Genomic DNA, 85,271 nt, shown 5'->3' with positions numbered 1-85,271 from the left:
GGGGAACGGGTTTCTGTCTCATCTTTGCGTCCTTTGATAAAGCTATGATGAGCCAAAAACCCTCTCTTCTCAATTAATACAATTTGGTCTCATGGGCGTTGATGTCGGACAATTTTATTAACAAATGTATTGAAATATGTTGATTTGGCTTATGCAGAGAACGCTACCATCTCGAAATGGGGTTGAAGTGACCAGGGGGCTGGAATGTCGTTCGAATACTTAGATCTTGAAAGCGAATTTGAAGTTGTCGATAGGGGCTCTACGACATTTCGATCCGATCATAAAATAGGATTGAAAGCGATCAGCGCCACCCGCTTTCTGATAAGAGAGTATTCTTGGAGTGGAACAGGTGTTGACAGAGAACCGGTTCCAGAAGTGGTCTCCGAAGAAGATAAGTGGGGGCATCCGCTACAGCGAATACATGGGCCACTGATCTGTGAAAAAAGGCGACGAATTATGGTCGTCGACTTAGGCAGGACTTTGCACATCGATGAGAGGGAAAATGTTCATTTTCGACATCGAATGCGAGATTTAAACGGCACTTTCGAACCTTTTTTCGAGTTAGGTCCGTCGAAACGTGTCCTTAACAGCATCAGAATGCGAATAACTTTGCCAAATTGGAACAATCTGAGGGTGTCATACACAAGGACTGTCGGCGAGGATAAAAAAGTCGTTGATTCACGCAATTTACAAGCACATTATAACAATAATGACCGAGTCAGCTTCCAAATTGAAGTGTCTAACGCAGAACAATTAAAAATGGGGCACAAGCTGTCTTGGATCCATAATGAAAACTAGACAGCTTTTTTTCTTTGTATTAGCAACCCGCAACAAAACGAGGAGTGACAAATTATGGGCGATTACACATAACGGAAGCGTCGGCTAATGTCGGCGAGTTTCAAAACGATCAACGCATTTTTCTCCCATCTCATAACCGAGTTGGGAGAAAAGCGGGAAGTCCACTGCGTTGCAGTGGCACACATGGTGCCGAATACGCTTCATTTTGCCTTGGCATTGAATAGATTGGTAACATTGAGCGCGATTTTCGCAAAACCTAAGTCTGTGGGTAGGCCAGAATTCAGCGAGTTAAGCGAAACGTTTTCAATGCCACCATTATCAAGAGACTGGGCTTCCGATAAAGATGCTGTTGTCCAAGAGTTGTACAAGCTGGGCCTTAAAAACAAAGATGTAGTCATTGTTGATATTGGCGGCTATTTTTCGAAGTCAATTGATGAAGTATCAAAAGCGTTCGAGGGAAATATTCTGGGTTTGCTTGAGGGAACTGAGAATGGCGTTATAAAGTACGAGGAGAACGCTCCTTATAATACCCCGATTGTTACCGTCGCCAGAAGTCCTCTCAAGCTTCCAGAGGATCATCTTGTTGCTTCAGGCGTGGTGTTTTCAATTGAAGCAGTTTTACGGGAACAGGCAGAGATTCTTCAGACTCGAACCGCCGCAGTCGTCGGTTACGGTCGCGTGGGGCGTTCAATCGCAGGAATTCTTCGAGGACGGGGAATTAACACTGTCGTCTACGACAACGATCCAGTGAAATTAGCTGAGGCGGCCGCGCGTGGCTTCCAAGCAAATGTATCTCTTCGAGATGCTGTTTCGCATGCATCATTGGTAGTATGCGCTACAGGCAACAAGGCATTGAAACTGAATGGGTTTGGCATGCTGCAGTCGGGTTGCGTGGTTGCCAGTGTGACATCCGCTGACGACGAACTTGATCTACATAGTTTGATCGATGGTTATGACCGCACCCCGATGGGGAATCTTACAAAATACGAAGAGAATAACGGTTCAGGGCGTCACTTCTTTCTAGTCGCTGATGGAAATGCTGCTAATTTTCTTCATGGAGCAGTGATCGGGCCCGCTATCCAATTAATTGAAGGTGAAAAACTTAAAGCTATCAAGGCATTGATAGATCGGAGAGTAGAATCCGGTGGGAAAAAGCTGTTTGAACTCCCCGTAGAAGATCGCAGAGAAGTCGCTAAGATTTGGATTGAGCATTTTTTGTAGCTCTTTACGCTTGAGTATCACTAGGATTGATGTGGACTATTGCGGTCGAAACGCCGACCAGTTTTCAATAACTTGGTGGGGCAATCTTGCAGCCTGCATTTTAGATAAGATTTGCTCTATTAGTCCAAGTACGAATGGTCATTCGAAGGTTTAGGTTTTCATGCATAAGCGAAATTCCGGTAGCTGCGGATGCTCTCATTAGAACCGGTTTAATTTATAAAGCAGCTGGGCATGTTATGCCAATATCAACTCGGAGTGTTTTCCTTACTTATTCAGTGCAGCTGCTATCACCGATAGAAACTGTAAAGCATTTGTGCGCGCTAACAAAAATATAGAGTTAATCGCCGTTAGCTCATCATTACATCTATATTCTAGTCATTGGCTACAGGGAAAAGCCACGCCACGCGGTATCCCGATACTTTATAGGCTACAAAGAAACGATTAACATCTCTTCGCGTTCGCCATTTATCACTTTTAACGCACTTAGTCTTCCAGATACATATGCGCCGCTGTCGAGGTTGATACGGTTGGGGTAGCGCTCAGGTTGGAAGTTGTCAGTTATTGTGTGACCGTGAACCACTGTGTATCCGTGATCGCCCTCAAAATCGAGAAAGCCTTCTCTGATCCAACGAAGATCTTTTTCTTTTTGATCCGCCATCGCGACCCCATGTCGAATGCCTGCGTGAACGAAAAGGTACTGACCTTCGATCACATAGCTGACGGATTCTTTTAGGGCTCTTAAATGGCGTGGATAGAGCTCTTCGAATTCATCCAAGATTAAACTGGAATTCTCATAACCGAGGAATGAGTAAGACCAAAATGTAGTGTCGCCCCCCTGATTTTTCCAATGTTGTAGCACCCGTTCGCTGTTTCCATCGCACGCCAAAACTCTGAGCAGTAACTCTTCATGGTTTCCTTGGATCAAAGAACTGCCGGGGAGAGCTTCAAGTGTGCGGCAGACTAATTCCATGGCGGCACGGCTGTCGGGCCCGCGATCTATTATATCGCCCAGGAAGATGACCCGATACTGCTCTCCGTCAGCGTCTGCCTCAATCGTTGATAGCATTTTCTGCAGAAGTTCGGCGCAACCGTGCACATCGCCGATGGCGTACGTAATCCCGCTCGATTCCATTGGCTTTCCTTGGCTCATCGACGCTGTGCTTTCGGCAGTTTTCGCCATTCCCATGGCACAATGAAATCACCTTGCCAAAGGCCTGAAGAGCTTCGCATAGCAATGTCTTGCACGTGTTCGTAGGCTCCCTTGGAGTAAACTGGCCAATCCAATGCCAGACCGTTCTCCACCAACCATGCGGCGATGTCTTGGCCTTGGCTTGTTTTGCATGACGCAACGGTTCGACCGTACCGATCTCGATCCACTGGGAAGCAAGTGACCGGCTGTGCATTCTGAATGAATGCATCCAGTTTTAGGGCCGTGTTCTGGCCGCAACGATATAACTTGCCTTCCATATTCGTACAGGTCTGCGTGCTTTCAGGGGCATCGATCCCGCTCAGTCGAATGCGCGCGCCATGTATATCGATTGTATCACCATCGATCACTGAGGCTCTTCCAGTGATTTCAGCGGCATGAGCGGCTACAGCGCCTACACTAAGAAGCGCCGTCAATATCATTCGAACCATACGACTGCTACTTTCTAGTGCACAGTCGCTTGGATTTACTGATTGAGCCGTCCTGACAGAGAAACTTGCCATCGGCGGTACAACGCGCAACGCCGCCCTTCTTCCCAGAGCAGGGTGTATTGCGTGCATCCGCGAAATTGGAAAATGACAGAGCCGCAATCAGGATCGCGACGAAAGCTACATAATTTTTCATTCTGCCCCCACGTAAAAATCGCCTCTCTAAATCAGGTCGGCGTTTAGAAACTTAAACATTTCAGAACTGACGCCCTAAAACATTGCCAAGCGGTAGCCTTTAAAGCGATCCAGAAACCGAATAATTGATGCGACATTAAGCGCGCCTGCTTCTGCCGCAATCAGGACAGAAGCAGGCGCGGAGTTTCTTCGGTTTTAAGTTGCCTTGAGTGTGAGAAGCCCATCTCGTTCCTCAAGTATATTGGCTTTTTTGAGACAGCCAATTCTCGCTTGGATCTGTTCCCTCAGTTGACCGCTTGTTGATTTGAACCCAAGCGCTCTGGAAATCGCATTGATTGCTTCATCAGGCGTTGCACCGAAGCTCACCTCGACCAATTGTCGAAGTCCCTGATCAATCTCCATAGGAGGTAGCATATCGAGGCGACGCAAACTGAGCGAGGCAACTTCACTTCGATCACGAAGCTTGATTTCACCATTTGGCCAAAGCAGGAATTGCCCTTCAATGTTGATGTGCTTGTTTCGGGCGGCCGCCAATATTGCCAAGGTTACATGGCTGTTGATGCGCTGGCCCGCTCTTTGCAATCCCCACGCGCTTCTGAGCCGAGTGACGAGTTCGTCTTGATGAAGAGGGCCTTCGACCTCCACAATTTCCTTAATGTGTTCAACCAGAATGCCAAGAGGCGTTTCATGAAGTTCAACATGGATCGCTGGCCTGATTGACGCTTCTTTATAAAGAGGAGTTGCGTTTTCGATCACATCCTTCGGCAGTAGCCCGATTTCAGTCACGTCCTCACGATCAATAGTGATGATCTCCACATTGACTGCTTTGCGCTTCTTCTCTGTGTCACCGTCGAGTTCAAGTGTATTGGCCTTCGCACGTTCTATCGCGGCTATCAGCTTTTCGAGCTCAGCATTTGGGCGTTGAAACCAATCGGTGCTCCATATGCGATGAATATTCCAGCCATGCGCTTCGAGAACAGCTTGTCGCAAACGATCACGGTCGCGAGCTGAACGAGAGTCATGATATGCCGCACCGTCGCATTCAATCCCGAGCAAATACCGCCCAGGAACGGCATCATCGGCGACCGCAAGATCAATAAAGAACCCCGCAATACCCACTTGCGGATGGACCTGATAGCCGCGCTCGGTCAATGCCGCAGCGACCTGTTCTTCAAAGACGCTGTCCATCTCGCGTTCAGTACGCTTCGAAAGCGAAAGCCGTCCGGTTCTTGCAAAATGAAGGAAGAGCTTGAATGCAGCTACGCCTTTGCCTCGTGCGCGCTCCAAATCGATGTCCTCATCGGTTATGGACGCGTAGACTTCACAGCGTTGCTTGGCGCGACTAATCAAAACATTCAAACGTCGTTCACCACCCTCTGCTCCAAGTGGGCCGAACCTCATCCCCATGTAGCCTTGGGCATTGCGGGCGTAGGCCACTGAAATGAAAATGACATCACGTTCGTCACCCTGAACGTTTTCAAGGTTCTTGATGAAGAACGGTTCTGTTGGATGGGAATGAAAGAAGGCTTCGGTTTCAGGGTTAAGCCTACGCAGAATTTCAAGCTGGTCCTGTATTTCCCTACGTTGCTTGATCGAAAAAGCAGCAACACCCAATGACAGGTTAGGGTTCTCAAGAGCATGTTTGATGATAGCTTTAGCCACGGCCTTGGCTTCGGTTTTGTTTGCGCCTTCTTCAAAGGTTCCGCCTGAAACTTGATGGAATCGGAGACCCATTCCAGCTTCGTGCGTATACGGACTGGGAACGATAAACAGCTTGTTTTCGTAAAACTCGCTATTTGAAACTGCAATGAGTGACTGGTGACGGCTACGATAATGCCATCTCAACATTTTCTCGGGCAGACCACGCGCAGAAAACAGACCGAGAATGCTCTCGATATCTGAAACCTGTGCGCCTTCAAGTTCGTCGTCGTCCTCCGAGCCGCTTGAAGTCATCTTCGAGAAGAAGCGCGTTGGCGGCAGCTGTCTTTCGTCGCCTACAACAACCACCTGCCGCGCTCTGGCAACAGCGCCAATGGCGTCAACAGGTTGTATCTGACTGGCTTCGTCCATAACGAGCAAATCGAAGGTGAGTTGTGCAGGTGGCAGAAACTGTGCAATGGACAGCGGGCTCATCATGAAGACGGGCTTCAGCGCTTGAATTGCTGGAGCCGCCCTGGTCATCAACTGACGAATTGGCATGTGACCACGGCGACGAGCCATTTCAGATCTGAGGACACCTACGGGGCCAACACCGCTCTTGCCCGGAATACGTTTATGGTGTGAACGAACGACTTCCAGTCGCGACAGTCCCATCCTGTCCATGTCAAGGCGCGCGAATTCATTTACAAGCCTTCCGTGAACCTCGCCGTCGAAACGAGCTAACTCCGGATCGTGTCTATGTTGATCACGTAGGATGGCTTCGTAAAATGCCATCTCAAAATATGACATTACTCCGTCTGGAGTGACACGACCGTCTTCCAGACGTTCAACAATTAGTTCTGCGCCTGCATCGTTTGCGGCATTGGCGCGATTGCGGTAGGCGGTCCATTTGGAAAGCTGTTCCTGTGAGGTCAACCAAACTTGCAACCGGTCCTGCAATTCGGAGCAGGGAACTTCCTCAACCCTGTTGGCTCTAAAAAGTGTTTCCGGATCGGTCTGTAGGTAATCAAGGATCGCTGAGAATTCGCCGACCCAGGTACCGGCATCATCAAGCGTTGCTCCCGTTTTTCTGGCTAGGTCTCCCCGATCAGCTATTGTCGCAGCTAAAGGACGTATGTCTGCGTTTTGCTGAACCCAATCGACCAGAAGAGAGAGTGCATCCCAGTCGGATCCAATGCCCTCCCATCGTTGACCAAATGCTGAAGCTAAAAGCGTTCCCTGACTGTCTATTTTTGCTTTCAGATCAAGGGCGAGGCCTAACACTTGGAAAATTTTCGAACGTTCACCTGCTGTCGCCAGATCGCGCTTAAGGAGCGTCTTGGCTTCCTGCTCAGCTTGGTCGAGCTCATCCACCAATCTAAGGACTTGCGATAAATGTGCGTCTTCTGCTCCGGTAGCGCCAGGGAAGAGAATCTGCGTCTTATCAGACAGTTCCAGCCACAGAGCATGAGTCAGTCTGCGGGCTTCTTCCAAGATGCCTTGTACTTGTTCTGCGCTAGTGCCAACTGCGGCTTTGTTCGAAAGACGGCTTGCGATCTGCCGCGCCTCAGTGCTGACACCCCGCAGGCTACGCATCCAAAGCACCAGATCTTCAAGTGGCTTCGGGTCTGTCTTCTCACCGCGCCAGTCCGCTCCAAAGGCGGAACGGCCAAGAGCATCTCCGTCTCGTATAGTCGATCTGGCCTGCTTGCCCTTCTGAAGCAAGTCGAGAATACGCAATGTTTCGTCGACGGAAGGCTCACCAACCAATACCGTTTTGAGCAATGATCGGGCAGAACGCCAATCCCCGCTCAGGAATTTGAGCATTCTCTTTCCGTGAACCGCCAAAGCGGTTCTCGCCGCAACGAGATCGACTTCCCAGGCGTGATCGGTAACCTTTCCTGTGAGTTCTGATCGCGCATCTTGTAGTGTGGCTACGGCTTCAGCAAGATCACCTGCCTGATCGAGTCCTCGTTCCCAAATAGCTGCAACAAACGCGTCTGGGCTTGCATCCGGGGCATTCGCCACACGTTGGCCGATTACCACCATCCGCTCAATCGAAGCCAACGAGCCTATGTCGTCTATCCCGAGCAGCGCTTGCAATGATCGCACCGCTGTCAGCAATCGCGGCAGAAGGGTTCTTAATTGTTCAACGGTCGTAAAAGCTGCATCGGAGAAATTTGCAGGTACTCGCGAGAACTGCGAAACGAGTCCTGCAGGTTCAGATCCCCAAACTTCCGATCTTAAGATTTCATTAATTCTTTCAGCAACATTCGCTAACTTCTTGCCATCTTGAACTAAGGAAGCGATGTCATTGATCGAACGCGCCCATACATCATTTGAAAGCGCGTCATTCGAAATGGTATCGGGACAGCTAGCGAGTCGGTCTGCAAGCTTCCTGCAGTTCTGATAATCCTGAAGATCGATGACATCCGCACGCTGAAGCGTCGTCGTCGTTTCTTGCATCCTTTCGAGCAATTCCGCGAATGCTGTGCTTGAGTTCTGGATGCGTACGGCTAGTCGTTCAAGATCGAGAGGTGAGATACCCGTTATGCCGACACCACGCCAAGGATGTTGAGAAGGCAGTCCAATGTCGCGAATGCGTTCGGCGAGCTCCATAAGCAAATTCGACACTTCGTCACGATGACCAGGTGTCCACTCTATCGCGTTATGAAGCTCGATATCTGACGGTGCCATTCCCTCCCTACGAAGCCGAGACAGATGGCCGATGACCGTATATGCTGAAAGTCGATATGGCTCATACAGGCGGTGGAGCCTCTTGGGATGATCGTTCAGCCTGTCGCGAAGGTCGAGCAGGACATCATCTATCGCGCCATCGAAATTTCCGCGTGGTGAGCCTAAGTCCCATGTCTTTTGGAGGTCGTGCAGTACGGCTTTCTTGTTCGCTTTATTGCTGTGCAACTCAAGGCAAGCTTCGCCGACACCAGCGGCGTCAAGCCGACGTTTTACGACCTCCAGAGCCGCCATCTTCTCGGCTACAAACAGTACGGTTTTTCCATCAGCAACTGCCGAAGCAATAATATTGGCAATTGTCTGCGATTTCCCTGTTCCGGGTGGCCCCTGAATTACAAGGTTTTTACCCCGTTTGACCTCATGAATTGCTGCTGACTGCGAGCTATCGGCGTCGACGATATGGGTCATCTCAGACGGCTGGATGACGGTATCAATATTAGCCTCGTCAGAAATCAGGTCGTCATCGCGTTCAAATCCATCAGAGACGAGAGATCTAATAAGAGGCGTATCTGTAAACTTGGCGTGAGCTGGCCAAAGAGCAGGATCAAGATCGCGGTACATCAGGAATTTGGCGAATGAAAAGAAGCCAAGAACGATGTCGTCAGGCTGTACTGACCAATCCGGCTTAACAGCAATACAAGAGGCAACTTTCTGCGCGTAATCTTCAAATGAAAAATCGTCTGTTGCCTCAAACTCGGGCATTTTGATCGCGTGGACACGGTCAAGTAACGCTTCCAAGGACAGATTGGAGGAGAAATCTTCTTGCCGTGCCCGTAGCTTAAACCGTTCACCGGCGGTCCCGCGTTCCAATATGACCGGCACCAATATCAAAGGAGCGTATCGGATATTCTCTTTATTGTTCGGATCAATCCATTTCAACGTTCCGAGGCCAAGAAACAGAATATTGACGCCTTGCTCTTCTTCGAGCGTGCGTGCGTCGAAATAAAGGTCCAGAAGACGCTTCTGCAAAACACTCGGAGTCATCTTTGTCTGTAGCTTGGTATCTCCATGTCGAACAAGCTTGCCTTGCTCATCGCGCTCGTCATCATCCGGCAGTGCGAGCTCTATTAGCTCCTCACCATCTGCATCCTCTCCGGTCTTCTCGCGTCCTTTCGCGCCTGCGAGGAAGGTCATTGCCTTTCCTTCAGTCACGAGAATACGAAATACTTCTGCCGCTTTTTCATCGATGATATCGACAATCTTCGCGCTCTTCGAAAAACGCGGCGCGTTCAACAAGCGATTTCGAGCAGAAAGATCTAAAAGCTCTGTTCGATCTCGTTCGATCTTGTCTTCGACCGACAAACTACCTGAAAAAGCGGAATTTTCGGCCAAATTAGCCGATTCCGAACGCTGCTGATCCATGATTTAACCCACCCAATTATCAGCAATAAATGGAACAATCATGAGCAGGAGTCTAGCTGGATTTCTATTTTCAGCTGAAATGTGAGTAGTGTGCTTACTCATTATTGGTCGGAATCCTGCGACGGTGAATCACAATTTTCCCTCACCTTTCTAAAGCCTTGGATAATGCGAAGCATTCATGCCGCTTCAAATTTGCTATCTAAACCGTAAAAATCTCCAGGACTGTGAAGACCAGAGATTGAAGATAAGTCTTTCCATAGTATTAATACTATATTATCTTGCTCAGTAAGAACATGATGATTTGAAATGAATTCCATACAATCAGAATTAGATTTAGATAGAAAATTAAACGCCAAAGATTGGTGTGTAGTAATTCAAATTGCGCGTGATTTCGTTTCTGAGAAAAATAGTGGCGAAAGCGAGCTTGAATATAGAGCTATTCGGGTAGCACTTGCTTGTTTTGAAAAAGCGATTTGGCAAACGAATACATCAATCTGGGTATTTGAGAACCTTCGAGTAAAACGTTGGTTCAAGATTATAGCCATCACAACTTACATTAGATTCCTTCGATTCGCATTTCTTGATTTCTCAAATGACCTCTCTCGCGGGATGGCTGGAAAGGAAGCGGTGGACAAAAATAATACAAAATTTTTTGAGATAAGAAAAGTGCTGGAGAAAATAACGCAGTCAGTCTAATGACAATTAGCCTTGAGGGCTACTGTTTTAGAGGGGCGACTGCATGTGTTTAGTCGATTTTTCAGATCGAGACGCGGTTCTTGCGCAATGCGATAGTTATAGAGAACAAGCAATTCTATTGGCTGAAAGAATTGTTGGCGATGAGGTTGCCTCACGCGAAATGGAGATGGAAGTAAAAAAATTGCATACCATGGCTTATGAATTGGCCTATGGATATTTTATTCATAGTAGAGAAAATCTTTCGGAAGAATTTTCTTTTATTGAAGGTTTATCTCTAGATTTACCGGTGCCACACTATGTTGATTTTATCACGGAGTTGGACGTTCAAAACTGGGCAAATGATCATATGGCCAAACTCTATCCGAATCAGTTTGGATCACAGACAGATGAAGTAGACGAGTACCCAAGCGGGTTGAAGTTATAATTCCGCCGAACCATCAGTTGATCCTTATTTAATAGTCTGGATTTTTCTCGATTGGGTTTCTTCGATCCGAACGTCAGCCCAAACCGTACGTTGTTGGGCGAGAAGCTAGGATACCGCTAAGCGCCTATCCATTTCACACGCGGAATAGCGGAGCTATATTCTGTAGATGGAAGTTATGTGAAGCAGCGGACCATAACATTGAATGTTGCGCGTGGGGTGGTGAATTTATTCTGAGTTTATGAGAGAATTTGCGTAAGCGTTCGCTGCGGACCACTTGTGTCTTAGCTTGTCGTCTTGAAATTCCACGAAAGCAGGCCATCGAGGTGACTTGGGGGATGTCCTCATGCGATGGCGGTCAGCGTGGCCTTGAGATAGGCAAAGGGTTCGACGCCGTTGATTTTACAGGTTTCGATCAGTGAAGCGATGCGCCCCCAGGCGATGCCGCCTTCGTCGTGGCCTGCAAAGAGCGCGTTCTTGCGATTGAGAGCGATGGGGCGGATTCTCCACCCTGTTGGAGTCAATCTCTACGCGGCCATCTGTCAGGAATGTTTGCAGGCCGTCCCATTGGTTATGGATATAGGCGAGCTTTTCTCCCAGACGGGATTTGGCGGATACCTTGCAACGCTGTGTCTGAAGCCATTCCCCGAAGGCCGCTGCAAGGGGCGCGGTGCGGGTCTGGCGGGCGGAGAGGCGCTGACGCCAATGATGGTGGCAGCATAATCGCGGCGGAAGTCCACTTAGCGAAACGCCCAAAGCTGTTCAAACGAACCGAGTCGCCTCTGTCTCTAATTTTTAGACTAATAGATATCGTTCAATGCAGAGCGGCGTCACTAACTGCTTCACTTCAAGAGTCTGATTATATTCAATTTGCTGAAAGAAAAGGTTTGTAAAAGAATGATTTGCAAAATACATATCATATAAAGCAAGAAGGGCCCAAAGGAGCGGCGTACCTGTCCTGAGGGCCCGCGAAATCCATCGCTGCTCTATGTTTTAGAAATAGGATGCCTATGGCTGAGAGTCAAGATACTTTTTCTTACATTGCCCCTGTGGATCACAGGCTGTCCTTACAAATATCAGCTCCTAGACTAGCACCGTACCTCAATTTGGCCCAGGTCGCGGGCGATTTCGACAGCGCCATAAAATGGTATCTCTGGAATGCTCGCTTGGCTAAGGCTTTTTTATTCCCATTACAAACGGCTGAAGTATCGGTTAGGAATACCATACACTCTGCTTTCTCTCAAAATTTTAACAACGTGAACTGGATATTCAATCCTCCATTTCCACTTACGCCGGAACATACAGCGTCGCTTAGCCAAACGCGTCAACGACTAATGAGACGCAATTCAAACCCAACTGCGGACGATATTGTCGCATCATTATCTTTCGACTTCTGGTCAAATCTATTCCGAATTGAATATGATGCATTGTGGTTAACTCCCAACTTGATCGCAACTGCATTTCCCCACGCTCCCTCAGGTGCGGATAGGGAAAGAATACAGAAAAATGTTCGCCGCATAAATAAGCTGAGGAACCGTATCGCTCACCATGAACCGATACATAATATATCGCCATCAGCTCAGATACAGCTTCAAATTATCGAGGAGCTGGTGGGGTATATTTGTCTAGATACCGCCCGTTGGATGAAAAACCATACCACTGTGCTGCAAGTCACTAGATCGCAACCAACGACAGGTTCACAATTTTCGGGGTTTCCACTGAGCTCCGCAAATATCAGGCCGCCAGTTTTTTTCGCAGGTGATGAACCATTAGTGGACGCAATAAAGCAGATGAGAAAAAATAAACCATCAATTGCTTTGATACCTAACCAAGTTGGTGGCCCGCAATATCTGATGATCTCACTCGACGATATTGCAAATTACATAGTAGATATCGCGGGACAGCAGCAGGAAATAATCGATTTAAGCGAATACAAGGTTTCCGACCTGATAGGTAGTATTGGTAATAAAATTTTGGAAGAAATCACAGTTGACGCTACGACAGGCGATGTCTCGGCAATGTTTTTTCCTAAGGGAAAAGGAAGGCTTAAGCCTGACGCAATTATAGTAAAAGATTTATTTGGAAATATTCAAGGAGTCATTATAAAGCAGACTATTAGATTTTGAATGTATTTCGGTTGTCATAAATATTGATTAAATAAATGATTTTCTGCTGTTCTCTACCAAGAGAAATTGACGGCAGAAAATTATTTCTTTTCATGCTCGCGCGGATAAAAAACCGGAATCCGGTTACCTTGCTTGTTGATATGATTCAAATTGAATTAATCTCTGGCAAATTGAGGGTTGAGTAGGGGTGAAACGGGCTTTCTCTATGGGATCTCTAATTGATTTTAATTTAACCAACAAGAGTAAGCTGGTTTGCTTAAATGGTAGTTTATTTGCTTACTTCTGTGTGGACACCCTCTTTGACTGGACGGGATAATGATGACAGCAAATTTTGCAACTGTTATCGATAGTGCAAGCGGGGATGACATGTAGTGGTGTGCTATGCGTGTGCCCCCATTAGCGATTGAATCAAGGGGGGACGATGACGCAAGACGTGGATATTGCTGAGCAGTTTGAGAAACATCTAAACAGTCCGAAGCAAACTTGGCTTCTCGGGGCTGGTATTAGCTATCCTGCGAATATTCCGCTAATGTATCCGTTAACTGATCGTGTGATGGAGCTCGCAAAAAGCGAACTTTTCGAAGCCGATGCTGACGCCATTCGCGTTCTGGATTTTGTTGTCGACGACTGCGCTGAGACCTCACATATCGAGCATCATCTAACTCACCTTGGAGATCTCATTTCCATAGCTGAGCGGTCGCGCACCGGCGGTATTGAAATAGGCGGACGGCTCGTTTCGAAGGAGAAGCTTGAGGAGGTCCATCAGGGTCTGATTGAGCAAATAGCTTTGACTGTACGGTGGGGATATCAGGCTGCAACTAAAAACGCCGAGGGCGAAATAGTCGTTGAAGCGCGAATAGGTAGCCAGAGCGAATCCATCGTGGACATCTCAGGACATCAGAAATTTGTCCAAGCCGTGTTTGGCACCAGTCGCGCTGGCCTCGATTTCGTTCGAACGCCTGTGGAGTTTTTCACCACTAATTATGACACGTTGCTCGAGGATGCTCTAGCCTTAACTGGAGTAGAATTCCAAGATGGGTTCATTGGCGGTGGTGTCGCGTTTTGGAACATTCAGAATTATGCGAGCCAAGCAGGGACACGCGCCGTTGTTTCGAAACTGCATGGTTCAATCGACTGGTATAGACCAAGTTCCGGCACGAGAAACTTGCTGCGAGTAAGGCACGGAGATATCTATCCGGGCGATGGCGGCTCTGTCATGATTTATCCGCAAGCCACCAAATATCTGAATACGCAGCGCGACCCGTTCGCTGCTATCTTTCAGAGATTTCGGGAGCGGCTATCCAATGGCAGTGATCACGTATTACTTGTTTGTGGATACTCGTTTGGAGACGAACACATCAACGCCGAGATCGAGATTGCCATGTCATCGTCGAGAAATCAGCTGACGGTAATTGCGTTCAATGACGAACCGAACAACGAATTGCCTCAGACGCTAAGGGAGTGGCAATCGAGACCGTGGAGCCAACGACTTTTTGTTGCGAGTCCGAAGGGGATCTACCAAGGTTCAATCGGACCAGTCTTTCCCTTAGAAGAGGGCAACCGGGACTGGTGGACATTCGATGGGGCCGCAACGCTTCTCGCCAGCGGTTTTCCAAAGGACATTCAGGATGCAATGGCATGAGCGCGTTTCTCCTAGATCAGGATTTAGAGATTGGCACGGTCTTCGAGGTTGCTGGTAGCGCCATAAAAATCGCGCTTAAGCGCGACATCACCGAACTTACCAGAAGCCACAGCGGACGAGTTTATGACGTCGGCCAGATCGGTAGCATTGTGAAAATGCACCTCGGGCGTAGACTTTTGTTTGCCACTGTAAGGCTCCTTCGACTCCAAACTGATGAAGAAGCGGTGGCGCTTTCAACAACTCAAGGTAAGTCTTTCGATCAAGATCGCAGGGTTGTGGAGGCTGACATGCTTGGTGAAGCGTGGTTCAATCCCGCCGAAAACGAGCTAACTTTTAAACGCGGGGTTTCGACCTACCCTTTGCCACTTCAAGCAGTGCATCTGATAACTAAAGAAGAGATCGATAAGCTTTTTGCCAGCGCGGAGAAGACGTCAGAGGATGGCGCGGATCGATTAGTACCCATAGGCTCTTATATAGGTGCAACACGCGTGTCTTGCCGTGCTAATATGGACAAACTTTTCGGACACCATTGTGCAATCCTTGGCTCAACAGGGTCAGGCAAATCGAGTGCGGTAGCAGCCGTAATTCATTCCATTCTAGAGCATCGGTGCCGACCCGAGCGGAGCACCCGTCCTTGCATCATTTTGATTGACCCGCACGGTGAGTACGCCTCTGCGTTCGGCAACAAGGCCAAAGTTTTTCGAGCATATGATGCGTTGGGGAATAACCCCGACGATGTGTCCACGCTGAAGCTCCCTTATTGGCTCATGTCCAGCGACGAGTTCCGCTCGCTTGTTATCGGCAAAACGGAATTCGAAGCTACATCCCAAGCAAACACTGTCTATAAAGCACTCGCGCATGCCCGTATGGTCGGGGCGGGTTTAACCCGCAGCGCGGCTGGCGGAATCCCGGCGGATCTCCCGGTGGGACAACATCCTGAGCAGCCTATGCCAATAGCCGGAGTGAACGAAGAACAACTCGCATCGTTCGACCGTGACAAGCCTCGACCCTTCACCCTATCCGAGTTCGAAGTTCACATTAGAGAGCGTCAGGCTAAGCGTAACGGTCCTAACTGGATCGACGTGACGCCGTCGGATTTCCAAAAGGACTATGCGTCGATACTGAACAAGCTACGCGTGCTAAGGTCGGACCCACGGGTTCAGTTCCTTATGGAAGAGCATGGTCCAGAATCACCAAGCCTTCCCGACGTTTTGTCTCAATTCCTGAATGTTGATGGGGCCGACGGCTCTTGTTTGAAAATCATAGACATTTCAGGATTACCTAATGAAGTGGCTGGGCCGCTGACGGGCGCAATCGCGCGTCTGCTGTTTCAATACAAGCTCCATCAGACGCGAGAAGAACGCGAACGAGATCCGGTGCTGTTTGTTTGCGAGGAGGCGCATCGCTACGTACCAAATCGTGGCGACGCTCAGTACGAGGTGGCTCAAACAGCGGTGCGAAGACTTGCGCGCGAGGGACGCAAATACGGCCTTGGTCTTATGCTTGTCTCACAGCGACCATCCGACATTGAGGATACAGTCATATCCCAATGTAACTCGTGGATTGTGTTGCGACTTGCAAATAGCACCGACCAAGAACACGTTTCCCGCATTTTGCCGGACAGCTTAGCGGGCATGGCGAAAATACTCTCTTCGTTGCCTAGGCAGGAGGCGCTTTTCGTGGGTGAGGCAGCGGCAATTCCTTCTCGTATAAGGTTGCGGACCCTTAGCCGAGACCAGTTGCCAAATTCCAACGATATTTCTTTTGCCGAAGGTTGGTCATCAGATGGCACGACAGCGGCGGCGCTGGCTTCGATTGTGGGAAGAATGACCGCTTTCTGAGGATAGTTTTTAGAAACGACGTTCACTGAAGGCCATTGGTGCCCCAGGGAGCCAGTGCGTGAAGTTAGATATCGCAGTCGACTAGCCTAGATTAGCTGCATGTATCAACATAACGAGAGGCAGGCAGTTCGCATCTGCGAAGGGATTGAAGCTACGCGTCCGAAAAAAAGTGCGGGGTCGCTGATCACGTCAATACAGAATTTATCGCTGTCTAAAAGCCGCGTACGGAGCGCTGAAGAGGTACAGCTCTTCTTGCTGCTATTCGGCCTATCTCTCGAACTGGACAAATCAAACGCAACGAAATGCCCATAGCAGGGCGCAGGGGGACAAACCAAGGCGGCGTTTACACAAAGCGCTTAAAAACACTCCCTCACAAATTAGTTTAATTTTGACGTTTACGGAAACGTCAAAGTGCGCTAGTTTTGCCAAGAAGTTGGACTCTCGTCATCGGTTTTTGAGTTGCGGGAGCTTCAGAAGTGGCAAAATGGCTGGTTTTTTGAGTTTTTGGCCCCATTTTTGACATGGAGATTACTCTGTCACGCATTTGAGCACTTCGTATGACAGACGTACCAAACACGCAGTTGGAAGCCTGTTTCGCTTCATGCGGGACTGAGCGGGTTATTGATTTGGAGGATTTCGATGCCGAGCTATCGCGCGCCAGTTGAGGATACAAATTTCGTTCTCAATGACGTTTTGAATTATCAGCGTTATAATAATTTGCCGGGCTTTGCTGACGCATCGCCTGATGTGGTCGAGGCGATCCTGTCCGAAGGCGCGAAGCTTGCCGAAGGCACGCTGTTTCCTGTCAATCATTCAGGCGACAGGCAAGGCTGCGTTCGCGCATCCGATGGCTCGGTGAAAACCCCTGAGGGCTTCAAAGCCGCTTATGACCAGTATCGCGAAGGTGGCTGGCTCGGTTTGGCCGTGCCTGAACAATATGGCGGGCAGGGGCTTCCTTATCTGCTGCATACAGCGGTTGGTGAATATATGTCGTCAGCCAATATGGCACTGACCATGTATCCGGGCCTGACGCAGGGTGCGATTGCCGCGATCCTGACCCACGGTACGGATGCGCAAAAAGACACCTATCTGCCAAAGATGGTGGAAGGCACATGGACTGGCACCATGAACCTGACCGAGCCGCATTGCGGAACGGATCTGGGTCTTCTGCGCACCAGTGCAACGCCGCAGGATGATGGTTCATACAAGATTTCCGGCCAGAAGATTTTCATCTCGGCTGGCGAACATGACATGTCGGAGAACATTATCCATCTGGTGTTGGCGCGTATCGATGGTGCACCGGAAGGTGTGAAAGGCATTTCGCTGTTCATCGTGCCGAAGTTCATTCTGGATGCTGATGGCAATCCGGGTGCGCGCAATGGTGTGTCGTGTGGTTCCATCGAAGAGAAGATGGGCATCCACGGCAATGCTACCTGTGTTATGAACTATGACGATGCGACAGGCTTCCTGATTGGTGAAGCGCATAAGGGCCTGCGCGCCATGTTCACCATGATGAATGAAGCGCGGCTTGGTGTTGCGCTTCAGGGGCTTTCGATTGCCGAAACAGCCTATCAGAACGCCGCGATTTATGCACGTGAGCGCATTCAGGGCCGCGCGCTTTCAGGTGTGAGCGCACCCGATAAGAAGGCTGATCCGATCATCGTGCACCCGGATATTCGTCGCAACCTCATGAATATCCGCGCTTATAACGAAGCCGGGCGTGCACTCATTCTCTGGACGGCGTTGAACTCCGATATTGCCCATCGTTCCGGCGATGAAGCAGAGCGCCAGGCTGCGGATGATCTCGTGGGGCTTTTGACGCCTGTGCTGAAAGGTGTTCTGACCGATAAAGGGTTTGAACACGCTGTCATGGCGCAGCAGGTGTTCGGTGGTCACGGCTATATCGAAGAGCATGGCATGAGCCAATATGTGCGCGATGCGCGCATTGCCATGATTTATGAAGGCGCCAACGGCATTCAGGCGCTCGATCTGGTTGGCCGCAAGCTTGCGCTGAATGGTGGCCGTGCGATCACTGCTTTCTTTAAGGAAGTGGGTGAGTTCTGCGAAGCCAATCGTGAGAATGAAAAGCTCTCATTCTTCACCAAGCATCTGAAGAAGGGCGTCAATGATCTTCAAGCCGCCACAATGTGGCTGATGCAGAACGCGATGGCAAAGCCTGACAATGCCGGTGCGGCATCCAATGATTATATGCACCTGTTTGGTCTGGTGGCACTTGGTTACATGTGGGCGCGCATGGCGAAGGTTGCAGAAGAAAAGCTGGCAGCGGGTGAAGGCAATAAGGCCTATCTTGAAGCCAAACTTATCACGGCACGCTACTATTTCGAGCGGATCATGCCGGAAAGTGTGGCGCATCTTGCACGTATCCAGTCAGGTGCGGATAGCATGATGGCGCTCAACGCAGACACATTTTGAGTGAGAGATCAGGCTGGACTTTCGGGTTCAGCGGGAAGGAGATAAAATGGCTGAGGCTTATATTTACGATCACGTTCGCACACCGCGCGGACGTGGCAAGAAAGACGGCAGTCTGCATGAAGTGCCTGCCGTTCGTCTGGGCGCGAAGGTTCTGGAATCCTTGCGCGACCGCAACGGCATCGATACGGCAAAGGTCGATGACATTATTTTCGGCTGTGTTGATCCTGTTGGCGAAGCGGGTGCCGTTATTCCGCGTTCATCGGCTTTTGAAGCCGGTTATGATTTCAAGGCACCGGGTATTCAGATTTCGCGTTTCTGTGCGTCAGGTCTTGATGCGATCAACCTTGCAGCGGCTAAGATTGCGTTCGGTGCCGACGATCTGGTGATCGCGGGTGGCGTTGAAAGCATGTCCCGTGTTGGCATGGGTATGTCGGGCGGTGCCTGGTACATGGATCCATCCGTCGGTTTCCCGGGCTATTTTATGCCGCAGGGCGTCTCCGCTGATCTAATCGCCACGAAATACGGCTTCTCGCGTGATGACGTCGACGCTTATGCTGTCGAAAGCCAGAAGCGAGCAGCAAAATCGTGGGAAAAGGGTTATTTCAAGCATTCAGTTATTCCCATCAAGGATCAGAATGGCCTTACCATTCTTGATCATGATGAGCATATGCGCCCTGGCACTGATATGCAGGCGCTCGGTCAGCTCAACCCATCCTTCGTGATGCCCGGTGAAATGGGCGGCTTCAATGCCGTTGGCATTCAAGCGCATCCAGAAGTCGAAACCATCAATCACGTGCACCATGCCGGTAACTCGTCTGGCATTGTTGATGGTGCAGCAGGCGTTCTCGTTGGCTCGAAGAAGGCTGGCAAGGCCTTCGATATCAAGCCGCGCGCCCGTATTCGTGCTTTTGCCAATATCGGCTCCGAACCAGCTCTGATGCTGACCGGTCCGGTTGATGTGACGGAAAAGCTCCTCAAACAGGCCAAGATGAAAATCTCGGACATTGATCTGTTCGAGCTGAACGAAGCCTTCGCTGCTGTGGTTCTGCGTTACATGCAGGCCTTCGACATTTCGCACGACAAGATCAACGTCAATGGCGGCGCGATTGCGCTGGGCCATCCGCTTGGCGCAACGGGCGCGATGATCCTCGGCACTGTGCTGGATGAACTCGAACGCCGCGACCTCAACGTGGCACTGGTCACTTTGTGCATCGGTGCAGGCATGGGTACGGCCACGATCATTGAGCGCGTGTAAGGAGAGGAGGCGAATATGGCTTATGTAAATTTCAAAGTTGAAACCGATGCTGATGGCATTGCCCTCGTCACATGGGACATGCCTGAAAAGTCGATGAATGTTTTCACCGTCGAGGTGATGCAGGAACTGAATGCTATCATCGATGCGACGACCGCTGACGAAAAGGTCAAGGGCGTCGTCATCACGTCCGGCAAGGAAACTTTTTCAGGCGGCGCTGATCTGACCATGCTCGAAGGCATGTTCAAGGAATTTCAGAAGCAAAAAGCCAAGGACAGCCAAGCTACCGTTCAGTCGTTGTTCGACAATGTCGGTCGGATGGGCGGATTGTTCCGCAAGCTTGAAACCTCTGGCAAGCCATGGGTCTCAGCCATTAACGGCACATGCATGGGCGGCGCGTTTGAAATGTCGCTTGCCTGCCATGCTCGTGTTGCATCGGATGCACCGGGCGTGAAGATGGGCCTGCCGGAAGTGAAAGTCGGCCTGTTTCCCGGGGCTGGCGGCACGCAGCGTGTTCCGCGCCTTGCCAACCAGCAGGACGCTTTGCAGATGATGACAACTGGCTCAAGCCTGAGCGCGCAGCGCGCCAAGGCGATGGGGCTTGTTACTGAAGTCGCTCCGGCCAAGAAGCTGGTCGAAACCGCCAAGAAGCTGATCAAGGGCGGTCTTAAGCCTGTTCAGCCATGGGATGAAAAGGGATTCAAACTGCCAGGCGGCGCGATCTATTCGGCTGCCGGTGCAAATCTCTGGCCTGCTGCAACCGCCATTCTGCGTCGCGAAACCTCCGGCAATTATCCGGCGGCACTCGCTATTCTGAAATCGGTTTATGAAGGCCTTCTTGTGCCGTTCGACACCGGCCTAAAGATCGAGCAGCGCTACTTCACTGAAATTCTTCAGACGACCGAAGCGGGTATGATGATCCGTTCGCTCTTCGTGTCGTTGCAGGAGTTGAACAAGGGCGCACGCCGTCCAGCCGATGAAAAGCCAACAAAGTTCAAGAAGATCGGCGTCATTGGCGCTGGCTTCATGGGTGCAGGCATTGCCTATGTGACAGCCAAGGCTGGCATTCCGGTGGTGCTGATCGATCGTGATCAGGAATCCGCTGATAAGGGCAAGGCGCATACAGCTGACCTTATCACCAAGGAAATGCAGAAGGGCCGCGCCACGGAAGCAGACAAGGAAAAGCTCCTGTCGCTTATCACGGCAACACCTGACTATGCGCAGCTCGAAGGTGCCGATCTGGTGATCGAAGCCGTGTTCGAGGACCGCGAAGTCAAGCGTGTGGCGACCGAAAAGGCGGAGGAAGTTCTCAAGGCAACGGCGATTTTTGCATCCAATACTTCAACTTTGCCAATCACTGGCCTTGCGAAAGTCTCCAAGCGTCCGAAGAACTTCATTGGCATTCACTTCTTCTCGCCCGTCGATAAGATGATGCTGGTGGAAGTCATCCTCGGCAAGAAGACGTCCGACAAGGCGTTGGCTGTTGCCCTTGATTATGTTCGTGCAATCAAGAAGACGCCGATTGTTGTCAACGATACACGCGGTTTCTACGTCAATCGCTGCGTGCTGCGCTATATGTCGGAAGCCTACAACATGCTCGTTGAAGGTGTTCCTGCTGCGATGATCGAAAATGCCGCCCGTATGGCCGGTATGCCGGTTGGTCCGCTTGCGCTGAATGATGAAACGGCAATTGACCTCTCGCAGAAAATCCTCAAGGCAACATTGGCTGATCTTGGCGAGAAGGCTGTCGATCCGCGTCATGTGGAACTGGTGGATAAGCTCGTCAACGAGTTCGACCGCAAGGGCCGCAAGAACGGCAAGGGCTTTTACGAATATCCAGCCAAGCCTGCCAAGAAGCATCTTTGGCCGGGACTGAAAGACCTTTATCCGCAACAGAACCCCGATAAAATCGACGTGAAGGAGCTGAAAGAGCGCTTCCTTGTGACGATTGCTCTGGAGGCCGCGCGTGTGATGGAAGAAGGCATTGTCACTGATCCGCGTGAAGCCGATGTCGGTTCCATTCTGGCCTTTGGTTTTGCCCCTTATACCGGCGGCACGCTTTCCTATATCGATGGTATGGGCGCGAAGAAATTCGTCAAACTTGCCAAGGAGTTGCAGCGCAAATACGGCCAGCAGTTTAAGGCGCCGAAACTGCTTGTCGATATGGCAGAAAATGGCGAAAGCTTCTATCAGCGCTTCAACCCTTATAAGGGCGAAGCAAAAAAAGCAGCCTGATCTGCTGCCTGACGATCTGTTTAAAAACGCGCGGCATTGTGATGCTGCGCGTTTTCATTTGTAAATAAGAAAATTTTCCCTGTAAAATCGCGCACCTTGTGTAAAATCAGATTTTCAGTTAAATTTGTCACAAGTTAAGATAAATTATTAGGTTTAAAATCCTCTTTGGCGGGTTGTGACAATGTTTTCTCATGAGAGCGTATGGGCTGCGATTGATGCCTTGGCGGAGCGCAATTCATTAAGTGCGTCTGGCCTTGCGCGCCGTGCTGGGCTTGATCCGACCACGTTCAATAAATCCAAGCGTTATGCTGCCGATGGTCGCGCCCGCTGGCCTTCAACTGAGTCGCTCGCTAAAGTCATGGAAGCCACAGGCGCAACATTCGATGAGTTTACTCGGCTTATCCGTGGTGAAATATCGACGCCAAATTACGGGGAATATCTGCAGGAGCCGAGTGCTATCCCGCTGCTTGGCTTGGCAGAAGCGGGCGGAGGCGGTTATTTTGACGATGCCGGATTTCCTGCTGGCCAAGGTTGGGATGTTGTGCAGTTTCCTGCTGCTCCAACCGATAATGTGTATGCGTTGGAAGTTTCCGGCGACTCGATGTTGCCGCTTTACCGGGATGGCGATACGTTGGTCGTAGCGCCCAACGCAGCGGTTCGCCGGGGTGATCGTGTGGTTGTTCGAACCAAAGACGGAGAGGTTATGGCTAAAATCCTGCATCGCCAGACACCGCGAACGATTGAACTTCATTCGTTCAATCCCGAGTTTCCCAATCGTTCCTTTGAGACCAAGGATATTGAGTGGATCGCCCGTATTTTATGGGCGAGTCAGTAATGACGAATATGCAACGTAAGAACCATGGTCGTATTGTTTTTGGTAGTTTTGCCGGTCTGACCGGTGCCATTCTCGTGGCAGCTTTTGTCGCGCCATTTTATGGCGCACTCGATCGCCCGGTCACTGTGGTCGAAAGCGGCGATGGTCAAAGCAAGCCGGATACCGGTTCGGGTAATGGAATTGTCGTTGAGCAGTTTGATTATAATGAACCCGCAAAGGATACAGGCGGCGATAATCCTGCCTCGCAAGAGATGCCTGCTGCTGAAAATGCGCCAAACACTGACGCGCAGCCCCCTGTCAATCAGGATGGCCAAGGCGGGCTTGAGCGTGAACCTGCGCGCCCACCTCTGAGTGATATGGGATTGGCGTCAACGCCAAAACCGCCGGAGCCAGCAGCCCCAGCCGCGCCGGTTGATGCGGGCGAGCCGATGCAGCTTCTGCAGCGTCCCGTAGCAATTGCAGCCGGGCGTCTTGAAAGTCAGGGACGCATTGTCGACTTGCAGGGCATTGATGTCACGCCGGTTGAGCAAAGCTGCCAGTCGGCAGCGGGTGAAAACTGGCCATGCGGTATGCAGGCCCGTACTGCATTCCGCCAGTGGCTTCGTGCGCGGGCGATTATGTGTCGTCTGCCGCAAAATGACAGCGGTGCGGCGATAGCGACCCAATGCAGCGTTGGCAGTGACGATCCTGCCTTATGGCTTGTCGCCAATGGTTGGGCCAAGGCCAGCGCAGATGGTGCTTATGGGGAAGCGGGCAAGAAAGCCGAAGATGCAAAACTCGGCCTCTATGGGGATAAGCCGGAAACTTCTTTGCCGGAGCTGAATAACGCTCCGAGCCTGCCGATGATGATACCGCCGGATACGCCGCAACAACCGGTAACGCCGCCGCTGCTTGATGGTGCGTTTCCACCTGCACCACAGAATTAGAGCATTAAAACAAAAAGCCTCGCCCGAAAATTCGGAACGAGGCTTTTTTACTTTACGAGCATTCACTTATGACAAGGTGCCTGCGAGGGCTTTTTTGATCAGGGCGCGGGTTTCGTCGATGCCGTAAAGGGCAACGAACGAACCAAAGCGCGGGCCGCGTTCCTGACCGATCAGGACCTCGTAAAGCATCTGGAAGAACGAAACCGATACGCCTGGACCCCCTTCAGGGCTCTTTTTGGTGTGATCCTGATAGCGTTCGATTGCACGGGCGACGTCCAGAATGGCGTTCTGAATGCCGGTGCCATCGGTATTGCTTGGCAAGGTCGCAAGTTTCGCATCAAGGCCTTCAAGTGCAGCGCGTTCCACATCATCAGGGGCGCGGAACTGTTTGGTTGGCTTGACGAAATCGTTGAAGTAGCGGATTGCATAGCCAACCAGCGCATCAAGTTCCGGGTTGTTTTCTGGCGTAACACCCGGCACATGGCGCGAGATGAAGCCCCACAGAACGCTCGGGCTTTCCGCATTGGATGCACTCACCAGATTGAGCATCAGCGCGAATGTCACCGGCAGCTCAACCTTTGGTGGATTACCGTAATGGATATGCCAGACCGGATTGTTCAGACGGTCTTTCCATTCCTGACGGTTATAAGCTGACAGATAGGTGAAATATTCGTCCACCGCCTTCGGAATCACGTCAAAGTAGAGTTTCTTCGCGGTCTTCGGCTTCTGGAAGTTGTAGAGTGCAAGGCTTTCGGTTGGTGCATAGGCCAGCCATTCGTCAATCGCGATGCCGTTGCCCTTTGATTTTGAAATCTTCTGGCCGATCTGATCGAGGAAGAGCTCGTAAACAAAATGCTCTGGCGCACGACCGCCAAGAATTTCGCAGATGCGATCGTAAATACCGGCATTGGTCTGATGATCTTTGCCGAACATTTCAAAATCAACACCGAGCGCTGCCCAGCGCATACCGAAATCCGGCTTCCACTGTAGCTTCACGTTGCCGCCGGTAACGGGGAGTGTGGTTTCAACACCGTCTTCATCGTCAAAGGTGATGGTGCCAGCTTTAGCATCCACGCGCTTCATCGGCACGTAGAGCACGCGACCGGACTTTGGCGAAATTGGCAGAAACGGGCTATAGGTCGCCTGACGTTCTTCACCGAGCGTCGGCAGCATCACCTTCATGATGTCGTCATAGCGTTCGACTGCCTTGAGCAGTACGGCGTCGAACTTACCGGACTTATAATAGTCCGTTGCGCTGGCGAATTCATAGTCGAAGCCAAAAGTATCAAGGAAGCGGCAGAGCATGGCGTTATTATGCTCTGCAAAGCTCTTGTATTCGCCGCCAAACGGATTTGGCACGGCAGAAAGCGGCAATTGCAGATATGGCTCAAGGGCTGCTTTGTCCGGTACATTGTCCGGGATCTTACGCATGCCGTCGAGATCGTCCGAGAAACAGATGAGGCGAGTCTTGACCTTATCACCAGTCAGAACGCGAAACGCGTGACGCACCATCGAGGTGCGTGCAACTTCGCCGAACGTGCCGATATGCGGCAGGCCCGATGGCCCATAGCCGGTCTCAAAAATCACGGTTTCAGGAAGCCCCGTCTTTTCGTAGCGCTTGAGGATTTTTCTTGCCTCTTCAAAAGGCCACGATTTCGCTTCCGCAGCCGCCGCGGTCAGTTCCGGGGTCAGCGTAATTTCGGGAAGGCGGTGCGAAGTCATGATTTTTTCCTGATGTCCTGTGAAGGGCTTTGTTTGATGAAGTTTTTCTGCACTCAGATGTGCTATTGCTCTATGGCGCGGCTAAACCCAGACGTCAATCTTTGCAGCGATAATTCCGAGTGAATTTCCTTGCGCAAGTCTCTCAGGCTTCCTAATTTTCGGCCAATGTGACCGAAATTGTGATTCCGGTTCACCTGTTGAGGAGCATTCGATGAATAAGATTTCCGCACACGACGCCCTAGTGTACATCATGGTGACAACGTCTGCCGCAGACACGTCGATGACCGATGCGGAAATGGCATCGATCAGCAATGTGGTTTCGCGCCTGCCGGTTTTTCAGGGTTTTGACTCTGCGCGGCTACCTAAAATTGCCAGCGATTGTTATGAGCTTCTGGCTTTCGAGGACGGGTTGGAGCGCATTCTCGACTTGGCGCATGAGGCATTGCCGGAAAAGCTCTATGATACTGCCTATGCACTGGCCGTTGAAGTGGCGGCGGCTGATCTGCATGTCGAGCAGGAAGAACTCGAGTTTCTTCAGATGCTGCGTGATCGCTGGACACTGGATGAATTGACCGTTGCAGCAATTGAGCGCAGCGCGCGCGTTCGATTCCGCAAGCTCTGAGTTGTTCTGAATGTAAACTGATAACGGGCGGGATTAACCCGCCCGTCGTATATGACGGTCCGGTTTTAGCAGATGACAGGCACGCGTCGCGCTTTCCGCCATTCCAATGCGGTCCGCATCAGATGGGCAGCTTCTGCGAATGTGGCACTCTCTTTCCAGCGCTCCGTATGAATAAGGCTTGATGGAACGATGTCCCTCAATGCTTCAAGCGTATGGCGAGGGATTGTATCAGTGCAGCGCCAAAGACGTCGGAAAACAACGCTAATACGGGTAATCTTACCATTGATTGCTACGACCGGCTCTTCCATTTCGAGATTCCAGTCCTCATAAGCATCTACCGCATCCTGAAAGGCGTGATGCAGATAGATCGGTGCATGACCGTCATGAAGTGGGGGCAGCAAACTGGACATTTCTGTTTCCTCTCTTCCAATGGTGCTTCAGCTAAAGGCATTAACAGAAACTTCGATACAGAACTCCGCAAATGCAGTTCAAAAGAGCAGATTTCGGCTCTTTGGCTGTGTGCCGTATCAGTTTTCCTTCACGAAATACGACAACACATAATTAACCATGATCTATGCAAGGGAGGGTGTTTGGCAAGGAGAAAATTTCTTTTATAAAGCTCGAAAGGGAAAAACAGTTCTGGTTCTATGGTTGAATTTTTTCTGACACTATCCCTCATTATCGTGGGAGGAAGGACTGATCATCGGTGGTGGACAAAGACACATTGTTGGGTGGTCTGGTCTCGGTTGGATTGCATGGTGCAGTCCTTGCGCTGCTATTGTTCACATTTCCAATGTCAACGCATTCCGTCCAGCCTGAGGACGTGAAAGTCGAGCTGGTTCCGCCGCCATCAGACAGCCCATCACCTGCTCAAGAGAAAAATTCTGCCACTAAGGATAAGGCTGCCGCGCCCTATAAAGCGTTTGAAACGGCTTCAGATGATAAGAAAGAAAACACCAAAACCGAGCCGAACAGGGCGTCTGAACAGCAAGGGGTTGATAGGCCTCAACCAGTTGATGGGGTATCGGAAAGGTTTCAGGAGAAGACGTTTGGTGGCGAGCCAGTTCTGAGCACTGAAAAATCATCTTCCAGCCTAGCTGACTTGAAAAAGCAGGACGCGCCTATGATCAAGGCTAAGAAAATCTACTCAAAAGATGCTCTTGCAAATCCGCGTGTGAAACAGGCTTTAGGAAAGCTTTCTCCGACAGATCGTGTCATACAGATTTGTGGCATTGAGGCCTTGGAGCAAATCCGGCATCATCGACCGGACATCGTGCCTGATATGATGGCCCGAACAGGTGGAGCGCTGACAGAGACGAGTTTGAAGATGTCTGGAGGTGCCTTTCGAAGTCGTGCAAAATGGTACAATCTGGATTTCGATTGCACCATTAATCCAAAAGATATGGCGGTCTCGTCGTTCCAGTATGCGATTGGTGGCACGGTTCCTAAAAAAGACTGGTCTCGCAGAGAGTTGCCTGTTGATTAGCTTTCGGGATGCAGATCTTTTCCAAAACAGAAACAGTTTTCGTTATTTATTGCCACTGCGACAGGATTTGCCCTGCAATTTGTTTAGGTCCGGTGTAGACAAATACATAGGGAATTGAATTTCAGAGGCAGTGATATGGCTCGGTTTGTTGCATCGCGCAGAGCATTTCTTATTGGTTCGACTTCGCTTGCGGCATTGCCGCTTTTGCCCCATTGGGCAAGTGCCGAAGATACACCGCAAAATGGCGGACGACTGGTCGTCGCCGCAGATTCCGAGCCGCGTAATCTCAATCCGGCCATTGTTGCCTCCAACGGTGTTTTCTTCGTGGCGAGCAAAGTGATTGAGCCTTTGGCGGAAGCATCGTTTGACGGTCAAAATGGCCTTGAACCACGCCTTGCAACCAGTTGGGAAGGCTCTGCTGATGGTCTGACTGCGACTTTCCATCTGCGAGAGGGCGTCAAATGGCATGATGGTCAGCCGTTTACCGCGGCGGATGTGGCGTTTTCTGCCATGCAGGTCTGGAAACCACTGCAAAATCTCGGCCGCGTCGTGTTCAAGGCGCTTGAGAAGGTTGAGACGCCGGATGAATATACGGCGATCTTCCATTTCAGCGAGCCAACCCCGTTTCAGCTCATTCGCAATGCGTTGCCGGCATTGACTGCCGTTTTGCCCAAACATGTGTTTGATGGTACCGACATTGCCGCCAACCCTGCCAATGAGAAGCTGATTGGCACAGGCCCGTTCAAATATGCCGAGCACAAGACGGGCGAATATTATCGCCTGACGAAGAATGATGACTATTGGGGCGATGGCGAGCCTTATCTTGACGAAATCATCTATCGTGTGCTGCCGGACCGTGCCGCCGCCGCAGGCGCGCTGGAAGCGGAGGAAATTGACCTTGCAGCATTCTCCGCGGTCCCTCTGGCTGATCTCGACCGCATCTCAAAAGTGCCGGGGCTGCGTGTCATTTCCAAGGGCTATGAGGCGCTGACCTATCAGTTGGTCGTCGAAATCAATCATCGCCGCAAGGAACTCTCAGACCTTAAAGTCCGTCAGGCAATCGCGCATGCGATTGATCGCGATTTGGTGGTGAAAACGATTTTCATGGGCTATGCCAAGCCTTCGACCGGGCCGGTTCCCCAATATGACAGCCAGTTTTATACGCGTGATGTGACCGCTTATCCTTTCGATATAGCGAAGGCTAATGCACTTCTGGATGAGGCCGGTTATAAGCGCGGCAAGGATGGAAACCGTTTTGTACTCAAGTTATTGCCCGCACCTTATTTCAATGAAACCAGACAGTTCGGGGATTATCTTAGACAAGCACTTGCAGAGATTGGCATTGATGCGCGTATTGTCAACAATGACTCAGCGGCGCATCAAAAGGCGGTTTATACGGACCACGATTTTGATCTTGCGATTGCGCCGACTGTCTATCGTGGAGACCCCGCCATTTCGACGACCATTCTGGTTGAAAGCGGCATTGCTTCGGGTGTTCCGTTCTCCAATCAGGGTGGTTACGCCAATGCTGAGTTGGATGCGGTGATTGCCAAAGCAGCACATGAGATTGATGAGAAGGAGCGCACGGCACTTTATCACCAGTTTCAGCAATTGGTGGAAGCCGATCTGCCGCTCATCAATGTGGCTGAATGGGGCTTCATTACTGTTGCCAATGATCGCGTGCAGAATGTTGCCAACAATCCGCGCTGGGCTGTCTCCAATTGGGCCGATAGCTGGATTAAACAGTGACGCAGCTTCTGTTGCTTCTCAGAAAACGACTGATCGGCAGCCTGATGGTGCTGCTGATTGTTATTATAGGCTGTTTTCTGATGCTGGAAACAGCACCGGGAGATGCGGTCGATGCCTATGCTGTGAGCTTTGGTGGTGATGCGGTTGCTATTGCGGACATGCGTGCGCGTTGGGGGCTTGATCAGTCTATATGGCATAGGCTCACGGCCTATCTTACAGCGCTTTTACAGGGAAATCTTGGTTGGTCGGTCAGTTTTAACCGTCCTATTCTGGATGTCATTCTTGAACGTTTGCCCAATACGCTTTTGTTGATGGGCGCAGCCACCGCGCTGTCCTTTGTTGTGGGTTCTGCTCTGGGTATAGTGGCCGGTACAAAGCCCGCAAGTTTTCGCGACCGTTTTTTGTCCGTTGCTTCGCTTGTGCTTTATGCCATTCCCGGTTTCTGGCTGGCGCTTGTGCTGGTCATCCTGTTTTCGATCCGGCTGCGCTGGCTGCCTTCAAGCGGCATAGAGACGATTGCTTCCGGCAAGGAAGGTCTTGCGCGTGGACTTGATATAGCGCGTCATCTTGTGCTGCCGGTTGTCTCGCTGGCCCTGATTTATCTGGCTCTTTATCTGCGTGTCACGCGTGCTTCGATGGTTGAGATTTGGCGTATGGATTTCGTCCGCGCACTGAAAGCGCGAGGCATATCTCACCCGCGTATCGTGTTGTGCCATGTCGTGCGCAATGCACTCCTTCCACTGGTCACTATGCTTGGGCTGCAAGCTGCGTCCATGCTGGGCGGCAGTGTGGTGATTGAAAGCGTTTTTGCGGTTCCTGGCCTCGGTCGGCTCGCGCAGGAGGCGGTGGCAAGCCGTGATACGCCTCTGCTGCTGGGCGTCATTTTGACCAGCGCCATTATGGTGATCTTGGTCAATTTCGTCGTTGATCTTCTCTATCTCTGGCTTGATCCGCGCATATCTGCCGGAAAGGTCCGACAATGAATGGGGGCAGGCGTTATTTCAGTTCAGGAGAAGGCATTGCAGGCGCGATTATTCTGCTCGTGCTGATCGCCGCAGCACTCTTTGCGCCATTGCTCTTTCCCGGTGATCCTTTGCGCATTGTTGCAACGCCGATGCTTGCGCCTTTCGACAATGCATCCTTCCCGTTTGGAACGGATCGGCTGGGTCGTGATGTACTGGCCGAGCTATTCCACGCAAGTCGCACATCGCTGATCGTGGGGCTGGCCGCAGCGGCGGTATCCATCCTGATTGGCAGTGTTGTCGGCACATTGGCAGGTTTTGTCGGGGGGCTGGTTGATGAAGTGTTGATGCGCATAACAGAAGCTTTCCAGACCATTCCGGGTTTTTTACTGGCGCTTGCCTTGGTCAGCATTGCCGGGCCTTCGTTGCCTGTGCTGGTTGCAGCGATTGCGCTTTCAAGCTGGACGCAGGTCGCACGCCTGACGCGCGGACAAGTGCTGTCAATCCGCGAGAGCGATTACGTAGCCGCAAGCCGTGTGATCGGTATGCACCCGCTGGAAATCGCATTCCGGCAAATCCTGCCCAATGCTTTGCCGCCGGTGCTGGCGCTTGTGCCGGTCATTGTCGCCTCTGCCATTTTGATTGAAGCAGCACTTTCATTTCTGGGGCTTGGCGATCCCAATCGCGTGACGTGGGGCGGTATGATTGCCGAGGGCCGCACGGTTTTGCGCTCGTCCCCATGGCTGTCTATTCTGCCGGGGATGGCACTGGCGTTCACGGTCGTGGGGGTCTATCTCGCAGGCGAAGGCATCACCAATGCTGCATCGCGGCGGGAGGTACAGACATGAGTGTGCTTGCCCATATAACCAATTTCGGTGTGCGTTATGGTCGGGATCATGCGCTGCACAATATCAGTCTGGATATCAATAAGGGCGAAACGCTTGCCATTATCGGCGAAAGCGGTTCTGGAAAAAGTACGTTTGCTTTGGCGCTGGCCCGTCTGTTGCCTCTTAATGCTTGCACTTCAGGCGCGATCCAATGGCCGGGTGGAACCCCAAAGCAGGGGCGTGATGTGGGCTTCGTGTTTCAGGACCCCGCTTCAAGCTTTGACCCCTTGATGCGTGTTGGGGCCCAATTGATTGAAACGATTCGGGCTCATGAAAGCATAGATCGGAATGCTGCAAAAGATAAAGCAATAAATCTGTTAGAGCGGGTTCATATACCTGTTCCCGAACTCAGTTTTTTACGCTATCCGCATCAGTTTTCCGGTGGGCAAAAGCAGCGCATCGCCATAGCGCTCGCCATGGCTGCAAACCCTTATATTCTGATTGCGGATGAACCGACCAGTGCGCTCGATACCATTGTGCAACGGGAAATCGTGGCACTGCTGCGTGCCTTGGTTAAGGCCAATGGCATGACGCTGATTTTTATCACGCACGATATTGCACTGGCTTCCAATCTGGCGGATCGCATCGCCGTTTTCCGCCATGGTGAACTGGTGGAATGCGGTTCAGCGCGCACAATTGTTACCACGCCGCAGAGCGATTACACGAAAGCGCTGATTGCAGCCGTCCCCGTGCTGGAGCCTCAGCATGGATAGAGCGTTGTTACAGGCGAGCGACGTGACCGCGCGCTATGGCGATAAGCTGGCGCTCGATCATATAAATCTCGCGATTAAGGCCGGTGAAACGCTGGCGCTGGTGGGGCCTTCGGGCAGCGGTAAATCGACATTGGCGCGTGCGCTGTTAAGGCTGCATCCCCTTGAAACGGGTTCGGTTCAGTTTGAAGATGAAGACTGGCTTGCCCTCAAAGGGGGCGAACTCAGAAAGCGCCGCGCGCGATTGCAGATGGTGTTTCAGGACCCGCTCTCTGCTTTTAATCCACGCGCAACGGTCTATGATCTGCTGCGCGAGCCGCTGCGTATTCATGGGATAACACGGGATATTTCAGAGCTTTTGAAAAAGGTTGGGCTTGATCCTGAACTGAGCAAACGCGGCGTGCATGAGATTTCCGGTGGGCAGCGTCAGCGTGTGGCGATTGCACGGGCGCTTGCAACAAGGCCATCGCTCATTGTCCTGGATGAAGCGGTGTCTGCGCTTGATGTGACGGTGCGAGGCGCAATTCTGAAATTGTTGCTGGAGATACAGAAGACCGAGGGCACAGCCTATCTTTTTATCACGCATGATCTGGCCGTTGCGGCACAAATGGCTGATCAGATTGCTGTGATGGAGCAAGGGCGGATTGTTGAGTGCCGTCCGATGCAGGAATTGATTGCGGCACCGCACATGCCTGTTACGAAAGCATTGATAGAAGCGGTGCCGAAAATATTGGTTTAAGCCTTTCCCAGCTCAATAGAACGGTTGCGCGCAGCTTCAACCGCTTCTGTTACAAGGTTCTTGAGGCGGTTTTCACCCATCAAAACATCTAGCGCTGCGGCTGTTGTGCCATTGGGGCTTGTGACCTGCTCGCGCAATTTCGTTGGGCTGTCGCTGCTGGAGGCAGCCAGCGCTCCCGCACCCATCACGGTTTGCATGGCAAGAAGCGCTGCCGTTTCGCGCGGAAGACCGGCGGTCACGCCAGCATCGGTCAAGGCTTCAATGAAGTGGAATACATAAGCAGGGCCAGAGCCGGAAACGGCAGTCACGGCATCCATCTGTGCTTCATCGTCAATGCTTGCAACCTTACCGGATGTTTTGAGCAGGCTTTTTACGAATGCTGCATCATCGTCACTAACATTTGTGTTTTTGAAGGTGACAAGCATGCCTTTACCAATTGCGGCAGGCGTATTTGGCATACAGCGCATGATTTTTGCATCGCTACCCAGATGCTGTTCGAAAAATGAAACTGGAATGCCAGCAGCCACGCTGACAAAAGTGGCATTGGGTGCAAAGCGCTTATAAGCCGGCAGTACATCGCCCATAACCTGTGGCTTGACGGCAACCAGCACCATACGTGGGTTAAGGTTATCAGGGAGCGAGCCGGCGCTTGAGCAGGCATTCACACCGGCAAGCGCTGCCCGCGTCTGAAGGGTTTCTGAAGGCTCAACCACATGCACATTCTCAGCTTGTAGAATCCCGCTGTCGAGCCAGCCTTTGAGCATGGCAAAGCCCATATTGCCGCAACCAACGAGAATGACTGTGTCCTGCATGAGAAAGTTCCGCCCTGATTAAATTGATATGTTTTCGGGTATAGCCTCCACCGACAGCAATTCGCAAGGCTTGTAGCAAAAACGGCGTGTTTGAAATGAACTGTATATTTATAATTTTATCGTGATTTATTGAGCGCTCTTATTTTATAGAAATAAAGCATGTCTCCTAAAAGCGGGGACCGATTTTGGATTAAAGACATGCGTCAAACCAAGAGTTAAAACGTGTTATATGACGAGAATAACACACAACACGCTTTCATTCGGTAAAAGCTGGATTTGAGGGAATAATGGATCCATCGCTTACAACAGGTGTGCCGCCTGCAGAGGCCTTCACGCATGTCCGCATCATTATTGGCATTATCCTTGGCCTGTGTGTGTCGCGTCTTCTGACAGGATTTGCCCGTTTTATTCAGCATCCGGGCAAACAGAAAATCTATCCTGTGCATCTGGCATGGGTGGGCTTTATTCTGCTCTCGGTTATCCATTTCTGGTGGTTCGAGTTCAATTTGCGTGCCGTTCATGTGTGGACGTTCGAGAAATATTTCTTCGTCATTTTTTATGCAGGGCTTTATTTTCTGCTCTGCACGCTGCTTTTTCCTGACGATATGGGGGAATATACCGGCTATCGTGATTATTTCATTTCGCGGCGCAAATGGTTCTTTGGCATTCTGGCGCTGGTATATGTTGCCGATGTTGTTGATACCTTTCTCAAGGGCGTGGAGCATTATCAGCTATACGGGGTTGAATATCCTATTCGTGTCGGTGCGTTGGTTGTCGCAAGTCTTATTGCGATGTTTACGGATAACCGGCGCTATCATGCGATTTTTGTGAGCGTCGCGCTGCTATACGAAATAGCCTTCACGCTCCGGCATTTTGCGACTTTATCCTGAAACTCGGCCAATCTGAGATTGTCATCTTGGCCGATGACGCTTATTGGCATGGTTTCAGGATCAAGGCGATGTATCCCAAGGCATCGCCTGTTTAAAGCGGAGCATTGATATGGCCCAATTGATCGACGGCAAGAAGCTCGCCGAGGACGTGGTGTCCACGGTGAAGCGTGAGACCGAAAAACTCGTGGCTGCAACTGGCGTGGTTCCCGGTATTGCGGTGGTGATTGTCGGTGAAGACCCGGCAAGTCAGGTCTATGTTGCTTCCAAGGGCAAAAAAGCCAAGGAATGCGGCTTTGTTTCCGTGCAGCACGATCTCCCGGAAGACGCTTCTGAGCAGGAGCTTCTGGATCTGATCGACAGCCTCAACAACGATCCTGCCATTCATGGCATTCTGGTACAGTTGCCGCTGCCAAAGCACATTGATTCCGGCCGTGTGATCCAGACAATCGCGCCGGAAAAAGACGTCGACGGCTTCCATTTCATCAATGTGGGTAAGCTTGGCACCGGCGAAGTCGATACGGCTTTCGTGCCGTGTACGCCAGCCGGTGCGATGATCATGATTGAGCGCGTTCATGGACGCGATCTTTCGGGCCTCAATGCGGTTGTGATTGGTCGTTCCAATATCGTTGGCAAGCCGATGTTCAACCTTCTGCTTGCTGCTAATGCGACGGTAACGGTTGCACATAGCCGTACCAAAGACCTGCCAGCGATTGCCCGCACCGCCGATATTCTGGTTGCAGCAGTCGGTCGTCCGCAGATGGTCAAGGGCGACTGGATCAAGCCGGGTGCGACTGTGATCGATGTGGGTATCAATCGCATTCCTGCACCTGAAAGGGGCGAAGGGAAGACGCGTCTGGTTGGCGATGTCGATTTTGTGGATGCGGAAAAGGTGGCAGGTGCCATTACGCCAGTTCCGGGTGGGGTTGGTCCGATGACCATCGCCATGCTGATGGCAAACACTTTAACCGCCGCATGCCGCAGCGTTGGATTTGAGAAGCCAGTATTCTGAAAATAAAAGAAAGGCCGCATGGATGATGCGGCCTTTCGATTTTCAGAACACCGATGCACCTTCATCGGCGCGTCCGGCGATGCTTCGAAAGGCGCGGAAAAGTTCACGGCCCATACCATGATCATTGGCTGAAAGGTCGGGACGCTGTTCGATGCGTTCATGAAGAAGTGCATCACTGATCAGCACGTCCAGAGTTCCGTTCACGGCATCAAGTCGAACAATATCGCCATTGCAAATTTTTCCGATCGCGCCACCATCGAGTGCTTCCGGTGTCACATGGATGGCCGATGGCACCTTCCCGGATGCGCCGGAAAGACGGCCATCGGTGACGAGCGCTACGCGCTGTCCGCGATCCTGCAAAATACCAAGCACAGTCATCAGTTTGTGCAACTCAGGCATGCCATTGGCTTTTGGCCCCTGATAGCGCACAACGGCGATAAAGTCGCCGGTGAGGTCGCCAGCCTTGAATGCGGCTTGCAATTCGGCCTGATCGTTGAAGACTTTTGCCGATGCTTCAATGACATGGCGCTCTGGTTTCACTGCTGAAACCTTGATGATCGCATTACCGATATTGCCGGTCAGGACCTTAATGCCGCCTGAGGGCTGGAAGGGCGCGCCGATCTTGGCCAGAACCTTGTCGTCGCCGCTCTTTTCGGGAACCGGTTCGCGAACAACCGTGCCATTTTGCCCAAGTTTTGGTTCGATTGCGTAAGGTCGCAAACCTTCTCCCCAGACAGTGCGGACATCTTCATGCAGAATGCCGCCGTCGAGTAATTCGCGGATCAAAAAGCCCATGCCGCCAGCTGCATGGAAATGGTTCACATCGGCGAGGCCGTTTGGATAAACGCGCGCCAGTAAAGGCACGACGTCAGAAATCTCCGAAATATCCTGCCATGTCAGTTTGATCCCGGCAGCTGCGGCCATGGCGATCAGGTGGATCGTATGGTTTGTCGAACCGCCGGTCGCGTTCAACCCAATGATACCATTGACGAAAGACCGCTCGTCCAGCATCTCGCCAACGGGCGTATATTCATTGCCGCAAGCAGTAATCGCCAAGGCGCGCTTGGTGGCTTCGCGGGTCAGCGCTTCGCGTAACGGTGTGCCAGGATTGATGAAAGACGAGCCGGGCAGGTGCAGCCCCATGATCTCCATCAGCATCTGATTGGAGTTGGCGGTGCCATAGAAGGTACATGTGCCGGGGCCGTGATAGGATTTTGATTCAGATTCGAGCAATTCCGCGCGGCCAACCTTACCTTCCGCATAAAGCTGGCGGGTCTTGGCTTTTTCGTCATTCGGCAGACCGCTTGTCATAGGCCCTGCCGGAATGAAGACCGCTGGCAGATGACCAAAGGTGAGGGCACCGACGATTAGCCCCGGTACAATCTTGTCGCAGACACCCAGATAGACGGCAGCGTCGAACATGTCATGTGAGAGGCCGACAGCCGTTGCCATGGCAATGACTTCGCGCGAAAACAGTGACAGTTCCATGCCCGCAAAACCCTGCGTGACACCATCACACATGGCAGGTACGCCGCCTGCAACCTGCGCCACGCCACCTGCGTCACGCGCAGCCTTGCGGATCAGATCGGGATAGGTCTCAAACGGCTGATGCGCTGAGAGCATGTCATTATAAGCGGTTATGATGCCGAGATTTGGGACAACATCGGCGGTCAGGGCGGCCTTGTCATTGGGGCCGCAGGCTGCAAAACCGTGGGCGAGATTGGCGCATCCAAGGATCGAGCGATGTGGCTTGCGGGAGGCCGCATCACGAACACGTCCAAGATAGGCTTCTCGAGTGGGCTTTGAGCGCTCAACGATACGCTCTGTGATGGCCTTGATGCGGGTATGCGCAGTCTGCGTTGTCATGGGTATCACCTGTTGGAAAATGCCAGGCTTGCCTGTGGTTGATTATAACACAGTCCCAAACGCAAACTGCTGCGTTCAATGAGACCGTTAGCTTGTCCAATAAAGTTGTATCGGCTTGCGGGCGTGATGGAACACGGCGCGAACCGGCATTTCATTTTCGTCGTCGCTGGCAAGTGCCTTTTCAAGTGTTGCCTGCTTGGCAGCACCCTCAATATGCAGAACCAGCATGTCTGCTTCCACCAGCAATGGCAGGGTCAGTGTCAGGCGCTTTTCACCTGCACCTTCTGCATGAATTGGCAGAACAACAGCCTTGGTCTTTGGATCAATCGCCTGATCAAGACGGTCGGCATTCGGGAAAAATGATGCTGTGTGCCCATCATTGCCCATGCCAAGCACAACGACGTCAAACGGGCGACGCAATGCATCAATACGGCTGGCAGCCGCCAGTGCTGCTGTTTCTGCGGTCGCAGCCGGATTATAAAGGCCGACAAATTTCGCGACACCTGCATGATCACGCAACAGATGATCACGCACCAGCTTTTCGTTGGAACGTTCGTTGGTTGGTGCGACAAAGCGCTCATCGACGAGCGTAATGGTCACAAGCGTCCAGTCAATCATTTTGCGGGACAAGATGTCGAACAGCTTGAGCGGCGTTGTGCCGCCGGAAACAGCAAGTGTCGCTTGCCCCCGCTCAGCAATAGCGGCAGCCAACTTGTTCGCAATTGCTTCAGAAAGCGCCTGCGCAAGTTCTGTTCCACTGGTAAAATCGTGCCGTTCGATGCTCATGCCGTACCTTTCAAGTCCAAACGTCCGGAACGAGCGCAATCTCTGCGGATATTCGCGCTCGCTCTTTATTTTGTGGCACAAAGACTGATCCGGGAATGTCTGTCAACGTCCCCGGACTTTGCTTTGTCAGCTTTCGTGCCAGGTCCGACCATCACGCTCAATAAGAGCGATCGAAGACGACGGTCCCCAGGTGCCTGACGTGTAGCCCTGAACCTGTTGGTTGTTCACCTCCCAACCCTTGAGGATCGGATCAACCCAGCGCCATGCCGCTTCCACTTCATCGCGGCGCATGAAGAGTGTCTGGTTGCCACGTACAACGTCCATGATCAGACGCTCATAGGCATCAGGATTGCGTTCATTGAAGGATTCAGCAAAGCTCATATCAAGTGGAACGTGGCGAAGGCGCATCCCGCCCGGACCTGGATCCTTGATCATCAGCCACTGCTTGACACCTTCATCCGGCTGCAAACGGATAACAAGCTGGTTGGCAACAACTTTGCCGGCATGTTCTCCGAAGATCGAATACGGGATCGGCTTAAAGGTGACGACGATTTCCGAAACACGAGACGCAAGGCGCTTGCCTGTGCGCATGTAAAACGGAACGCCAGCCCAACGCCAGTTGTTGATTTCGGCCTTCAGCGCCACAAAAGTTTCGGTGTTGCTGTCGTCGCTGCCGAGGTCTTCGAGGTAGCCCTTAACAGGACCACCTGCGGATGCGCCAGCGCGATACTGGCCGCGTACCGTCACGTCTTCGACATTGGCCGAGGTAATTGGTTTGAGCGAACGCAGTACCTTGACCTTTTCGTCATGGACGGCATCGGCTTCGAGCGACGAAGGTGGCTCCATGGCGACGAGGCAAAGAAGCTGCAGAATATGGTTCTGCACCATATCGCGCAATGCGCCAGCAGTGTTGTAATAGCCCGCGCGACCTTCAAGGCCGACAGATTCGGCAACCGTAATCTGAACGTGGTCAACGTGCGCAGAATTCCACAATGGCTCATAAAGTGCATTCGCAAAGCGCAGAGCCATCAGGTTCTGGACGGTTTCCTTGCCCAGATAATGGTCGATACGGAAAATCTGGTCTTCGCGGAAAACGCTGCCGATGGTGTCATTAAGCGCATTGGCGGATTCGAGATCTCGGCCAATTGGCTTTTCAACGATGATGCGCGTATCGCGCGTGATCAAGCCATGCGACTTGAGACGGTTGGCGATGTCACCAAACAAAGTTGGGCTGACTGCGAGATAAAACGCGCGGATCTTTTCAGGCTTTTTGCCAATAGCCTCTTTCAGAGCAGCCCAACCATCTTCCGACTTCGCATCGACTGCGACATAGGTCAGCCGAGCCATAAATGCCTCGACTTCCTTGGCGTCAATTTCGGAAGCTTTCACATGCTCGTTGATCGCATCACGGGCAAATTTGCGATATTCCTCATCGGTCATGGCGCTACGCGATGCACCGATGATACGTGTTGGCTCACTGAGCTGACCTGCACGTTGGCGCTGGTACAGAGCAGGAATCAGTTTGCGTTCGGCAAGATCGCCGGAACCGCCGAAAACGATACAATCGAAGGGCTCTACCGGTATTATCTGGCTGGTCATATATTGCTCTCTTCCACTTCTGACGCAAATCACTTCGCTAATAGCAGATTGCGATTTTCGCGCAGCCTTTGTCTACGATCTAATCGATTTAAATTCAACCGTCCAATATAACATTCTCGCGAATGTTGCCAATTACAGGTGTCTTATGACTCTGGTTAACGGCATATGCATATATAGCGTGTTCAAGATAATGCGATAGAAGTGATTTGACGGGCGGATTCTAATAAATATCCGCGAAAGGAGCATGACATGAAAAGGCTGCAGGATAAGGTTGCGATCATCACAGGTGCGGGATCGGGTTTCGGTTCTGCGATAGCGCGCCGATTTGCAGCTGAAGGCGCTAAAGTCGTGCTGGCGGATGTCAATGTGAAGCGCCTTGAAGACGAGTTAGCCGATATTGGCGAGAATGCTTTATCCGTACAGGCTGATGTTTCGCGCAAAGATGACATGGAGCGGCTGGCGCGCGCGGCATTCGACAAGTTTGGTCGTATCGACATCATGGTCAACAATGCCGGTTTCACCCACCGTAACATGCCTTTGACGGATGTGGATGAGCATAATTTCGATCTCATCAATGCCGTTAATATGAAGGCGATCTATTATTCGACGCTGCTCGTTGCCCCGATCATGGAGCATCAGGGGAGCGGCGCGATTATCAACACGGCATCGGCGATGGCCAATCACCCACGCAAAGGGCTTACATGGTTTGCGGCATCCAAAGGCTGGGTTGTGAGCGCAACCAAGGCGATGGCGCTTGAGCTGGCCGAGAAAAATATTCGCGTCAACTGTATCTGCCCCGCTGAAAGCGACGGCGAAGCTTTGGCGCTTTTTCTCACGGAAGATACGCCGCAGGCGCGTAAAGATCTGAAAGAAACCATTCCGCTTGGCCGCTTCTCCAAGCCTGAAGATGTGGCCGAGGCTGCGCTGTTCCTTGCTTCCGATGCATCATCAATGGTGACAGGAACAGCGCTTAGCGTTGATGGTGGTTACTCTATCTAACGCCGTTCCTGAGAGCGCCCCAGTTATAAGCCGCACCGAGGCCCATGAGCACTGACGTGGCAATAAATACGGCGGGCATGCTAAACTGTCCGCCGACAAAGCCACCGGCCACTGGACCCGCAACCTGCCCGACATATTGGGCGGAAACAGAAAGTCCAAGCACGCTGCCTGCTACGCGGTCAGGGACATTGTGCCGGATGACGCTGCTGATGCAGGGTAAAAGGCCGCCCAATGCCAACCCCATCAGGAAGCGGAGACCGATCAGCTGCCAGGCTTCGGTCACAAAGGCTTGGGGAATAAGCAACAGTGCTGCAATGGCCAATGCGCCGGTAATGACGCGAGTATGGCCGATGCGATCTGCGAGGCGGCCAAGGCGTGAGGCGGACAGGATGCTGCCGAGCGCTGCCGCAGCCATGACGACACCGGAAATCAGAGTGACCTTCGCCTGATCATCCATCAGTTGCATCACATAGACGGTGATGATCGGCTCAATCGACATATTGGCAAACATCAGCAACATGCCGGTCGCAAGCATGGCGATGACGGGTTTGCGGTCGGGAACTAAAGCCCATATCGATTGCTTCTTTTGTTCGTTGTTTCGCTTGGGTGGTTTGCGATCTTCGCGGATCAGAAATGTTGTTGCAAGAAAGGTCAGGAAGATCACGCTGCCTGCCAGCCAGAAGGTCGCGCGGATACCGATCAGCGGTGGAAGTGCACCACCGAGCAAAGGGCCAGCCAGATTGCCAGCCATGATGCCAGCAGAAAGTGCACCCAGTGCCCAGCCGGTCTTGTCCTTTGGTGTCTGGGTTGCGACGAGAATCATAGAGCCGGAGGAATAGCCGCCTGCAATGCCGACAAACAGGCGCAGCGCCACCAGCTGCCAGATATCTGTGACCATGCCCATCAGCGACATGGCAATCGCCATGCCAAGGCTTGCGCGGATCAGCATCAGCTTGCGGCCATAAAGGTCACCGAGCTTGCCCCAGAAGGGGGCCACGATAGCGGCTGCGAGAAAGGTCGCGCCATAGGCGATGCCCGACCATTGCACGATTGCAGCTTCGTCGGCCACGCCCAATTGTGCCACATAAAGCGGGAGGAACGGCAGAAGCAGCGACATGGCAATGAGCGTGGTGAATGAACCAATGAGGCAGATGAAAAGATTCTGCTTCCAATAGCGTTCGTGGTTTTCATCACCAATTGCCGCCTTATCGCCTGTTTCGGCATGCCGGGTATTCATGGTTTATTCCGTTGTAATAATGTGCGGTTGTTTTGTATTCCATTTTGGGATACCAATTTGGAATACACACATGCGCCTGACACATTAAGTTGTCAATCAGGCAACCGGAAAAATTGGGATGCAGATGTCACAGATGCGGCACGTCGAAGAACAGCTTCGCGATATGATCCTTGGGCTTGAACTGGGACCAGGCGAGCGGCTGACTGAACGCTGGATCGAGACGCAGTTCAATGCTTCGCGCACGCCGATCCGAGCGGCGCTTTTACGGCTTGAAGCCGAGGGACTTGTCGGACGGGAAGGCCGCGGCTGGACTGTTTCACCGATCAATCTCGCCGAGATTGAACAGATCGGCGTCTATCGCGAGGCACTGGAGATTGCCGCCCTCAAGGTCACTTGCGCGATGGAAGATCGCAGTGGGGTCGATGCGATTGCTGAAATGCTCAACAGTTGTGATGCGACGCGTTCGCGTGAAGAGTGGCATCGCGTGGGGATGGATTTTCACATCGAGCTTGCCCGACTTTCGGGCAATGAATTTCTCAGCCGTGGCGTTCGCGATGCCATGCAGCGGCTTTCGCGCGCACGCTGGCTTGAAGTGCGCGATGCGGATGCGCTGGCGCGCGCCTGGCAACAGCATCATGCCATTCTGGATGCGGTGCGAGAAGGAAACGTGTCTCAAGCCACCACTCTGATGACATCGCATTTGGGTGGAAGCCGGTCGCGTCTGATCGACAATCTGCGCGAAGATCGGCGTGGCCTGAAAGCGCGTGGCTTTGCAGTGGTTAGTGGCTAAAGCATTTCCAACAAAAGTGCGAAGCGGTTTTGCGCGGAATAATGCGTTAAAACAAAAAAATATCACCATTCAGGCAGCTTATGTCCGTCACGGGCAAAATGGGTTGGTCTGCCCTCTTTGATACCCACATCGCGCAGCAAATATTCCGGCGAGTGTTCGTTGATGAGGTAATACTTACGTTTCCGCTTGAACAAGTGCGCAATCCACTTGCGCAAGCTCAATGGCGTAGTTTTTTCAGGGCAAGCAGCGGCAATCGTTGATGAGCTGATCTCAACATCACGCATAGTAGGTCTCATTTTTTAGGGGTATGTGTTAAATTGTGCCTATAGTTATGATCGAAAAATGCTTTGTTTTCCAATTGAATGTCGATTATCCTACATAAGGAGAACTTATGTATTATGACGTCACCCCTGCCACCGCTTTCAGCCATTCGTGTTTTTGAATCCGCTTCCCGCCACGCAAGCTTTACGCGTGCGGCGAAAGAGTTGGGAATGACGCAGGCTGCCGTCAGCTATCAGATCAAATTGCTGGAAGAGCGTGTCGGCGCTCCACTGTTTCTGCGCAAACCGCGACAGGTGGAATTGACCGAACTGGGCAAGCGCTTGGCTCCTGCGATTAACGATGCCTTTGAAACAATGCGGGCGGCCTTTGCTTCGGCACGGGATGACACGCAGGGCGTTTTGACAATCAGCGCTGTGGTGACGTTCGCATCAAACTGGCTGGTACAGCGGTTGGGATCGTTCCAGATGCAACATCCGGCGCTGGCCGTGCGACTGGATACCTCGAACGATATAATCGATTTCTCGACGTCAAATGTCGATATGGCCATTCGCAGCGGGCGAGGTGAGTGGCCCGGTATGATTGCCCACGAACTGATCAAAGCGCAGTTTTCACCGATGCTCAGTCCCAAACTTATGGAGTCGGTCGGAGGGATTAAAGATCCTGTTGATTTGTTGCGCCTTCGTGCCGTCGACCCCACCGATCCATGGTGGAAAATCTGGTACAAAGCTGCCGGAATTGAAAATCCGGCCATAAAGGGCAATTCTTTCAGCCGTTATGGCGCGCAGCATCTCGAAGGGCGAGCAGCCGCTGCCGGGCAGGGCGTTGGTATCCTGACACCTGCGTTTCATGCCGCAGAACTGGCATCAGGGCAACTAATCCAGCCCTTTGATCTTCTTTGTGATGACGGACAGGCCTATTGGCTGGTTTATCCCAAAGCACGCAAGAACATGCCCAAAATCCGTGCTTTTCGCGAATGGATTATGGGCGAGCTTGCCCCGTAACCCTAGCCCATCAGATAGCGGAAAAAACCAGCCGAGCAGATGCCGATGATGACGGTCGGCAGCATAGAAAAGCGTGTTGCCGCTAGAATGGTGATCGCAAGCGCTGCAAGATCAGCCGGTTTGTCGGAAACGAAATCGGGCGCAATGACGGAAATCAGCACGCAGCCGGGAGCGGCTTCCATGACGGCTGTGGCGCGCTTGCTGAGCGTACGATTGCGCAACAGAATATAGCCGCCAATACGCGTGAGATAGGTGACGCTTGCCATTAAAACGATGGCTACAACTGCTATTGGATCAATCATTGTCTTTACCTGCCAGAACATAAGCAGCAATCAGACCGGAAATCGCACCGGCTGCGACATACCACGCACCGGGGATAGTGAGATAGGTTGTTGCTGCAACAACAAGGCTGACCAGCCATGGACGGGCGGCGGCAACGCCTTTCCACATGCCTGCAAGCAGCACGAGGAAGACAGCCGGAAAAGCCATGTCAAAGCCATATGGACGCATATCGCCCATCATCGGGCCGAAAGCTGCGCCAAGGGTCGTAAAGAACACCCATGCAATGTAAAACGGGACCGCAACACCGGCATAGAATTTAAGGCTGAGAGCAGGGTTGATGCCTTTGGCCTTTCGGCGTTTCGCATCGGCAATGCCGATTGCCCAGCTTTCATCGCACATGAGAAACAGCGTCGCAAAAGCCTTGCGCTTGGGCAGATGACGGATAAATGGAGCGAGCGCTGCCCCCATCAGTAGATGACGGCTATTAACGAGAAAAGTAATTGCGGCAATCAGCAAAATATGCGGCGGGGAGGTCCACAGCTGAATAGCTGCAAATTCCGATCCTCCAGCAAAGTTGAGACCCGTCATCAATGGAACTTCGACGAGACTCAACCCTTTTTGTGCAGCAAGCGCACCCAGAACCACCGCATAGGGAATAATGCCAAGCAGAACCGGAAACCCGGCAACTGCACCCCGGCGAAATTCCGAATAACGCGCAGTTCTGCTTTTTTGCGGCGCATAGGCCTGTGAAATATCCATAAAACGTCCGTTGGCCTGCCGTCAGGCTGCCCCTTATGCATTGCATGATTTGTCTGAATTTTGGATAATGTAGCCAATGTCTGACGCAATTTGGTTGCAAAGATTGGTCTTATGCATCAATGTTTGGCACAAAATGCCAATAATATTTTAAAAAATGGAATTGATAGCCAATGAAGCTGGATGATATCGATAGACGGATCCTTCGTGTACTTCAGCGCAATGGTCGTATCGCCAACAATGATCTGGCGCGTGAGGTGGGGCTGTCGGCGTCACCATGTCTGCGTCGCGTCCGGCTTCTTGAAGATGCGGGCGTGATTGATCGCTATGTTGCGGTGCTTAATCCGGCAAAAATTGGCAAAGGGCTGACTTTTTTCGTGCGCATTCGTCTCGATCAGCAAGATGAGGAGACACTGCAAACCTTTGCAAAGGCCATCCTGAAACTACCACAGGTGGTTGAGTGCTATTTCATGTTGGGGGATTTTGATGCAATGATCCGCGTTGTAGCTGCTGACATTGAAGACTATCGCCGTTTTCAGTCGGAGCATTTGAGCCGCATCAAAGGCGTTCAAAGCCTCAAGACAGACGTTCCGAGCCAGACGGTAAAGCAGGTTTCCGAAATCCCGGTTTAAATCAAGAAAAAGGCCCGGAATGACCGGGCCGTTTTTCATTTCGTTATGCTGCGAGGGTCGCGCTGTCGATGACAAAGCGGTATTTCACATCACTTTTCAGCATGCGTTCATATGCATCTTCGATGTTCTGGATTGCAATCATTTCAATATCGGCAACAATGCCTTTTTCAGCGCAAAAGTCGAGCATTTCCTGCGTTTCAGCAATGCCTCCGATCAGCGAACCGGCAATCGAGCGACGTTTGAAGATCAGCGTAGCGACATTTGGCGATGGATGCGCATGTTCCGGCACGCCAACCAGTGTCAGGGTGCCATCACGCTTTAAGAGCTGGGTGAAGGCATCGAGATTGTGGCTGGCTGCAACGGTGTTGAGGATAAAGTCAAAGCTGTTGGCGTGTGCCTTCATCTCTTCATCGTTGCGCGAGACGATTACTTCATCAGCACCGAGCGCCTTGGCGTCTGCGCGCTTGCTTTCGGATGTGGTGAAAGCGACTGTATGAGCGCCAAGCGCATGAGCAAGTTTGATGCCCATATGTCCAAGGCCACCAATGCCGACAATGCCGACTTTCATGCCGGGACCAACGCGCCAGTGACGCAGCGGCGACCATGTGGTGATGCCTGCGCAAAGCAGTGGTGCAACGGCAGCAAGCTGTTCCTTAGGATGGTTGATCTTGAGAACGAACTTGTCTTTAACAACGATCTGCTGCGAGTAGCCGCCAAGTGTGTGGCCCGGTGCGTCAGGCGTAGGCGAATTATAGGTGCCCGTGAAGCCGTGTTCGCAATATTGTTCCAGCCCGTCATCGCAGGCATAGCAATGCTGGCAACTATCGACCATGCAGCCAACGCCGACCGTATCGCCGACCTTGAATTTGCTGACATTTGCGCCGACAGCGGTAACGTGGCCGACAATTTCGTGGCCGGGAACGCAAGGATAGACCGTTCCGGCCCATTCCGAACGAACCTGATGCAGATCGGAATGGCAGACACCGCAATAAGCGATTGCGATCTGCACATCGTCTGCACCCGGCGCGCGGCGTGTGATGTCGATCGGTTCAAGTGGCTTGTCACCGGCATAAGCACCATAGGCTTTTACGACCATGTGGTTGCTCCTTGTTGTGGTTGAGACCGGACGCATGCTCACACATGAGGCCAGTCGGAAATCTGTTCTGTTGCCGTTCGTTCTTTCGATGCCAGCATATCCACAAACCTGAACACAGGTTTATGACAATCGGCTGACTTGGCAGGCATGTTAAGATGGGGTGAAGAAGCGAAAAAGGAAGAGCAATATGCCGCATTGGCCATCACGAATGCGTGCGCCGTGTTGCTCAGCTTAAAGCGCCAATCTGGTTTCACGTGCTTTAGGGATGTGGTTGTGCGAAGCCATGGCGTTCGGAAAGGGCCTTGAGGATTGCATCCTTGTCGGAGATGAAGGCGCGTCCTTCATATTCGCCTGTTTGATGGATTGAGCTGTCACCTTGCGCCAATATCAGCAGTGGTAAAGACTGGTTTTCCTCACCCACAAGTGCGATTACATCTGGTCTCGGACGCGGCCAGGCGATGCGCATGATCTCGATTTTCTCTCCCAATGCGGGAAATGATGCGAGCACGCCTTCCATCAGCGCACAATGTTCGCAGTAAAAAGTCTGGCCCGGATAGGCCGGATCTTCAAAACCGGGCATTAGAAGAAAAAGCGTGTCTTTGCTCAATGGAAACTCCTGCGCTGCTTTGTTCGTGAAATGATAGGATGATTCTCAGAGCAATTGCGCGTTTCTATTGTGTTTTACTTAATCTCGGTTAGCGCTGCGCGCCCTTGAGAGCACCCACAATCTCATAAAATCTACGCCCTTTGCCCTATGCTCTACCTCTATTTGCGGACGTGGTAGATCGGATTGCTGTAACATTTTCAATGGCATGGTGGAGTAATATCAGAGCGGTAATTGGGGTGAAGTAATCGAGGCATTCTAACTCCGTGCAACACGGAATAGTGCTTCATGTTCTTGAACAGACGCATCGTGCTTTGCAAAAACATGCTGTTTTTGGCCCGATGCCATAACTCTTAGAGCGGAGGGACTTATGTCAGCAGATAAAGACCGGCATTCACCGAGCAGTCGCGCGCGACGCCATTTTCTGGGTGCTGCGGCGGGCATGATTGCAAAGGGTTCCGCCCTGGGCGCGCTGGTGGCGACTGTATCGTCTTTTCCAGCTCGAGCTCTTGGTACGAAATGGTGGGAGCACGGCGGCGGTTCAGGTTCTAACTGTCTTTTGAAAGGTACACTCATAGAGACCGCGAAGGGGCCGGTTGCGGTAGAAAATCTCGTGATCGGAGATTTCGTCAGGACAGTTGATGGTTCTTTTATGCCCGTTAAGTGGGTCGGCTGGCAAAGCCACCGCAAAGGCGGAGCGGGTTGGAACGAGAACATCATGCCGATCCGTATTGCACGTCATGCGATTGACGGCAAAGCGCCTCGCCGTGATCTCTATTTGTCTCCAAACCATGCTCTTTTTATTGATGGCGTTTTGATCAGAGCGAAAGATCTCGTCAATGGCCAGTCTATCACGCGCGCTTTAGCACAAAATACCATCGACTATTATAATATTGTGCTCGATAGCCATGCGGTTGTGCTGGCCGAAGGCGCTGCGGTCGAAACCTATTTGATGCGCGGCGAAAGCTACAAAAGCTTTACAAATTTTGCGGAGTATGAGGCTCTTTACAGAGGCGAAGCACGTATCGTTATGCAGTCTTTTGTGCCGATCATTGGCTATGAAGGTGTGCGTGAACACATAAAGGCATTGCTATGTTTGAGCGGAATTCTGCCGATGTGTGATGTGGTGGAAGAGACATATCAACGCCTTGCAGCAAAAGCCGGGGAGGGTGTGGTTTAAATCCGATCCATCAGCGCATACCATGACAAGGCAACAAATAGCAGTGGGGCACGCAACGTGCGGCCGCCGGGGAAGGCGGGAATGCGCAATTCTTCAAAGAGTTTGAGCTTCTCGCGCTTACCGCTGATCGCTTCCGCATAAAGTCTGCCCATGTAATTGGCGAGCATGACTCCATGGCCGGAGTAACCACCTGCTGAAATAACGCCAGGCATCACTTCACGCACAAATGGCTGGCGCGGCATGGTTATACCAACGGATCCACCCCATGCGTGTGTAATGTCGACCTTGTCGAGTGCGGGATAGATTTCAGCAATCTGGCGGCGGATATGTTCGCTGATGTCACGCGGATTGTCGGCGGTATAGGCTTCACGGCCTCCGAACAGAAGACGGCCATCCTTTGATTTACGGAAATAACGAACGACGAAGCGCGAGTCATCAACCGACTCACCACCGGGAATGACCGGGCTGTTGTCGCCCAGAGGGGCAGTTGCGCCAATAAAAGAACGGATTGGCATCACGTGAGTTGCACTTGTCGGCTCCAAATCACCGCCGTGCGCATTGACTGCGAGAAACGCTCTCTTTGCTGAAATCGTGCCGCGTGGCGTTTCAACTTCAACGCGACCGCTTGCTGTGGTTATCTTTGTGGCTTTGGTGTTTTCAAAGAGATGCGCACCGGTGGACTGTGCCGCTTTTGCCAGCCCAATCAGCAATTTCAACGGATGGATATGACCGGTGCCCGCATCATAAATCCCGCCATGATAGCGGTTAGAGCCGAGAAGTGTGGCCATTTCGTCGCGTTCAACAAAACGAATATGAGGGTAATTGAAGCGCGTGGCCATCAGTTCCGCATGGGCCTGATAGTGCTTCAAATAACGCGGCTTGTGCGCGGCTGAAATCTGGCCGGGCATATATTCCATATCGATAGAGTGTTCGCGCGCAAAGCCAAGAAGGTAAGCCTTGGCTTCTTCCGCAACATCGAACAGAGCCTTCGCCCGTTCAAAGCCATATTGCTTTTCGAGGTCTTCCGGCCATGTGCGCTGACCGGTGCCGAACTGACCACCATTGCGTCCCGATGCGCCATCGCCAAAGCGTGCCGCTTCGATCAGCACAACGTCGGCTCCCTGTGTGGCCAGATGATAGGCTGCCGAAAGTCCCGTATAACCACCACCAATAACAACGACATCTGCCTGACGGGCACCATCAAGTTCTTCGTATTGCGGTCGCTCTGGAGCGCTCGCTTCGTACCATGAGAAGCCGGGCGAGATTGGGCTTTGATAGGTCATGTGGAACCGGTCAGACGTTGAGCAGAAGGAACTCACGTTCCCACGGGCTGATGACTTCCATGAAAGTCTCGAACTCTGCGCGCTTGATTGCTGCATAAGTGGTGACGAACGAGTTTCCGAAAAGGTTGCGCAATTCCTGATCATTTTCAAAGAGTTGCACAGCTTCTATCAGACCGCGCGGCAGATCGATTTCCTTGGTGTTAACGCTTGTCGATGCAGGTTGATCAGCTTCGATTTTGTTCACCAAACCAATCAACCCGCACGCGAGCGATGCAGCGAGTGCCAGATAAGGGTTGGCATCAGATGAAGGAATGCGATTTTCGACGCGGCGGCTACCGGACTCGGAACGCGGTACACGGAAGGCCGTCGTGCGGTTGTCGTAACCCCATTTCACGTTAACCGGCGCCGATGCATCAGGCGTAAGGCGGCGATAAGAGTTAACATAGGGCGCGAACATCACGAGCGCGTTTGGTACATGATGTTGCATGCCGCCGATGAAGTGGCGGAAGGCTTCGCTTTCACTGCCATCTTCGTTGGAGAAGATGTTGCGTCCTGTTTTCTTGTCGACGATCGATTGATGGATATGCATCGCCGAACCCGGCTGGCCTTGAATAGGCTTGGCCATGAAGGTTGCATACATATCATGCTTAAGGGCGGCTTCGCGGATTGTGCGCTTGAACAAAAACACCTGATCGGCCAGCTCAACCGGATCGCCATGGCGCAGATTAATTTCAAGCTGTGCTGCACCTTCTTCGTGGATCAGTGTATCGATCTCAAGGCCCTGACCTTCGGAGAAATGATAGATGTCGTCGATCAGTTCATCAAACTCGTTGACGCCTGCAATTGAATAGCCCTGACCGCCACCAATAGCGCGGCCGGAGCGCCCCACCGGTGGCGTGAGCGGATAATCGGGGTCCGGGTTCTTACGTACCAGATAAAACTCGATTTCCGGTGCAACAACCGGCTTGAGGCCGCGCTTGTTATAGGCAGCAACGACAGAGCGCAGCACATTGCGCGGCGTGAATTCAACCGCGCGTCCATCCTGATAGACCAGGTCGCAGATGACCTGCGCTGTTGCATCCGTTTCCCATGGCACCGAGGAGAGTGTCGAGAGATCAGGCAAAAGCCTGAGATCACCATCATCTTCGGGATATTGAAAACCATGACCGTCTTCAGGATAATCCCCTGAAATGGTCGTCATGAACACAGCAGAAGGCAGAGCAAGCGACGTATTGGAAGTGAACTTCTTTGATGGCATCATCTTGCCACGCGCCACACCCGCCTGATCAGGGGTAATGCATTCGATGTCTTCAATGTCGCGCCATGCCAGCCACTCTGTGGCTTGCTTCCAGTTCTTCACGCCGCGAAGCGATTTGACATAAGCAGGCGTACGGCGACGCGGCGCACGCGTAACCTTCTTTTCCGTCGTATCAGCAGACATCCAACACCAAAAAATGATTTCGTATAGCATCATGATAGCTGGAGCATGATGCGTTGACAAATGAAGCTTTGAACAACAACAACATTAAATATGGGGAGTGATAAATGAGGGGGTATGCACAAACGTGTGGATTGCCATGTTTGCGTAATGTTGGCGCCATGTTTGAGAAAAGAATTCGCGAAAACATGTCTTGAGAGGTTTTCTGGATGCAAAGAACGATCAAAGCGGCTTTGGGAATGGCAGGAAGCGCTTTGTGTATGATGCTCGCCCTGCAAGGACAGGCATCGGCCAAAAACGAAAAACTCACCTGCATGATCATCCTTAATGCGAATAATGGCGACATCATCTCTAAAGAAGGCGACGTTTGCGATACGCGCAACAGCCCGGCATCAACCTTCAAAGTGCCATTGGCGTTGATGGGGTTTGAAAGCGGCATTCTCGAGGATGCACACACCCCCTCCTGGCCTTACAAGGAAGGTTATCCTGCGTGGCGTGAATCATGGAGGCAATCTGTCGATCCGACCTATTGGGAGGATCAGTCGGTTGTGTGGTTCTCACAAGAGCTGACGCGGAAGCTAGGAAAAGATAAATTTCAAAAATACACAGATCAACTCAATTACGGTAACCGTGACCTAAGTGGCGATCGGGGCAAGAATAACGGCCTTTTACGTTCTTGGATTTCCTCATCATTGCAAATATCACCCAATGAGCAGGCTGATTTTCTCATGAAGATGGTGAATTACAAGTTGCCGTTTTCTGAGGTTGCGATCACCAAAACCATGGAAATTTTACCAAGTCATCAGCTTTCAAACGGCTGGATGGTCCATGGTAAAACCGGCTCGGCCTTTGAAACAGGCCCTAAAGGCAAGCCAGATCGACGCCGTCAGTTCGGCTGGTATGTCGGATGGGCGGAGAAAGGCGATCAAAAGGTTGTATTCGTGCGTCTCAATAGAAATGTGCTGGCCAGAAAGGGCAGAATGGGTCCGGTGACGCGTGAAGAGCAATGGGCGATATTGGAAAAGACACTTCAATAATGCGAAATCCGCGCCGTCGCTGAGCATATGTAGTTTATTGTGCCCAATTTCGTCTTGTGAACGGCGAAAGAAAAAATCCGAATGAGTTGTGAAGCAGATTGCGTCTTTTGGACTGCATAGCAGCATCGAAGCATTTAGGCTTCACGCCTGCGCGATCCATTCGCGCGAAGCGGTGTGGGAATAGATTTCCCAAAACCGCCTAGCCAAAAAATGTCTGTTGACGCAAAAAAGAACCCGACTGGCAGAGCCAGCCGGGGAGGTCAGTTAAGCTAATCCAACATGAATGGACTGGTATATCAAGTTATAATCCGTTGTTTTTTGCTGATCACGGGTTTCGGGTAACGATAACCGGGATCAAGAGGTCGCCCCAGTTGCCATCTCCCGCATGATGTCGGGCAGAACGAACCAGCTCTACAGAAACACCGGCCTCGACTGCTTTCATAACCGACTGATTGAGACGGTGCAGGTCATTGGCAAGCATACGGATCGCGCTTTGCTGATCGGTGCTCATCGAGGTTGATTGCTCTTCTGCTCTTTCCTTAACGCGTGCAATCGAAGCCATTTTATGTTCCCTTCGTTGTTATTCCGCAGCCGGACGGAACTGCGCTGTTTCGGTGGATTCCTTCATGGCGGTGGTCGAAGACTGGCCGCCGGTGATTGCGAGCGATACGGCATCGAAATAGCCGGTGCCGACTTCGCGTTGGTGTTTGGTCGCGGTGTAGCCGTTGGCTTCGGCTGCAAATTCCGCCTGTTGCAGTTCGGAATAAGCCGCCATCTGACGATCTTTGTAACCACGCGCCAGTTCGAACATGCCGTAGTTGAGCTGATGGAAACCAGCCAGCGTAATGAACTGGAACTTGTATCCCATCGCACCCAGCTCGCGCTGGAACTTGGCAATTGTTGCATCGTCGAGGTTCTTCTTCCAGTTGAACGATGGCGAGCAGTTATAAGCCAGTTTCTTGCCCGGATGAGCCTTATGCACAGCCTCTGCAAAGCGCTTAGCCTGTTCGAGATCGGGCTTGGATGTTTCCATCCAGATCAGATCGCAATAGGGTGCGTAGGCAATGGCACGGGCGATGCATGGTTCAATGCCGCTTTTCACCTGATAGAAGCCTTCCGCCGTGCGGCCAGCATCGTAATCGACGAATGGCTTATCGCGCTCGTCAATATCCGAGGTCAGAAGCTTGGCGGCTTCTGCATCCGTGCGAGCGATGACCAACGTTGCCGTTCCCATGACATCGGCTGCAAGACGTGCCGCATTGAGGTTGCGGATATGGGCCGCAGTCGGGATCAGAACCTTGCCGCCAAGGTGGCCGCACTTCTTTTCAGAGGCCAGCTGGTCTTCATAATGCACGCCAGCAGCACCGGCTTCGATGAAGGCCTTCATGATCTCAAATGCATTCAGCGGTCCGCCGAAGCCTGCTTCCGCATCCGCAACAATTGGTGCAAACCAAGTATCAACCGACAGGCCTTTGCCTTCCGCAGTCTCAATCTGGTCGGCACGCTGCAATGTCTTGTTGATGCGCTTTGCCAGTTCAGGGGCAGCATTGGCCGGATAAAGCGACTGGTCGGGATACATGGCCGATGCCGTGTTTGCATCCGCTGCAACCTGCCAGCCGGACAGATAGATCGCCTTCAAACCAGCACGTACCATCTGCATGGCCTGATTGCCGGAGAGCGCGCCAAGCGCGTTGACGAAATCTTCCTCGTGGATCAGTTTCCACAGACGGTTTGCACCCATCTCGGCCAGCGAATACTTGATCTCCACCGAACCGCGCAGCCTTTTCACATCTTCGGCTGTATGTGCGCGCTCAATGCCGTCAAAGCGGCCTTTGGGTGCCGAAGGGATGAGGCTGTAAAAATCTGTCATTTCGGTGTCTCCTCACACTAGGATTAGGTTCTGGAAGAGCTGATTGTTGTCGCTCTTTCTGTGACCAGATTTACAACCCTATTGCTCGAACAGCTAGAAAAAGCAGTGAAACGGCTGAGAAATTGAGGTAATGCTGTCTGAAAATTGACTGAGGTCATTTGTAAATTTGTAAATCTTGTCAAAATCAAACTTTGCAGCTATTTTGTCATGAATTGTAAATTTCATCATTGCTCACTTGGGAGGCCTCATGAGCGAACGCAAGATCTTTGCTGGTCCACGCATCAGGCGCATCCGCAACGAACGCGGTCTGACGCAGACATCCATGGCCGAGGCGCTTGGTATTTCGCCGTCCTATCTCAATCTGATTGAGCGCAATCAGCGTCCGCTGACGGTGCAGCTCTTGTTGAAGCTTGCCAGTGTTTACAAGCTTGATCTCGACAGCCTTCAGGCTGAAAGCGGAACAACGGTTGCGGGCCTAAAGGAAGTATTTTCCGATCCACTGCTGACGGGAGAATTGCCGGGCGATCAGGAACTGGTGGAGATTGGCGAGGCGGCACCCAATGCCGCCACCGGCATCGTTAAACTCTACCGTGCATACCGCGAGCAACAGCAGCGCCTTTCTGATCTCTCGCAATTGCTTTCGCATGAAGGCAGTGATGCGCAGCTTTCCGCCACGCGTTTGCCGCTGGATGAAGTGCGTGATGTTATGGCGCGGCGGCCCAATCATTACCCGCGGATCGAGGAAGAGGCGGAAAGCTTTTATGGTTTGCTGAAACCTGATGGCGACTTGTCAGGTGCGTTGAAAGAATGGCTGCGGCGCGAGCATGGCATTACGGTGCGCACATTGCCCGTTGCAACCATGCCGAACTGGCGCAGACGTTATGACAGGCATTCGCAGCGGCTTTTCATATCGGAGCGATTGTCGCCTTTTGATCAGTTGCAGGAAATTGCCATGGAAGCAGCGCTGATCCGTATGCAAGTAATGATCGGCGCTGAAACAGAAGGGTTAAAGCTCTCGTCCAGTGAAGCAAAGCGCATCGCGCGTTTTGAACTGGCGCGTTATGCGGCACAGTCTTTGATGATGCCTTACCGGCAGTTTCGTGATGCTGCTGTGCGGGCGCGCTATGATATAGACGTGTTGCGTTCACGCTTTGGCGTGTCGTTTCAACAGGCGGCAAACCGACTGACAACGCTTCAGCGGCGGGATAATTCTGCTTTACCGTTTTTTCTGATGGAAATTGACCACGCAGGCAATCGCTTGCGCATGGCGGGTGCCGAAGGCTTTCCGGTGCGATTTGGCGGTCAGTGTCCGAAGCTTCCGGTCTATGCAGCATTCACACAGGCGGGGCAGGTGCTGGTGGAGCCAGCCGAATTGCCCGATGGTTCCAGTTTTCTGACGGTTGCGCGAACGCTTGAAGGACCGCAAGGTGCATTTAACGAGCGTCCGCGGCGCACGGCAATTCTCATCGGCTGCTCGCTCGATGCTGCTATAGAGACAGTTTACGGTACAAACAGTGCGCCTCGCACAGAAATAGGCCCCGCTTGCAGGCTTTGTGAACGGCAAGGCTGCATCACCCGTGCCGAGCCGCCGTTGACGCGTCCATTAGGGCTTGATGAAATGGTGGCGGGGCTATCTGCTTTCGATTTCCAGTAGAGCCGCGATATTTTGACTCCGACGGTCTGCAAATGGCGTGGTTCTGCGCTCCCGGTGCTCGTGTACCCGAAGTACACTCCGCTCCGGTTCTCGAACCTCACTATTTTCGCCGCGCCATAGTCAAAATCTCGTTGGCTCTCAGGCGTGGCATCGCAATTTTTATGTTTGTGTTGTCATCAGCCGGTTGACGAATGCTGCACAATCTAAAAAGGTAGAAAATGAAACAATTTACCCACCCTTAAGCTGTACCGGAAATTACGGTGCAGAATGGAGCACGCGATGAGGATGAAATCCTTTCTTCTGGCGACAACGATGGTCACGACCCTTGTGAGCGCCACCGTATTTCCCGCAAGCGCGCAGGAGCGGGTTGTCAATATTTATAACTGGTCGGATTATATCGACGATTCGATCCTCAAGGATTTTACCAAGGAAACGGGCATTAAGGTCGTTTACGACGTTTATGATTCCAATGAAATTCTTGAAACCAAGCTTCTTGCCGGTGGTAGCGGCTATGATCTTGTTGTGCCATCGGGTGAATTCCTTGGCCGTCAGATCCCGGCTGGTGTGTTCTTGAAGCTCGACAAGGACAAGCTGCCAAACCTCAAGAATATGTGGGATGAAATTTCGACCCGTGCCGCGACCTACGATCCGGGCAACGAATATTCCATAAACTACATGTGGGGCACGACCGGCATTGGCTATAACAAGGCCAAAATCAAGGAAATCCTTGGTACCGATACGATTGACTCTTGGGATGTGCTCTACAACCCGGAGATTTCGGCGAAGCTGAAAGACTGCGGTATTTATCTGCTGGATACATCAAGCGAAATGCTGCGCCCGGCTTTGAATTACCTTGGTCTTGATCCCAATTCCCCTTCACCGGAAGATATGGAAAAGGCGCAGGAGCTTTATCTCAAGATTCGTCCGAATATCCGCAAGTTCCATTCGTCGGAATATATCAACGCGCTGGCGAATGGCGACATCTGCATGGCTGTTGGTTATTCAGGTGACATCTTCCAGGCACGTGATCGTGCCGAGAAGGCAAATCAGGGCGTAGAGATCGGTTATTCGATCCCGAAGGAAGGCGCGCTGATGTGGTTTGACCAGATGGCAATCCCTGCTGACGCAAAACATGTACCTGAAGCGCTTGAATTCATGAATTATATCATGCGCCCGGAAGTTGCAGCGAAAGCATCCAATTTCGTATTCTATGCGAATGGTAACAAGGCTTCTCAGGCGTTCATCGATAAAGATATTCTCGATGATCCAGAAATCTATCCGAGCGAAGAGGTGTTGAAAAAATTGTTTGTGCCAACACCTTATGACCAGAAAACTCAGCGTTATGTTACGCGGGCCTGGACCAAGATCGTCACAGGTCAGTAACAGTTGGATAATAAGACGGTTTTGAACGTCTGATCGGGTTTGGTCCCGTCAAATTGTTAAGAGCGGCTCACTGTTCATACAGGAGGGCCGCTCTACGTCTTAATATAGTCGTTTAGTGGCAGGCTGTGCCTGTTAATGCAGGCCCTCGATTAAGTCGATAGGGGAACGGAATGGAATCTTTTGGCAGCTTTCGCCGCAAATTTGCACCCTGGAATGATCCGGCGGCGAAGCCTTTCATCTCTTTTGAGAATGTGACCAAGATTTTCGGCGATTTTACCGCGGTTGATGATCTGTCGCTCAATGTTTTCAATCGTGAGTTTTTCTCGCTCTTAGGTGCTTCCGGCTGCGGCAAGACCACATTGATGCGCATGTTGGCGGGTTTTGAGGAGCCGACATCGGGGCGCATTACGCTCGATGGTCAGGATTTGCGCGGCATTCCTCCCTATAAGCGACCGGTCAATATGATGTTTCAGTCCTATGCACTGTTCCCGCATATGACGGTAGAAAACAACATTGCTTTTGGGCTCAAGCAGGACGGCATGGCGAAATCGGAAATCGATGCGCGTGTCGCTGAAATGCTCAAACTTGTGAAGCTGGAAAAGTTTGGCAAGCGCAAGCCGCATCAGCTTTCTGGTGGTCAGCGCCAGCGCGTGGCGTTGGCGCGTGCTGTTGCCAAGCGTCCGAAAGTGCTGCTGCTGGATGAGCCGCTTGGTGCGCTCGACAAGAAGCTGCGCGAAGAAACCCAGTTCGAATTGATGGATTTACAGGTCAAGCTCGGTCTTACCTTTATGGTCGTCACCCATGATCAGGAAGAAGCCATGACCATGTCTGATCGTATCGCTGTCATGGATAAGGGTCGCATTATGCAGGTGGCAACACCGGCAGAAGTTTATGAGGCGCCGCGTTCAAAGTTTGTGGCCGACTTCATTGGGAATGTGAACATCATCGAAGGTGAAGTGGTCAAGGCCGCCAATGGTGAGGCTGAAATCGCCACGGAAAAATTTGGCTTTCATATCCACACTGAAACGCGCGAGCAGCTCAATGCCGGTCAGAAGGTTTGGTATGCGGTGCGTCCTGAAAAGACACGCATTACCCGCGAAAAGCCGGAAGAGACCGCTGTCAACGCGGTTGAGGGTGAGCTTTGGGATATTGCCTATTTTGGCGATATGACGGTTTTCCACGTCCGCCTCGACAATGGTCGCACCATCAAGGCTGCAAGCCTGAATGCTGTGCGCAAGACGGAAAATCCGCTGACCTATGATGAGCGCGTATGGGTTTCGTTTGATACCGATGCCGGTCTGGTGCTGACGGCCTGAGGAGGGGAAGCACATGCAAAAGCTGATCGCTTCCATAACCAGTCGCCTCGTGATCGCAGTCCCTTATCTGTGGCTGCTGATCTTCTTTCTGGTTCCGTTTTTTATTGTCTTCAAGATTTCGCTTTCCGAAGTCACGATGGCAATACCGCCTTATCAGCCAGTTATTGATTTGACGCAGGGCTTTGGTCTTGCATGGGAGCGCGTGAAGCAGCTTTCTATCGATAACTATCTCTGGCTGATGGATGATCCGCTTTATTATATGGCGTATCTTTCCAGCGTGCGGATTGCGGCAATCTCGACATTTCTGACATTGCTTGTCGCTTATCCGATGGCTTATGGCATGGCGCGGGCACCGCAAAGTCTGCGACCGACATTGCTTATGCTGGTCATCCTGCCGTTCTGGACATCGTTCCTGATCCGCGTTTATGCGTGGATTGGCATCCTCAAGCCGGAAGGTCTGCTCAACCAGTTTTTGATGTGGCTGAATATCATCGATACGCCACTCAACATTCTGAACACGGAAACGGCAATCTTCATTGGTATCGTTTATTCTTATCTGCCGTTCATGATTCTGCCGATTTATTCGTCACTCGAAAAAATGGATTATTCGCTGATCGAAGCGGCGCAGGATCTCGGCTGTACTGCATTTTCAGCTTTCTGGAAGATCACCTTTCCACTATCGCTTGCAGGCGTCGTGGCGGGGTGTTTCCTTGTATTCATTCCGGCTGTTGGTGAATTCGTGATCCCCGATCTTCTTGGCGGATCGCAGACGCTGATGATCGGTAAGACAATCTGGAGTGAGTTCTTCTCCAATCGCGACTGGCCGGTATCTTCGGCTGTGGCCGTGGTTCTGTTGCTCCTGCTTATCGTGCCGATCGTGATTTTCCAGCAGGTGCAGGCGCGCCAGCAGGAGAAGGGGAAATAACATGCAAAACAATTGGTCACGTTTTAATATTGTCTCGGTGTCGCTTGGCTTTGCTTTTCTTTATTTGCCGATTGTTCTGCTGGTCATCTATTCGTTCAACGAATCCCGCCTCGTCACTGTCTGGGCGGGCTTCTCGACCAAATGGTATGTGGAGCTGTTTCGCAATCAGGCGCTGATGGATGCGGCATGGGTGACGATCCGCGTCGGGCTTTTGTCTGCGACGATTGCAACCGTGCTTGGAACGCTGGCCGCACTTGCACTCACGCGCTACACGCGGTTTCGCGGGCGAATTCTGTTCTCGGGCATGGTCTACGCGCCGCTGGTCATGCCGGATGTCATCACCGGCCTTTCGCTGTTACTTTTGTTCGTGGCGATGAATTTTGACCGTGGTTTCTGGACGGTTACGCTTGCGCATATCACCTTCTCGATGTGCTTTGTGGCCGTTGTCGTGCAGTCGCGTCTGGTGAGTTTTGATCGGTCGCTCGAAGAAGCGGCAATGGATCTTGGCGCGCCACCCGTGACAACATTCATGAAAATCACATTGCCAGTTATTCTGCCTGCCGTTGTTTCCGGCTGGATGCTGGCTTTCACCCTTTCACTCGATGATCTGGTGATTGCAAGCTTCACCTCTGGTCCGGGTGCAACCACACTGCCGATGAAGATTTACTCTCAGGTGCGGCTTGGTGTGACACCGGAAATCAACGCGGTCTGCACCATCCTGATTGCACTGGTGGCGACGGGCGTGATCATTGCTTCGGTCGTCAACAAGCGTCGCGAAGTGCAGCGTCGCCGTGACGAGCAAGCCGCATTCCGTATGGGATGATGATCATAAGGACAGGGGCTTACTGCCCCGTTCCGCTTCCTGTCGATGATGGGGAGATAAAGGGCCGATCCCAGGAGCCGCCAACAAAGAAATGCAGCGGTGGCTTGGCGGGCGTGGTTTCGGCAAGTTGTCCATCCGTATTCTGCGGCTGCGGCTGGTTATCGGGGAAGATGACTTCGCCGCTTAATGCCAGACTGCGGTCAACAAATGGAACAATACCAGCCAGATTGAGCGTGCCATCATTCGTGGCAAGACGCGCATTCTCCAGCGTTGCCACGCCATCGGAAAGATTTGCCTTGAGGTCGAGGCGATTGAAGGCAAGAGAGACGTTTTCCTGCCGTTCAAGCGCAAAGAAACCTTGGCTCTGCGCTTTTGTCAAAAAATCCTGAACCGAAAAGCCTTGCATTTGCCCGTTGTTAAGCTGAACGGAGACATTGCCCTGCGCGCTGTTCAGAAGCGCTGACCAACGGTTGGCTGGCGCTTTCATAAACAGTGAAACATTGCCCTTGCCATTGACGAATGGCTTGTCAAAGCCGAGCGCTGCAAAAAGCTGCGAGCTGTCAATGTCGGATGCGTTGAACCGCAATTCACCACTGGCGGTCTTCAGGTCGCGAACAATCTGCAGATTGGCCTGAATAATGCCGTTAAAGGCTTTGGCGTCACCAATATCGAACATCGCGCGACCGCCTCTGATCTGTACGGCCGCTGCAACGCTGGTTAATGATACCGGACCTGCGGTGGCGGCTTGCGCCGAAAGACGCAGGTCAAGCTCAGCCCGGTCGATGAAGCTCGTATTGATATTGTCCTGCTCGCTTTGATTCCGTTCGCTCGGAGAGCGAGGCTGATTGACGGGCAGCGGCACGAAGATGGAGAATAACCGTCGCAGATCAAGCTTATCGAAGGCGAGGGTGCCGGTAACCGCAGGCGTGTCCTGCTCAAAGCCAATTTCAATCACACCCTTGGCCGGGCTTTCATCCGTTGTCATTTCGACATTATCGAATTTCAGCCGCTTCGGCGTTGATGTAATGGTTGAATCAAGGGAAAAAGCCCCGATTTCGGTGCTGCCGGCGACGGGTGGCAGGCCGAGCCAGCGAACACTGTTGCTGAGCGAGGGCGTTTTTGCACTCAACGCGCCCTCAAAGAAGCGATCATTGGAAATATTGGCCTTACCCTCAAAGGTAATATTGAGGGGTGTGGATGTGAAGCTTGCGTTCACGTCAGAGGTGCCACCGGCAAGAAGCGACAATGCTTGACCGGCGGTGACATTGAATTGGGTGGCCTCGCCCCGCCATTGCGCACTGCCGCGCAAGGTTGCCGCACTTGATGTTCGCGGCCATTCAAGCGTGGCGTTCAACTTTGTAATCTGCTGCTCTTCCTTCGAAGCCTCCTGCTCGTCGGGATGATTAAATGAGACCGTACCATCACGGATCACAACGCGGCCAAAAGGTTGCGATGCCTGTTGCGCGGCAAGCGCTTTGTCATTGGCGCCGTTTTGCTGCAAAGCGCGTTGCGCGCGGATGGCCGTGCCGAGGCGCCCGCTGGAATTAGCAATCGCATCAAGCAGACCGGAAAAATTATCGACCGGTCCGCCAATATTGAAATGCGGCCTTACAATCTGCGTTTCAGAGAAAGACAAACGCCCCATAAGTGCATCGAGTGGGGAAAGTTCAACTTCAATCCGGTTGGCACTCATGAAGGGCTTGGAACCCTGATCTGAAACCTTACTCAGTGTGACACCATCAAGTGAAGCGCGTAACACCGGAAATACCCGCAAACGCGGTGCTTCACGCAGCTCGACGCTATAGCCGGTCCAGGCACTGATTTCCTGGGCAACGCGAATACGGATTGCATCTGTGGAAACGATAAAAGGAACGATTGCGAGCAACGTTGCTGCTGCTGCCGCACCAAGAATGATGAGCGCAATAATAAGGCGCGTAAATCTGGGCCAGCGCATCAACCATCCTATCAGTGACATATAATCCGTAATCTATCTCAGCATTATAGCAAAGCATAGCCACCTATGCTGATTCCAACATATGGTTAGTTCATCAATGCAAAAACCGGTAATGATTTTTGACAGCTGGAATCATAGATTTAGGGATTTAATCTGCCAGAACGCGTGTTGGCGGAAAGATGATTTCGACAACTGTGCCCTGACCCGGTGTCGAATCGATTGCAAATTGTGCGCGATTGGCCTCAACCATCGCCTTTGTCAGCGGCAGTCCGAGGCCTGTGCCTTCGTTGCGCCAGTCCTTCGCATTTTCTGCCTGCCTACGTTGCATGGCATTGACCTGACGGAAAGGTTTGAGTGCCTGCTGAACTTCCGCTTTTGTCATGCCAACGCCTGTATCGCGCACGCGCATAACGACATCGCCGTTCAATTCGTAATTTGTTGAGACGATGACCTGTCCGCCGGTTGATGTGAAGCGAACTGCGTTGGAAAGCAGGTTGAGCGCGACCTGTTTGATCGAGCGTGCGTCTGCGACAATATCCGGCAGGTTCGACTGGAAGCTCGAGCGGATAATCACGCGCTCACGATTGGCCTGCGGCTGCATCAACGCGATGGCCTCGCCAATCGCGTCATTGAGCGAAACCGCTTCAAACTGCATATCCAGACCACCCGCTTCGATCTTGGATATATCGAGCAGATCATTGACCAGCGCCAGCACATGGTTGCCGGAACGATTGATATCCCGCAGATAATCGCGATAGCGGTCATTGCCGACAGGTCCGAATTTCTCATCCGCCATCAGCTCCGAAAAACCGATGATCGCATTGAGCGGCGTGCGGATTTCGTGGCTGATACGGGCCAGAAACTCGGTCTTCTGGCTGGATGCACGCTCGGCTTCCTTGCGTGCTTTGGTCAGTTCTTCTTCAGTGCGCTTCCATTGTGTGATGTCACGAAGAACGGCGCAGTAACCGCTTGTGTGCGGTAGTTTGCCGATGGTCATATACAGCGGAATAAAGCCGCCTTGCGCTTCCCTGCCGATCACTTCGCGGCCGTCATTGAGCACACTGAGAACACCGTTGTCAGAAAGCCCGTGCAGATAATCCATCGCAGCACGCTGGCTTTCAATGGCAAAAAGCATTGAGAAGAATTTGCCTTCTGTATCTTTATGATCATAACCAAAAAGCGCAGCTGCTGAATGGTTCATCGAACGAATGCGGCCTTCCGGCTCAATGAGCACAACGCCGTCAGTGGCTGTGTCGAGGATGATCTTGAGTTCTTCCACATTGGCTTGAAGCGCTTGCTTCTCAGCGAGATCGGCGCTTGACGTTTCTGCTGGCCCGGTCACCTCTGCAAGAGTTGGAGCTACAGGCATCAGGCTCAGCATGAGCGCACGACCATCACGCCAGCCAATGGCGTTGAGATGAGCCTCTACGGGCTGTTCGCTGCCATCCGCACGTCGCAGAACCATGCCCTGGGAATTTCCGCCATCTTCGTTGTCGCTGTTGAACAAAGCTTCCACACCACCGGCATGATGAATGTCTTGCAGCGTTGCATAGCCTGTCAGGTCAAGAAGTGCCTGATTAACATAATGAATTCCGTCGCCGGAATGAATGATGACCGGGATAGGCAGATTGGCGAGAAGCGTTGTTTCGTCGGAAGCATGCTTCTGTTCGGTCTTGGCGGCATGCTGCGTCTCGTCCGCTGGTTTGGGATTTTCAGACACAAGCGCTACAACCGCTGAATGCTCCGCCGCAGGCTGCTCGCCGTCTTGCCTGGAATTGGCCAGTCCCTGCTTGCGCAAACGATCTGCAATCTCGCGAAATGCGCTGCGTTCCGTAGCAGTCAGCCCGCCCTCTGGGCGCTGTTCCTTGTTTTTGCTGTGCTTTGCCTGATCCGCTTCTACTTTTCCGCGTGCGGCAGCATTGAGCAGCTCAATGATCTTATCTGACTCGCGGCGCCCCGCGTTCGGTGTCAGCTCAAATGGCAACGTTGGCGAGGCAGGGGTCGGATGCACGGCTCCGATTCGATCATCATTGGCAACTTCCTCTGAAAGCGCCAATATATCGTCTTCATCATCCGCGTTCAGCATATCCTGTATCGTCGGCGCGGCGTCCCGTTTCTGCGGAACGCCACCAGCAAGCACCAGACCGATTGCCTCTGGATCCTCTTCCGCATCTTCCGGGCGCACAAGGCCAAACCCACGGAAGCCAATGAATTCGCGGTCGCGCGAATATACGGGCAGGGCTGCAAGCTCTACCGGTACACGCAGCTGCGTTCCTTCAACAGGCCAGAGCAGTTTCTTGCCAGACCACGTGTCTCGCTTTTGCAGCAGTGACGCGATGCTGCCATCCGTATCAAAGCCGAAAACCTTTGCTACCTCCGAAAAGCGTCTGCCAATGACGTCTGCCGCATTCGGCCCAATGATGACGCCAAGCTCCGGCGAAACCTCGGTAAATGAACCTGCTGCATCTGTTTTCCAGATGAACCGGGCAGGCGCGCCTTTTTCATCGAATGCAAAGCTTTTGGGCTCTACTTTCTTTTCCACAGCGGCATCGGCTGTTGGAGCTCTCTGTTTATCGCTTGTTTTGGCAACCGCTTCCCCGACGATGCATACCAGATGCAGGGCAGGATGATCGGAAAGCCGGGCAATCGCACCGGGTACCGAGTGTTTGCCCGCACGAATGCGGCGTTTCACGACACGGTCGCTGGCGTCGCCTGCTTCAATGATAAGGTCTTCAAGGGTTGAGACAGAAATATCCAGCGTAGAAAAACCTGGGCTTGCGGCGATGATTTTTGCGTCTCCCTCAATGAGGGCGACATGGGTTTCTTCATCACTGATGCCAGAAATAATCGTTTCGGGCGAAGCATTGTGGTTTTCGACTGTGAGCAGCGTGGCTTTTACACCATCTGGCATTGTCAGTTGTGAAACCTGAAGACGGGTGAGTTCGGAGCGCATGCCTGAGCGAAGGCGTACTGCAACAATATGCGGTTCGCCGTCTTTAGGGCTGCTGGAGCCTGAGATCTGGCGACGGGTTGCGACGGGTAGTTCGAGCTTGCCGCCTATAATGTCTTCGATATGTTCAAAACCGAATAGCTTGGCGCCGGGGCCATTGATCCACAGAACAGTCGACAGGTCGTGCGTCAGCACGAGCTGCGCATCGCCTTTTATAAAGCCTTCGCGGATTTGATCCAGCGCAGCAATATTGATGAAGGGGTATGATCCTGACATACCGGTCCTTTACCTGTTCTTCCGACCACCCAAAGTGCTCTTTAATTATATGTTAATAAGCTGCTTGCGGGTTCGGGTCTACATTCCCGTTCGATATGGACCTGACTTTCTGTTCCATTAGTTAATAGAGGCGTGGTAATTTTAAGTGTCAGCTCATTTACGAGCTTTGTGCACAAGCATGCATAAAACATGGTAACCAGAATGCATCCAATTTTAACGATTGGGGCGTTTGCGTTAACAAACGGGGATTTCTTCAACAAAGATCATTTTAATGACTTGCAATATGGATCGATTCTCCGTATGTGACCCCCTGTCAGCGGACGCCGTAAGTGAGTTCGTTGAGATTTAGGTACGCGGTCGTAGCTCAGTTGGTTAGAGCGCAGGATTGTGGCTCCTGAGGTCGGTGGTTCGAATCCACCCGTCCGTACCATCTAATTTTCCCTAAGTGACTGATATTGCTGCATAAAATGCCAACGCAAAAATTGGCTATTGTGCTTTGCTCGGTATTTGTGCCACATTTCGCTCCACATTTTGCGCCACGCGCACCCTTAGGGAACGTCTTAAATGTCACGCAAACGCGAAGATAAACGGCCTGACAGGCACCTGCAGCAGCGCAACGGAAATTATTTTTATAAGCGTCGTGTCCCGCGCGAAGTTGCTGCATTCGATACGCGAGGTGAACATATTCGGATATCCCTTAAAACGGATGACCTCGCCACAGCTCGCGCCAAGCGCGACATCTATGAAGCTGCCGACAACGATTACTGGGCGTCGCTTATTCTCGGATTCGACGGCGATAAGGCAAAGCTGCAGTATAGCGCAGCCGTAAAGCGTGCTGAGGCATTTGGGTTCACGTATAAGCCAGCCTCCTTGCTTGCGCGTGAGTCTATCCACGCGCTGGCGGATCGTTTTGAGGCGATCCTGTCATCGCGGACCGATAAAAATTCAGTCACAGCTGTTCTTGGAAGTGTCGATCAGCCAACGGCTACGGTCTCGCAAGCTGAGAAAATCTATCTGGATGAGATCGTACCCCACGAGTTGACCGGCAAAAGTGCCGATCAGCGCAAGCGATGGATCGACAAGAAAAAGCGATCCTTCAAAAATTTCATTGAGGCAATCGGGGACAAGGCGCTCGTTGATATCACTAAGGACGATGCGAACAAATTCTATGGCACGTGGATGGTGCGTATCGCTCCAAAAGAAGGCCGTGGAACGCATTCAGCCTCCAGCGGCAATCGAGACATGGGAAATCTGCGCACGCTCTATTCGTCTTATTTTGCCTATATGGGCGACAAAGAGAGGAAGAACCCGTTTGAGGGGCTGAGTTTCAGCGAGCGCAAAAAGCGCAAGCGCCCACCGTTTCCCGTCTCCTGGATCACCGATAAGATCCTCAAGCCCGGATCGCTGGCCGGTTTGAACGATGAGGCTCGTGGCATTCTTTTGGTTCTGATCGAAACCGGGGCACGTATGGGTGAGATCGCGAATTTGTCAGCAAGTACGATATGCCTCAAGAGCAATATCCCGCACATCAACATCGAGCCGCGTGAAGATCCGGACGATCCGCGTGAGATCAAAACGACTTCGTCAATCAGGTCTGTGCCGTTGATCGGCGTGGCGCTGGAAGCTTTGCAGAAACACCCGAATGGGTTTCCGCGCTACAAGGACAAAGAAACCGTTCTATCAAATACGCTAAACAAGTATTTTCGGGACAATGAGCTGTTCCCGACTGAGAATCACACAATCTATTCGCTACGCCATGCTTTTGAGGATCGGATGAAAAATGCCGGACTGGATCACGAGCTGCGCCGGATATTAATGGGGCATACGATAGACCGCCCTGATTATGGGGAGGGCGGCTCTATGGAGTGGCGTTTGACGGAGATGCAGAAACTGCAGCTCCCGTTTGATCCCGCGATTGTCTGACGCGTTCCCGGATCAGCGACATTTTATCTACTGATTTTCGCCGATCTTCGATCTCCTGTTCCAGTCTTTCGTAGATTGGAAGCAGGTTATCAAATTCGGGGCTGTGATCGACCATTAGGCCACCAAGGAAATTCAGGTAGACCTCAAGCCGTTCAATTGTGACAGGAGGACGCCTAGCCACGTTTCCCTCCTGTGGGCTCGCTTGTTGGAGCGACTGAATTCAGATAGGTGATCTCCCATGTCGGGTGATATCGTTGTCCAGTTTTCAGGCCGTCTAATTTAATCAACAAATATGCGCCGTCCGCACCAATGATTGTTCCAAGCCTCGGCTTGCGTCCGCCTGTGTATTTTACGCGCGCGCCTTCGATCGCCGGCACTCGATAGTGGCTCTGAATATATTCTAAGCTCATGGCGCTACCTCAAGCTGATCGATATTTCGGTTGATGACGTTGAAAGTGTAAGCAACAACCCATGGGTTAGTCTCCCATGCAGCTTGTTCCACTGACGGCATCTGCACGATCTGGCATGGCACTGATTTATAGCCCCACATTGCTGCAGCAAGCGCTCTGTGCTGACCGTCAATAATAGCAAACAAGCCACCTTCTACCGGTGCGCAAAGAACAGGCGAGAAACGTGACCACCTGAAACCATCTGCGATCTGACGAATATTTTTCCAATTATGAGGCGAAAGAGGGCGCTGATAACCATCATCAATGACAAGCTGTTCAATTTTCACCCATTGAAGCATCGGCGCAGGTCCGGCTTCTGCAGGTGGGATTTCTGCTTTGGTAAAAACGACTTTGCGAAGATTACTCATATCAACCCCAAGATCTGTGCACCCAAGATGGCTGCTACGCACACGCTGGCTATGAGCGAGGCAATTGCGATCAGGTGATCATGTTTGCGACTGTGCGATTTGAAGGCAGATGGCAGGTTGAAACCTGTGGTGCCGGGGCGATTATGCATAGCGGCGCACCTCCAGCATAGCAAAGCTGCACGATCCGCTTCATTCAGGTTTCGCCATTTCTGGATATCGTAAGCGCCGAACATGATTCCGCGTGGTGAACCGCGTTGGGTTGTTCCAACTGAAAAGCCGTGCTGTTTAAGCAGTTGTTCTGCGCGGCGGACGGCAGCAAAATCGCCCTGATCCGTCAGTCTGGCCATGAAAATAATGTTTGACATTGGTCTCTCCGCTTCACCCCGGAGAACCGACTGCGCTTTCTACTCGTACCCGATCCAGCGCAGCCGGTTTTGGGCGGGGTGAGTGTTAAAATGCGCATAATGCACAATTGTGTCAATGATAAATGTGCATTACGAGCAATATTAATGTGCCTACTGAGGCATCCGAAAGCGCTCAAAGCGAATCTACGCCTGTGGAAAAGGTGCCGTCCCCATTAATTCTTTTAACATTATTTAAAATATGTTCTTGATGTGTTCTAATTCGTGAGTCATCATTCCATCACGTAAAGGGGGCAGTGGTGAGTATCGAGGATGAGCTGCTGAATGATTGGGAAAAGCTATCGCATGAAGAAAAACGAAGCTTTATTGCTTTCTGGCGGCAATCAATGTTCTTAAAAGAGGCAGCATCGCCTGCTTCTCTTGTTCGGTGGCTTCAGCAATTAGCTGGGTAAATTCATCATCAATGTCAGTAGCATGATTGCCTTCTAACCCTGACGGTCCTTTGCCTTCGCCTGTGAGGAGCCAAGCCTCACTAACGCGATAGGCTCGTGCATATTTGCTCGAAATGCGGCTAATGCCACGATTTCCCTGCTCGTGTTGAGCATAGGAGTTGTAATTCCATCCGAAATATTCGCATGCGCTTTTAGCGGTCTTAAATCCGCGAGCTATACGTGCGCTCTCTAAGCGCTTTGCAAAATCTGGGCGGGTGTCAATCATGGTTTGCATATTGCACACTTTCGATGTGCGTTTCGCCTTGACAAAGAATTGTGCTTAACGCACATTTCCCTTTATGAACGAAGCACCATTAAATATTCCGGCTATAAGAAAAGCACTTAACCTAACTCAGTCTGAGTTGGCAGGTATGGCAGGTGTTAATCTTTCAACCGTTTGGCGGTGGGAAAACGATGGTATTCCTAAGCGCGGACCTGCTCGGGCATTGCTGGATCGTCTTAACGAAGAAGCTTTCAGTTTAACCAAGTTTCCCGCCACCCCCTTGGCGAGTGATGATGCCGGAGCGTCTGTTACGCCCCCCGCTTCAAAAGGCGCTCCGGCAATCAAACCCACTTCGCCCGATTATCCCCCATCGGGTGAGGCGGGGGCGCAGTCTATGGGCATTGGCTGCGCCCCTGAATCCGTTTCCGGGGAGGGCGCGTGATGAGTGGAGGCGCATTATCTTACCTCTTTGTCTTTGCATCTCTGGCAATTGTCGCCTGTTCTATAATGCTGGTTATTTTGTGTTTGGCGATGCATCGTATGCTTCGGTTGCTGGATGTTGTCAGGTCTATGGTCAGCCACAATTTGGCGATTGTGGAGCTTATTGATTCCAGATTATCGGGCCCGGTGCCGGATGGAGCGCGGCCCGATTGTGCGAGGCCGGGCCATTTTATATACAGTAATGTCTCGCCTGAGCAGCCGCTTGGCGGTGTTTGCTGTGCTGCAAGAAAAATCCATTTAACCGTTAAGGTTTCATCCCCTTCAGTAACCGAAGAGGGAGCAATATGAGACAATCTTGCTCCTTTAACGCCAGATATTCGGATATTATGCGCATAAAGGCGCTCGTCCCAACGGTTTGTTATGCTGATTTGCGTGGCAAGCCAGCCGTTATCATCTGGTTTCTCGCATATTTTCCATTCCGCATAAGGCGATTCAGCGCGCGCACGGTTTTTCCGGTCCTTCCATGCCCACGCAAACGCGATGAGGCCAGGTATGGGAAGCAGGAAGGTAACTGGGGATTTCAGCCAAGCGGCTGCTGTTTGCGTTGCGACCACAAACGAAGCCCACCCGGCCTGAGTCCACGAAACAAGCTCTTCTACCATGGTGCTTATTCTCCAGTTTTTTCACAGTTACATGAGGTCATGCACCATGGTGGATGGCAAGCGCGTCGCTCCTTCCGGCTGCGGCGTGCTTGTCGCTTTGTGTCACCTTCTTCTGCATTGATGCCTCCATAATCAGAACGGTTTGAAACTCTCAAATTTTTGACCTTCCCGCCACGGGAAACGACGCCGGGTTTTCCCGGCGCGGGAAAGCTTTTGTCTTGAGGACTGCACGATATGGCTGACAACGAACCTCGCGAATTTACCGAACGCTGGCGTATGCGCGTTTTAGCTGCCCAGACTGATCTTATCGACGCTTATGGTGGTAGCCGCCGCGTGGTTGAAAAGTTCGCTATATCAAAGAGCCAGGTCGGGCGTTGGTATGGCGGTGTCGATCGTGACACTATGCCGATGCCGGTTGTCATGGCACTTGAAGGTTATGTTGGTCGCCCGATCGTAACCGGCATTATGGTTGAGTTTCTGGGATTGGAAATCGGCGGTACGGCTGCGGGTAACTCTGTTGAGGCTTGCCTGTCTGCACTCAATGCCGATCTTGTCGAACTGGCCGGAAACATGATGGTTGAAACCGTCCGGGCCAAGGCTGATGGGGTGATAACGCCATCGGAAGCGCAGCAGCTACGCAAACTCTCCCGGCAGATTGCAAAAATTCACGCTGATATTGATGGGCGGCTTGCCGGGGTGGAGGCGCGCGAGTTTTCAGGCCTGCGCATGGTGTCGGAATGAATACTTCGCAGGTTCTAAAGTACATCACGTGGTCAAATGGCCGGTGGGTGATGCGCTGGCGTCACCCTATCAGCCGATTTGGCAATGATCGGTCACGCCGTATCGTCGAGCACTTCTCTCACAAACCCGAAAAAGTTGATCGTATCGCCCGGCTCGTCATCGAGGCGGGTTCGACTTTGCGCTCAGGAAAGGCAGTTGAGCATGTCTGATTATGATCCATGGAGCGCAAAGCCTGTCGAGAAGCCAAAGGCAAAAGCAAAGGCGAAAGCAAAAGCTGATGAGCCGACCGTTAGCATCAGCATTCCGGGTGGGCCGAGTACGCCCGAAATTCCTTTGAGTGATTTTACAACTGCAGCGGAAGACATCGCCGGTCACATACGTGGTCCGAAGAAATCGAAGGTCGGTAAAGCCGAAGAAGTTTCTTCCAATGTGATTGCTGTCGGACAGCTGCGCGCGTTTATCGAGCGCATTGAGCGCCTTGAGGACGAAAAGAAGACGGTCGCTGACGACATTAAGGAAGTTTACGGCGAACTGAAAGGTTCCGGCTTCGACAGCAAGACCGTCCGAACAATCATTCGCCTGCGCAAAAAAGAAGACCATGAGCGCCATGAAGAGGAAGCAATGCTTCAACTCTACATGGATGCTCTTGGCATGTCGTGAGGCTTTCCGATGAAAAATTTCATCCTGAAACACGACTTCTTTTTCGCAGTTCTTCTCGCTGTGGTCAGTCTTCTGGCAGCGGCTTCCCCCTTTTTCATTGTCGTCTGGCTCGCGGAGGTTCGCTGATATGGACACGTCAACCTTTAAAGTTCCTGTTCGTTTGAATGCCAAAGCCTATGCCAGTCTTTCGGCTATGGCTGAGCGCAAGGGTTACAAGCCAAGTGCATTTGCGCAGATGCTTTTTGATGCAGCATTTGCCGCGCGTGTCGGTCAGGAACGCGGCGCTCCGGCACCGGATCGCGAATTGGATTTACATGTTCGCGTTGCGACCGCTCTTGCTGATGGCGTTGGGGCCGCGACCTTGGAAAGAGCCATTCTTCTGCTGGAAGGACATCGGGCCAAAGCAGCTGCGCCTGCGCGAAAGGCCAGGAAAAGAGAGGGGCAGGCATGAGTTACCCTGCGCACCCGCTTGCCGATATGTTCCCCATGATCCCGGAAGCGGATCGGAAGTTGCTCGCTGATGACATTGCCACGTTCGGGCAGCGTGAGCCGATTATTCTTCTTGAGGGCATGGTGCTGGATGGCCGCAACCGTCAGTGGGCCTGCGGCTTCGCAGAGGTTGAGCCGATTTATGAATATTATTCCGGCGATGATCCGCTCAATTTTGTTTTGTCGAAAAATCTGCATCGTCGCCACTTGACGGAAAGTCAGCGCGCGTTGATCGCGGCGAAAATTGTCGATTGGGAACGGGGTATCAATCAGACGACTGCCGGGCCTGCAAATTTACAGACCCGCCGTGCCGCTGAAAAGCTGTCCATTTCGGAACGTGCCGTTTATTCGGCCAAGCGTATCTATGAAAAGGGCGCGCCGGAGCTACTTGATGCCATCCGCGCAGGCAAGGTGACGATTCACACCGGTGAGGCGATTTCTGAATTGCAACATTCGGAACAGGCCAAAGTTGTTCGTGAAGAGAAGAAAGCGATTGTCGCCAAGGCCAAGGAAATCCGCGCCGACCAGCAAAAGGTAAAGCATGCGGTTCGCATGACAACCATGGGCATGATTGCAGACCGGGGAACGGCCACGGCACCGGCAGAGCTGGGGCGTGTCTATCCGGTCTACTATTTTGACGCGCCGTGGCAGTTCGGCGTTCATTCGGAAATGACAGGCCGCGAAAAGAGCGCGGAAAATCATTATCCGACGATGCCCACAGATGACATTGTTGCTCTTATGTCGCGGCTGATTGGTGGCGCCAATCCAGCGGTGTGTTTTGCGTGGGCGACCAATCCGATGCTGCCGGATGCGCTGCGGGTGCTGGATGCCTGCGGCTTCACTTATGTTCATCATTGGATCTGGGACAAGGAAGTCGCCGGAACCGGATATTGGGGGCGTGACCGGCATGAGCTGTTGCTGATCGGTCGGCGCGGCAATGTTGCGGCACCTTTGCGCGGCACACAGCCGGAAACAGTCCATCGCGAGCGCAAGGGCAAACACTCGGTCAAGCCTGCATTTTTCGCGGAACAAATCGAGCGGCTTTATCCCGGTCTGCCGAAACTTGAATTGTTTTGCCGCAATCCGCGCCCCGGCTGGGATGCCTGGGGATTTGAAGCTGCGGGGAGGGCTGAGGGATGACCGACACTATGCTGCCTATTCTTCGGGCAATGCATGACGCCGGGACCGACGCTGAACGGGCTGCAATCCTTTTGACGTGCCCGATTTCAATCATGTTGAAGTATCGGCAGGTGCTGGAAGCGTCATGCGCGCAACACGGTTTCGACGCTGGCAGTGAATATCTCACCTGCTTTTACGCAGCTATGCATGAAACACGCTATCGCGGTTTGATCAAAGGTGCTGCGCTGAAACATGCGCAAGGCCACTTATTGCTGCTTTGTGATGCGGTGTTGTCATGAGCGCTGATGCAATCAAACTGCGCCGCATAAGATCAAAGATCGCATCGCTCGAGGGCGCGCAATGGTTTCGCTCAGCCGATGAGCGCGGCGAGTTTGTCGAAGCGAAAACCCGCAACGGCGAGCTTAATGAGATTGCGCGGTTTCATCCCGGCACATTGCAAGAAGAAATCGACTTCGTTGTCAGCGCACCCGAAATGGTTTCGTTTCTGCTTCGTCTTGTTGATCGCGCTATCAAGTCTGCGCGCAACAATCAGGAGCCGCAACAGCAACAGACGCGGCGACAACACAAGCGCGAAAAAGACTTCGCGGCGGAAGCAGCCATGAAGTGCGATGACGCTGTTTTTAGGGCGTTTCTCGAAGAGCGGCACGGTCTTGAGCGGCCTTTGACACCGGATCGCGCGGCGCAACGGCTGCGCTCGATCCTCAATATCAAAACCAGAAAAGAATTGAATGAAAGCAGCGCTGCAGCTGAACGCTGGCAGGATTTCCGCGCTGCTTTTGAAGTATGGAAGAGGGTGGGGTGATGAAGGAAGAGGCTACCATTCGCCGTGGTGCGCGAAATGCGCGATATGCGGCGATACCTAATCACGTATTTGAAGAAACGCGTCTTTCTATGGAGGCGCGTTGGCTTCTTGGTTATCTTTTGTCAAAGCCTGATAACTGGACGGTGGTGCTGCGCGACATCATTAACAAAGGCAATTGCGGTCGCGACAAGGCGCGCCGCATGATCGCTGAGTTAGTCGAGCTTGGCTACGCACAGAAAGAACAGGCGCGTGACGGTGGACGCTTTAGTGTCCTGTCACTGGTTATCTATGATGAGCCGTTTGCAAACCAAGTTGCTGAAAGTGTTGCATCTTTACCGCAGACTGAAAATCCGTCAACGGATAAACCGGCGCCGGTAAATCACCCCCTAGTAATAACTGATAATCTAGAAAAAACTGATCATAGATCTGAGAGAGGCGCGAGCGCAAATGATCGGGAAGATCGAAAGAAAATAGAGAAGGCTTATTGGAGGTTGGTTCGGTCTTGGCCAAAGCTTGATGGAACGCCGCAGGCAAAGTGGTTCGATTCTTGGCTGGCTCTGACCCCCGAAGAGCGAATCCAGGCAGTGGAAAAACGCGATGCTTGGGTTGAACTGCTGCGTGCGAACGGTCGTGATCACATCCATGTGCCGGGGACATACTTCGAAAACAAGCTTTGGGAACAGGTTCCAGATGCACCGGCAGAGTCCGCTGATCAACCCGCGCGCCTTGAAGCTAAACCCTTCGGGAAACTGTTTGGTATCGACGTCTATCGTAATTTCCTGACAGTTTCTCCGGGTCCAATCTCAGGACCGACAGCTTTCGAGCGTGCTCAAATCCAGCACGGAGAGCGGACCGAGAATGAAATATTTCGAGAAAAATTGGTGAAACAGGGTTGGGCCTCGGTTGAGGCTATGTTCGAGCGTGCAGCTACTGGTCGCTCTATCGCTGTGTCAGGACGGCTGCAAGCGCTTAGCGACCAAATGGAATCCGTTGGTGTCGGTAGTGATCGTTGGCTTGAGTGGCAGGCATACCACGCTGAGCGCGGATGGCGTTGGTACCCTTCACCTGACTGGCTCAAATGGGTCTATTTTCCGGTCGGTGGCCCAGATGGTCTGAAAGAATTCGAAACAGCTTTGAGGGGATTGGGTGAAAATGATGGCAATTGATCCATGTCAGATCGATACCGCAATAGCATCTTCACCTACAGCTGAACAGTGCAGAGCCATTGATAAGGTGATTGCAGAGCGCCGTCGCATTGAGCGGTTGAGGGCGTCAGCCGCGAATCGTGTGAGCGATGATTCTCCTTGGTTGGTGCTCAATGTGATGACTGGGCGTGAACTTTCCGTTCGTGATGAACTAATCGCGTCAAATATTGAAGTGATTGTCCCCATGAAAATGGGGCCAAAAATTCGCAGGCAAGGGCGTGAAATACCGGCAAAACAGCAGCCCGTGATGGATGGCTATGTGCTTGTTCGTTGCGCCATAGCGAATGAATGTATTGCTGGCTTATTGAGCTTTGATGGTGTGATTTCTGTACTGGGTGGTTACGAAGCGCCGTTTCTTGTGAATGCGGAAAAAATCATTCTTTTCAAGGTGAAAGCCGAAGGTGGTAAATATGATTATGAACATTTTCACCGTAAGTTTGTGGGCGTGAAATGGGTGCTGATTGCTGACGGGCCATTCGCTGGAAGCCGTGCTGAATTGATCTCTGGGGGCGCGAAGGGCAATGGTCTTGTAGTTGTCGAACTTGTTGTTATGGGCAGGCCAGTGGCTATGATTTTGCCTATTGCAATCCTCGAACCGTTGTGAGTTAAATCCGGTTACTGGATGATCCGGTTTAGATAGTGATCCTCGATACACGGTAAAACGTGGGGACAAGTTCCTGAGGTGGCCACGCTCGGACCCCGCCCTGACAGTCTCAATTGTGAGACACCGATTCAGGGCCAGAGCGTGAGCTATGTCTTAAATTCATCAACGAAGTTGAGCGCCTTTGAGGCGCTCTTTCTTTAGATGCTTTCTGCATGCTTGATGATGCGAGCAATCTGTGTCGGATCTTCAATGCCGCTGTCATAGATGTGGTATATGCGCTTTGCGAGTTCTTGCACTTCGGCTTCTGTTTGTGTGGTTCGTCCCAGTAGCGCGCAAGTTTCGTGATATGCTGTTTGCAAGGCTTTAAGCTGGTCGGGGTTATAGGTTCCAATAAATTGGTCGGAACGAAACGGCATACTTATCTTTCGTTTTAGTGGCACCGGCTCACTGATTATAATTCAGGGTTGTGCGAGTGGATATGGATTTCGCGCATCTTTCTCAAACACGCTAATTATGAGCTGTATCGGTACGAAATGCTCCCGCTGTATGGCAGAAGAATGGCGGATTTGTTCGCGATCCCGTGCGTTTTATCGCATTGAGCCTTGATCAAATGTAGTTGGCAATTTTCTCAGCAAAGTTTGGTTAATCAAGGGGGCGGTTGAAAATGCTATGAAACTGGATGTCTCAACCGGTCTTGATGGATCATCGGCTGCATATCTGAACTTTGATACGAAAGGCTTTGATGCGCTGCTGACTTCGCTTGAGCGCGACGTCATGCCAAAAGCTGCTGTCGCGGCACTTAATCACGTTGCAGCCGTTGGACGACTTCAGGTGCAGGAAGAAATGGAGCTTAAGCTTGATCGGGTAACACCTTTTGCGAAAAAGGGTATTATCTACGAAAAGGCAAACAAAGATCGCCTGTCCGCCATGGTGATGATTTCTGGGCGATCATGGGCGGCAAAAAACGCTACGCCGCCTGCAAATTTTCTGACACCGCAATTCTTTGGAGGGCAGCGCAATCTGAAGTCTTTTGAACGCCAATTGCAATCGGCTGGTTATCTCAAGGCTGGCGAATATGCTGTTCCTGCAAGGGAAACGCCGCTCGATCAATACGGCAACGTTAAGGTGGCCCTGATCGTCCGCATCCTTGCTGATCTGAGAGTTACACCAAGAACCGAGGGGTATAACCGCAAGCGCAGTGAGGCTTCGACAAAACGCAACCGGAACTATCGCTTCGCTCGTTTCTTTGTTGCGGATCGCAATTCACACCTCCACCCTGGAATTTGGCAGCGTGACCCTCGTGATAACAGCATCAAGGCGGTGTTTTTGTTTGTTCGCATGCGTCCTTATGCAAAACGTATCGACTTCTTCGGGGTCGTGAAGGAAGTTGCCGAGAAGAAATTCGGCCAGTTCATGGCGGAAGAGATCGGCAAGCGGATGAAGCGCTGATTGATCGGATTTCGGTTTGCCCCTCAAAATGTTTCGGGTCCTTCCTCGCCGGGGCTGACTGCGGGTATTTCGCACGGCTGCATCGGGTCAGTCTGAGCCGGAAAACGAAGCCTAAACTCAAGGCTAAACTCCTAAACTCAAACGCTAAAGTTGGAACATTGAGCGCGGGATCAAGCGCCGCCGCTGCTTTATCCCGAGGTTGACAGATGACAGCAACGCAATCGTTGCCCACGATGACGAAGGGCGAGTTTGCCCGATTGATCAATGTCACGCCGGGCCGTGTCTCTCAATACATTGCATCGGGGCAGATTGGTCCTGATGCGCTTGATGGGACAGGCCGTAGCGCGCGGATTATTGTCGATAAGGCGCGCCGTCACCTGAGTGGCCGTCTGGATGTAGCGCAGCGGGTCGGGCTTAACGGCATTGGCACGCGGGTTGCATCTTCGGAGGAAGCGAAGTCGGAACTTGATCTTTCGAGTGCGCCGACAGTTACGCTGCCGCGTACAGACGCGGTGGCCGACCAGATCGCCCTGGAAAAACTTGAACAAGCCAAAATGCAGACTGCGCGGGCACGCCGCGAGGAAGCACTTGCAGAGGGCCGGTACATTTTCGCAGACGATGCAAAAGCAGAAATCACCCGCGCTGTTGCGATGGCTTACCGGGTGATGGAGGGCGGACTAGCGGACATGGCGACATATCTGGCTGGGAAGTTTGAAGTGCCGCAACGCGATATTCTGCATCACCTGCAGAAGTCCTTTCGTGATGTCCGTGCTCGCGCCGCTCAAGGCTTTCGTGAAGCTGCCGAGAATGAGCCAGACCATACATCTGATGATGTCGCTGAAAAAGCCGATGAGGATGAAGAATGACACTTCTCTGCAATCCGCGCCGCTTGACGTTTCAGGTGCTGATGCAGGAAACCGAGCCGCCACCGCCTGTCGATTATCTAAAATGGGCGAAAGCAAACATCGTCTTTTCGGATCGTATCACGCAGTTTCCGGGGCCTTATAACGAAGCGCTGTTTCCGTTCTTCTCGGAAATTCTTAGAGCGCTCTCGCCTGAAGATGCTTGTCGTATGGTGACAATTTCAAAGTCGGCGCAGGTTGGCGGTACTGTTCTGGCGAACATCTTCACGCTTGGCACCATGGACATGGACCCGTGCGATTTCTTGTATGTGCATCCGACTGAGGAAAACGCCTCACGTTGGTCCAAGCAAAAGTTAATGCCATTGTTGCGGGAAACCACGGCACTGGCGGCGCTCTTCCCCGAAAAAAGCAGGGATGGCAGCAACTCGATCCATTACAAGGAACGCGCAGACGGTCGCGGGGCTATTCAGGCAGCGGGGGCAAATTCGCCTTCAGGCCTTTCGATGATTTCGCCGCGCAAACAGGTTCAGGACGATCTATCGAAATGGCAGAATAATGAGGCGGGCGACCCGGAAAGTCAGGCAGAAAGCCGTTCAAAGGCATTCATTGCGGCGAAGATTCTTAAAATCTCCACGCCGCTGATTGCTCCCGGCTGTCGGATTTCGACCAATTTTGAGCAGGGTACGCAGGAGCGCTATCATGTGCCTTGTCCGCATTGTTCTCATCTGCATGCTCTCGAATGGGAGAACATGCGCGATCATATCGATGCCGAGCACCCTGAGAAGGCCGGTTTCTTCTGTCCCAAGTGCGGCGGCGAAATCCGCGAGCATCACCGGTCTTGGATGGTTGATCCTGCGAATGGTGCAAAGTGGGTGGCCAAATACCCGGAACGGGCGCGCTATCATCGTTCGTTTCATATCTGGGTGGCTTACTCGCCGCTGGAAAGCTGGGAGGCGTTAGCACGAGCGCATCTCAATGTGCAGCGTGGCGGTCCAGATGATAAGGGCAAGAAATCGGGTGCCGAACAGGTGTTCTTCAATGACTGGCTGGGCCAGCCATTTGAAACCGATGGTGAGGCGATTGGCTGGGAATTGCTACGAGATCGTGCAGAGCTTGGCCAAGTCATTCGCGGTGTTATCCCGCCACGTGCATTGATCCTGACCATCGGCATCGATGTTCAGGGCGATCGCGTTGAGTGGCAGCTTCTGGGGCATGGCAAGAACCGCTATCGTGTTGTGATTGATCGCGGCATCTTCGATGACACTGCTGGCAGATCCCTGCCGGGATATGTCGCTCACTCTGGTCATATTTCAGAGCCACAGGTGCAGCATGCGCTGTCAAAGCTTGTTCAGCGTGAATGGCCCGACACATGGGGCAACAAGCGCCGCGCTGACCTGACTGCTATCGACGGCAACGCTTACACTGAGGATGTCTGGGAATGGGCGCGTAAGCATCCGATTACGGATGTCATCATGGTGCGCGGTGATAACCGTGAAACCGCTCCGATGTTGGCGCAGGTGAAGAAGGAAAAGGACAAGCGCGGCAAGCCGCTTCGCTATCAGCGCCGTTTCTTCAACTTCAATGCTTCGGTGATGAAGGCTTCGCTTTATCGATCCTATAAAAAGGAAGATCCAGAACAGACCGGATATATCGAGTTTGCCAAGGGTCTAGGCGATGATTTCTTTCAGCAGGCCACGTCAGAGAGGCGTGTTCAACGCAAAAGCCGTGCAGGCCATCCCTACTATGAATGGGAACTGCCATCAGGCGTGCGTAACGAAGCGCTTGATATGATCAATCAGGCGCAGGCCGCAGCCCTTCGTCTCGGTATCAATTACTGGACCGAGGAAGAATGGGATGCTCTCGCAGAGCGCCTCGCGAGCGAACCGCCACCTGCGCAGCTCGATCTTGAAGAGATAATGTTTAAGTCGGCGCCGCATTTGTCGCCACCATCAAAGCCCGAACCCCAGAAAAACAATCCGCTAGTAGCGGCAGCAATTGCCAAAGCGCGGGCGCGAGCCTCCCGCCGAGGCTGACAGGAGAAGTCATGGCCAGTCGTGAGATTATTCAGCAGCGTCTCACCGAGGCACAGAATGCGTTGCATAAATTGCTGACAGGCGCTGCAACAGTACAGCTGAGTTATCAGGGCGAAAGCATCACTTATACCACTGCGGATGAGGGAAGGCTGCGCAGCTATATTAAGCAGCTCGAAGCCCAGCTTGGCATCGCTCCGCCTCGCACGCGGGCGCGAAGGGTGGTGTTCGGATGAGCGAAACTGTCATTCTGGACGGCTTCGGCAATCCTCTGCCAACTGCTGTTCGTACAGCGGCACGCAGACGTTATGCAATGAGTGCGGCCTATAGTGCAGCTGGTAACGATCATTCCTCAATGGCCGGTTGGCGGCCCGGAACTTATTCCGGACAGTCTGCGCTTGGTCTTAACCGCGATGTCGTTGTTGACCGTATAAATGATGCGGTTCGTAACAGCGGCTGGGCCTCCGCAGGTGTAACGCGTCTTGTTGATAATGTCGTCGGCTCAGGCTGGCGCTTATCGTCAAAGCCGAATGCCCGCACACTCAATCTCACCGAAGATGAAGCCGACGAGATCGGCGATCAGATTGAGGCTCTCTGGTCTGATGTGGCGACGGATCCGAGCAACTGGTTTGATGCCGAACGCACTAAGTCGGTTTCCGGCATCCTTGGGCTGGCAGCGCGCCATCGCTTTACCGATGGTGAGGCCTTTGCGGTGTTGCCTTATCGTATGGGCGGAAACGGTTATGGTACATGCGTGCATGTGATCGACCCGGCGCGTTTGTCGAATCCAATGGGGAAAATGGACTCTGAGACGCTGCGCGATGGCGTTGAACTCGACGAATATGGTGCGCCGATTGCCTATAATGTTCGCAAAGCACATCCTGGCGACGTGTTTGGTCGTATGCGCGACACCTTCATCTGGGAGCGGATTGAGCGAGAAGATGAATTTGGCAGGCCGCTTGCAGTTCATTCCTTTGAAGCAACACGCGCAGGCATGACACGCGGTGCCTCGCGTTGGGCACCGATCTTGCAGCAATTGAAACAGGTATCGGATTATAACGATTATGAATTACAGGCTGCATCGCTCAATGCGGTGATGGCAGCTTTCATCAAAACGCCTTTCGATATGGACCAGTTGGCGGATTCTCTGGGTGCTTCCGATATCGGCAAGTCGGTTAATGCATTGGGTGCTGCGCAGGCAGCGGCTTATGCCGTTGACCCTATCCGGCTTAAGGGTGCGCAGATCAATTTCCTCAATCCCGGTGAGGATGTGGTTTTTACAAAGTCTGAGCATCCGAATGCTGCATTTGAAGTTTTTGTGAATGCTGGACTTCGTAACATCGCATCCTGTGTTGGTCTGACCTATGAGCAGCTCACCATGGATTGGTCGAAGGTCAATTATTCCAGTGCGCGTGCAGCGCTTCTGGAAATCTGGCGTGGACTTTCGTCTGAGAAATCGAGCTTCGCTCATTCGTTCATGCAGCCGATTTACTGGGCTTGGCTTGAAGAGGTGTTCGATCAGGGCCGCATTCGTCTGCCAGCGCGCGCAGCTTCATTTGAAGCAAATCCGGCTGGCTGGGTGCGCGCTGCATGGATTGGCAGTGGTCGTGGTTGGGTTGATCCTGAGAAGGAAGCGAAAGCCGCTGCCATCCGCCTGGCAACGGGTCTGACCACGCAGGAATCAGAGTCTGCCGAACAGGGGCGCGACTGGAAGGAAGATACAATCCAGCGTGCGCGTGAGCTTCGGTTTGCCCGTAAGCATGGTGTCACGCCAGGTGAAGCGGCAAGTGCCGGTGTCGTGTCGCGCTTCGTCAATGAGCCGGCCAAGCCGGGCGAAGGCGATGAGGAAGAACAAAAATGATGCCATATGCAATGCCAGAAGTTGCGGCGCGTCTCTTCAATACACCTTTGATGCTGCATGAGGGGAAGGCTAACATCATCGCGCGGGCTTTTGGTCCGCGTGTTCTCGGAAATGAGGTGAACGTTCACGCTTCCCCTGAAATGGGTGTCCTTACTCAGGACATGCGCGAGTTGCGCGACGGTTGGACAGGAGATAAAATATACAATGGCCCCAAGATGTTGGGGCCTGTTGCTGTCATTGAGGTTGAAGGCTCACTCGTTAACAAGGGTGCATGGGTGGGGAAGTCTTCGGGTGTCACTTCCTATGAAGGGCTGAACATCCAGATTGCCGATTGTATTGAGCGCGATGACATTAAAGCTGCTGTCTTTGAAATCGATAGTTTCGGCGGTGAAGTTGATGGCTGTTTTAATTGCGCAGAGGATTTGTATCTTCTGTCTCAGAAAAAGCCGACGATTGCCATTCTGACCGATCATGCCTGTTCTGCAGCCTATTTGATCGCCTCTGCCTGCCGTCAGATTATTATCCCTGCCACGGGCTATGCCGGTTCAATCGGCGTAATCTCGATGCATGTTGATGCATCTGAATGGGCCAAGAAACAAGGGCTTGGCGTTACGATCCTGCGAGCAGGTGAGCGAAAAGCACGTCCGGGCATGTTCGAAGCTATGTCCGATGAAGAATACGATACCGCAATTGAGGATCTCGAATCCATGCGCGTGTTGTTTGCCGAAACCGTTGCACGTTATCGCGGCGGTCGCATTTCTCTTGATGCCGCTCTCGCAACCGAGGCGGATACGTTTCGAGGCCAGAAGGCCGTTGATCTTGGCATTGTCGATGCTGTTGCACGGCCAAAAGATGCCTTCAACGCTTTTCTGGCAGCGATAGGCGCGTAAGCGCAACGCCTGACCCACACTCACAATTTAAATAAGGAATAGAGCCGATGTCGCTTACACGCGCTATCCGGGCTGCCGTTGGTGGCCGCTCCATGAAGTCACGTCTTGAGGAAGATAAACCCAAGGAACTCGAAGACGACGAACGTCCAGAAGAGGCCGAGGATGACGAAAATAATGAGCCGTCGGCAGAAGGTCATGACGATCAAAAGCCTGAAGCCGAAGAGGATGAACCTGTCGCCGATGAAAATAAGGATGAAGGCGAATATGCACGCGGTCGCCGTGCTGAGCGTCAGCGTATGTCTTCGATCCTTGGTTGCGCTCAGGCTGATGGCAATCCATCACTTGCTGCACATTTGGCGTTCAATACCAATATGAGCGCCAAGAATGCGATCGCAGCTCTGAAGGCTTCCGGCCCTGCAGCATCTTCGCAGCCTTCCTTGTCATCGCGCATGAATGGCCGCGTTCCAGCCCTTGGCAATGGCGGCGTAGCTTTACAGCCAAAGTCAGCGGATGCGAAGCTCGTTGCGTTCGCCAAGAACCGTGCGGCAGCACGCAAGGCATAAGCCTGCAAGCCTTTTTCATTTTCAATCGTTCATAGGGAGTGCTGCAAATGCAGACCCAAGATTATACGCCGGGCGATCTGCTCGTTGGCGATTATCCCGTTGCTGTGCGCACCGTTACAATTGGCGCAGGGCAGGTTCTCAAACGCGGTGCCGTGCTGGGTGATGCCTCTGGCACATTTATTCTGTCTGCATCTGCAGCAAGCGATGGCTCCGAGGTGCCGTCTGTTGTTCTCGCGGTTGATGTCGACACGGCAGCCGGTCCGGTGCAGACCCGGATTTATGCCTCTGGCGGTTTTGACGGTGCAAAGCTCATCCTGGGGGAAGGCCATACCGTTGATAGTGTTGAGAGGGCATTCCGCGAAGCATCGGCACCGCTGTTCATCCACAAACTCGCTTAACCGCAGTCAGTCACCCTTCGCGTTTCAAACGCAATATTCAAGGAATTTCCAGAATGGAAAACTATCTTTTCAGCACGATTGCGCTGGCGGCGGTTATTGAATCACGCGACCGTCCAACCGCATGGATCCGCGATACATTCTTCCCGAACGGCTTTCAGTCGGATTCGGAAGAAATTGCGTTCGACAAGCTGAAGCGGCGCCGCAACGTCGCCCCATTTGTTTCACCTTTGGTGCCTGGTCGTGAGCGCGCTATTCGTGGCCGACAGACCACGACCTTCAAGCCAGCCTATGTGAAGCCAAAAAACACCATTCGCCCAGGTGAAGGCTTCCGCCGCCGTCCCGGTGAGCGTATTGGCGGTGAGATGAGCGCAGAAGATCGCTACCTCCAGACTGTCACCGATACGCTTTTTGATCAGGATGATGAAATCACCCGCCGCGAAGAAATCATGGCAGCTGAAGCTCTGAAACTTGGCAAGATTACTGTCAGCGGTGAAGATTATGAAACGCAGGTAGTTGATTATGCCCGTAAAGCGGAATTGACAGTTGCGCTGACTGGTGCTGCTCGCTGGGGTGAAAACGGCGTGAAGGTCCGCACCTCCATTCGTGACTGGGGCACACGGGTTGCCAAGGCTTCTGGCGGTGCCGCAACAGAAGTCGTTCTTGGCGCAGAAGCTGCTGAATTGCTTCAGACCGATGAGGAAATGCGCCAGCTGCTTGATAACCGTCGTCAGGCTGACGGTATCATGCAGCTCGGTCCCGTTGCCGCTGGAAGTGAAGACATGGTTGCGGTTTATCTCGGCTCGGTCGGTCAGTTTAATTATTGGCAGTACACACAGCTGTTTCAGGATGATGCCGGTAACGACATTGAAGTCTGGCCAAGTTTCGGCGTTGGCGTGATCTCGCCTTCGCAGTTGCAGGGCTTCATGGCACACGGCGCGATACAGGATGTTGGCGCGCGCCTTTCGCCGCTCTCACGATTTGCCAAAATGTGGGAACAGCAGGATCCATCTGCAACCATGCTCATGACCCAGAGCGCACCG

Annotated in this window: 79 protein-coding genes, 1 tRNA gene and 1 pseudogene (1 of these 81 cut by a window edge); 53 read left to right on the top strand and 28 right to left on the bottom strand. The window is 52.2% G+C overall.

All coding sequences use genetic code 11. The features are described 5' to 3' along the window. Positions 1-204: 204 nt before the first annotated feature. A complete protein-coding gene (locus ABE527_RS10640) occupies positions 205-798 on the top strand; it encodes a hypothetical protein (RefSeq protein ID WP_499696907.1) in 594 nt (197 codons plus the stop codon). An 87-nt stretch (positions 799-885) separates the two neighbouring features. Continuing rightward, positions 886-2,019, top strand: coding sequence for an NAD-binding protein (locus ABE527_RS10635; RefSeq protein WP_499696906.1), 1,134 nt, complete (start codon positions 886-888; stop codon positions 2,017-2,019). 427 nt (positions 2,020-2,446) lie between these two features. Here the strand turns inward: ABE527_RS10635 and ABE527_RS10630 are convergent, their stop codons facing one another. The 4 genes from ABE527_RS10630 to ABE527_RS10615 form a co-directional block, all read right to left on the bottom strand. Continuing rightward, a complete protein-coding gene (locus tag ABE527_RS10630; protein ID WP_499696905.1) occupies positions 2,447-3,205 on the bottom strand; it encodes a metallophosphoesterase family protein in 759 nt (252 codons plus the stop codon). Beyond that, positions 3,166-3,648, bottom strand: coding sequence for a thermonuclease family protein (locus ABE527_RS10625; protein ID WP_499696909.1), 483 nt, complete (start codon positions 3,646-3,648; stop codon positions 3,166-3,168). The genes ABE527_RS10630 and ABE527_RS10625 overlap by 40 nt, the downstream gene beginning before the upstream one ends. A 16-nt stretch (positions 3,649-3,664) precedes the next feature. Continuing rightward, positions 3,665-3,850 (bottom strand): YdcA family protein, encoded by a 186-nt coding sequence (locus tag ABE527_RS10620; protein WP_499696904.1) that lies wholly within the window; start codon positions 3,848-3,850, stop codon positions 3,665-3,667. 194 nt (positions 3,851-4,044) lie between these two features. Further along, positions 4,045-9,603, bottom strand: coding sequence for a DUF3320 domain-containing protein (locus ABE527_RS10615; RefSeq protein WP_499696903.1), 5,559 nt, complete (start codon positions 9,601-9,603; stop codon positions 4,045-4,047). Between the two features lie 306 nt (positions 9,604-9,909). On the opposite strand from ABE527_RS10615, the gene ABE527_RS10610 reads away from it, so the two are divergent. Continuing rightward, a complete protein-coding gene (locus tag ABE527_RS10610; RefSeq protein WP_499696902.1) occupies positions 9,910-10,299 on the top strand; it encodes a hypothetical protein in 390 nt (129 codons plus the stop codon). A gap of 43 nt (positions 10,300-10,342) precedes the next feature. Next, positions 10,343-10,723 (top strand): hypothetical protein, encoded by a 381-nt coding sequence (locus ABE527_RS10605; RefSeq protein ID WP_499696901.1) that lies wholly within the window; start codon positions 10,343-10,345, stop codon positions 10,721-10,723. 341 nt (positions 10,724-11,064) lie between these two features. On the opposite strand, the pseudogene ABE527_RS10600 reads toward ABE527_RS10605, so the two are convergent. Then, positions 11,065-11,416 (bottom strand): annotated as a pseudogene (locus ABE527_RS10600) (IS66 family transposase); the annotation flags it as partial. Positions 11,417-11,730: 314 nt separating this feature from the next. Between ABE527_RS10600 and ABE527_RS10595 the strand changes: the two are divergent. The 8 genes from ABE527_RS10595 (at position 11,731) to ABE527_RS10560 (ending at position 24,010) form a co-directional block, all read left to right on the top strand. Continuing rightward, complete coding sequence (locus tag ABE527_RS10595; protein WP_499696900.1) at positions 11,731-12,846, top strand: Abi family protein; 1,116 nt, start codon at positions 11,731-11,733, stop codon at positions 12,844-12,846. Between the two features lie 421 nt (positions 12,847-13,267). Next, entirely contained in the window at positions 13,268-14,488 is a 1,221-nt protein-coding gene (locus ABE527_RS10590; RefSeq protein ID WP_499696899.1) for an SIR2 family protein, read from the top strand. Then, a complete protein-coding gene (locus ABE527_RS10585; RefSeq protein WP_499696898.1) occupies positions 14,485-16,329 on the top strand; it encodes an ATP-binding protein in 1,845 nt (614 codons plus the stop codon). The genes ABE527_RS10590 and ABE527_RS10585 overlap by 4 nt, the downstream gene beginning before the upstream one ends. Positions 16,330-16,968: 639 nt before the next feature. Further along, entirely contained in the window at positions 16,969-18,762 is a 1,794-nt protein-coding gene (locus ABE527_RS10580) for an acyl-CoA dehydrogenase C-terminal domain-containing protein (RefSeq protein ID WP_499693776.1), read from the top strand. A gap of 46 nt (positions 18,763-18,808) precedes the next feature. Further along, positions 18,809-20,017 carry an acetyl-CoA C-acetyltransferase gene (locus ABE527_RS10575; RefSeq protein ID WP_265984448.1) on the top strand — a complete coding sequence of 403 codons (1,209 nt, stop codon included), beginning with the start codon at positions 18,809-18,811 and terminating at the stop codon, positions 20,015-20,017. A gap of 15 nt (positions 20,018-20,032) precedes the next feature. Then, a complete protein-coding gene (locus tag ABE527_RS10570) occupies positions 20,033-22,249 on the top strand; it encodes an FAD-dependent oxidoreductase (protein ID WP_499696897.1) in 2,217 nt (738 codons plus the stop codon). A gap of 181 nt (positions 22,250-22,430) precedes the next feature. Beyond that, positions 22,431-23,084 carry a S24 family peptidase gene (locus ABE527_RS10565; protein WP_265984446.1) on the top strand — a complete coding sequence of 218 codons (654 nt, stop codon included), beginning with the start codon at positions 22,431-22,433 and terminating at the stop codon, positions 23,082-23,084. Continuing rightward, a complete protein-coding gene (locus tag ABE527_RS10560) occupies positions 23,084-24,010 on the top strand; it encodes a thermonuclease family protein (RefSeq protein WP_499696896.1) in 927 nt (308 codons plus the stop codon). The genes ABE527_RS10565 and ABE527_RS10560 overlap by 1 nt, the downstream gene beginning before the upstream one ends. 66 nt (positions 24,011-24,076) lie before the next feature. On the opposite strand, the gene ABE527_RS10555 is transcribed toward ABE527_RS10560, so the two are convergent. Then, positions 24,077-25,732, bottom strand: coding sequence for a lysine--tRNA ligase (locus ABE527_RS10555; RefSeq protein WP_265984443.1), 1,656 nt, complete (start codon positions 25,730-25,732; stop codon positions 24,077-24,079). 211 nt (positions 25,733-25,943) lie between these two features. Here ABE527_RS10555 and ABE527_RS10550 point away from each other — a divergent pair, with 211 nt between their 5' ends. Further along, entirely contained in the window at positions 25,944-26,354 is a 411-nt protein-coding gene (locus tag ABE527_RS10550) for a tellurite resistance TerB family protein (RefSeq protein WP_265984441.1), read from the top strand. A 65-nt stretch (positions 26,355-26,419) separates the two neighbouring features. On the opposite strand, the gene ABE527_RS10545 is transcribed toward ABE527_RS10550, so the two are convergent. Next, positions 26,420-26,764, bottom strand: a complete 345-nt coding sequence (locus ABE527_RS10545) for a BRA0787 family protein (protein ID WP_265984439.1) — start codon at positions 26,762-26,764, stop codon at positions 26,420-26,422. A 296-nt stretch (positions 26,765-27,060) separates the two neighbouring features. On the opposite strand from ABE527_RS10545, the gene ABE527_RS10540 reads away from it, so the two are divergent. The 6 genes from ABE527_RS10540 to ABE527_RS10515 all read left to right on the top strand — a co-directional run bounded on the left by ABE527_RS10540 (position 27,061) and on the right by ABE527_RS10515 (position 32,887). Next, the gene (locus ABE527_RS10540; protein WP_499696895.1) at positions 27,061-27,840 is read left to right on the top strand and encodes a DUF930 domain-containing protein; all 780 of its coding nucleotides are present in this window, start codon (positions 27,061-27,063) and stop codon (positions 27,838-27,840) included. Positions 27,841-27,975: 135 nt separating this feature from the next. After that, positions 27,976-29,589, top strand: a complete 1,614-nt coding sequence (locus ABE527_RS10535; RefSeq protein WP_499696894.1) for an ABC transporter substrate-binding protein — start codon at positions 27,976-27,978, stop codon at positions 29,587-29,589. After that, positions 29,586-30,572 carry an ABC transporter permease gene (locus ABE527_RS10530; RefSeq protein WP_499696893.1) on the top strand — a complete coding sequence of 329 codons (987 nt, stop codon included), beginning with the start codon at positions 29,586-29,588 and terminating at the stop codon, positions 30,570-30,572. Before ABE527_RS10535 ends, ABE527_RS10530 begins: the two co-directional genes overlap by 4 nt. After that, on the top strand, positions 30,569-31,399 hold the full coding sequence (locus ABE527_RS10525; RefSeq protein WP_499696892.1) for an ABC transporter permease: 831 nt from the start codon (positions 30,569-30,571) through the stop codon (positions 31,397-31,399). Before ABE527_RS10530 ends, ABE527_RS10525 begins: the two co-directional genes overlap by 4 nt. Beyond that, on the top strand, positions 31,396-32,151 hold the full coding sequence (locus ABE527_RS10520) for an ABC transporter ATP-binding protein (RefSeq protein ID WP_499696891.1): 756 nt from the start codon (positions 31,396-31,398) through the stop codon (positions 32,149-32,151). The genes ABE527_RS10525 and ABE527_RS10520 overlap by 4 nt, the downstream gene beginning before the upstream one ends. Next, positions 32,144-32,887 carry an ABC transporter ATP-binding protein gene (locus tag ABE527_RS10515; RefSeq protein WP_499696890.1) on the top strand — a complete coding sequence of 248 codons (744 nt, stop codon included), beginning with the start codon at positions 32,144-32,146 and terminating at the stop codon, positions 32,885-32,887. The genes ABE527_RS10520 and ABE527_RS10515 overlap by 8 nt, the downstream gene beginning before the upstream one ends. Here ABE527_RS10515 and proC read toward each other — a convergent pair. Next, positions 32,884-33,699: a pyrroline-5-carboxylate reductase gene (gene proC, locus ABE527_RS10510; protein WP_265984429.1), complete on the bottom strand. Its 816-nt coding sequence runs from the start codon at positions 33,697-33,699 to the stop codon at positions 32,884-32,886. The genes ABE527_RS10515 and proC overlap by 4 nt on opposite strands. Before the next feature lie 287 nt (positions 33,700-33,986). On the opposite strand from proC, the gene ABE527_RS10505 reads away from it, so the two are divergent. Beyond that, on the top strand, positions 33,987-34,589 hold the full coding sequence (locus ABE527_RS10505) for a hypothetical protein (protein WP_265984428.1): 603 nt from the start codon (positions 33,987-33,989) through the stop codon (positions 34,587-34,589). Between the two features lie 109 nt (positions 34,590-34,698). Continuing rightward, positions 34,699-35,598, top strand: coding sequence for a bifunctional methylenetetrahydrofolate dehydrogenase/methenyltetrahydrofolate cyclohydrolase FolD (folD, locus tag ABE527_RS10500; RefSeq protein ID WP_265984427.1), 900 nt, complete (start codon positions 34,699-34,701; stop codon positions 35,596-35,598). A 42-nt stretch (positions 35,599-35,640) separates the two neighbouring features. Here folD and edd read toward each other — a convergent pair whose 3' ends face one another. The 3 genes from edd to zwf all read right to left on the bottom strand — a co-directional run bounded on the left by edd (position 35,641) and on the right by zwf (position 39,849). Beyond that, the gene (gene edd, locus ABE527_RS10495) at positions 35,641-37,464 is read right to left on the bottom strand and encodes a phosphogluconate dehydratase (protein WP_499696889.1); all 1,824 of its coding nucleotides are present in this window, start codon (positions 37,462-37,464) and stop codon (positions 35,641-35,643) included. 87 nt (positions 37,465-37,551) lie between these two features. Next, entirely contained in the window at positions 37,552-38,250 is a 699-nt protein-coding gene (gene pgl, locus ABE527_RS10490; protein WP_265984424.1) for a 6-phosphogluconolactonase, read from the bottom strand. Positions 38,251-38,376: 126 nt separating this feature from the next. Next, the gene (zwf, locus tag ABE527_RS10485; RefSeq protein WP_499696888.1) at positions 38,377-39,849 is read right to left on the bottom strand and encodes a glucose-6-phosphate dehydrogenase; all 1,473 of its coding nucleotides are present in this window, start codon (positions 39,847-39,849) and stop codon (positions 38,377-38,379) included. 249 nt (positions 39,850-40,098) lie between these two features. Here zwf and ABE527_RS10480 point away from each other — a divergent pair, with 249 nt between their 5' ends. Next, positions 40,099-40,848, top strand: coding sequence for an SDR family oxidoreductase (locus ABE527_RS10480; protein ID WP_265984421.1), 750 nt, complete (start codon positions 40,099-40,101; stop codon positions 40,846-40,848). On the opposite strand, the gene ABE527_RS10475 is transcribed toward ABE527_RS10480, so the two are convergent. Further along, positions 40,841-42,085, bottom strand: coding sequence for a multidrug efflux MFS transporter (locus ABE527_RS10475; RefSeq protein ID WP_499696887.1), 1,245 nt, complete (start codon positions 42,083-42,085; stop codon positions 40,841-40,843). The two genes, ABE527_RS10480 and ABE527_RS10475, sit on opposite strands and share 8 nt — an antisense overlap. 124 nt (positions 42,086-42,209) lie before the next feature. On the opposite strand from ABE527_RS10475, the gene ABE527_RS10470 reads away from it, so the two are divergent. Beyond that, complete coding sequence (locus tag ABE527_RS10470; RefSeq protein WP_499693909.1) at positions 42,210-42,875, top strand: GntR family transcriptional regulator; 666 nt, start codon at positions 42,210-42,212, stop codon at positions 42,873-42,875. 62 nt (positions 42,876-42,937) lie between these two features. Here ABE527_RS10470 and ABE527_RS10465 read toward each other — a convergent pair whose 3' ends face one another. Next, positions 42,938-43,159, bottom strand: coding sequence for a hypothetical protein (locus tag ABE527_RS10465; RefSeq protein WP_499696886.1), 222 nt, complete (start codon positions 43,157-43,159; stop codon positions 42,938-42,940). 114 nt (positions 43,160-43,273) lie between these two features. Here ABE527_RS10465 and ABE527_RS10460 point away from each other — a divergent pair, with 114 nt between their 5' ends. Next, on the top strand, positions 43,274-44,158 hold the full coding sequence (locus tag ABE527_RS10460; RefSeq protein WP_265984417.1) for a LysR substrate-binding domain-containing protein: 885 nt from the start codon (positions 43,274-43,276) through the stop codon (positions 44,156-44,158). 2 nt (positions 44,159-44,160) lie between these two features. Here the strand turns inward: ABE527_RS10460 and ABE527_RS10455 are convergent, their stop codons facing one another. Beyond that, a complete protein-coding gene (locus ABE527_RS10455) occupies positions 44,161-44,460 on the bottom strand; it encodes an AzlD family protein (protein WP_265984416.1) in 300 nt (99 codons plus the stop codon). Next, entirely contained in the window at positions 44,453-45,199 is a 747-nt protein-coding gene (locus ABE527_RS10450) for an AzlC family ABC transporter permease (protein ID WP_499693789.1), read from the bottom strand. Before ABE527_RS10450 ends, ABE527_RS10455 begins: the two co-directional genes overlap by 8 nt. A 170-nt stretch (positions 45,200-45,369) precedes the next feature. Between ABE527_RS10450 and ABE527_RS10445 the strand changes: the two genes are divergently transcribed. Beyond that, positions 45,370-45,828 carry an Lrp/AsnC family transcriptional regulator gene (locus tag ABE527_RS10445; RefSeq protein WP_265984413.1) on the top strand — a complete coding sequence of 153 codons (459 nt, stop codon included), beginning with the start codon at positions 45,370-45,372 and terminating at the stop codon, positions 45,826-45,828. A 43-nt stretch (positions 45,829-45,871) separates the two neighbouring features. Here the strand turns inward: ABE527_RS10445 and ABE527_RS10440 are convergent, their stop codons facing one another. Beyond that, positions 45,872-46,924 carry an NAD(P)-dependent alcohol dehydrogenase gene (locus tag ABE527_RS10440; RefSeq protein WP_499693790.1) on the bottom strand — a complete coding sequence of 351 codons (1,053 nt, stop codon included), beginning with the start codon at positions 46,922-46,924 and terminating at the stop codon, positions 45,872-45,874. 259 nt (positions 46,925-47,183) lie between these two features. Continuing rightward, complete coding sequence (locus ABE527_RS10435) at positions 47,184-47,531, bottom strand: DUF3088 domain-containing protein (protein ID WP_499693791.1); 348 nt, start codon at positions 47,529-47,531, stop codon at positions 47,184-47,186. Between the two features lie 367 nt (positions 47,532-47,898). On the opposite strand from ABE527_RS10435, the gene ABE527_RS10430 reads away from it, so the two are divergent. Next, complete coding sequence (locus ABE527_RS10430) at positions 47,899-48,708, top strand: Hint domain-containing protein (RefSeq protein ID WP_499696885.1); 810 nt, start codon at positions 47,899-47,901, stop codon at positions 48,706-48,708. On the opposite strand, the gene ABE527_RS10425 is transcribed toward ABE527_RS10430, so the two are convergent. Both ABE527_RS10425 and ABE527_RS10420 read right to left on the bottom strand, forming a co-directional pair. Then, positions 48,705-49,991: an NAD(P)/FAD-dependent oxidoreductase gene (locus ABE527_RS10425; protein WP_499696884.1), complete on the bottom strand. Its 1,287-nt coding sequence runs from the start codon at positions 49,989-49,991 to the stop codon at positions 48,705-48,707. The two genes, ABE527_RS10430 and ABE527_RS10425, sit on opposite strands and share 4 nt — an antisense overlap. Before the next feature lie 10 nt (positions 49,992-50,001). Then, positions 50,002-51,432 carry a glutamine synthetase family protein gene (locus ABE527_RS10420; RefSeq protein ID WP_499693793.1) on the bottom strand — a complete coding sequence of 477 codons (1,431 nt, stop codon included), beginning with the start codon at positions 51,430-51,432 and terminating at the stop codon, positions 50,002-50,004. Between the two features lie 206 nt (positions 51,433-51,638). Here ABE527_RS10420 and blaOXA point away from each other — a divergent pair, with 206 nt between their 5' ends. Further along, positions 51,639-52,466, top strand: coding sequence for a class D beta-lactamase (blaOXA, locus tag ABE527_RS10415; protein WP_499696883.1), 828 nt, complete (start codon positions 51,639-51,641; stop codon positions 52,464-52,466). Between the two features lie 325 nt (positions 52,467-52,791). Here the strand turns inward: blaOXA and ABE527_RS10410 are convergent, their stop codons facing one another. Further along, positions 52,792-53,028: an SMc00767 family acetate metabolism repressor gene (locus ABE527_RS10410; RefSeq protein WP_265984401.1), complete on the bottom strand. Its 237-nt coding sequence runs from the start codon at positions 53,026-53,028 to the stop codon at positions 52,792-52,794. An 18-nt stretch (positions 53,029-53,046) separates the two neighbouring features. Continuing rightward, complete coding sequence (gene aceA / locus ABE527_RS10405) at positions 53,047-54,336, bottom strand: isocitrate lyase (protein ID WP_499693795.1); 1,290 nt, start codon at positions 54,334-54,336, stop codon at positions 53,047-53,049. 247 nt (positions 54,337-54,583) lie between these two features. On the opposite strand from aceA, the gene ABE527_RS10400 reads away from it, so the two are divergent. From ABE527_RS10400 to ABE527_RS10380, 5 genes are all read left to right on the top strand, one after another. Next, the gene (locus ABE527_RS10400; protein WP_499696882.1) at positions 54,584-55,990 is read left to right on the top strand and encodes a helix-turn-helix domain-containing protein; all 1,407 of its coding nucleotides are present in this window, start codon (positions 54,584-54,586) and stop codon (positions 55,988-55,990) included. 279 nt (positions 55,991-56,269) lie between these two features. After that, positions 56,270-57,373 (top strand): polyamine ABC transporter substrate-binding protein, encoded by a 1,104-nt coding sequence (locus tag ABE527_RS10395; RefSeq protein ID WP_265984397.1) that lies wholly within the window; start codon positions 56,270-56,272, stop codon positions 57,371-57,373. A 170-nt stretch (positions 57,374-57,543) separates the two neighbouring features. After that, positions 57,544-58,689: an ABC transporter ATP-binding protein gene (locus ABE527_RS10390; RefSeq protein WP_499696881.1), complete on the top strand. Its 1,146-nt coding sequence runs from the start codon at positions 57,544-57,546 to the stop codon at positions 58,687-58,689. Positions 58,690-58,702: 13 nt separating this feature from the next. Continuing rightward, positions 58,703-59,614: an ABC transporter permease subunit gene (locus tag ABE527_RS10385; protein ID WP_396998294.1), complete on the top strand. Its 912-nt coding sequence runs from the start codon at positions 58,703-58,705 to the stop codon at positions 59,612-59,614. A gap of 1 nt (position 59,615) precedes the next feature. Further along, positions 59,616-60,437, top strand: a complete 822-nt coding sequence (locus tag ABE527_RS10380; RefSeq protein ID WP_265984394.1) for an ABC transporter permease — start codon at positions 59,616-59,618, stop codon at positions 60,435-60,437. A gap of 19 nt (positions 60,438-60,456) precedes the next feature. On the opposite strand, the gene ABE527_RS10375 is transcribed toward ABE527_RS10380, so the two are convergent. Beyond that, positions 60,457-62,391 carry an AsmA family protein gene (locus tag ABE527_RS10375; protein WP_265984393.1) on the bottom strand — a complete coding sequence of 645 codons (1,935 nt, stop codon included), beginning with the start codon at positions 62,389-62,391 and terminating at the stop codon, positions 60,457-60,459. Positions 62,392-62,539: 148 nt separating this feature from the next. Continuing rightward, entirely contained in the window at positions 62,540-65,617 is a 3,078-nt protein-coding gene (locus ABE527_RS10370) for a PAS domain S-box protein (RefSeq protein WP_499696880.1), read from the bottom strand. 353 nt (positions 65,618-65,970) lie between these two features. Between ABE527_RS10370 and ABE527_RS10365 the strand changes: the two genes are divergently transcribed. Continuing rightward, positions 65,971-66,047, top strand: a tRNA-His gene (locus ABE527_RS10365). 134 nt (positions 66,048-66,181) lie between these two features. After that, complete coding sequence (locus tag ABE527_RS10360; RefSeq protein ID WP_499696879.1) at positions 66,182-67,540, top strand: DUF6538 domain-containing protein; 1,359 nt, start codon at positions 66,182-66,184, stop codon at positions 67,538-67,540. Between the two features lie 406 nt (positions 67,541-67,946). Here the strand turns inward: ABE527_RS10360 and ABE527_RS10355 are convergent, their stop codons facing one another. The 3 genes from ABE527_RS10355 to ABE527_RS10345 form a co-directional block, all read right to left on the bottom strand. After that, positions 67,947-68,357, bottom strand: coding sequence for a hypothetical protein (locus tag ABE527_RS10355; protein WP_499696878.1), 411 nt, complete (start codon positions 68,355-68,357; stop codon positions 67,947-67,949). After that, positions 68,354-68,722, bottom strand: coding sequence for a hypothetical protein (locus ABE527_RS10350; protein ID WP_499696877.1), 369 nt, complete (start codon positions 68,720-68,722; stop codon positions 68,354-68,356). Before ABE527_RS10350 ends, ABE527_RS10355 begins: the two co-directional genes overlap by 4 nt. Positions 68,723-69,082: 360 nt before the next feature. After that, positions 69,083-69,445, bottom strand: coding sequence for an XRE family transcriptional regulator (locus tag ABE527_RS10345; RefSeq protein WP_499696876.1), 363 nt, complete (start codon positions 69,443-69,445; stop codon positions 69,083-69,085). Between the two features lie 64 nt (positions 69,446-69,509). Here ABE527_RS10345 and ABE527_RS10340 point away from each other — a divergent pair, with 64 nt between their 5' ends. Beyond that, complete coding sequence (locus tag ABE527_RS10340) at positions 69,510-69,875, top strand: helix-turn-helix domain-containing protein (RefSeq protein ID WP_499696875.1); 366 nt, start codon at positions 69,510-69,512, stop codon at positions 69,873-69,875. Positions 69,876-69,894: 19 nt separating this feature from the next. Here the strand turns inward: ABE527_RS10340 and ABE527_RS10335 are convergent, their stop codons facing one another. Continuing rightward, positions 69,895-70,536: a hypothetical protein gene (locus ABE527_RS10335; protein ID WP_499696874.1), complete on the bottom strand. Its 642-nt coding sequence runs from the start codon at positions 70,534-70,536 to the stop codon at positions 69,895-69,897. A gap of 234 nt (positions 70,537-70,770) precedes the next feature. Between ABE527_RS10335 and ABE527_RS10330 the strand changes: the two genes are divergently transcribed. From ABE527_RS10330 to ABE527_RS10290, 9 genes are all read left to right on the top strand, one after another. Further along, positions 70,771-71,277 carry a hypothetical protein gene (locus tag ABE527_RS10330; RefSeq protein WP_499696873.1) on the top strand — a complete coding sequence of 169 codons (507 nt, stop codon included), beginning with the start codon at positions 70,771-70,773 and terminating at the stop codon, positions 71,275-71,277. Next, positions 71,274-71,486, top strand: a complete 213-nt coding sequence (locus tag ABE527_RS10325) for a hypothetical protein (protein ID WP_499696872.1) — start codon at positions 71,274-71,276, stop codon at positions 71,484-71,486. Before ABE527_RS10330 ends, ABE527_RS10325 begins: the two co-directional genes overlap by 4 nt. Before the next feature lie 220 nt (positions 71,487-71,706). After that, the gene (locus ABE527_RS10320) at positions 71,707-71,937 is read left to right on the top strand and encodes a DUF2312 domain-containing protein (protein WP_499693910.1); all 231 of its coding nucleotides are present in this window, start codon (positions 71,707-71,709) and stop codon (positions 71,935-71,937) included. A 127-nt stretch (positions 71,938-72,064) separates the two neighbouring features. Next, complete coding sequence (locus tag ABE527_RS10315) at positions 72,065-72,388, top strand: hypothetical protein (RefSeq protein ID WP_499693811.1); 324 nt, start codon at positions 72,065-72,067, stop codon at positions 72,386-72,388. Further along, positions 72,385-73,566 carry an MT-A70 family methyltransferase gene (locus ABE527_RS10310; protein ID WP_499696871.1) on the top strand — a complete coding sequence of 394 codons (1,182 nt, stop codon included), beginning with the start codon at positions 72,385-72,387 and terminating at the stop codon, positions 73,564-73,566. The genes ABE527_RS10315 and ABE527_RS10310 overlap by 4 nt, the downstream gene beginning before the upstream one ends. Then, positions 73,563-73,844 carry a hypothetical protein gene (locus ABE527_RS10305; protein WP_499696870.1) on the top strand — a complete coding sequence of 94 codons (282 nt, stop codon included), beginning with the start codon at positions 73,563-73,565 and terminating at the stop codon, positions 73,842-73,844. Before ABE527_RS10310 ends, ABE527_RS10305 begins: the two co-directional genes overlap by 4 nt. After that, the gene (locus tag ABE527_RS10300; RefSeq protein ID WP_499693815.1) at positions 73,841-74,368 is read left to right on the top strand and encodes a hypothetical protein; all 528 of its coding nucleotides are present in this window, start codon (positions 73,841-73,843) and stop codon (positions 74,366-74,368) included. Before ABE527_RS10305 ends, ABE527_RS10300 begins: the two co-directional genes overlap by 4 nt. Beyond that, positions 74,368-75,534 (top strand): helix-turn-helix domain-containing protein, encoded by a 1,167-nt coding sequence (locus tag ABE527_RS10295; RefSeq protein WP_499696869.1) that lies wholly within the window; start codon positions 74,368-74,370, stop codon positions 75,532-75,534. Before ABE527_RS10300 ends, ABE527_RS10295 begins: the two co-directional genes overlap by 1 nt. Then, positions 75,521-76,177: a transcription termination/antitermination NusG family protein gene (locus ABE527_RS10290; protein ID WP_499696868.1), complete on the top strand. Its 657-nt coding sequence runs from the start codon at positions 75,521-75,523 to the stop codon at positions 76,175-76,177. The genes ABE527_RS10295 and ABE527_RS10290 overlap by 14 nt, the downstream gene beginning before the upstream one ends. A 197-nt stretch (positions 76,178-76,374) precedes the next feature. Here ABE527_RS10290 and ABE527_RS10285 read toward each other — a convergent pair whose 3' ends face one another. Continuing rightward, complete coding sequence (locus ABE527_RS10285) at positions 76,375-76,593, bottom strand: hypothetical protein (protein ID WP_499696867.1); 219 nt, start codon at positions 76,591-76,593, stop codon at positions 76,375-76,377. Between the two features lie 253 nt (positions 76,594-76,846). Between ABE527_RS10285 and ABE527_RS10280 the strand changes: the two genes are divergently transcribed. The 9 genes from ABE527_RS10280 to ABE527_RS10240 form a co-directional block, all read left to right on the top strand. Then, the gene (locus ABE527_RS10280) at positions 76,847-77,626 is read left to right on the top strand and encodes a hypothetical protein (protein ID WP_499696866.1); all 780 of its coding nucleotides are present in this window, start codon (positions 76,847-76,849) and stop codon (positions 77,624-77,626) included. A gap of 206 nt (positions 77,627-77,832) precedes the next feature. Beyond that, a complete protein-coding gene (locus tag ABE527_RS10275; RefSeq protein WP_499696865.1) occupies positions 77,833-78,492 on the top strand; it encodes a hypothetical protein in 660 nt (219 codons plus the stop codon). Further along, positions 78,489-80,522, top strand: a complete 2,034-nt coding sequence (locus tag ABE527_RS10270) for a phage terminase large subunit family protein (RefSeq protein ID WP_499696864.1) — start codon at positions 78,489-78,491, stop codon at positions 80,520-80,522. Before ABE527_RS10275 ends, ABE527_RS10270 begins: the two co-directional genes overlap by 4 nt. Positions 80,523-80,533: 11 nt before the next feature. After that, entirely contained in the window at positions 80,534-80,755 is a 222-nt protein-coding gene (gene gpW / locus ABE527_RS10265) for a gpW family head-tail joining protein (protein ID WP_499696863.1), read from the top strand. Further along, complete coding sequence (locus tag ABE527_RS10260) at positions 80,752-82,380, top strand: phage portal protein (protein WP_499696862.1); 1,629 nt, start codon at positions 80,752-80,754, stop codon at positions 82,378-82,380. The genes gpW and ABE527_RS10260 overlap by 4 nt, the downstream gene beginning before the upstream one ends. Beyond that, on the top strand, positions 82,377-83,270 hold the full coding sequence (locus ABE527_RS10255; RefSeq protein ID WP_499696861.1) for a S49 family peptidase: 894 nt from the start codon (positions 82,377-82,379) through the stop codon (positions 83,268-83,270). The genes ABE527_RS10260 and ABE527_RS10255 overlap by 4 nt, the downstream gene beginning before the upstream one ends. 47 nt (positions 83,271-83,317) lie before the next feature. Next, positions 83,318-83,833: a hypothetical protein gene (locus ABE527_RS10250; RefSeq protein ID WP_499696860.1), complete on the top strand. Its 516-nt coding sequence runs from the start codon at positions 83,318-83,320 to the stop codon at positions 83,831-83,833. A gap of 47 nt (positions 83,834-83,880) precedes the next feature. After that, a complete protein-coding gene (locus ABE527_RS10245) occupies positions 83,881-84,231 on the top strand; it encodes a head decoration protein (protein WP_499696859.1) in 351 nt (116 codons plus the stop codon). Positions 84,232-84,284: 53 nt separating this feature from the next. Beyond that, a protein-coding gene (locus ABE527_RS10240) for a major capsid protein (protein ID WP_499696858.1) crosses the window boundary here: on the top strand, positions 84,285-85,271 show its 5' portion. 51 nt of this gene lie beyond the right edge of the window; 987 of the gene's 1,038 nt are visible here — the first part of the coding sequence; its start codon is at positions 84,285-84,287; its stop codon lies off the right edge, out of view.

Origin of the sequence: Brucella sp. TWI432, from assembly GCF_039674445.1 — a bacterium.
Lineage (GTDB): Bacteria > Pseudomonadota > Alphaproteobacteria > Rhizobiales > Rhizobiaceae > Brucella > Brucella chromiisoli.
Note: the sequence above shows the minus strand (reverse complement) of the source record. Positions and strands in the feature narration are given on the sequence as shown.

Coding starts and splice junctions, on each gene's coding strand:
- blaOXA (WP_499696883.1), top strand. CDS start 51,639: ATGCAAAGAACGATCAAAGCGGCTTTGGGAATGGCAGGAAGCGCTTTG.
- ABE527_RS10505 (WP_265984428.1), top strand. CDS start 33,987: ATGGATCCATCGCTTACAACAGGTGTGCCGCCTGCAGAGGCCTTCACG.
- ABE527_RS10630 (WP_499696905.1), bottom strand. CDS start 3,205: ATGGGAATGGCGAAAACTGCCGAAAGCACAGCGTCGATGAGCCAAGGA.
- ABE527_RS10290 (WP_499696868.1), top strand. CDS start 75,521: ATGATGGCAATTGATCCATGTCAGATCGATACCGCAATAGCATCTTCA.
- ABE527_RS10285 (WP_499696867.1), bottom strand. CDS start 76,593: ATGCCGTTTCGTTCCGACCAATTTATTGGAACCTATAACCCCGACCAG.
- ABE527_RS10390 (WP_499696881.1), top strand. CDS start 57,544: ATGGAATCTTTTGGCAGCTTTCGCCGCAAATTTGCACCCTGGAATGAT.
- gpW (WP_499696863.1), top strand. CDS start 80,534: ATGGCCAGTCGTGAGATTATTCAGCAGCGTCTCACCGAGGCACAGAAT.
- ABE527_RS10545 (WP_265984439.1), bottom strand. CDS start 26,764: ATGTCCAGTTTGCTGCCCCCACTTCATGACGGTCATGCACCGATCTAT.
- ABE527_RS10620 (WP_499696904.1), bottom strand. CDS start 3,850: ATGAAAAATTATGTAGCTTTCGTCGCGATCCTGATTGCGGCTCTGTCA.
- pgl (WP_265984424.1), bottom strand. CDS start 38,250: ATGAGCATCGAACGGCACGATTTTACCAGTGGAACAGAACTTGCGCAG.
- ABE527_RS10430 (WP_499696885.1), top strand. CDS start 47,899: ATGTCAGCAGATAAAGACCGGCATTCACCGAGCAGTCGCGCGCGACGC.
- ABE527_RS10360 (WP_499696879.1), top strand. CDS start 66,182: ATGTCACGCAAACGCGAAGATAAACGGCCTGACAGGCACCTGCAGCAG.
- ABE527_RS10625 (WP_499696909.1), bottom strand. CDS start 3,648: ATGATATTGACGGCGCTTCTTAGTGTAGGCGCTGTAGCCGCTCATGCC.
- ABE527_RS10635 (WP_499696906.1), top strand. CDS start 886: ATGTCGGCGAGTTTCAAAACGATCAACGCATTTTTCTCCCATCTCATA.
- ABE527_RS10615 (WP_499696903.1), bottom strand. CDS start 9,603: ATGGATCAGCAGCGTTCGGAATCGGCTAATTTGGCCGAAAATTCCGCT.
- folD (WP_265984427.1), top strand. CDS start 34,699: ATGGCCCAATTGATCGACGGCAAGAAGCTCGCCGAGGACGTGGTGTCC.
- ABE527_RS10565 (WP_265984446.1), top strand. CDS start 22,431: ATGTTTTCTCATGAGAGCGTATGGGCTGCGATTGATGCCTTGGCGGAG.
- ABE527_RS10260 (WP_499696862.1), top strand. CDS start 80,752: ATGAGCGAAACTGTCATTCTGGACGGCTTCGGCAATCCTCTGCCAACT.
- ABE527_RS10385 (WP_396998294.1), top strand. CDS start 58,703: ATGCAAAAGCTGATCGCTTCCATAACCAGTCGCCTCGTGATCGCAGTC.
- ABE527_RS10410 (WP_265984401.1), bottom strand. CDS start 53,028: ATGGCTTCGATTGCACGCGTTAAGGAAAGAGCAGAAGAGCAATCAACC.
- ABE527_RS10515 (WP_499696890.1), top strand. CDS start 32,144: ATGGATAGAGCGTTGTTACAGGCGAGCGACGTGACCGCGCGCTATGGC.
- ABE527_RS10305 (WP_499696870.1), top strand. CDS start 73,563: ATGACCGACACTATGCTGCCTATTCTTCGGGCAATGCATGACGCCGGG.
- ABE527_RS10610 (WP_499696902.1), top strand. CDS start 9,910: ATGAATTCCATACAATCAGAATTAGATTTAGATAGAAAATTAAACGCC.
- ABE527_RS10380 (WP_265984394.1), top strand. CDS start 59,616: ATGCAAAACAATTGGTCACGTTTTAATATTGTCTCGGTGTCGCTTGGC.
- ABE527_RS10575 (WP_265984448.1), top strand. CDS start 18,809: ATGGCTGAGGCTTATATTTACGATCACGTTCGCACACCGCGCGGACGT.
- ABE527_RS10250 (WP_499696860.1), top strand. CDS start 83,318: ATGTCGCTTACACGCGCTATCCGGGCTGCCGTTGGTGGCCGCTCCATG.
- ABE527_RS10295 (WP_499696869.1), top strand. CDS start 74,368: ATGAAGGAAGAGGCTACCATTCGCCGTGGTGCGCGAAATGCGCGATAT.
- ABE527_RS10335 (WP_499696874.1), bottom strand. CDS start 70,536: ATGGTAGAAGAGCTTGTTTCGTGGACTCAGGCCGGGTGGGCTTCGTTT.
- ABE527_RS10445 (WP_265984413.1), top strand. CDS start 45,370: ATGAAGCTGGATGATATCGATAGACGGATCCTTCGTGTACTTCAGCGC.
- ABE527_RS10455 (WP_265984416.1), bottom strand. CDS start 44,460: ATGATTGATCCAATAGCAGTTGTAGCCATCGTTTTAATGGCAAGCGTC.
- ABE527_RS10470 (WP_499693909.1), top strand. CDS start 42,210: ATGTCACAGATGCGGCACGTCGAAGAACAGCTTCGCGATATGATCCTT.
- ABE527_RS10525 (WP_499696892.1), top strand. CDS start 30,569: ATGAATGGGGGCAGGCGTTATTTCAGTTCAGGAGAAGGCATTGCAGGC.
- ABE527_RS10450 (WP_499693789.1), bottom strand. CDS start 45,199: ATGGATATTTCACAGGCCTATGCGCCGCAAAAAAGCAGAACTGCGCGT.
- ABE527_RS10420 (WP_499693793.1), bottom strand. CDS start 51,432: ATGTCTGCTGATACGACGGAAAAGAAGGTTACGCGTGCGCCGCGTCGC.
- edd (WP_499696889.1), bottom strand. CDS start 37,464: ATGACAACGCAGACTGCGCATACCCGCATCAAGGCCATCACAGAGCGT.
- ABE527_RS10245 (WP_499696859.1), top strand. CDS start 83,881: ATGCAGACCCAAGATTATACGCCGGGCGATCTGCTCGTTGGCGATTAT.
- ABE527_RS10460 (WP_265984417.1), top strand. CDS start 43,274: ATGACGTCACCCCTGCCACCGCTTTCAGCCATTCGTGTTTTTGAATCC.
- ABE527_RS10535 (WP_499696894.1), top strand. CDS start 27,976: ATGGCTCGGTTTGTTGCATCGCGCAGAGCATTTCTTATTGGTTCGACT.
- ABE527_RS10350 (WP_499696877.1), bottom strand. CDS start 68,722: ATGTCAAACATTATTTTCATGGCCAGACTGACGGATCAGGGCGATTTT.
- ABE527_RS10480 (WP_265984421.1), top strand. CDS start 40,099: ATGAAAAGGCTGCAGGATAAGGTTGCGATCATCACAGGTGCGGGATCG.
- ABE527_RS10345 (WP_499696876.1), bottom strand. CDS start 69,445: ATGCAAACCATGATTGACACCCGCCCAGATTTTGCAAAGCGCTTAGAG.
- ABE527_RS10330 (WP_499696873.1), top strand. CDS start 70,771: ATGGCTGACAACGAACCTCGCGAATTTACCGAACGCTGGCGTATGCGC.
- ABE527_RS10520 (WP_499696891.1), top strand. CDS start 31,396: ATGAGTGTGCTTGCCCATATAACCAATTTCGGTGTGCGTTATGGTCGG.
- ABE527_RS10315 (WP_499693811.1), top strand. CDS start 72,065: ATGGACACGTCAACCTTTAAAGTTCCTGTTCGTTTGAATGCCAAAGCC.
- ABE527_RS10595 (WP_499696900.1), top strand. CDS start 11,731: ATGGCTGAGAGTCAAGATACTTTTTCTTACATTGCCCCTGTGGATCAC.
- proC (WP_265984429.1), bottom strand. CDS start 33,699: ATGCAGGACACAGTCATTCTCGTTGGTTGCGGCAATATGGGCTTTGCC.
- ABE527_RS10270 (WP_499696864.1), top strand. CDS start 78,489: ATGACACTTCTCTGCAATCCGCGCCGCTTGACGTTTCAGGTGCTGATG.
- ABE527_RS10465 (WP_499696886.1), bottom strand. CDS start 43,159: ATGCGTGATGTTGAGATCAGCTCATCAACGATTGCCGCTGCTTGCCCT.
- ABE527_RS10300 (WP_499693815.1), top strand. CDS start 73,841: ATGAGCGCTGATGCAATCAAACTGCGCCGCATAAGATCAAAGATCGCA.
- ABE527_RS10395 (WP_265984397.1), top strand. CDS start 56,270: ATGAGGATGAAATCCTTTCTTCTGGCGACAACGATGGTCACGACCCTT.
- ABE527_RS10340 (WP_499696875.1), top strand. CDS start 69,510: ATGAACGAAGCACCATTAAATATTCCGGCTATAAGAAAAGCACTTAAC.
- ABE527_RS10280 (WP_499696866.1), top strand. CDS start 76,847: ATGAAACTGGATGTCTCAACCGGTCTTGATGGATCATCGGCTGCATAT.
- ABE527_RS10585 (WP_499696898.1), top strand. CDS start 14,485: ATGAGCGCGTTTCTCCTAGATCAGGATTTAGAGATTGGCACGGTCTTC.
- ABE527_RS10425 (WP_499696884.1), bottom strand. CDS start 49,991: ATGACCTATCAAAGCCCAATCTCGCCCGGCTTCTCATGGTACGAAGCG.
- ABE527_RS10375 (WP_265984393.1), bottom strand. CDS start 62,391: ATGCGCTGGCCCAGATTTACGCGCCTTATTATTGCGCTCATCATTCTT.
- ABE527_RS10640 (WP_499696907.1), top strand. CDS start 205: ATGTCGTTCGAATACTTAGATCTTGAAAGCGAATTTGAAGTTGTCGAT.
- ABE527_RS10590 (WP_499696899.1), top strand. CDS start 13,268: ATGACGCAAGACGTGGATATTGCTGAGCAGTTTGAGAAACATCTAAAC.
- ABE527_RS10570 (WP_499696897.1), top strand. CDS start 20,033: ATGGCTTATGTAAATTTCAAAGTTGAAACCGATGCTGATGGCATTGCC.
- ABE527_RS10310 (WP_499696871.1), top strand. CDS start 72,385: ATGAGTTACCCTGCGCACCCGCTTGCCGATATGTTCCCCATGATCCCG.
- ABE527_RS10400 (WP_499696882.1), top strand. CDS start 54,584: ATGAGCGAACGCAAGATCTTTGCTGGTCCACGCATCAGGCGCATCCGC.
- ABE527_RS10370 (WP_499696880.1), bottom strand. CDS start 65,617: ATGTCAGGATCATACCCCTTCATCAATATTGCTGCGCTGGATCAAATC.
- ABE527_RS10550 (WP_265984441.1), top strand. CDS start 25,944: ATGAATAAGATTTCCGCACACGACGCCCTAGTGTACATCATGGTGACA.
- ABE527_RS10255 (WP_499696861.1), top strand. CDS start 82,377: ATGATGCCATATGCAATGCCAGAAGTTGCGGCGCGTCTCTTCAATACA.
- ABE527_RS10355 (WP_499696878.1), bottom strand. CDS start 68,357: ATGAGTAATCTTCGCAAAGTCGTTTTTACCAAAGCAGAAATCCCACCT.
- ABE527_RS10555 (WP_265984443.1), bottom strand. CDS start 25,732: ATGACTTCGCACCGCCTTCCCGAAATTACGCTGACCCCGGAACTGACC.
- aceA (WP_499693795.1), bottom strand. CDS start 54,336: ATGACAGATTTTTACAGCCTCATCCCTTCGGCACCCAAAGGCCGCTTT.
- zwf (WP_499696888.1), bottom strand. CDS start 39,849: ATGACCAGCCAGATAATACCGGTAGAGCCCTTCGATTGTATCGTTTTC.
- ABE527_RS10440 (WP_499693790.1), bottom strand. CDS start 46,924: ATGGTCGTAAAAGCCTATGGTGCTTATGCCGGTGACAAGCCACTTGAA.
- ABE527_RS10475 (WP_499696887.1), bottom strand. CDS start 42,085: ATGAATACCCGGCATGCCGAAACAGGCGATAAGGCGGCAATTGGTGAT.
- ABE527_RS10560 (WP_499696896.1), top strand. CDS start 23,084: ATGACGAATATGCAACGTAAGAACCATGGTCGTATTGTTTTTGGTAGT.
- ABE527_RS10275 (WP_499696865.1), top strand. CDS start 77,833: ATGACAGCAACGCAATCGTTGCCCACGATGACGAAGGGCGAGTTTGCC.
- ABE527_RS10325 (WP_499696872.1), top strand. CDS start 71,274: ATGAATACTTCGCAGGTTCTAAAGTACATCACGTGGTCAAATGGCCGG.
- ABE527_RS10605 (WP_499696901.1), top strand. CDS start 10,343: ATGTGTTTAGTCGATTTTTCAGATCGAGACGCGGTTCTTGCGCAATGC.
- ABE527_RS10580 (WP_499693776.1), top strand. CDS start 16,969: ATGCCGAGCTATCGCGCGCCAGTTGAGGATACAAATTTCGTTCTCAAT.